A 111,521-nucleotide genomic window follows, 5' to 3' on the forward strand; every position below is an offset into this window, starting at 1 on the left:
CCTTTCATCAATCCATCCCGCTAAAGGCCAGAAAATATGCCATTCCTTCAGAGCTGTTTGAAAAACACGGAATACAGGTCTACGGTTTTCACGGGACCAGCCATAAATACGTAAGCGGTCAATTGAAACCACTATTGCCCGGGCAACACCGCCTGATCAGTCTGCATCTGGGAAACGGATGCAGTGCAACGGCTATTATAGACGGCAAAAGTGTTGACCACAGCCTGGGGTTTACGCCATCAAACGGGTTGATAATGGGATCAAGAGCCGGGGATATCGATCAGGGGGTTATTTTCTACCTGGTTTCACATTTGGGCTACCCCCTGGAGAAAGTAAAGCAAATGCTCAGTAGTGAAAGCGGTATGCTGGGTCTTACCGGGTATAGTGACTTGCGGGATATCCAAAAGGCTGCGGCATCCGGCGATATGGATTGCAAACTGGCCCTCGAAATGAATGCGTACCGGATCAAGAAGTATATAGGTGCTTATACGGCCGTGATGAATGGCCTGGACGGCCTGGTTTTTACAGCCGGGATAGGGGAACATTCCGCTTTGTTGCGAGCCATGGTCTGTTCCGATATGGAATACCTGGGAATCCGCCTGGACAAGGAAAAAAACCAGAAGCCTGGCAAGGGTCTGCAGGCCCTGCATCATAAAGACTCAAAAGTCAGTATATGGGTAGTTCCTACCAATGAAGAACTTCAAATTGCCAGGGAAGTTTTCCAAAAGCTGTAAGCAGATCCTGCTGAAGTAAGTTCATATTTGAGCTGGTTCACCATTTCTTGGCGTAGCCAAATACCATTTTTTTAAACTCCCTGAAATCCTTCAGGAACAATTCAATTTTTCCTTTTAGTTTTCGGTGTTGTTCCCTATAGTTATAGTCAGCAATGCCGGGTTCTCTCTTATTTATCCGGCTCAGCAGTTTTTCGTGCCTTATGATCTCCTCAGACAGGTACTCAAACAGCATTTTATGGACCTGATCCATTTGCCTCAGTATTTGGGAATAGGCATTGTCCGGGTAGGTTTCCACAACTCTTCCGGCCAGCAGTTTTTCAAAGAAGCGGGTTTCATCTTTCAGAAATGCGATGGTATCCAGCCATTCCTTGCTCTCCTGGTGCAATTCCTCCAGGCCACCCGATAGCAGGTAATCGGTACGGGACACTAATTTTTTTGTTTCCATGGTACTAGTATTAATTATCAAACAATTGGTCCTCAAGTGAGGCCTTCATAAGTCTGCGGGCATTTTCAATCATGTCTGAGATAAGTTTTTTTGGCAGGTTTTTTATCATTGAGATTTCATCCAGGTTAAAGAGCTGTTCAGTTGCCAGTTCAAAAACGGAGCGGGTATCAGGGGGCATGGCATACAAGAGGCTCTTTAGAGACTCCTGAATCTTTTCCTTTCCGGGAGCTGTTTCCGTAAGGGCCATAAGGTCTTCATGCGCATCATCCAGAAAGATATTCTTCAGCAGATAGTGATGGTCCTTATAGGAGAGATCATCCAATTCCTCAATCATCACCAGATCTCCGTCGCCATCGGTACTAAAAGCTTCTTCCAGGGATTCCATTTCTGCCCGGTAGTAATCATCTATATTGTCATAATTGGTTGCCTCAAAAATTTCTTCCAGTTCCATATCGTCCAGCAGTTTTTCGGCTTGTCTGAACAACCAGGGGTGGAACTCCTCTTTCCGGCTTACTTCGTCGAGATGGTCGTATACCTCTATGAACAACTGGTCGAAAAAATCGTCAGGACGGTACTTATTGTGCGATATAACTCCCTTGGCCAGTGCCAGCCTGAGGCTTCGGGTGATGTATCTTTTGACCTCAGGTAATACGCGCAGTAGTTTTTCATTGAAAGCCTTTTGTGCCCCTGAGGCTTTTAGTGTTTTCAGTTCCTCCAGGCTATCCGCCACCAGATGGTGAAAGGCTGCCTGGCGTTTGTCGTAAAGAAGCGTGTCTTTCATGGTAGTAGTATTTTGGACCGAAACCTAATTTCGTCAAATAAGGGCAGGAATAAAATGATCTTTATCAGCCGGGTACTTACTTAGTTAATACTTTTATTCGCTTTTTAGGGTGTTTTTTGAGGCCCCCTAAGGAAAGGCTATTTCCCATTTCCCATTACGGATTACTATTTTGGCAGGAGTTCCTGCAAAATCTGATAAGTGCCCGGTCAGGAATGACCCAGGTCATTTCCCAGAAGTACCTTCTCAACTAATTTTACACTTAGATAATTTAGTAATCCTTTAAATCCAGAAGTCATGAAAAACGATAGCGGAACTATTTTCTTAGCATTATTAGGCGGAGCTGCAATAGGCGCTGGCCTGGGTATTTTGTATGCACCTGATGAAGGCAAGAATACCAGAAAAAAAATTAAAAACAGTATTGAGAAAACCGGTCATGAAATTACCGAAAGACTTTCTCATGCCAAAGAAGAACTTACCAAGTCTGCCAAAGAAAAAAAAGAGGAATTTGAGCACAAACTTGAAGAAACTCTGAGTCATATGAGCTATAAAGCCGATGACATCATAGCAGGCCTGGAAAGGAAACTTGAAGACTTGCGTAAAAAGAATGCACAACTTCAGAAATAAGCACTATGGAGGCTCCGGCAGTAAAAGATGAGGTATTCAAGGTAGCAGAAGAGGCTCAGTCCTATATTCAATTGAGTACGGAATATATACGATTAAAAGGCTTTAAATTAAGCCTGCAATTCGTCTCCATTCTGGGGAAAATCACTATGGTAGCCCTGTTGGGATTACTGACCTTATTTTTCCTTTCTCTTTCTGCTGCCTGGGCCCTTGGGGCCTGGTCCGGCAGCCTCGTTTACGGTTTTCTTTTAGTGGGCGGGATTTTTGCAGTATTGACCTTTATAGGCTATCTGCTTAGAGATCGTTTGGAAAAACCATTACTCAGGGCATTTTCAGAACTATATTTTAAGGATCATGAATAGTCGGTTTTCAACTTTTGAGGAAATAGATAATCGCTTGAAGATAATTGACCTGCAAAGGCAAATCAGTATCGAGCATATGCGCCTTGCCATACGGGATGCAGGTGCAAACCTTCTTAAAAAGGGTCTGGTCTACAGTATTCGTCCGGCCCTGACTTCTCTGGCATTATCCTGGACTCTTAAAAAAATCAGACAAAAGATCCAGCGCATTGAAGAATAAAAAGGCCTGACCGGTAGTATTTCGCTTACTGTCCGAAGGTGGCCGCATGTGCCAGCCTTTCGGGATTTTTGATGATTATCCGGCGCGATTTCCCCATTTTGATTATACCTTCCTCCTTAAACTCAGATAGTGTTCGGATGGCCGTCTCAGTGGCTGTTCCGACCATCCCTGCGAGATCTTCCCGCGCGATATCGATGCCTTGTTGTTCATGGTTATTGATCAATCCTAATTCCTGAAGTTTCAGCAAAATATGGGCCATGCGTTGTCTGACCGGACAATACGCCATATTGACCAGTTGTTCCTGTACCTCAATCAGATTTTTGGAAATCAGCTCCATAAATTTGCGGGAAACTTCCCGATTCTCAGTTATTAATTCCATAAAATCGGCCTTTGGAATAGGATAAACCACCGTGGATTCCATAACAGTGGCCGTATGCAGATAGGTTCCTTTTGGATTCAGCAGGGACAATTGCCCAAGAAAATCTCCCGACTGGAACATCCCGGTAACGAATTCCTTCCCGCCTTCTGTTGTTTTATGGGTTTTTACCAGGCCTTTATCCAGAAAATAGAGGTAATGTGCTGCGTCTCCCTCCATAAAGATCAGATCCCGCTTGTCAAAGTGTTTTTCCCTGTAGCTTTTCTCTATATGTTCCCTGTTGAGATATGCAGAGGCCTGTGCAAGGAATCTGTGGATTCCGTTTAAATCTTTGCTGAACTCTTTCTGTAGAAAGTCGTGCTTTTTTAGCCTGGCCTCTATCGCCATCAGCAATTCCTCTTCTTCAAAAGGTTTGGTCAGATAATCATCGGCCCCCAGGTTCATTCCCTTTCGGATATCGGCTTTTTCCGACTTTGCCGTCAGAAAAATAAAGGGGATGCTGCCGGTTTCATCTTCAGCAGACAATTGAGCCAGTACCTGATAACCATCTGTGCCGGGCATCATGATATCACAAACAATCAGATCCGGTATTATTTTCCGGGCCATTCTCACGCCAGAATCACCATCCGCAGAGGTATATACTTCAAAATCCGAGAGTCGCAGCAGGTCGGCTGTATTTTCACGCACATCGGGATTATCTTCAATGATAAGGATCTTTTTCATGGTTTTGGGGCATTTATGACTGTGGGCAGGTGTATGTAAAAAGTACTTCCTTTATTTAGTTTGCTCTTAAAGTGAACATAACCTCCCATTAAATCGAGATAATGTTTAACCAGGTGCAGGCCTAAACCCGTTCCCGGGATATTTACCGCATTTTTTGCCCTGAAAAACCTTCTGAACAGATTGGATTGCTCTTTTTTCGGAATGCCCATACCCCTGTCCTGAATGGCAATGATGATTTGGGAACCCCGTTTTTTAATGTGAAGGTGGATAGGACTGTTTTCATGTGAATATTTAATGGCATTCGAAATAAGATTCAACAAAACATGCCGCATTAAATTTGGGTCCGAGTAAATGTTGAGGTTGCCCATTTCACATTCTTCAATAAAGTACTGTCCTACTTTCAGGTTGCTTTCCAATTCTTCCAGTACTGCCCGGATCAGCTGTATAAGGTCAAAGTTGTATTTCTCGCACTTAATTTCTCCTTCTTCCAGACGGCTGATTGACATGAAGTCATTCAGGATCACATTCAGGTTTCGGACATTGTTCTTTATCTGATTCAGGTAATGGTTTGTTTTGTCTTCCTTGCCGGATTCCATTTGTTTGCCTATGAGAATGGCAGAGGAGAGGATTGCACTTAAGGGGGTTCGGAATTCATGGGATGCCATGGCGATAAACCGGGATTTAAGGTCATTAAGCTCCTGTTCGGTTTTCAGGGATTTCAGGAGTTCATTTTCTATGGTTTTTTGCTCGGTAATATTGCTCCAGACCAAAAGGGCCCAGTGGAAGGATTCCTCCAATTCCAAAGGGGTTGAATTCACGCTGTAAATATGTCCGTTTCTGCTTTGTTCAAAAGTGCGATGTTCGCCTTGCAGAGTTTTGATCACTTCATTTTTGATAAATACTTTCTGTACCTCCGTGAATCCATGAAGGTCCTCGGGCGTTTTACCTTTATAGTTCCATGAGGAAAGCCCAATACCATCCAGTTCTTCCCCTTCCAGGTGTTGCAGGCTTAGCTTATGATCAAAAACCATGATTACCCCTTTGGGAAAATTACGGGCGATAGCCGCAAATAGGGTCTGATGTGTCCGCGCTCTTTTTTCGGCCTCTCTGGCAGTTTCTATCTGGTCCTCCAGATTCAGGTTGGTTTCTGCTAATTTTTTTACTGCAGATTCAACTTCTTGGGTCTGAACTTTTACATGTTTCTCCAGCTTTTTGGCATAGGCTTCCAATTGTTCTTTGTTATCCCGAAGCATCTCCTGGGTATAGAATTTTTCAATAGCGATACTGCCCAATTGAAGCACGTCCCGGATTCGTTCCCGGGTAGCACCGTCTGGTGCCCCTGAATGCCTTAAAAATATACTACAGGAACCCAGGATTTCCCCCTTTGAAGAATGTATGGGAAAGGACCAGCTGGCCCTGAAGCCGGCACTCAATATAGGTTCGGCCAGCTCACCCCACAGGGTATCCCTGGAAATATCTTCAGAAATATAGGTTTGCCCTTCCATTACGGCAATTTCACACCCGCATTCGGGAATATCATTTGATGGTCGCCAACTCAGCAGCTTTTGCATTTTTTTTGGTATGGAAAAGGAATACCAGGGTTTCAGGTCCCCGCTGTGCGGATCCCTCAGGGAGAGTATCAGCCCGGCCTGATCGATATAGCTGGAGAGGAAATCGGAAATGGAAATACCGATTTCCTCCAGTGGCTCATCCCTGATGATCTGTTCCAGAATATTCCGGATCTGATCCTTTCTTTCCGCCTCGGTGATGACATGGCTTACATCATTCTGCACGCCAATAAAATGCGTTACTTTTCCCCCGCTATCCGTAACCGGGGTAATGGTGAGTTCATTCCAGAACAGACTACCGTCTTTCCGGTAGTTCCGCAGTATTTCCTGTATGGGTTTCCCCTGTGCGATCGCTTCTCTTAAGCGGGCAATTGCAGGTTGCTGCCGATCTTCTCCCTGCAAAAACCTGCAGTTTTTACCAATTACCTCCTCCCGGGAATATCCTGTAATTGCTGTAAAAGCTTTATTACAGAAAATGATAGGGTTGTCTGCAATTCCCGCATCTGATATAAGGATTCCGTTACCAGCCGCTTCAAGTGCCCTGTTACGTATGTCCAGAACCCTTTGAACGGATTCGGATTCGGTAATGTCCCGGACAATGGTAAGGATCCTTTGTCCGTTTAGCCGGGCTAAACGGGCTTCGTAGTATTTGGTTGCCCCGTTTTTAATAGAGAATTCAATGTTCTGTGTGTGCCCTGTTTCTTTTATGTTTTTAAAGGCCTGTTTAAAGAGGGCCGTAATTTCCGGAGAAAAGAGGTCGGACATGTTTTTATTGACCATCCCGGATGGATCATTGATTAAGCTGCCGGTTAGGGGAGGGTAATAATCAATAAAATCTCCTGTGTAGTTTAGAATCAGTACAGTATCGGGAATGGCATTGAGCAGTGCAGCGGTTGTCCTGGAAGGACCATTCGAAGTTTTATGGAATTTTTGATTGACTTCTGGTGATGAAAGAAAGAGCAGGTGTGAAGTTGTATTTCCTGATGTAAATTCCTCGATTTGTATTTGACAGTTGCGCGTCTCTTTGTTTTTGCAAGTTACCTGCACCGGGCCCCTGGTTACTCCTGGACCGCCGCTGAGCAGATCCGGGTCCGGAATCAGTTCTGACAAATGCTTGCCGCTAAGTTCTGATGGGTTGTAGCCGGTTAGGTTTTTAACGGCCCTATTTGCATAGCGAATTTCAAAGGACGGGGAAAGGAACAACATGGCTTCGCCTGAGCCCTTGAAACGCCCTTTTTTGCCATTTTTGTTCCCCTTTTTTCTCTCAACGGTATCCATACAGGTATCTAACTATGGCCTACTCTTTTCGTCTTTATCAGGATTCCCCGGCAAATTGAATCTTCCGACCCCAAACAAAAACTCAGGGATCATTTCCATTGGCCTGAATAAAAGCCCTTTGAATACTAAAAATTCTTATTCCGGTCTGTATCGCTGCTAACAATTTCGCCATAGCCTTAAAGGTAGTGAGCGGCCTGCTCAAAATTCATGATGATTATCATAATTCTGATGACTTGCTTCTAACAAAAAGGGAGGTTAGCCCTCTGAGGGATACAGATGATTTCTAGATGGTTATTGCAATGGCAATAGGGGTTTCGCTGAGCTCCGGAAAAAGCGAACTCCCGTACAACATTTATGGACAACTGTGATGCGTAAGTACGGGAGTTTAATAAATAAGGCGACTTATCAGCCGACTTCAATTACTTTTGGAGGCCTTTTTTTGGCTTCCTCTTTTTTCAGCAAATTAAACTTAAGAATACCATCGGCATACTTCGCTTTAATTGCTTCTTCTTTTACCATTTCAGGTAATTGGAGAGATCTTTCAAAAGAAGTGTAATTAAACTCTCTGCGAGTGTAATCTTCTTCTTTTTCTTCTTTGGATAACTCTTTCTCTGCGGTAATATTCAACATACCATCTTCAATGGTAATATTGAAATCTTTTTTAGTGAATCCGGGAGCGGCCAGTTCTATTTCAAAATGGTCATCTGTTTCTTTGATGTTCAATGCAGGCTCCATAGTTTTTCCATTCCAGAAGTCTGTTTGCATCAATCCGGTGTTCCACATCCTGTTGTCAAAGAAATCATCCATGTCGAATAAATCCCTTGTCATGAGATTTCCAAAAGGTCTTCTTTTAAATTTGATCAAGGTCATAGCTTAAGATTTTATATTAAACAACTCAGTTAGGTTTTCGATCGAATGTAAGCAGAGCATAATCCCTGTGGAATGATTCAGGTCAGTTCGGACCAATTGTTTTCCACGATGTGTTAGAATCTTTTTAAAAACACCTTACCTCTGCAGTTAGATCTGAAAGTCCGTTGTGATTGCTGAGGGGGTTGGAATTTGGCCCCGATACTTATCGGGGTGGTATTTGGAATTTGGTTCTTGGTGTTTGACTGGATTACAGCTTTGCTGTGATCCAGGGCATTCCGCTCCTGCAAACCTGTCCCGACGACAGGCGGGATAGAAAACCCTATCCGGCTTGGCCGGATTGCGGTATTTTTTCCTCACCTCCTTAAAAAAGTAAACTTTTTACGGAGGCTTCAAAAAAATACCCCGCAACTTTCGTTGCAGGGTTTTCTGCTTGATGTGGGATATACTGGATTCGAACCAGTGACCTCTGCCCTGTCAAGGCAGCGCTCTAAACCAACTGAGCTAATATCCCCTATGTAAAGGTGGGGCAAGATCGGAAAAAAATCAGAAGCACTAAAGTATCTGATTAAAAAGATTATAACGGGTTTGGAAGTTATTGGCCCAAATAATCAAGGCTTCGTTCCAGTGCCATTCCGCGGGAACCTTTGATCAGGACGGTAGCCCCTTCTTTCAGGGGGTTGTCCTTTAAAAACGCAGCGAATTCCTCAAATGTTTTAAAATGGTCTGCATTTACCCGGGTATTGAAAAAATTGGCGCCTATAAGGTAGAGGGCATCAAATGACTTGGAAGCAGCCAGCCGGGCGATAGCACTGTGTTCTGAGGCCGTATCCTCTCCCAGTTCAAACATATCTCCCAGAATGGCTACTTTGCGGGCAGCCTTCAGGCCTGCGAAATGTTCCAGGGCGGCCATCATACTGCTGGGGTTGGCGTTATAGGCGTCTAAAATAATTTCAACCCCATTCTTTTTAATGAGCTGCGATCGGTTATTCTCAGGGATATAATTTTGGATGGCTGTTTTTATGTCATCCGTAGACACCCCAAAATAGGTTCCTATCCGGGCAGCGGCGGCACAATTTGAAAAGTTGTAAGACCCGCTGAGTTGCGTATTTATTGTTTCCCCTTCTACTTCAAAGGATACAAAAGGATCCGCTTTTAAAAAGCGTATTTTTTCAAATTCAGGCTGAGACTGGCTGAACCCTATTGTTTTGGGATATCCCTGGAGTTTTTCGAGCTGAATAGGATCATCTGCGTTGATAAAAACGTGCTTGTCGTGATTTATCAGGTAAGTGTAGAGTTCGCTTTTACCTTTGATTACACCTTGTACTCCTCCAAACCCTTCCAGGTGTGCTTTTCCGAAGTTGGTGATATACCCGTAATCCGGTTGCGCCAACTGGCTCAGAAATGCAATTTCGCCCTGGTGATTTGCTCCCATCTCCACTATCGCCAGTTCCGTGTCAGGGCCAATTTGCAGCAATGTCAGGGGTACTCCAATATGGTTGTTAAGGTTCCCTTTAGTTGCAATGCATCGGAATTTCTGTTGCAGTACGGCATGAATAAGTTCCTTGGTTGTTGTTTTCCCGTTGCTTCCGGTAAGTGCAACCACCTTTGCCTTCATGGCGTTACGGTGAAAGGTTCCGAGATCCTGTAAGGCCTTTAAGGCATCCTTAACCAGGATGATGTTTTGCCCGGCGGCAAATTCTTCCTCATCCACTACGGCATAGGCTGCTCCTTTTTTAAGGGCTTCCGCAGCGAAACGATTCCCGTTAAAATTTGGACCTTTAAGTGCAAAGTAAATACAGCCGCCGGAGATTTTCCGACTATCCGTACTGACCCTGCGATGCTTTAAAAAGAGCTGGTGGAGTTCCGCGGTTTTCATGGCCATAAATATAAAAAGCTCTGACCGAATGATCAGAGCTTTTTTACAGCATTATTGCCGGTAATTTTATTTGCGGACCTTTTTCCCGCGAACGGTCTTATTTTTGGTTTTGGATTTGGATCCTACCCTGGACATGGCACATCTGAAACCTATGTAATCAGTTGCCATATATTGTGGCAGGTATCGGCGCTGTGCCGGGTCCAGCCAATAAGCCCTGTCCCTCCAGGAACCTCCTTTGTACACCCGTACTTCATCGTTGATAAGAGTAGTACGGCTATTGCTTTTGTCGTACTGTCGGATCAGGTTTCCGGTAGAATCCCGCTGCACTTTGTGCTTGGGAGAATTGTACATGCTACGCTGATCCTCTTCCTCTGTAAACTGATCAAAGAATCTGGAAGAGCCCGGATCTCCGTCACGATAGCCGCGGTTATCACTTTCAGAGAAATTGGTTCTCAGGTAGGTTTCCTGTTCGTCAACCGGTACCATTTTGATTTCCCCTGGAAGGTTGGTTGCTACGATTTTCCCATTTGGCAGGGTATCATAAACAACTGTATCTTCCAATATTTTAACTTTTCCATCGGAGTCAATGGCCGTTTTGGTATAGATATTACCCCTGTAGTAGTTGAAATCACTGATTTCATCATCAACTATAGGACGGTATACATCTGCCACCCATTCGGCAACATTTCCTGCCATGTCATAGAGTCCGTGGTCATTGGGTTTGTACGATTTTACCTCAGCGGTAATATCGGCCCCGTCGTCAGACCACCCGGCAATTCCGCCGTAATCTCCTTTTCCCTGCTTGAAATTGGCCAGCTGGTCTCCGCGACCAACCCTTTGTCCGTTTCGGGTATAATCGCCTTCCCATGGATATTTCTTACGTCCGCGATAATTGTTGTATTCACGGGTTCCTACAAGGGCCTGAGCAGCGTATTCCCATTCGGTTTCAGTAGGGAGCCTGTACTCGGGCATGATGATCCCACTGCTGCGTTTTGCGAAATTCGGAACGGAGTCCTTTTGAGCCTTACCTCCAAGTGAATCTATTTCCCCTCCGTAAACGGCCTCAGGACGGTTAAGATACGTTTCAGTACTGAAAGTACCTGCTATTTCCCCGTTCATGGCCCTGTACTTAACGTCGTCGGCAAGATAGCCTTCGCGTTCCAGCATAGCTTCATTAACGCGATCCGTACGCCATTCCGAGAATTGTACAGCCTGTACCCAATTGACACCGACCACAGGATATTCTGCGTAGGCCGGATGGCGCAGGTAGTTATTCGTCATCGTTTCGTTAAAGCCCAGACGATTCCTCCAGACCAGCGTATCCGGAAGTGCCCCTACATAAATATTGGTGTATTTGGGGTTTTCCGGAGGATAAACTTTTTTCAGATAATCGAGGTATTCGAGATACATCACATTGGTGACCTCCGTTTCGTCCATGTAAAAGGACTGTACGTGCTGCGTAGTTGGGGTGTTGTTCCAATCGTGCATTACGTCATCCTGTACCTTTCCTTTGGTAAAGGTTCCTCCTTCAACGAAAACCAGGCCGGGGGCTGTTTCCTGTTCCTTAAAATCGGAATTGAATTGAAAACCGCCTTCTTTGGCATTGATCTTCCAACCGGTCGCTCTGGAGACATTCTTGGAGCCTGAAGATTTCTTACAGCTCTGAAGGCCAAGGGTTCCGGCAATAATAGCGGCTGACAATAATGCGCTGATTCGTGATTGTTTCATCTGTATTTAGGACTTAAAGTTCAAATCAGACCGGGTTTTGACGATCTGAAGGTTACTTTTTCTTTTAATTGCTTTCCGGGGTATACAACGGGTAATTTGCTATAATATTTTATCTGTATTCAAAAATTTGCCACCGATAAAATACCCCTGATTTAAAGCGATGCGTTTCCATTGATAACGAGGAATTGACGGTTCTAGTATGGTCCGGGCTTCACTTTTTTGAATCCAGGGCACAGCAACTGACCCTGCCCGCTCCCTTTAGGGAACAAAAGCCGTGCTTAGTCCCATAAGATAGCCGGGAAGCATTCAACTTTTCGACGAAATTCAAGCCGCTATATATAAGATAATCTTGAAAATCCCGTTTTGCATAAAATATTAAGTGCGGAAAAGCGTACTAAATCTTAATTGCATACCTTGTAAACATTGACCATTTTGAAAAGACTAATGAAAAAAATTTGGATGCTCGTAATGTTGTTAACTGCCGGACAGGCAGTGGCACAAAGCAGTGAAAGGGTTATAACAACAGCAGTTCCCTTTTTGACCATTGCCTCAGATGCGCGCTCTTCGGGCATGGGGGATGTGGGGGTTGCCACCTCTGTTGATGCCTTTTCCCAGCAGTGGAACCCGGCCAAATTTGCCTTTGCAGAGCGAAAGATGGGAGTGGGTATCAGTTATACCCCCTACCTGGAGAGTATTATTACGGATATCGCTTTATTAAATGGAAGCTTTTACAATAAGATAAATGAGAGGAGTGCCTTTGCTGCATCCATTCGCTACTTTACCCTTGGGGAAATAGAGTTGCGTAACACCTTTCAGGAAGACGGGACACTGGTGAAGCCGAATGAACTGGCTATTGACGGGTCTTATGCGCTTAAGCTCAGTGATTTCTTTTCGATGGCCGTTGCGGGGCGTTTTATCAGCTCCAATCTGGAAATCCCCCAACTCGGCAATGCCGTACAGGCGGGGAGTTCCTTTGCAGTGGATGTTGCCGGATATTACCGCGGGCCTGAAAAGGCTTTTGATAAATTCGATGGCCGCTGGAGGGCTGGTTTCAATATCTCGAATCTGGGTGGAAAAATAAAATATGATGATGGCGGGCAGGAAAATTTCCTGCCGACCAATCTTGCTCTGGGAGGAGGATTCGACTTTATTTTTGACCTGGACAATGTCCTTTCGCTTACCGCTGAGATCAATAAATTATTGGTGCCAACGCCGCAGGATTTTGACGGGGATGGAGACCTGGATGCCGAGGATAACCAGGAGTATCAGAATATCGGATTTTTCAGTGGGGTCTTCAAATCACTGGGAGATGCGCCGGATGGTTTTTCAGAAGAATTGAAGGAGATGACCTGGGCCCTCGGCGCAGAATATCTTTTTCAGGAATCTTTTATGATACGGGCGGGGTACTTTAATGAAAGTGAGGTTAAGGGTTTCCGTAAATTCTTTTCATTAGGAGCCGGTTTTAAATACAATACCGTTCAGATAGATCTCTCTTACCTCTTTTCCACGGCACAGGTTCGAAACCCTTTGGAAAATACACTGAGGTTTTCGCTGACTTTCAATATCGGCGAAGAGTTTTACAATGATTAATAATTTTATGACGCTATAACAAAAGGACCTGCCATGAGCAGGTTCTTTTGTTTCCGCAGATTTCATTGTTGTATATTTAGGTATGGAGAAACGCCATATTGGGTTTGACATTCTTGTGCATCCGGATGCTTCAGGGCTTTCCGATGCGGACAAGCAGTTGTTGCAGCGGGCGCGTAAGGCCCTGGAAAAGGCTTATGCTCCATATTCTGGCTTTAAGGTGGGAGCTGCTGTCTTAATGGACTCCGGGGAGGTGGTCATAGGAAATAACCAGGAAAATGCTTCTTATCCCTCCGGCCTTTGCGCAGAAAGGGTAGCGGTTTTTCAGGCTGGCGCCCGATTTCCGGGGGAGCTAATCCGCAGTATAGCCATTGTTGCCAAAGCTCCGGGGAAACAACTAAGCGCTCCGGCCGCACCTTGTGGCAATTGCAGACAATCTATTTATGAATATGAAAAAAAACAGGGCAGCCCAATAAGGCTATTGCTGCAGGCGGCTGAGGGAGCAGTCTATGAATGCCCTTCCATCTCGGATTTGCTTCCCATGGGCTTCGACAATTCCTTTCTCTGATCTGGGGTCATTTCAGACCTGAAACCGGACGGATTCCTTTCTCAAGCAATTTTTTTTCAGGAATGATTTAATGTGTATTTTTGTTTTTCCACCTTCGGGCCGGCAGATCCTGTTCTGAATCCCCGATTGAAGGACCAACTGACACTAAAATAATTTCAATGAAAAAATTCACCAAAGAAGTATATCTGAAATGGTATGAGGATATGCTGTTCTGGAGGAAATTTGAGGATAAGCTTGCGGCCGTATACATTCAGCAAAAAGTTCGGGGTTTCCTGCACCTTTACAATGGGCAGGAAGCTGTATTGGCGGGTTCACTACACGCCATGGACCTGGACAAGGATCGGATGATTACCGCCTACAGAAACCACGTACAGCCCATAGGAATGGGGGTAGATCCCCGTAAAGTGATGGCCGAACTATACGGCCGGGTTACGGGAACCTCTAAAGGAATGGGAGGTTCTATGCATATCTTTTCTAAAGAACACCGCTTTTACGGGGGGCATGGGATTGTCGGAGGTCAGATTCCCCTGGGGGCCGGGCTCGCTTTTGCAGATAAGTATTTCAAAAGGGATGCGGTTACCCTGTGCTACATGGGGGATGGAGCAGTTCGGCAGGGAAGCTTGCACGAAGCCTTCAACCTGGCAATGCTCTGGCAATTACCGGTTGTTTTTATTTGTGAGAACAACGGCTACGCCATGGGAACCTCAGTTGCCCGTACGGCACATTCAACCGAGATCTGGAAACTTGGGCTGGGGTATGAAATGCCCTGTGGTCCGGTAGACGGGATGGACCCTGTTACCGTGGCTGAGGAGGTGCACAAAGCCATTGACAGAGCCAGAAAGGGTGGTGGTCCCACTTTCCTGGAAATGAAAACATATCGGTACCGGGGGCACTCCATGTCCGACGCACAGCACTATCGCACCAAAGAGGAGGTGGAAGAATACAAGAAGATCGACCCGATTACCCAGGTAAAAGATGTGATTCTCGAGAAGAAATACGCTACTGACAAAGAGATAAAAGAAATTGACGATCGCGTCAAAAAACTGGTGAAGGAATGCGAAGAGTTTGCAGAAAATTCAGAGTTCCCTCCAGTAGAACAACTCTACGACGTGGTCTACGAACAGGAAGATTATCCATTCCTCCAACATAAATTATAAGCATTAAGGAAAATGGCAGAAGTAATAAAAATGCCCCGGCTGAGCGATACCATGGAAGAAGGTACTGTGGCAAAGTGGCTCAAGAAAGTAGGGGATAAGATAGAAGAAGGAGACATCCTGGCCGAAATAGAAACCGATAAGGCTACTATGGAATTCGAATCCTTTTACGAGGGTACGCTGCTCCACATAGGGATAGAAGAAGGCGACGGAGCTCCTGTAGATGCACTTTTGGCTATAGTTGGGGAGGAAGGGGAAGATATTTCTTCTCTGCTCAATGGAGCCGATGCTGCTGAAAGCACCCCTGAAGCACCAGCAGCAGAAGCTGAGAATACCGGGCAGGGAGAGTCTGTTAAAGAAACTAAACCCGCTGCTGAAATACCGGAAGGAGTAGAAATCGTGCGTATGCCTCGCCTGAGCGATACCATGGAAGAAGGGACCGTAGCCAGTTGGCTCAAAAAAGTAGGGGATTCCGTTGAAGAAGGAGATATCCTTGCTGAGATTGAAACGGATAAAGCCACCATGGAATTTGAATCTTTCTATTCGGGAGAGCTTTTGTACATCGGAATAGGAGAAGGAGAATCTGCCCCCGTAGATGAGGTTTTGGCGGTAATCGGACCCAAAGGAACTGATGTGGATGCTGTTCTCAGTGCACAAAGTGGTTCATCAGCCCCGAAAGAGGAGGCTGCCCAGGCTGCTTCCGGTCCGGAACCGGAAACAGAACAGAAAAAAGAAGAAACGGCTCCTGCTACTGATAATCAGGGCGGTCGGATATTTGTTTCCCCGCTGGCCAGGAAAATGGCAGAAGAAAAGGGAATCGACCTGAAGCAGGTTAGTGGAACAGGAGACCAGGGGAGGATCGTGAAGCGGGATATTGAGAATTTCAGCCCTGCCGAACAGCCTGCAAAAACTCAAACAGCTCCTGAAGCTGCAGCCACTGCTCCGCTTCCAACACTGCCGGCAGGAGAGGAGTCCGTGGAAGAAGTTAAAAACTCTCAGATGCGCAAGGTGATTGCCAAGCGCTTGTCTGAGTCTAAGTTTACAGCCCCTCACTACTATCTTACCATTGAGGTTGATATGGACCAGGCAATGGCTTCCCGTGCACAGATCAACAACCTGCCGGATACCAAGGTTTCCTTTAACGATATGGTGGTGAAAGCCTGTGCAATGGCATTAAAAAAACACCCGCAGGTGAACACCAGCTGGAATGGGGATACTACCCGTTTCAACCAGCACGTGCACATTGGCGTTGCGGTTGCTGTTGAGGATGGCCTTGTGGTGCCGGTATTGAAATTTGCCGATCAGATGAGCCTTACCCAAATTGGGGCAGCTGTGAAAGACCTGGCGGGCAGAGCACGTAATAAAAAGCTTACCCCGGCTGAAATGGAAGGCAGTACGTTTACGGTATCCAATTTGGGGATGTTCGGTATTCTGGAGTTTACTTCCATCATCAATCAGCCGAATTCTGCCATCCTTTCTGTAGGAGCTATTGTTGAGAAACCCGTGGTGCGCGATGGGCAGATACAGGTTGGTCATACAATGACCGTAACCCTGGCCTGTGATCACCGCACTGTTGACGGGGCTACCGGAGCCCAGTTTCTGCAAACACTACGGTCCTATATGGAATACCCGGTTACCATGCTGGCATGAAGAAACGAGTGAAACAAATAACTAATAATTTCTGGCTTTGCTGCATCTTAGCATCAGGTTTACTCTTGTTGCAGGCATCCTGTGGGAGTTCCGCCAGCATCCCGAATCAGGCAACCGCTTCGTCGGGATCGGCTGTTTTGAGCAATCCGGCAATTTCGGGACCTGCAAAACCGGTCGTATTCTCGGACTCCACGCGTATCGGTTCGCTGATGAGCTACCTTGCTTCCGATGAACTCAAAGGGAGGGATACGGGTTCTGAAGGTATTGAAGCCGCAGCGGGATTTATAGAAAACCGACTCCGGGAATTCGGCATAAAACCCTATTTTTCTTCTTACAGGGATACCCTTAAGAATACAAAGGAGATTGCCTACAATATCGTTGGACTCATTGAGGGAAGCGATCCTGTTTTGAAAAATGATTATGTGATCCTTGGGGCCCACTACGACCATATCGGGATCGTCCCCTTAAAAAACGGCGATGGGATTGCCAACGGGGCGAATGACAATGCTTCCGGAACTTCCACCGTTTTGGAACTGGCAAGATTCCTCAGTGGGCAGGAACCTCCGAAGAGGAGTATCATCATTGCCCTGTTCAGCGCAGAAGAGAGGGGGTTGCTAGGATCAAAACACCTTGCTGAACGACTGTTAGAAAATGGGCTTTCGCTTTATGCCATGCTTAATTTTGAGATGACCGGGGTACCCCTGAGAGGTAAGGACTACCAACTGTATATCACAGGTTATGACAAATCCAACCTGGCGGAAGTCTGCAATCGGTATGCCGGAGGCAAACTGGTAGGTTATCTCCCGACCGCCGCGGAGTACAATCTGTTCCAGCGATCGGATAATTATTCATTTTACAAAGCCTTTAAGGTGCCTTCGCACACCTTTTCAGCCTTTGATTTCACCAATTTTAATTACTACCACCAACCGGGGGACGAAAATTCAGAAATGGATTTTGTCCATATGGCGGAAATGGTGAACCAACTGATTCCGGTAATCAGCGGCATTGCCTCTGCGCCCGAAAATGAACTTACAGCTAACTAAATGGCGAAGATTGTAGTTACAGGATGCAGCAGGGGTATCGGATATGAACTTGTTCGGCTATTGCTCAAAGATGGGCACGAAGTTTTGGGCTTAAGCCGAAACACGGATCCTTTGCAAAAACTACAACACAAGAAATTGTCATTCAGAAGTTTTGATATTACCCGGGATTCGGATATACAGGCTGTGGCTTCCTGGCTTTCCAAAGAATGGAAAAATGTAGATGTCCTGGTGAATAATGCAGGGACTTTATTGAATAAACCATTTTCGGACACGAGTTTTGAGGATTTTGAAAAAGTATATGCTGTAAACGTATTTGGGCTTGCAGCCCTGACCCGTGCCCTTATCCCGCTTATGGGTGCAGGGGGCCATGTGGTAAGCATCAGTTCAATGGGTGGTGTTCAGGGTAGTGCCAAGTTTCCGGGTCTGGCAGCTTACAGCTCCAGTAAAGGAGCCCTGATTACCCTGTCGGAATTGCTTGCGGAAGAGTATAAAGAGACCGGTCCGGCCTTTAATGTTCTGGCGCTTGGCGCCGTTCAGACAGAAATGCTTGAAGCAGCTTTCCCGGGATATAAGGCTCCTATCAGCGCAGCCGAAATGGCAGCCTATATAAAGGATTTTTCGCTCAGTGGACAGCGATTTTACAATGGAAAAGTTTTACAGGTAAGCAGCTCAACCCCCTGATCCCACTATTTCCCGGGGCCCGATAAAAACCTTTGTAATAATCCAGGTAGTTCGTAATAAAGCTTTAGGTTCCCTGAATTCATTTCTCCAGAGGCTGATTGCCCTAGCTTAAAATTAGTCTGATACTTTTTTAACCCGGCATCCATAATTGTATAAATTTGCGCTAATGAATAATGCATTAGAGCCCTATTTGCCCGAACAGGCGTTCGCTCCGTGTTTGGAGCTGATACGCAAGGAGGCAGTTCATTTAAAGATTGTAAACAGCCGCCAAACCCGGCACGGAGATTACAGGAAGTTACCGGACGGAACCCATTTGATTACCATCAACGCTATGGGGAACAAATATCGCTTCCTGATTACCCTTATTCATGAAATTGCCCATTTGGTTGCCTTTAAACATTTTGGGCGGAATATAAAACCCCATGGAAAGGAATGGAAATATACCTTTCAACAGATGATGCTCCCTTTTTTAAGGCCGGCCATTTTTCCTATGGAACTTTTACCGTTGCTGGCGCGTCATTTCAAAAACCCCAAAGCAAGCAGTAGTACCGATACACCGCTTGCCCTGGCATTGAAGAAATACGATGCTGAGGAATTACATGGGCATTTTGTATTTGAAATTCCGGAGGGGAGTACTTTCAGGCTATACAATGGGAAGGTTTTCCGGAAGGGCCCGAAAAAAGTAAAAAGATATCAGTGCCTCGAGCTGGCTACGGGAAGGATGTACCTTTTCCAGCCGCATGCGGAGGTTGAATTGCTAAATCAGTTTGGATGAATAAAAATTATTATGCCGTTATAATGGCCGGAGGAGTGGGATCCCGCTTCTGGCCGGTGAGTACTGCCGATTTTCCCAAACAATTCCACGATATGCTTGGAAGCGGGGAATCCTTATTACAGAAAACTTTTGGCCGTCTCTCCCGCTTTATCCCGCAGGAAAATATTTATATCCTTACCAATGCCCGCTATACGGAACTGGTACTGAAACAACTTCCCGGGATCTCCCCGGTGCAGGTGGTTCCGGAGCCGGCTATGCGAAATACGGCCCCATGTATTCTATACGCTGCACTAAAAATCAGGAAATCCAATCCGGAAGCAGTAATGGTAGTGGCTCCCAGCGATCATTGGATAGAAGATGAGGAAGCTTTTAAGGCAGATGTGATTCAGTGTTTTGAAAGGAGTGCAAAGGAACCAATTTTATGCACCCTTGGAATTCAGCCCACCTTCCCCAATACCGGTTTCGGGTATATTGAATATGCAAAGGAGGCCATCGGGAAGGCAGGTTTGCAGCAGGTGGTCCAGTTTCGTGAAAAACCAGACTATCAGACGGCTAGAGGATTTTTGAAACAGGGAAATTTTCTCTGGAATGCCGGGATTTTTATCTGGTCTGTAAAAGGGATTATCCGGGCTTTCGAGAAATACCAGGCCGATCAATACGCCCTTTTTGAAAAGGGGATTCCATTTTACAACAGCCCTGGAGAAACAGATTTTATCGAAGAACATTACAGCCAGGCAGCAAACATTTCAATCGATTATGCAATTTTGGAGCAGTCTGATCAGGTTTACGTGCTGCCCGCATCTTTTGACTGGAATGATTTGGGAACCTGGGGGTCTCTTTATGAGAAAGTGGAGAAAGACTCCGAAAATAATGCGAAGCTACAGGGCAATATCCTTTGCCGGGAAAGCAGCGGAAATCTGATTCGCCTGCCCGATAATAAAATTGGGGTCGTGGACGGCCTCAGGGATTATATAATAGTAGACCATGAAGGAGTGCTGCTGGTGATGCCAAAATCTAAAGAACAGGAAATAAAACAACTAGTGGCCCAGGTAAAAGATCAATTTGGGGAACGTTATACCTAACAATATGCAAACGAGTAATAATAAAGAGGGAAGGAATACTGCTGCTCCCGAACAGGACAATAGCGCTGAGGTCAAAAAGGATTTTCAGGGGCTTTTGGGCAGCAGCCGCAAGTTTATGTCGGAATTGCTGGACATCCGCAAAAATACGGACCAGGATGCCGCCAAGGCTGCCATCATTGCAGACATACCTTTTAAGGGGCACACGGCATGGATCCTGATTTGCTCTATCTTCATCGCCTCGGTGGGGCTTAATGCCAACTCCACAGCCGTGGTAATCGGAGCCATGTTAATTTCGCCGCTGATGGGTCCTATCCTCGGGATCGGTTTGTCTATTGCGGTAAACGATATTGATACCCTCAGAAGGAGTTTGAAGAATTTTGCCATAATGGTGGTTTTGAGCGTCCTCACGGCCTACCTGTTTTTCGAGTTTTTTCCGCTTCGCGACGAATCTTCTGAACTACTCGCCCGGACGGAGCCGGATATCCGGGATGTATTGATCGCTTTCTTTGGTGGTCTGGCCCTCGTCATTGCACGTGCTAAAAGGGGTACCATTGCTAGTGTGATCTTTGGTGTCGCCATTGCAACAGCACTGATGCCACCCCTGTGCACGGTTGGTTTTGGTCTGGCGATCAGCAACTGGGAGTACGCATTGGGAGCCCTCTACCTGTTTACCATCAATACTATTTTTATAGCCCTGGCAACCTTCCTGGTACTTAAATTGCTGCGGTTTCCGATGGTGCGCTATGCCAATTCCAAAAAGAGGCGGTTTATCGCCCGGATCGCTTCCCTGGTGGCTGTAATGGTTATGATCCCTGCAGGCTACACTTTTTACAAGGTATTCCGGGAATCCCGTTTCCGTTCCCAGGCCAGGCAGTTGATCAGCGAGACCATAGGGGTCTACCAGTTTAGCGGCACAGGGAGGTATATGGATAACCTTACAGAGATCAATTACGATGAAGATGGAAATTCGATAATTGAATTGGTTTGTATGGGGGACGACCCGATTCCACAGACTGTGATTCAAACCTGGAAAGCACAAAAGAACCAATATTCTGAATTACAGACTACTGAACTGAAGGTGGTACAGGGAGCCCAGGACGACAGTGAACTTAAATTCAACTATGTCAATGAGCTCTATGAGGCCAAAAAAGCTGAACTATTAAATAAAGACCAGCGCATCAGGGTCCTAGAGGAAGAATTATCCCAAATGAGCAGTCTGGCAAAAGGCATGATTCCCTTCCAGGAAATCTCGCAGGAAGCCCGGATTAATTATGAGAATATTGACCGCCTGAGTTTTGCATATACACTGCAGACGGACTTTAAAAAGACAGATACCATCCCGATGTTTGAAGTGAGCTGGAAGAACGGAAATACAACTGAAAAGGAGGAAGACCTGAAGAAGTTGTCCAACTGGCTGCAGGTGCGCCTTAAAAACCCAAAGATTCAGGTTCGGCAGGTGGGAGATTAGTCGTCTTCTTCCAGATACATTTGGCGGACCTTTTTGAACAATTCTGAGGAGTAGACAAAATTGGTCACGGCCTCATTGTCCGTTTTAAAGATTTCGTTGTTGGTGCCTTCCCAGGCCTTGTGCCCGTGTTGCAGAAATACAATTTTCTCACCGATTTCCATTACGGAATTCATATCGTGTGTATTGATCACTGTGGTGATGTCGTATTCCTGGGTGATTTCCTGTATCAGGTTATCAATAAGGATTGCAGTTTTCGGATCCAGCCCGGAGTTGGGCTCGTCACAGAAGAGGTATTTGGGGTTCATGACTATAGCCCGGGCAATGGCTACCCTTTTCTGCATGCCCCCGGAAATTTCGGAAGGGAATTTTTTATGCGCATCCACAAGGTTTACACGCTTGAGGACAAAATCCACCCGGTCCTGCATTTCCGACCGGGATTGTTTGGTAAACATATCCAACGGAAACATTACGTTTCCCTCCACGGTCATGGAATCAAACAGGGCACTTCCCTGGAAAACCATCCCCATTTCCTGTCTCAAATCCCTTTTTTCTGCGGGGCTTAACTTGGAATATACCTTCCCATCATAACAGATGGTTCCTTTATCAGGCTTGATCAGCCCGAGCAGGCATTTCATAAAGACCGTTTTCCCGGAACCGCTCTGCCCGATGATAAGATTGGTTTTGCCCTTGTCGAAAACGGTGCTGATGCCTTTCAGAACCTGTGTTTCGCCAAATGATTTCTGTAAATCCTGTACTTCTATCATTAGCCAAGGAGTAATTGAGTGAGTATGTAATTCAGGATGATAATGACCACACTGGTCCAGACAAATGAAATCGTGGAGGCTTTCCCGACTTCCAGGGCACCCCCCTTCATATAATATCCGTGATAGGAGGGGATAGTGGCGATTACCATGGCAAACACCACAGACTTGATAAAGGAATAGGTTACATGAAAAGGGATGAAGTCTAATTGCAGGCCCTCCACAAAGTCTGCACTGGAGCTGAAACCTCCAAAGACACCTGCTATCCAGCCCCCCAATATCCCGATATACATCGAAATGGCCACCACAAAGGGATAAAAAAGCATGGCGATGATTTTTGGGAAAACCAGGTAATTCAGAGAATTGACCCCCATGACTTCCAGGGCATCTATCTGTTCGGTTACGCGCATGGTCCCGATACTTGAGGTGATATAAGAACCAACTTTCCCAGCCATAATAATGGACGTAAAAGTGGGGGCAAACTCCAGGATTACCGATTGCCTTGTGGCGAAACCGATAAGGTTTCTTGGGATTAGCGGGTTGCTGATGTTTAAAGCGGTCTGAATGGTAACAACCCCCCCGATAAAAAAGGAAATAAAGATTATGATCCCCATGGAGCCGTAAATAAGCTCATCGATCTCCTTCAGGATCAGCGATTTCATGATAGGCCATTTAGTGGGCTTTTTAAAAACTTCGCGCACCATAATGGCATAGCTGCCGATAGAGGTAAGGTAATTCATAGGGTTTTGGTAGGCTTCATCAGGGTAAAAATAAGCATATTCATATTGATTTTGTATCACAGGAGAATCTAAAGATGGAGATTCCTTATTTTTAGGGCTGTAAATCTGATCTCATGCCAGTACCCGTACGTGTTTCCCTTTTGCCGTTTCTCCTATTGTTCTTCTTTGCCACTTCTGTCAATGCCCAGGTCCGTATTGTTCAAAAAGGTGCAGAATGGAGCCCTACCGGATTCTCCAATCCTCCAAAATTGGTGGTGGGCATAGTGGTAGACCAGATGCGATTTGACTATCTGAGCCGTTTCTGGCAGCATTATGAAAAAGGGGGTTTCCGCAGAATTGTTGGAGAGGGATTCCTCTGCAGGGACCATCATTTTAATTATGCCCCAACCTCGACGGGGCCGGGGCATGCTTCAATCTATACGGGCACAACTCCTACCTTACATGGGATTATCGGCAACAATTGGTTCGATAAAGACAGCGGGCAAAGCGTTTACTGTGCGGGCGATCCGAAACAGCAGTCTGTCGGAACCTCTGGCGGGGCAGGCCAGATGTCTCCCCACCGTATGCTTACAACAACTATTACAGACCAGTTGCGGTTGCATTATCAGATGCGCGCCAAGGTCATTTCCATTTCCCTAAAAGACCGTGGGGCCGTGCTCCCCGGCGGGCATACGGCAAATGCTGCGTATTGGTTTGAAGGGGGCGCAAACGCAAAATGGATCAGCAGCACCTACTATATGGAGCAGTTGCCTGAATGGGTGGAAAAATTCAATAATTCCGATGCGGGTAGCCGTTACAAAAAAGTATGGGATACTGCTGGGGATATCAACACCTATCTGGAGAGCGGAGCAGATAATACACCTTATGAAGGGATGTTCACTGGCGAAGTGGCCGCTGTTTTTCCTCACGATCTTCCCAATCTTTGGGAGGCTAACGGTGGCTTTGACATTCTGCGCTCCACACCTTATGGTAATAGTTTCACCACAGATTTCGCGATGCAGGCGATAGAGAACGAAAAACTGGGTTTTGACCAGGTCCCTGATTTCCTGACAATCAGTTATTCAAGCACTGATTATATCGGGCATAGGTTTGGAGTGAATTCCAAGGAAGTACAGGATGCCTATGTACGTCTGGATAAGGACCTGGAACGTTTGCTGGATTTTCTCGACAAAAAAATTGGGCGGGACAACTACACTGTTTTCCTGACGTCAGATCACGGGGCCGTACAGGTACCCGCCTTTTTAGAGGATCAGAAGATACCTGGGGGATATCTCAATACAGGGGCATTTGCAACGGATATACGGGAATTTATGAATTATCGCTTTGGAACTACGGAAATCATCAGGGGGAGTTCAAATAACCATGTTTTCTTAGATCATAAGCTTATCGATAATCTGGGGCTGACAACGGAAGAGGTTGCAGAAATACTGAGGGCAGAATTGCTGAGTTTCGATGGGATACAGGAAGTGTATACGGCCGAACAGTTGGTGGGGGCCGATTTAGGGGAGGGTTTTGCAGGAATTCTCCAGAATGGATATAATCAGAAACGTTCCGGGGATATTGTAATTTTACCGGCTCCCGCTACAATCGATTATTCCCGTACGGGAAGCACCCATGGCTCGCCTTATCCCTACGATACGCATGTCCCGTTGCTTTTCTACGGAAAGGGAATACGACAGGGAGAGTTATTAAGGAAAACCTATATCCCCGATATTGCACCCACACTTGCCCTACTTTTAGGGATTGCAAATCCGAATGGAACAACAGGGCAGGCTATTTGGGAGGTGCTAGAATAACTTTTTCCTGATTTCGGCCCACCTGTACCGACGGGCAAACCGGCCTTCTTCAGGGCTCAGCAAACGCCTTTCAGAATTCCGCCAGGCATTAAAATAACCCCTGAAATGATGCCAGCTCAGAAAGGGCTTACCGAGTTTCCAGCTCAATTTTAAGGATGCGATTAAGCTGATAGCTATACCGTAACGCAGGTTGTAAAAACTTCGGCCCTGCAGTCTTCCTTGTTTGGCAGTATAGGAGCTTCCTGTGGGCCGCAAATGCCGGACTTTCAATTCGGGCAGGGTATGCACCTCAAAACCGTGGTAGCGGGCGAGCAGTGTATCTGCCGTATCCCAGCCTATATTCGCCCTCAGGCCGCCAATCGCCTCAAAACAGGCTTTGCTATAGAGTTTTAGCGGCCCCCTTACATGTCCCGCACCGGAGATTTGCTCGTAAACCCAGTCTCCCTGCTTTTCGATAAAGAGCAGTCCGGAACACATTCCCAGTGTAGGGTTTTTTTCGAAGGTGTTCAGGACCTTTTGGAGGTATTCCGGCGGAAGCACAATATCGGCGTCAAATTTTCCAATATACTGATAGGGCTTTGAAATATGGGACAGGCCAAAATTAAACGTATTCACAATTTTGCCCCCGGGTTGATGGACAGGAGCTGATTCTTTCTGCACTAATTCTATCCACGGATATTTTTTGCTGTACGCATCCACTATGGCCGCGGTATTATCTGTACTGTTATCATCCACAACCACTACCTTATCCGGCAGCCTGCTTTGAGACAACAGGGAATCCAGGCATTGCGAAATCAATGCCGCTTCGTTATGAGCTGGAATAATCAGAAGCAAGTCTGCCGGGGCCGTTCCATTCATCATGGAGTCCTTTCAGCGTAGATTAGGTAGTATCGGGGGGTGAAATATCGCAGGATCGGACGAACCCCGATTTTTTTTACCGGATGGGCCCATTGTATACGGTCTTTTATTTCCCAGCCCGCTTTTTCCAGTAGCCAGTCAAATTGCCAGGCTTCGAATTCATGGAAATGACGGTCCCAAGGATCTGTTTCGGAACGGTAGGCGGCAGCAAACCAAAGTCTTAGCGGTACACTGGCCAATAGTTTATTTGCCGGGAGCTCACGCAGCAGGTTAAAAGGGGCCACCAGGTGCTCCAGGATTTCAAAGGCCGTAACCACAGGTGCATCTGAATGTCTGATGGTACTCAGGTCCAGGTCCAGGTCTTCTCCCCCTGTATTTTGGACCTCAAAGCCTTCCTGGCGCATGATTTCCGAAAAAGGGTTTGGTACCCCGAGGTCCAGGATTTGCTCCTCCTTCCCTATGTGTTTGCGTAAAAATTCAAGGGTGAGTCGGTAGCGTTTTTCCGGATAATACTTATACATGGGCCTGGCAGTCTTACTGCTGTTTTTTTAAGAATCCTCCGCTTCAGCGTACTGCTCTATGGGCGCGCAGGTACAGATCAGGTTCCTGTCCCCGTAAGCATCGTCAACTCTTCTGACGGATGGCCAGAATTTATTTTCCATGACATAGGGGAGCGGAAAGGCTGCCTTTTCACGACTGTAGGGCTGATCCCAGCTATCACTCATTACTATTTCCATGGTATGCGGAGCGTTCTTGAGCAGGGGGTTCGGTTCATCCGATTCCATAATTTCCCCGTGGATAGACAGCAGTGCGTCACAGAAGCGGTCCAACTCTTCAAGGCTTTCACTTTCTGTAGGTTCTATCATCATGGTGCCTGCAACCGGGAAGGAAACCGTAGGTGCATGGAAACCGTAATCCATCAGTCTTTTTGCGATGTCGGTTACTTCAATGCCATGTTTTTTAAACGGTCGGCAATCAATGATCATCTCATGTGCTGCCCTTCCCTTTTCACCGGTATATAGAATGGGGTAGGAATCCTTAAGCCGTTCTTTGATATAGTTGGCATTGAGGATCGCAATTCGGGTTGCCTGTGTCAGGCCTTTTGATCCCAGCATCCTGATATAGGCATAGGAAATCAGACAGGCCAGGGCACTTCCCCAGGGAGCTGCAGAAATGGCAGGTATCCCTTGTTCACCCCCGGTTTTGATCAGCGGGTTGCCCGGCAGGAAAGGTACCAACTGCGGGGCTACACAGATAGGGCCTACCCCTGGGCCACCTCCTCCGTGTGGGATGGCAAAAGTCTTATGCAGGTTCAGGTGGCATACATCCGCACCAATGGTTGCCGGGTTGGTCAGGCCAACCTGTGCATTCATGTTTGCCCCGTCCATGTAGACCTGCCCGCCATGGTCGTGGATCAGCTGGGTTACTTTTTTAATGGTGGATTCGAATACCCCATGGGTGGAAGGGTAAGTCACCATCAGGGCGGCCAGTTCTGCGCTGTTGGCGATCACCTTTTGTTCCAAATCGGCCATGTCGATATTCCCTTTTTCGTCTGTAGCTGTCACCACCACTTTCATGCCGGCCATAACAGCCGATGCGGGGTTGGTGCCATGGGCAGAAGAAGGGATCAGACATATATTGCGGTGGCCTTCTCCCCTGGCTTCATGATAGGCCCTGATCAGCATCAGGCCTGCATATTCCCCCTGTGCTCCGGAATTGGGTTGCAGGGAGGTTGCAGCGAAGCCCGTAATTTCGGTAAGATCGGCTGCCAGTTTTGAGAGCATTTTCTGATACCCTTTTGCCTGCTCTACAGGAACAAAGGGGTGGATATTCCCCCATTCGGGCATACTCAGGGGCAGCATTTCGGTTGCCGCATTTAACTTCATGGTGCAGGAACCCAGGGAAATCATGGAATGGTTAAGCGCCAGGTCTTTACGCTCCAGCTTTTTCAGGTAACGCATCAGCTCGGTTTCCGAGTGGTAGCGGTTAAAAACCTCCTGTTCCATGTAAGCGGATTGGCGTTGAAGCCCTTCCGGGATGTTTGTTCCCTCGGCCCAGTCAGTAAGAACCGGAGCTGATTTTTTCATTGCGCTTGCAAAGACCTCCAGTATTTGATTGATATCCTCCAGGCTGGTGGTTTCATTAAGTGAAATACAAACCTGCTCTTTGTCTGCATAGTAAAAATTAAGCTCCGCCGCTTCTGCAAGGGGCCTCAGCTTTTCCACAGGGAATGCGATGGAAACAGTATCGAAATATCCCTGCTTATCCACGGATATCCCAAGTTGTTTCAGCCCGTTTCCAAGGCTAAGGGCGGCAGCATGAATGCGGTTTGCAATATTTTTAAGGCCCTGGGGGCCGTGGTATACGCCGTAGGCTCCGGCCATGACCGCCAGCAGGACCTGGGCGGTACAGATATTTGAAGTGGCCTTATCTCTTTTAATATGTTGTTCCCGGGTTTGAAGGGCCATTCTCATGGCTGGTTTCCCATCTACATCCTTGCTCATCCCGATAATTCTGCCCGGAATATTTCGTTTGTACGCCTCACGGGTTGCAAAGTAAGCCGCGTGCGGCCCTCCGTATCCCAAAGGAATCCCGAATCGCTGGCTGGTACCCACAACAACATCGGCACCAAATTCCCCAGGGGGAACCAGCAGACATAAACTCATCAGGTCTGCAGCAACTGCAACTTTGATATCCAGGGCATGTGCCTGTAAAATAAAAGCTTCAGGATTATCCAGACTGCCGTCCTTTCCGGGATATTGCAGCAATGCCCCGAAGTAAGAGTTGTCCAGGACTGCGCCATTTGCAGCACCAATAATTAATTCAATACCCAGGGGTTTGGATCGGGTTTGTAATAATGCAAGCGTCTGAGGCAGCACCTGATTGGAAACAAAGAATTTCAGGCAATCTGATTTTTTCTGCTCTCTGCTTCGCAAATCGAAGAGCATGGTCATCGCCTCGGCTGCAGCTGTACTCTCATCCAAAAGAGAAGCATTGGCCAGCTCCATCCCGGTCAGTTCACAGACCATGGTTTGATAGTTGAGCAGGGCCTCAAGGCGTCCCTGAGCAATCTCTGCCTGATAAGGGGTGTATGCTGTGTACCATCCCGGGTTTTCGAGTATATTCCGCTTGATAACTGAAGGGGTGATACAGGCGTGATATCCAAGGCCTATGTAGGACTTATACATTTCATTTTCCCTGCCTAACTGATGGATATGTTGCAGATATTCGTATTCGGACATGGGAGGATCCAGGTCCATAGGGGCCTTTAAAAAGATATCCCTGGGAACGGTTTCCTCAATAAGCTGGTCCAGGCTGTCAACCCCTATTACATCCAGCATCCTGTTTAAATCATCCGGCCGGATACCCAAATGCCGGGAAGCAAATTGATCTGTTATCATAGCAGAATTTTAGAGACTCTAAAGACTGCAAAATTAGGTATTAATTCTTGGATTTACACCCCTTTATTGGGCCAGAAAATGCTAAAGTTTTTAACGAAAACCGGGGCTTATGAACAGTTTGTCTACCTTTGGGAGGATGCAGTGGTTTCGGTTATTCTTTCGGCTGTATATAAAAGCCAGTATTCATGCGGCACTGGCCCTCACTGCCCTGATAGCGGTGACTGAGATGGTCTTCCGTATTCCGGTAGCTCCTGCTTATTACACACTTGTTTTCTTCGGGGGGATTGCCGGTTATAACGCTATCAAATACGGGGTGGAACCCTGGAAATACCGCTGGGATTTTCGCGGCGGACACGCCTTGCTTCTTATTTTTAGCCTCTGTTGTTTGGGCGTGGCATTAATTCAGCTCTGTTATTTGCCTTTGGATACCATTATTCTTTTGGGATGCTGCGTAATCTTTGTTTTTTTGTACGGTATCCCTGTACTGCCAGGGGTTCGCAACCTTCGTAGCTTCGGAATTTTAAAGGTTATCTGGGTTTCATTGGTTTGGACCCTCGTAAGCGTCAGTATTCCCCTCTGGGAAACAGCCGTATTCGGGCAATGGAATTTCTGGCTTGAAACCCTGCAGCGGTTCCTCTGGATCATTATCCTGATGTTGCCTTTTGAAATTCGCGATATGAATCTGGATCCCCTGTCCCTTCAAACCATTCCCCAGCGGATTGGGCAGCGCAATACGCTGCTTTTGGGCTACTTTCTTACCCTTTGTTTTTATGGCCTGGGGTTCCTCAAAGAAAACCCGGAGAGCCTGGATAGTTACGGTAAAACCATTGCGCTGGTATTGCTGTTGGGCGGTCTGTGGGGTAGTTCCCTGCCACAGAAAAGGTATTACGCCTCTTTTGGGATTGAAAGTATCCCCATTCTGGTTTTCCTGTCAATGTACCTCATAGAATACCTCAGCTGAGTGTCCCTTATTCTTTGAGATCCCTTAAAAGACGCTGTTTCATCGCAGCCTTGTCCCTTTCGGAAAGCGTCCTGAGATGGGCCTGCTTGCAGAGGCTGGTAAGTTGTTTGTTTTTTGAAGAGAACCCGGCACAGGTTTTACAAACCAGTAAATGCAGACCCAACTGGATCCGCTCCAGAAAGCCCGCTTCCCTGTATTGGCTTTTGTTGCAAATATTTGCAGCTTTCTCACATGTTATCATCTGCCTATTTTTTAAACCAATCCTGGTTGAGGCACCCCATTAAGGCTGTTCGCGCCCTGTGGATCATCACCCAGAGATTAGACGGGTTTATCCCCATTTCATTACAAATATCTTCCGTACTTAGTCCCTTAATGGTTTTCAGGGTAAAGACTTTAGCCTGTTTTTCGGGTAGCTGGGAGATGCAATTTTGGATGGCCAGTCCCAATTCTTCATTCTCCAGGCTGTCATTTTCTCTTGTGCTATCAGGGTCTGCCACCTGCTGTTCCAGCCAGTCTCCTTCTAAATCGGTCTGACTACTGTAAGACATCTTTACCTCAGCCCTGCCTTTGGCAGTATTTGATTTGCGATAATGGTCTATAACCTTTCGTTTCAGAATAGCAATAAGCCAGGTCCTTTCAGAGGCATTTCCCTTGAAATTCGAAGCAGCTTTTAAGCCGGCAATAAAGGTTTCCTGCACCAGGTCCCTCGCGGTTTCCGGATCACTGATCCGCGCGGCCGCATAGTTGAAAAGGTAGTCTGCATAGCGGTCTACCCAGTTTTCCGGTTTTAATGTTGGTTTATCCCTATCCATATAGATTGATCAAAAATACCGTAAATTTGGGGGATAACCTATATCTACAGTGTGATGGAAAAATCAGCAATTAAATCCACAAACAGTGTTCTGGGCCTTCTGCTCCTTTTTATTTTGATTGGATGTACCCCCAAAAAACAAATGCCCATAACAGAATTCTCTTCCGATAATATGGAAGCAAACGCCATCCTTGTAGATGTCCGGACTCCCGAGGAATTTGAAGAGGGCCATCTCCCCGGGGCAATCAATATCGATTGGCTGGCAGCTGATTTTAAAGCCCATTGGGCTGATATGGATCCCTCCAAAAAAGTTTACGTCTATTGCCAGAAAGGGGGGCGAAGTGCCCGAGCGGCTGCTGCCCTGGACTCCCTTGGTTTTGAGGTGATAGACCTTACGGGAGGCTATGAGGCTTTCGCTGCTGCAAAAAAATAAACAAGAGGGCTTTAGAAAACTCAGTGGGTTTCCAAAAGGCCAGCCCTCTCCAGTAATGCCTGTATATCGGGTTCCCTGCCCCTGAAGCGCTTATATAACTCCATTGGATCTTCTGTTCCGCCCCGGCTCAATATGTGTTCTCTGAAAAGGGATGCAATTTTAGCGTTGAATATTCCTTTTTCCTTGAAGAAAGCAAAGGCATCTGCATCCAGGACCTCTGCCCATTTATAACTGTAGTAGCCTGAAGAATAACCGCCCTGGAAAATATGGGAGAAAGAAGTGCTCATACAGGTATCCGGGTGGTCCGGAAAAAGCTGGGTTTTCCCGAATGCCGCTTGTTCGTATTGTTTGACGTCTTTTACCTCCGATGGATCGCTCCCATGCCAGGCCATATCCAGCAGCCCAAAACTGATTTGCCGGACCGTGGCCATTCCTTCCTGGAAATTTGCACTGGCTTTTATTTTTTCCACCAGGGCATCGGGAATGATCTCCCCGGATTGGTAATGCTTCGCAAAGAGTTTCAGGGCATCGGGTTCATAACACCAATTTTCCATTATCTGACTGGGAAGTTCCACAAAATCCCAGTATACGGAAGTCCCTGAAAGGCCGGGGTAGGTTGTATTGGCCAGCATGCCGTGCAGAGCATGGCCAAACTCGTGAAATAAGGTGGTAACCTCATTAAAGGTCAGCAGGGAAGGGATATTCCCATTGGGCCTGCTAAAATTGCACACAATGGAGATATGTGGCCGCTCATCCGTTCCATTCCTGCGAAATTGGGGTTTGTAAGATGTCATCCAGGCACCCCCCCGCTTCCCCGGACGCGGATGAAAGTCTGCATAAAAAAGGGAAATAAATTTGTTGTCCTGGTCGAATACCCTGAAAACACGAACCTCTTTATGGTACTTATCCACTTCCGGGGCTTCCTGAAAGCGAAGCCCGAAGAGTTTCCCTGCAACCGTAAAAACACCTTCCAAAACACTTTCCAGAGGAAAGTAGGGTTTCAGGATTTCGTCATCGAGGGCGTGCTTTTGCTGCTTTAATTTTTCTGAATAATAGGCATTGTCCCATTTTTGTAATTCGGATATGCCACCGGTTTCCTTTGCAAATTCCTTTAATTCCTCCAAATCGCGCTCTGCTGCAGGCAGCGCTTTTTCCAGCAGCTCTTTAAGGAAATCCTGAACCGCTTCAGGAGATTTGGCCATACGCTCTGCCAGCACAAAGTGGGCATGACTTTCAAAACCGAGCAGCTTTGCCCTCTGGTGGCGAAGGCCAGCTATTTTCAAAACAATTTCCCGGTTATCGAGCTGGTCTCCATGGAATCCTTTGCTGCCAAAGGCCAGCGCCATTTTTTTACGGAGTTCCCGCCTGGCGGAATATTTCATAAAAGGAATATAGCTGGGGTAGTCAAGAGTAAATACCCATCCCTTTTTATTGCGCTGTTTGGCCAGCTCGGCCGCTTGTTCCCTGATGGCTTCGGGCAACCCTTGCAGCTCTTTTGCATCCTCAAGCACCAGTTCAAAACGATTGGTTTCTTCCAGGACGTGTTCGCCAAATGTCAATTTCAGTTTGGAGAGTTCTGCATCTATCTTTCGCAATTCCGCTTTATCATCTTCTCCCAGAAGTGCCCCGTTCCGCTGGAAATGCCTGTATTTTTTATCCAGGAGCATCTCTTCTTCAGGATTTAAATTCAGGCTGGCCGTCTGATCATAAACAGCTTTTACACGCTTGAAAAGTGCCTGGTTCAGCGTGATGTCATTACTGAATTCCGATAGCATAGGGGAGATCTCCTGGGCCAGGGCCTGGATTTCCGGATTGGTTTCAGCAGAATTCAAATTGAAGAAGATACTGCTGATCCTATCCAGTTGGTAGCCGGAATAATCTAGGGCGGCAATGGTATTTTCAAAAGTAGGTGTTTCCGGATTTTGCGTGATTGCATCAATTTCCTGCCTGGCCGTTTCTATTGCAGACTCGAATGCTGGCTTGAAATCACTGGTTTTTATTGCGGAAAAGGGACTAAGGTCGAATACATCCAGCAAAGGATTCTTCATGGATCAGAAAAATTTTTAAGTTATCGATTGTTTTGGATCTCCCCGTATTAACGGTTGTACTTATTGCGGACCTCAGCGGCTCCTTTTTCCACCTTTTCCTTAAGGGATTCTTTGTATTTCAGGATACGGTCCAGAATTTTATCGTCTGCACTTCCAAGGATTTGGGCCGCGAGAATACCTGCATTCTTAGCTCCGTTCAGGGCTACAGTTGCCACAGGGACTCCTCCGGGCATCTGCAAAATGGAAAGGACCGAATCCCATCCATCTATGGAATTACTGCTTTTGACCGGCACCCCTATTACAGGTAATGGGGAATAAGAGGCAACCATTCCGGGGAGGTGGGCAGCGCCACCAGCACCTGCAATGATTACGGAAATCCCCCTTTTATGTGCATTTTGCCCGTAGTCCGCGAGTTTTTCCGGGGTGCGGTGGGCAGAGACAATATCCACTTCTGTCTGGATTTCCAGCGTATTGAGGATGTCGATGGCTTCCTGCATAACGGGAAGGTCGCTGGTGCTTCCCATGATTATTGCTACTTTACTCATTAATCCGGGTGTTAGAAATTACTTTAATCTGCTCTTTAACCAAAGCAGCTGTTTTTCGGGCTTCATCAATGGAGGGATCCACAATGGTTACATGGCCCATTTTGCGAAAAGGACGGGTCTCCCGTTTTCCATAAATGTGGGGGGTGACTCCCTTCAGTCCTAATATTTTATCGATGTTTTCATACTCCACATCGCCCTTATAACCTTCTTCTCCCACCAGGTTTACCATCACGGCAGCAACCTTACTTTCCGTTTCCCCAAGGGGCAGGCCAAGTACAGCCCGCAGATGCTGTTCAAACTGGTTGGTATAACTACCCTCAATGGAATAATGGCCACTGTTGTGGGGCCTGGGGGCTACTTCGTTGACCAGGATCTGATCATCCTGCGTTTGAAAAAGCTCCACGGCAAGTAATCCAACGTGTTTGAGCTGCTCAGAAACCTTCAGGGCAACAGCCCTTGCTTTTTGGGCAATGGTATCCGGGATGCGCGCAGGACAAAGTACATACTCCACCTGATTGGCTTCCGGGTGAAATTCCATTTCAACCACCGGATAGGATTTTACTTCCCCATTCGCACTTCGTGCTACAATTACCGCCAGCTCCCTTTTAAAAGGGATCAGGGTTTCGGCAATGCATTCCACATTGGGCAGGCCTTTGAGGTCATCCAGGGTCCGTATGATTTTCACACCCTGCCCGTCATATCCGAACTGGGCACTTTTCCAAACGAAAGGTAGGGACAGCCCGCCGTTGGCCAGGCTGTCCCTGATCTCACTGGTATAGGCGAAGCGGCTGAAATCTGCCGTGGGAATGCCATGGTCTATATAAAACAATTTCTGGCTGGCTTTATTCTGAATAACGCGAAGGCTCCTGGCCGATGGGTATACTTTTTTGCCTTGCTCTGCAAGATCTTCGAGCGCCTGAACATTTACATTCTCAATTTCTATAGTCAAAAGGTCCACATCCCTGCCGAATTCCATAACAGTCTTGTAATCCATCAGATCCCCGGATTCAAAACGATTGGCCGCGAGCCTGGCCGGAGCAGCCTTTGAAGGATCTATAACCTTTGTCTGGATATCCCATTTACGGGTTTCGTACAACAACATTTTGCCCAGTTGTCCTCCTCCGAGTATTCCAAGCGTAAAATCTGACGAAAAAAAACTCATATGGCTGTCTTTCCTTTTCTTTTTTTGGTGTTATTTCTCAGGTCAGACAAAAATACGCTTAATTCTTAGAAAGCTCAGGAAGCCGCCTTAAAAAGAGAAATCAAAACACTATATTCGCGTTTTGAGCAAGGATGAAAAATTCAGTAACCCTTCACGGCAAAAAATTCACGGCTTTCCTTTCTGAAAAGGAGATATTACTGGCCGTGCAGAAAATCGCAGATGAAATCGCGAGGGATTACAAAGATGAGGTTCCCATTTTCGTAGGGGTACTGAACGGTGCCTTTATGTTTGCCTCGGATTTTCTCAAGTGCTATCCTTATCCCTGCGAGGTCTCTTTTGTAAAGCTCAGTTCCTATCGCGGGCTCACCTCAACGGGGATAGTTGAAACCTTGCTGGACCTGCCCGAGCAGGTTGAAGGCCGGCATGTGATTATACTGGAAGATATAGTCGATACCGGAAGGACGCTTCAGGAACTGGTGCATATGTTCGCCAACAAGAACGTAAAAGATTTTAAGATTGCCTCCCTTTTTTACAAATCGGAGATCTATAATGGAGAATACCCCATTGATTATTTCGGTATCGAAATCCCGGATAAATTTATAGTAGGATATGGTCTGGATTACAGGGAACAGGGCCGAAACCTGCGCAACGTATATCAACTTAAGAAACAACCCATGATTAATTTAGTCTTATTCGGAAAACCAGGGGCCGGAAAAGGAACCCAGGCTGCCTTTCTGAAGGAGCGTTATGGCTTAAAGCACATTTCCACCGGAGATGTGTTCCGTTACAACATCAAAAATGGAACCGAATTGGGCAAACTGGCCCAATCCTACATGGATAAAGGCGATCTGGTGCCGGATGAAGTTACCATCCGCATGCTGCAGGAAGAGGTTGAAAAAGCCACAGAGGCTTCCGGCTTTATCTTTGACGGTTTCCCCAGAACTACTGCACAGGCTGAAGCACTCGATAATTTTCTTGAGAGCAAGGAGATGTCTATAGATGCTACCATTGCCCTTGAGGCGGATGATGAGGTCCTGATTGAGCGGTTGCTGGAACGGGGAAAAGTCTCAGGAAGGGCAGACGATCAGGATGCCGGAAAAATAAGGAACCGCTTTGAGGAATACAATTCCAAGACAGCCCCACTGAAAGCTTACTACCAACAGCAGGGCAAATTTCACAGTGTAAATGGTATCGGGGAGATACAGGAGATTACCCGAAGGTTATCCGCGGTAATCGATCAACTCTGAGGCATACCCCGGAATTCGCCGGACGCCCTAAATTATAACCCATGACAGAAGGAAATTTTGTCGATTATGTTAAGGTCCATCTCAGTTCGGGAAACGGGGGCAAGGGATCTGCGCATTTACGCAGGGAAAAATATGTTGCCAAGGGTGGTCCGGACGGAGGAGACGGTGGTCGCGGCGGGCATGTGATCCTTAAGGGGAACAAAAACCTGTGGACCTTGCTGAACTTCAAATTTAAAAGGCATTTTAAAGCCGGTCACGGGGAGCATGGCGGCAAACAGCGCAGTACGGGAGCCGACGGGGAAGACGTCTATCTGGAAGTTCCGCTGGGGACGGTTGCCAAGGACACTGTGTCAGGAGAGACTATTTGCGAAATCACTGAGGATGGGCAGGAAGAAATCCTGGCTCAGGGAGGAATGGGAGGCAGGGGCAACTGGCATTTTAAATCTGCCACCAATCAGACCCCCCGTTACGCACAGCCCGGAATACCGGGAGCGGAAAAAGATATTATCCTTGAACTGAAGGTTCTGGCAGACGTGGGCCTGGTTGGCTTCCCCAACGCCGGGAAATCTACCCTTTTATCTGTCTTAACGGCGGCTAAGCCCAAAATAGCCGATTATGAATTCACCACCCTGAAGCCCAATCTCGGGATAGTCCAATACCGGGATTTTCAAAGTTTTGTAATCGCAGATATCCCCGGAATAATCGAAGGTGCATCTGAGGGCAAGGGGCTGGGCCATTATTTCCTGAGGCATATAGAGCGCAATGCCACCCTGTTATTCCTGGTCCCGGCCGATTCTGCAGACATTTCCGCTGAATATAAAATACTGCTGGAAGAACTGCGGAAGTACAATCCCGAATTGCTTGATAAACGCCGTCTGCTGGCAATTTCAAAATGCGATATGCTCGATGAGGAACTGATTTCCGAGATGGACACTTTGCTTAAAGAGGAACTAACAGACATTCCGTTTATGTTCATTTCTTCCGTTTCCGGGCTGGGCATCGAAAGGCTCAAGGATCAGCTATGGAAGCTGTTAAACGAATAAGTGCGCCTACTTTTTTAAAACCTCTCCTTTATCCGTATTTTTAATAAAAGAATTATTGTGAAGCGGCTCTTCGCCATTATGATTTTGTTACTGATTACGGGTTGTGCGGGTATTCGCGTGAATTACGACTACGACCCGCAAGTCTCCTTTGAGGGGTACAACACTTTTGGCTATTACCCGGAACTGAACTCCGGGCTTGGCGAACTGGACGAGCGCCGGCTTCTGGAGGCTACAAACCGGGCCTTAAGTTCGAGGGGGTTTAAGTTTTCGGAAGAACCTGACTTTTGGATCAATGTCAACAGTGTCCTGGTTGAGACCCCTCCTTCCAGCAATATAGGAATAGGCATGGGGGGCGGCGGACGCAATGTTGGGGGAGGAATTTCCATCGGGGTTCCCGTCTCAGGACCCGCACTGCAATATCAAATCACTTTTGACCTGCTGGATCGGCAGCGCGAAGCTTTAATATGGCAGGCTTTCTGTAGTGTAAAAATAGACGATACGCTGGCGCCAGAGGCTCGTGTAGCTCGTTTCAATGACATTGCCCAAAAAGTTTTTTCAGCTTTTCCACCCGGGAATTGATACCTTAAAAGGCGAATACCATACCGTTCAGGCGGCAGATTTACCGCTTATCATAATTCAGATTGTAACCCTGGCCTATACCCTTAATTTAGTCCTTATCAGGTTTTGACCTTCATTCGGACCAGTCATAAAATGATTAGGTTGGTTCAACAAAGGAAATACGTGTAAAACCAATTCAGCAAATAAATATCAATAAGATATTAGAATGATGGGACTAAAAAAAATATTAAAATGGGGGTTTTTATTTGGTGCTTCAGTAGCCCTCGGAACTCAGATACTCACGTGGATGGGGCTAGGATTAACAAATTGGTTTTTAGTACTGACCTATTTATTGGTAGTAGTTTTTTCGATCCTATGTCTTATTGATTTGAAGAAAAGTGGCGCAATAAAACTCAATTTACTAAATGCTATTTTGATTATTTTAGGAATAATCCTTATTTCAAGATTGATCTTTCAGACGTATATGTTCATATATACCCGTTATTTAGATCCTTCCTGGATAGATACTGTTTCTGAAACCTGGGCAACTTCCATGCGAGAATCCAATGTATCTGCCGATCAAATTGACGGCCAAATAAATGGTTTCCGAAAATCCTATGAAGTACTTCCAATGTTCACCAGTTCCTTGATCTCCTACGCAGTACCGCAGTTCATTATAGGAATAATCGTTTCGACTGTTTTTGTGATTACACATAAGATAAAATCAAGAAAAGAGGATTAATGAACAAAAGGCTAAAAAGGTGTATAAAATCATAGTGACTAATCGCCACTACGCTTGATTCACGAAACCAGTAACAATTTGCTTGTTCCCAATACTTATCTATTATACAATCAATAAAACCTAAAATCAACAAAGACATGAAAATCAAAAATCGAATCTATGTTTTCTTTCTTTATACGGCGGTAGCTTTTTTTACCGGAGCAAGCCTTATAGCACAGGACCTCAGCGGGGCCTGGAAAGGTAACCTTAACGTACAGGGAACGGAATTGCCACTGGTATTTCATCTGACTAAGGTGGCAGACGGCTATACGGCAACAATGGACAGCCCTTCTCAGGGAGCAACAGGAATCCCCATGGGGGACCGCAGGGAATCCGGGATTCCTGGGGCTTCAATCCTGAAGCGCAATTATTCGCCAGCAGGGGCTACGCTACCCTCCAGGTCAACTTTCGCATATCCGGGGGGTATGGAAAGGAATTCCTGGAATCAGGGTTCAAGCAAATTGGCCGCAAAGCCATGGATGACGTTGAAGATGGCCTTCAATATGTGGTTGAAGAGGGCTGGGTAGACAAGGATAAGGCTGCTATTTATGGTGGAAGCCACGGAGGATATGCGGTGCTCAGGGGCCTTACCAAAACCCCGGACCTCTACGCTTGCGGGGTTGATTATGTAGGGGTTTCCAACCTATTTACCTTTATGAAGACCATCCCACCCTACTGGAAACCGTATTTAAAGATCATCAAAGAGATATGGTATGATGAAGATGTACCGGAGGAAAAAGCCATAATGGAGGAAGTCTCCCCGGTATATCAGATAGATAAAATTGAAAAACCACTTTTTGTAGTGCAGGGGGCAAACGATCCCAGGGTCAATATTGACGAATCCGATCAGATTGTGCAGGCACTACGGGCTAAAGGGGTAGATGTACCCTATATGGTTAAATACGACGAAGGACACGGATTCGGGAAAGAAGAGAACCGCATAGAGCTGTACAAAGCCATGATGGGCTTTTTCTCAAAACATCTGGGCCAGCAGGAAATTCCAGCCCCAATCAAAGGGTAATCGAAATAAATTCGGATCCTAGAAAGGGAGCCTTCGGGCTCCCTTTTTTAATTGATCCGCTCCAGACTACCGTTCAGTCAGGCTATATGACCATTGGTCATAATATACTTTATTAGGGGATACCCTGTCATTACTTTTGGGATATCAATTCAACAGAACCCTAAATAGTATAAAAATGTTAGTAATAGTCAAATTTGTAGTCGCACTGGTTTTAACTGTGCTGTTTTAGATTTAAATACTGAGCATCAAAGAGATAATCATGCAAAAATTACAGTTGAGAATTGTTTTAATTACCCTCGGGGTTTTGGTCATTTCAGCCGCCTTAGGTTATCTGGTTGGCCAGGGCCTGTATACTATCATCAATTAATAAACCGTTATATATGCGATTAGTAAAAACATACAATTCAATGAGGCTTATTCAAAATATCTTACAGATATCCCTTGAACCCGGTTGGGGCCTGAGAAAACTGTTATTGATATCTGCCATCCTTTTTTTGGGATATCTCTACGGAAGGATGTTCTTATGGCTGGCATACTATTAAAAAGGTGTCAAAGACTTACTTTTGCAGCCAATGGAAATAACAGAAAAGAATCGCAATCGTATTTTCTGGGGTCTGCAGTTTTTGGGCTGGGGGTCCATTAATCTTCTTTCCGTACTCTTCCTTGGGAAACTTTCCAATGCCTTTATCATTTTTTCTGTTGTTACCGGTACGCTGATAGGGGTGGGCACAACTTCTCTTTTGCGCTATTATCTGCGGACGAGGATTCATTATGATAACTTCGGATTAAAAGAGGTCCTGCGAATAGGACTGGCTACATTAATTACCTCAGCTATTTTTGGTTTGCTGAATCTGGCCTTAGGTTATATATACGTCAAATTTGGTCCTGAACTGAACGAACTGGACCTGGAAATATTAAAAACATACGATAGCCCCTGGCTCCTTATAATCAATTCCCTTTTTCTCATTTTTGGCTGGGTCTTTTGCTATTTGGTCATCAAACTGCTTTTAAAGATCAACAGAGACCGGATGGAACGGCTGGAACTGAATGCGAGCCTGAAACAGGCCCAGCTCAACACCCTTAAAGGACAGATTAATCCGCATTTTATGTTCAATAGCCTGAACAATATCCGCGGGCTCATGCTGGAAGACGTTGCCAAAGCCCGGGAGATGCTCACTAAGCTCTCCGAGATGCTTCGCTATTCCCTCAGCATGAATAACGTAAATGCCATTTCGCTTCGGGAAGAACTGGAAATGGTGGATAATTATATAGGACTATCCAGAATACAGCTGGAGGATCGGTTGCAGTTTCACAAAGAAGTGGAAAAATCGGTACTGGACAGGCAAATTCCTCCTATGATTGTGCAGTTGCTGGTGGAAAATGCCGTAAAACACGGAATCTCTGCCTTAAAGGCCGGTGGAACCATCACCCTCACTATAGAAGAGACAAGTGATTCGTTGCGGATTGAAGTGCGCAATACTGGCAGCTTAAAAATTTCAAACGGTTCAACGCAGCTGGGGCTAAAAAATATCCGGCAGCGGCTTAAACTGCTTTTTGGAAATACTGCAGATTTTAAGATTTATGAGAGGGAAGGGGAAGTGGTTGCAGTGATAAATATTCCAAAATAATGGAGATAAAGGCACTTATTGTGGAGGATTCGCGCCTGGCGCGCAAGGAACTGCTCGAGTTGATCAGGGCCCATCCCGAAATCAATGTCCTTGGCGAGGCGGAGAATGTAGACAGTGCCTATGAAATGATTGGTGAAATGCAACCGGATCTTTTGTTTCTGGATATCAACATGCCCGAAAAGGATGGTTTTGAATTACTGGAGATGCTGGATGAGGTGCCGGTGGTCATCTTTACAACGGCCTACGATGAATACGCCATTAAATCTTTCGAATACAACGCCCTGGATTACCTCCTGAAACCCATTAGCCCGGAACGTTTCGGTGCTGCCCTGGAAAAGGCCAAACAACGGCTGCAGGCCCCGGAAGAGAGAGGGAATACCGAAAAGAGCCTTACTGAAAGCAGTCAGATATTTATTAAAGACGGGGAGCAATGCTGGCTGGTGCGGATCGGGCAGATCCGATTGTTTGAAATAGTCGGCAATTACACCCGGGTGTGGTTTGAGGATCAGAAGCCCCTGCTATATAAATCACTCAACCAGGTGGAAGAGAAGTTGCCTGAAACAGTGTTTTTCCGCGTAAACCGACAGCAAATAGTAAACGTAAACTTTATAGAAGAAGTGATTCCGTGGTTCAATGGCACACTGAAATTGCGTTTGAAGGACCAAACGGAAGTAGCGGTTTCAAGAAGACAGTCTTCCGCCTTCAGGGATCGCCTCAGTTTATAAAAAAATGCCGCAGAGCGCGGCATTTTAACTATTATTTACCCCTTTAACAAGGGCTGGTAACTTTCCTTGTATCCATACAGGACAATAAGGTTCAGGACTAACAGAACAATAGCACCTGCAATCCCTCCCGGATCCAGGGTGGCATGAAAGAGGACGGCATTGATGGAAACACTCATCAGAATCAGGCTCATCAGCGCTCCGAATTTGTTAACAATCAGGGAGAGACCTGCTACAATTTCCACTAGGGCAACCAGGGTCAGGGTTTTGGTATTTACCAGTGCCCCAAAGTAGGCTCCGGCATCCCCTGTTGGGGCTTCCATCGGTATAAAGCTGAAAAATTTATTCAGCCCGAATACAAGGACAAAAAGGCCCAGCAGGATGCGGACCACTAAAAATACTTTTGAATTCATCGGTCAGGTTTTTTAGGAGTTTATAGTTCCTAAATTAATCATTTTCTTCCAAAAATGTCAGCGGATTAATAAGAGCGGAGCAATCCTCCGTCCAGGGGGATAGCTGTTCCGGTAAGGTAAGATGCCGCCTCAGAGGCCAGAAATGCCGCGAGGTAACCGTATTCTTCCGGCCTGCCCAGCCTGCGTACAGGGACCATCTGTTCCATGCGGGAGACCACTTCTTCAGGGGCAATCCCCATCTGTTGTGCTTTTTTCTCATTGAGTTGCTGCAGGCGTTCCGTATCGAAGTAACCGGTGAGGATTGAGTTTACGGTTATCCCGAAAGGGCCCACATCGGCGGCCAGGGTTTTGGCCCAGCTCACGACCGCTGCCCGGATCGTATTGGACAGGGCCAGGTAGCCCAGGGGCTCCTTTACGGATACAGATGCAACATTGATTATCCGGCCCCAACCTTTTTTTTGCATATTGGGGAGGGCAGCCAGGGTGGTGTGCACTACCGATTTAAAAAGAATGTCAAAAGCTTCCTGATAATCTCCTACCCCTTTTTCCAGGCCCGTTCCGGGCGCCGGCCCCTGGGTGTTATTTACCAGAATATCCACAGGCCGCTTTTCGATGTAGGCAGAAATAGCTTCGGCATAGCTGCTGTGGTCGGAATAATCCAGTACCAAAAAGTGGTGTTTCCGGCCCGTTTTGGTTTGCAGTTCATCGGTAAGAGCCGCCAATTGATCCTTACTCCTGGCAACCAGGGTCACTTCGGCCCCGCTGTCTGCCAACTGGCATGCAACGGCCCTTCCGATTCCCCTGCTGCTTCCCCCGATCAGGGCATGTTTGTTATGGAGTGAAATTTGCATTGGAAAGGGTATTTTTATCTGTATTCTTCTCGTACCGGGCTGAAAATATCCATTATCCGGCAAGCCGTAATAGCCTTACCACTATGGGGTTCAAAAGGCGGGATCAGAACAATGTCTCCACTTTGGTAAACCCTTGATTTTCCGGATAAGGTAAACTCAAAACGACCTTCCATCACGTGCATGATCTGTTCGTTTTTGTGCTGGTGTTCGGGCACCTCAGCCCCTTCTTCAACTTCCCAGAAAACCAGGCTCATTTCGCTGCCGTGAATCATTTTACCCCGGAATCCGGGAATAATCTCCTTTTCAGGAATTTGCGCTATTGAATAGTCCATGTGCTGTGTCTCTGATTAATCGAAATAAAAATAAGGTATTCCGGGCATATAGAACAGAAAGGGAATCTGTCATAAAAGCCATGCCTGAAAGCAGGAGGCAATGATTATCTTTGCGGTCAAGTTTTATTTCAGATGCGCATACATTTTATAGCCATAGGCGGAAGTACCATGCACAACCTCGCTCTGGCATTACATGATAAGGGTTACCAGGTAAGCGGAAGCGATGACGTTATTTTTGAACCATCAAAAAGCCGTTTGCAAAAAGCGGGAATACTCCCTGAGGCCTTTGGCTGGTATCCTGAAAAAATCGTTCCTGAGTTGGATGCAATTGTCCTCGGGATGCACGCCAAACCGGATAATCCGGAATTGTTGAAAGCAAAGGAACTGGAGTTGCCTGTGTTCTCTTACCCGGAGTTTTTATACCAACAATCGGAGCACAAAACAAGGGTGGTAATCGGGGGAAGCCACGGGAAAACCACTATTACGTCCATGATATTACACGTCCTGAATTATTGGGACAAGGAAGTAGATTATATGGTGGGGGCACAATTACAGGGGTTCGACCGTATGGTGCATCTTACAGCTGAAAATGATTTTATACTGCTGGAAGGGGATGAATACCTCTCCTCCCCAATTGACCCAAGGCCTAAATTTCACCTCTATAAACCTAATATTGCCCTGCTTAGCGGCATTGCCTGGGACCACATAAATGTCTTCCCAACATTTGAAAATTACAGGGAGCAGTTTGAGGGATTCCTGCAGGCCATTGTCCCCGGAGGCAGTATTACCTATAATGAAGAGGACGCAGAAGTGCGGGATATGGTAGAATCCCTGCAGGCAGCAGTACGAAAATTCCCCTACAAGACCCCTCAGTATTCCTTAAAAGACGGGAAGACCTATCTGGAAACCCCTGAAGGCCCGCTCCCTTTGCATATTTTTGGGAAACACAACCTCAGTAACCTGGCAGGGGCCAAATGGATTTGTCAGCAAATGGGGGTAGACGAACTGGAATTTTATGAAGCTATTGCCTCTTTTAAAGGGGCCTCCAAAAGACTGGAGGTGCTGGGGCAGGGCAACAGCAGTATTGCATTTAAGGATTTCGCGCATTCCCCTTCAAAGGTAGCTGCAACGACGCGTGCCGTGAGGGAGCAGTTTCCGGATAAAAAGCTCATCGCTTGCCTGGAACTGCATACCTACAGCAGCCTTAACCACACATTTTTAAAGGAGTACAGGGGAAGCCTGGATGCGGCGGACGAGGCACTTGTCTTTTATGTCCCGGAATCTTTAGAGATCAAAGGCTTGCCGGCTGTACTTCCGGATGATATAAAAAGCGCTTTTTCCAATAAGGGTTTAAAAATATTTACCTCAGGAACGGAACTGGAAACCTTTCTTTTTGGGAAGGAATTTGAGGATTCGGTGCTCCTTTTTATGAGTAGCGGTAATTACGGGGGGCTTAACATGAAGGCTCTGGCGGATACATTGCCTTGATTCCCTCTGCTTTAAAGGTTTCAGGTCACTTACAGGTCGAATTGCCGCAGGTGGTGGTCCAGGTGTTTGTACTCCAGCTTTCCCCATTGTTCAGCGGTAAGGCTGCCAAACATGGGATGCGGATTCCAGCTTTCCCGAGATTTTAAGTGGTGAAATGTATCTACGAGTTCCAGTAACCTCTCGTACTCCTGATTGAAATCTTTTGATTCTGTCGCTCTTGCCCTTGGAATGGTGGGGAGATTTTTCTTCCAGGGTTTATCGTTGTACAGGCTTTTTTTAAAGAACAACCGGATCAGGAGGTTACCTTTCTTTTTGGGCAGTTTATTTTTTATGCCTACTTCAAGCGGTATCTGGCAGTGCCAGACCATCTGGGCCGCGTCCATCCTTCCCCAAAGGGGCTTCATTTCGGGTTGAAGTTTTTTCAGACGACTCCTGATGTCTTCGTATCCGTCTGTTTCCAGCAATGATTTCACGGTAATTCTGTTTGTATAAAATTACAATAAATAGTGGCGGCTGCTGTTGAATTTCACTAAAAATCGTTTCTATTTCCACCATGAAAAAGGAAATGGAATACATCCCGATTTGCCAGTGGGATACCGCAGAGCGGCCCCGTGAGAGACTGCTGAGGGAGGGCAGGAATTCTCTGAGTGATGCGGAGTTGCTGGCCGTTATTATGGGGAGTGGTACCAGGGAAGCCAATGCCATAGACCTTGCCCGGCAAATCCTCCTGAGCAGTCGGAAAGGTTTTAAAGGCCTTGAAAAACTATCGGCCTCCCGCTTGATGCAGATAAAAGGGGTAGGGCAGGCGAGGGCTGCCTGTATCCTGGCGCTTGTTGAATTTGCAAGGCGGCTGGCACGTGAACCGGCCGAACAACACAATACCATTGGCGGGAGCCGGGATGCCTATAAAGAACTGAAGCCGTTTCTCTCAGATCTGCCGCATGAAGAATTCTGGATCTTGTACCTGAATAATGCCAACAGAGTTATGCATCGTTTTCAATTAAGCAAGGGAGGGCTTACGGCAACGCTGGTGGATGTTCGATTAATTTTAAAGAATGCATTGGAGGTGGGGGCTGTAGGTATTATTTTAGCGCATAACCATCCCTCAGGGAAAACCGCGCCCAGTAAGGCGGATATTCAGATTACAAAGAAGATAATCAAAGCGGCAGCCCTGATGGATCTGAAGGTTTTGGATCATTTAGTGATTAGCGAGGCGGAATATTATAGCTTTGCAGATCATCAACTTATTTAAGGTAACGGAAGTGCTACTGATTTACACCCACGAGATTACCCCAAGGTTTACATATGTGACCCGGCATCTTTTCGTGCATATACTGGGGATAGAGATCAGTTACAGCAGTACGGTAGAGGATTTTATCAGGCACAAGGGCCCCAAGATTACATATACCCGGCAGCCGCTGCAAAACGAGTTTTTCATCAGAAGCCACGAATTGCTTTTCCAGCAGGGAATAGACGAGCTGGCTATTCAGGTTGAGACATGGGATGAGCTGCCCTGCTACTTCAGGACAAATGAGCGGAGTAACCTCCCCTTCGATATATTCGCAGCTGCTTTCTTCCTGCTCAGCCGGTATGAGGAGTACCTTCCGCATGTAAAGGATATTCACGGGAGATTTTCGCCCCGGGAGAGCCTGGCCTTCCAGCACAACTTTCTCAAAATGCCCATAGTGGACCTTTGGGCTTATAAGATGCTCGGATTGCTGCAGCAGCGTTTCCCGGATCTTGAGGCTACAGCAAGAAACTATTCCTTTACTCCTATAATTGATGTAACTACCTCGCATTGCTATGCCCGGCGTGGGGTGCTGCGCAGCTTTGGCGGGATGATGCTGGACCTGTCGAAATTCCGCTTAAAAAGGGTCTGGGAACGGATCAGGGTATGGTTTAACCCATCCCGTGACCCCTACAATAATTATGATTTCCTGATATCCCTGCATAAAAAGTATCCGGTAAAGGCCATGTTCTTTTTTCAGTTTGCCGAATATTCGACCTATGACAAGAACGTCTCAACGAACAACAATCATTTCAGGTACCTCATTAAATCCGTAGCCGATTACAGCATCGTATCACTGGCGGCGTCCTACACGGCTTCGGAGAAACTGGATGTGTTGAAGGAGGAGAAAAAACGATTGTCGAATGTGCTGAACCGACCTGTAAAGTACACCCGCTTAAGGTACAACCGGGTAGATATCCCCCACAGTTACAGACATCTGATAGAGGCTGAGTTTACGGAAGATTACACCATGGGGTATACCCATGAAATTGGGTTTCGGGCAGGAACCTGTACCCCGTTTTTCTTTTACGATATCGCAATGGAGTCTGCCCAGCCCATCCGTATCTTTCCTTTCGCAATGCACGATTATGCCCTGCTGCGATATGACTCAACCGAAGAATTATGGGAAGACCTCGATAAACTCTACCGGGAAATTAAAAAGGTCAATGGACGGTTTATTGCGGTATTCTCCAACGAATTGCTGGGGGGCAGGCAAAGGATCAACTGGCTGGAACTCTACGAATCTTTTCTGAAAAAATATCATGCTTGATCATCCCATAACCGATATTTTCTTTGACCTGGACCATACCCTGTGGGATTTTGAAAAGAATTCAGCTCTTACCTACGAGCAGATATTCAGGGAGCAGGAGGTGACCGTAACGCTTCCCGATTTCCTTGAAATCTACATCCCGCTGAATCTGCAGTACTGGAAAATGTACCGGGAAGGCCGGATAAACAAGGAACGCCTCCGGTACGAACGGCTGAAAACAGTTTTTGACCGGTTAAATTATACTATATCGGATACGCAGATACTATTGCTGGCCGATGAGTATATCCGGCATTTATCTTCTAAAACCCATCTGATGCCCCACAGTATTGAAGTCCTGGAATACCTGAAGGGAAAATACAGATTGCATATCATAACCAACGGGTTTCGCGAGGTGCAGCACAGAAAGCTGGAAAATAGCCGGTTAACACCTTATTTTATAGAGGTGATTGATTCTGAAAGGGCGGGTGTCAGAAAGCCGGATCCTAAAATATTTGAAATGGCCCTGGAAGTAGCAGAGGTTCCGGCACAAAAGGCCCTGATGATAGGAGACAGCCTGGAAGCAGACATCATTGGCTCCCGGAAGGCCGGGTTGCAGGCGCTGCATTTTAACGTGCATAACGAACCCCTTCACGAATATTGTCCTATAATTCATCATCTTCAGGAAATAAAAAGCTACTTATAGAGTTATTTTATTGAACACTGTATGAACCCTTATTTCCCCGCCAGGGGAAGTGTAAAGACGGGCTTGTTATGAAAAAGAACCTTCGCGTACTTACAGGATTAGTATTGCTGGTTTCATTCGGCTGTGCAGAGCAGCAGAATTTTGACCAGTACGATGATATCTCGGTAACCCCAACCCTGGAAGGGAGCCTGCTATATGTTGAGACACCGGAAAGTGAAATCAACCAGGCCAGCGGGGGAAATTTTATTGTTGAAACGTTTAATTTTGACGCTTTCACCGAAGGATTTGTATCAGATAACCTCCTGGACGGCTCCATTACCTATCAGCTTGAGAATACGACCAGTAAACCCCTGGAATTACAGGTAGAATTCCTGGATGAGGGAGGTAATGTCCTGGACACCGAATTATTTAGCCTGGACCCTGCACCCACGGCTATTTTAAACCGTGAAGTGGCCTATGGAATGGGGGGGAGGAGTATCGATATTATCCGGAATACCTCTGCTTTCCGGCTTACAGCCACAAACCTGGGGGATAGCAGCAGCACCTCCGCAGAACCGCAACCGCGCTTTATCTTCCGTTCCAGCGCCCAATTCAGGATCGAACTCAAGGGATGAGGCGGATACTCTGTTTACTGGCTTTCTCAATTGGCCTGGGATGGGGTTTGGCCCAGAACAAGCAAATACTTTATGATTTCAGGGAAATCCCTCAGGCATTAATGGTCAATCCGGGTACCCGGACGGCTTATAACTGGTATGCAGGCATTCCCATGCTATCAGGTATATCCTTTCAGGCAGGGAGTAGCGGGATTTCGGTAAATGACATTTTTGCCGATGACGGCCTGGATATTAACGATAAAATCCGGGACCGGGCCATCTTTGGCATGAGTACGCGGGACGAGTTAAGCGGCACCTATCAGGTGGAATTGCTTAGCGGGGGGTTCCGCTCTCGCAACCGGCCGAATGACTTTTATTCTTTTGGCATTTATAACGAAGGGGATGCTATAGGGTACTGGTTCCGCGATCTGGCCATTCTGGCCTGGGAAGGCAATGCAGACCGGCTGGGGCAGCGCTTTGACCTCGGCCACCTGAAAACCCGGGGGGAGATGCTCAATGTATTCCATTTCGGAATAAACCGAAGGGTTAATAACCGACTGACGGCGGGGGTTCGGGCAAAGATCTATTCTGGAATCATCAGCTTTAAAAGTACCCGAAACAGTGGCTATTTTGTAACCCAACCCGGTCAGAATAATTTACTTGCCAATACCCTTCGGGCCGATATGCTGCTGCAGACTTCCGGGTTGGAAAGTATCCGGCAGACGCTTTCAGACAATGGCGGGAATGAAGTGCAGGCTATCAGGCAGCACCTGCTTAAGAGAGGATTTTTCGGGGGTGATTTAGGGCTGGGGGTGGACCTTGGCTTTACCTATGCCTTAAACGGACAACTGGAGCTTACGGCAAGCTTGCTGGACCTGGGCTTTATGATGCATAGTGGGGATGTGCGAAATTTCAGCCTTGCGGGGCAGGCCACCGTAGAAGGCGTAGAGGTAATCCTTCCGGATGCCCTTGCCGATCCCAACCGGGATTTTTGGCAGGACCTGGTGGATGAGGTGGAAGGGCTGATTCCCTTTGACGAAGACAATCGTTCCTATATCAGTTTCAGGCCCACAAAGCTCTATAGTTCGCTTCGGTATAATTTCGGGGAGGCAGATGGAACAGCAGGCGCCTGGTGCGACTGCAGCTACAGGGTAAACAGCCGCAGCCCGCGGGCCGGCTATCGCAATGCAGTTGGAATACAGCTCTATGCAATAAACCGTCCAAGGGGTCCGCAGACCGCCTGGACCCTATTTTATCAGCGCAATTTCGGCAGGATCCTGGGGATGAAGGCTACCTATACTGCCGATAAATTCACCCAAACGAACCTGGGGTTGGGTGTAAACCTGCAGGCGGGCCCTGTCAATTTTTATGTGATGGCAGACAACCTTCTGGCCTACCGCAATATTGCGGCCGCAAACTATGCTTCTTTTCAGATCGGATTAAATATTCTATCTTGGAACGCTAATTGAAACGATAATGAAGATGTGCCGATTCCTCGTATTTCTGGCCTTTGCGCTATTACAAATCACTCAGGCCGTGGCTCAACTGGATGCCTATAAGTATATCATCGTACCGACTAAATTTGACGGCTTTAAACAGAGCAACCAGTTTAATACTTCCACCCTGATCAAATACTACTTCACAGAAGCGGGTTTCAACCCCGTCTATGAAAATGATTTGCCTGCAGACTTGTATGCAGACCGCTGTACGGGCCTGATGACCCGATTTATTGACAACTCCTCTCTATTTGCTACAAAAGTGGTACTCTCCCTAACAGACTGCAAGGGAAATGTTGTTTTTGAAAGTACTGAAGGCAGCAGTAAGCTTAAGGAATTTGACGAGGCCTATAAAGAAGCCATTAATGAGGCTTTTGTTTCCTTCAGGGGAATGTCTTACCAGTATACCCCAAAAGCCACGCAAACGGAGCCTGAAGCAGCCAAAAAACAGGCAGTAGTACCCGCTGTTGAATCCGAAGGGATACCTTCTCCCAAAGAAACTACTCCAGCGGAAGCCCCTGAGAAGAACATTGTGGCTGAAAAAATCACAGATGATGCCTGGGTGGCTGTCCCGATCCCTAATGGATATAAACTGGATACCGGGGATGCGGAGACCAGCATGAAATTGCTTAAATCCTCCAACCCGGACACCTTTATGGCCTTTATAGGCGACCAGCCCAGGGGAATGGTCTATAAAAAAGACGGCATCTGGTGGCATGAATATTATGAAGCCGGGGAATTAAAGAATAAGGAACTCAGGATACGGTTTTAGAAGTCGTATTTTTCCTTCCAGCGCGCTTTTAAGAAGGCTTTGATCTCCTCTTCCCGCCTGTTGTGACTGCTTTGATAGAAATTTGCACCGCTTAAAGCTTCCGGCAGGAATTCCATGGCCGCGAAATTTCCCGGATAGTCATGCGCATAAGCGTATTCTGCGCCATATCCCAACTCCTTCATCAGTTGGGTAGGGGCGTTTCGAAGGGGAATGGGCACCTCCAGGTCACCGCTTTTACGAACTTCCTGTTGTGCATTTTTAATTGCCATATAAGCACTGTTGCTTTTGGGGGAACCGGCCAGATAAATGGCACACTGGCTCAGGATAATGCGGGCCTCGGGCAAGCCTATAAACTGGACAGCCTGGAAGGTATTGGTCGCGATGACCAGGGCAGTCGGGTTGGCCAGTCCAATATCTTCAGAAGCGGCAATAATCATCCGCCTGGCAATAAATTTCACATCCTCGCCGGCCTCTACCATTCGGGCCAGCCAGTAAACGGCCGCATTCGGATCGCTTCCCCGTATGGACTTGATAAAGGCCGAAATAATATCGTAGTGCTGTTCCCCGGTCTTGTCATAACGCAGCGGTTGGCGGTTTACCATTTCGGAAACCAGGTCATCCGTAATCAGTACGGTATCACCCTTTGAGGCACTGACAACCAGTTCAAAGATATTGAGCAGTTTCCGCCCGTCTCCCCCGGAAAGCCGCAGCAGGGCATTGGTTTGTTGCAGCTCGATTTTTTTGGATTGCAACCAGGGGTCCTGGTCCATAGCCCGTTTCAGCAAATTCATCAGATCCTCTTTGCCAAAGGATTCCAGGGTGTACACCTGGCAACGGGATAGCAGGGCCGGAATCACTTCGAAACTGGGATTTTCCGTTGTTGCTCCGATGAGGGTTATCCAGCCTTTTTCAACAGCTCCCAGCAGGGAATCTTGCTGAGACTTACTGAACCGGTGTATTTCATCAATAAACAGGATGGGGTTCCTGGAGGTAAACAGCCCCCCTCCTTTGCGGGCTTTCTCCAGTACTTCGCGTATATCCTTAACCCCGCTGTTGATGGCACTCAGCGTATAAAAGGGCCTTTCACTTTCGGCCGCGATGATCTGGGCCAGGGTAGTTTTTCCGGTCCCCGGAGGCCCCCAGAGGATCATAGAAGCCAGGTTTCCTCCTTCCAATTGGCGGGTAATGGCGCCTTTGGACCCCACCAGGTGGGACTGACTGATGTATTCCCTCAGGGTTTTGGGCCGTACGCGTTCTGCCAGCGGTTCATTCATGGCTTAAAAATACTATAATTCATTCGATGGATCATTTGTAGGATACAATAATCCTTGGAGGAAAAACGTATTATACAGTAATTTGCAGCTATGTCTGAAGTCACTCATTTTAAATTCGGCAACCGGGTGCTCCTGCTCCCCCTTCTGCTCGTCCTGACGATCTGGACGGTATACTTTCTGGAGCTGAAATTTCGGGTGAACCTGAATGATCTGGGAATCTACCCGAGAAGATTATCAGGGTTAAGAGGAATCGTTTTATCCCCCTGGATCCACGGATCGCTCAGCCATTTGTACAATAATACCATCCCCCTGGCCATACTCAGCGCCGCACTTATGTACTTTTACCGGGATATCGCATGGAAAACCCTTATCTGGGGAACCCTGCTTACCGGTCTGATTACCTGGGCCATTGGCCGGCCTTCTTACCATATCGGGGCCAGTGGGATCATTTATCTGCTGGCCACATTTATCTTTTTCAAGGGGATATTTTCCCGGCACTACAGGCTGGTAGCCCTTTCCCTGATAGTGGTTTTTATTTATGGCAGTATGCTCTGGTATATCTTTCCGGTTAAGGAAGGGATTTCATGGGAAGGCCATCTCAGTGGTTTTATCAGTGGTTTTTTGTTTGCCCTTTTATTGAGGGCACCACTACCGAAACCGGTCAAATACGCCTGGGAATCGGAAGACTACAATGAAGATCAGGACCCGTTTATGAAACATTTTGACGCGGAGGGCAACTTTATAGAAACCCCTTCGGATACTGCAGGTGAAGACGGGCCGGAGCAAATCCGGATCCGCTACGAGTACAGGGAACGAGACACAGGCAAAAAAGATAGTCAGTAAGAGCGCTGCCGCAGTATTTCATACAGGAATACGCCACAGGCTACCGAAACATTTAACGACTGAATGGGACCCATAACCGGGAGCTTCGCCTGCTCATCGCATAATTTTAAAGTACCGGGATGTATCCCTTTTCCCTCCGATCCCATAACAAGGGCCACAGGGCGCTTCAGATCCAGCTCGTAAATCGGGTCTGAGGCTTTTTCAGTGGCTGCTACCACATGCACGCCTGAGGCCTGCAGGTAATAAATGGCGTCTTTCAGGTGGGTTACCTTGCACAGGGGTACGCTGTAGGCGGCCCCGGCAGAAGTCTTTACAGTGTCGGCACTGATGGGTGCGGTTTCCTGAGAGGGCAGGATAATGGCGTCTACCCCTGTACAGGAGGCCGTGCGTATTATTGCCCCCAGGTTTCTGACGTCGGAAACCCGGTCCAGCAACAGGAACAGGGGCTTGTCTGTCTTTTCCAGGATTTTATTTACCAGTTGTTCAAAATCCTGAAAAGCAACAGGGGAGATCTGGGCAACCACGCCCTGGTGGTTTTCTTTGGTAAGCTTGTAAAGGCGTTCCTGGGGCACATAGGATGCGCGGATATTGTGTTTCCTCAGGCTGGTTTCCAACTCTTTGGATAAGCCTCCCTTAAGGCCTTGCTGAATAAAAACCCGCTCAACAGATTTTCCCGCCTCGATGGCTTCCAAAACAGCCCTGAGGCCATAAACAATATTTTCTTTATCCATGGAGTTAAATCCGATAACTATTGAATAACAGTATTTTATCTGTTGGTTATGCTATACTTATATGCGAAATAAGTTGAATATAAGTTATTTAGAGGTTTCAGGGGCGCCTTTATCAGATAAATAAACCCGCTGGAAAAGCTATTAGCAGCCAATTGCAGCTAATTTTTTCTGCCATCCCTTATGTCAGCTGGTAGATTATACCCACCCCTTGGTCAGTAAATGGCACTGCGCCGGCAAGCCCGCTGCCTATGAGTTGCATATTATGTATCCCTCAGCCTCTTCTGCATTCGGGTTGGCAGGATCCTCAATGGGAGGGTCCTCAGGTTGCTCAAAATTACCGGAATCATCAGTGGAGCACCCTGCTATCAAAAGGGCCAAAAACAAAATCGTAAGAATTAAAAATTTATTGGTCATTCATGTAAGGTCTGAAGGAAACAAAACCATCCGCAGGGATGGTTTTGTGAATCTTCTTAAAGTTTACCGAACTAGCGGTTTAGGAATTCAAAGGTCTTGATAAGGTCCTTTTCTTCGTTCAGGTCAATATCGTAATCCTTCAGGAAAGTCTTGATCTTATCCTTTTCCCCGGCACCAGCAATTTTATAAAGCTGGCGGTTCTTCAGGGTCAGCTCATCGACACGGTCTACCCCTTTTTTCTGGACGTAGTATTCAATAAACTGAGTAAAGCGGCTTGGGGTGGCTTTTACGAAGGAATTCTGAGCGGGGGACCCTTCGGTGAATTTCACATGTATTCGTTTGTAAAGGTCATAGGTTTCGCCATCTACCAGGTGGGTCAGGTAGCCATTCATGGTATTTCCCTTTACATCGATAAAGGTCTTGAAACTCATCGGTTTGTTGTCGACCATTAATGCAATACTCTTGTCCCTTCCCAGTGCCCGGATACCGGGATTCTGTGGAGATTCTTTGATCTCGATCTCCTCATTTAAGGCATTGTGGCGATAGTAGAGGTCTCCTACTTTTTCATTTTTGTAATAGACTTCTGTTTTTTGAAATTCATTGGAAACATATGGGGATCCCTGGAATTCCTCCCATTCCTTACTTCTTTTTTGAAGGGCATCGTTAATTGGCCCCAAAATGGTACCAATCATGCCAGCTGTTGATCCCTGAGGTGCGCCTCCTGAAGACATGTATACGGGAATTTGTCCAGAGGTCTGTGCTGAGGCTATACCAGAGAGTAAAAGGCTAAAAACTAGCGCAATAGATTTAATATTCATTTATTATAAATTTTTTCCGAAAATACATATTCTTGATGAAAATAAAGAATAGTTATCAATTATTTAACTGCCACCGGTATACCTGGGGTTCAGAATTATTAACCCCGGCCAAAATCATATAATCACTACCTGTTTCTATACTTTTAAGGGATTTGATATTACCTTTCATATACAGTCCTGAATCCGTTCTAGGGAGGGCTGAATACCTACCCTTCCCGTCTGAGAGCAAAACTACCCCGGACAAGGCATCCAGACGTGGGGTTTCCACTTCAGTCTCATAGATATTACCTGCTAAAATCAGATCCTCAAACCCGTCCCCATTAAGATCTTTAGAAATTCCCGCAAATATTGGGATCATTTGTGCTTCCACAGGAAGCCTGCGAACCTCAAACTGACCACTTCCGAGGTTGATCAGCAAAACAGAGCTAAGGGTGTTGACCTCCTTTTCATAGCTGGCATCCAGTTCACTTCCGTAGACATCTTTAAGGCTGGCGCTGGCAAATTCGGAATAGCTGGGAAATTTTTCAGCTATAAAGGGCATTTGCTGGGAAGAGCACTCTCTTCCGCGTACCGGGACGTATTCCCCCTGGTACTTCTTGCTCAGGACGATATCGTTTGTCCCGTTTTTATCAAAATCATTGGCAAATACCTTAAACGGCTTTTCGGGGGAGGCACTGAACTTGATATTTTGCCCCGCGTTGCCAAGAATGTAATCCGGTTTGCCATCTGCATTGGCATCGGTCTGTGTAATGGAATACCACCAACCTTTCTCAGCGACACCAAGGGCTTCTGAGTCTGCCAATTGGAGCCCTGTAGCCGTATTCCTGAAAAATCCTACCGAAGTCCATTCACCTACAGCCAGGATATCTTTCCTGCCGTCCCCGTCAAAATCGGTTACAAGCAGGTCATTGATTATTCCAAAATCCTGTAAGCCGGGGGCCTTTTCAGCTGTGGCATCTCTTAGTTTCCCATCCTCATTTTCCAGGAGGAATGAAGGGGCCGAACGCGGATAGCTTTGGGCGAGGATGCGATTCCCCACAATCAGGTCCGTATCCCCGTCCTGGTCAAAATCGATAGCAGCCACTGCTTTTCCGCTAAATGCAGCTGTTGCTGGCAATACATCTTCTGCCTTACTGAAACTTCCTGCCCCGTCATTCAGATAAACTCTGTCCTGGTAGAGGGAAGAACCCTGTTCAAACTCATTGCCCCCGCTTACTACATACAGATCCAGGTCGCCGTCGGAATCCAGGTCAAAAAATACGGATTCCATATCCTCGTAGGCCTTGTCTGCATCAAATGCCGGCATTGCTGTCTTTCTGAAGCCATTTGCTGTTCCCAAAAATAAACTGGCAGTCTGCCCGGAAGCCCCTCCCATAAAAAGGTCTGTAATTCCGTCTGCGTTTACATCCGCCTGGGAGAAATAGGGGCCATAAGTAGACTGTTTGTAAGGGAGCAGGATTTCTTTGGCAAAGTCATCGTAGGGGTTTTCCTGATGTGCAACCTTCAAGCCTATTGACGATGCCGGCTGCGAGGTGAATAAGTATTTCTCTTCAGGCTGTTTTGTGGGTAGGGTTGTACCGGCGTCGGCAAAAGCCACTCTAAGGGTTTGGTTTGCCCTTACATTTCGGATGCGGTTGGATTTGCCTCCGGCCCATTCCACAAGGATGCTGTCTGCTTCCTCAGCTTTGCCCAGGCCAAAATGGGCTATGGGCTCATGGGCAGACATATAGCCGCGTACCCGCCTGACCTCAATAAATTGCGGGACTCCCTTCTGAAAGACGGTTACTTTTGGAAGCCCTTCAGATACAGGGCCTTCAGGGATGATCTTCAAATAGTTCCCCTTTTCTTTTTCCCTGCTTTGATTTTTGTAGATGAAGGCGTTTTCATCCATGTTATTGACTACCAGATCTATGTCTCCATCATTGTCCAGATCTCCCATGGCAGCCCCGTTACTGAAGGACAGGTCTCCGAGGCCCCACTGGTTTCCGTTTTCTGTAAATTCCAGGGAGCCGTGGTTTTCGAAAAGCAGGTTGGGCAATTTTTCGGAAGGCATACTTCGGTAGAGTTCTTCCTTTACAGCCAGGGGCACATTGCCTTTATACTGTTGTTTGGCCTGGAAGACACGCTGCTGCAAGTCATTGTCCAGGGCGTAACGCCTGTAGCCGTTGGTAACGTAAATATCTTTGTCGGCATCCAGGTCAAAGTCCGACATCAGCACAGACCAGCTCCAGTCTGTATTGGCCACGCCTGTTAGCTGGGCAATGTTGCTGAAATGGTTTTGGCCGTTGTTAAGCTGCAGCGAATTGTACATGTACTGATAATGGTAACCGGCAGTGTTGACCAGGTAGTCAAAACGACTAGTATTCATAGAGGCCATCAGGGTTTTGGAGCGGTAGTGGTCGCTGGAAGCCATGTCCAGAACAAAAATATCCTGCAGGGCATCGTTATTGATATCTGCCACGTCTACGCCCATTCCGTAGTAGGAGATCTGCTGGGTGTAAGTCTTGATTTCATCCCTGAAAGTACCGTTGCCCTGGTTGATAAAGAGGGCATCCGGGAGATAGTAATCGCTGGCAATGTAAATGTCCGGCCAGCCGTCTGTATTGATATCGCTTATACTCAGGCCCAATCCGAAGATGGGTCGTTCTATCCCGGCCTCTTTACTGATATCAGTAAAAGTGCCGCCATCATTTCTGTATAAATGAGAGCTGTTAAAATAGGGGGCATCCGGGTTTTTTTCAATAAGTGCCTTCAGGCTTACCGGATCTACCCCGTAGTATTCGTTTTCATTCATGACAATACAATCCAGGTCTCCGTCCCGGTCATAATCAAAGAAAGCAGACTGTGTACTGATACCCATATCCGCCAGGCCATAGGTCTCGGCAGCTTCCCTGAAACTTCCGTCCTGCTGGTTTACGTATAGGAGGTTCTTCCGGAATAGCCTTTGTTTCGGACCACCCTGTGATACATAGATGTCCAGCCAGCCATCTGAGTTGATGTCCAGAAACGTAACTCCGTTGGCCCATTGTTTTCCTTCATTGATGCCTGCCGTTTCAGACACGTCCTCGAACTGGAGATCTCCTTTGTTGAAATATAGTTTATTGGGCACCTGGTTGCCGCAGAAGAAGATATCCAGCAGACCATCGTTATTGAGGTCTGCCACCCCGGTGCCTGCTCCGTTGTAGAAGTAGTCAAAATTAAAGAGGTTTTCCAGGGAGGAGAGATCTTCCCGTATATGGTTGTTGAATAAAATTCCAGTCTCTTCTGATGGAACCTTAGCAAATACAGCAGAGGATTTATCAGAAGTTAACTCTTTGGATTGGGCAGGATTTGTCTTGTTTTCATTACAACCGACTCCGATTAGCATTAGCAGGAATAGGACAATTGAAGTACGTAGTTCTGTTGCGGTATAGTGATAACGGGATGCTGGAGTATAGCTCATTTAAAAGAAACTTTGACTTTGCAAAGATATGAATTTGTGGTGGTACGCGGCCGAGGATAGAACAGGGTAAAAAAAATCCGGCCCAAACTAGTTTGGGCCGGATCGTTATTATTATCAGGGGGAAGACTTTTTGCCTATTCCCTGTTGATTAGTTGTTAGATCTTATCCAATCTTACAACAACTTCATTTGGTGGAGGTGAACAACCACCAGATGGATCAAAATCAAAGAATGTGATCGTAAAGGAGGCATCTCCTGCTGTCTGATCGTAAGTGGTTACGACATCTGCAGAGCCTGTTTGCCCGATACTTCCATCACCACAACCAAGGCCTCCAGCAGTAATTCTACCAGAAACATTCTGGAATTCACCACATACCAGGTCAATTGACATTTCATAGGAAGAACCGAATCCTCCCGGATCGTATACAAAGTCAAAAGTCCTGTTTGTATCTCCATTGGCCACGATGGTTACAGGTTCTGTCTGGGTAAACCCATCGCCAATACCAAAAGGAGAAGAACCACTCAACTGTGTCATCGTATATTCTCCTGTAAAGAATGTTGGGTCAACAGAGCAAACCACGTTTGGTGTATACAAGAATGGCGAACTAAAGAAGGATCCTGTTAAAGTTCCCGAATTGTCTGCGAAAGAATAACGCCTGCCATCTGTTAAGACCAGTTCAAAACGAATTGAAAACTGATCACCACCTGCAAGGTCTGAACCGGACAGGCCGGTAGCAGCAAGTAATTCGGCTCCGGTGATACTAAATTCAACTCTGGGAAGACCAAATTCTCCAATTGAAAAGTCAGATCCCGGAATAGTTGTATTTAAAGACTCGGCAACTGTACTTTCTCCTCCGGTATTGTCTCGGTATCCGATGTACACTTCAACAAAATCGAGCAGTTCACCGCCTTCCTGGTCTTGTTCCTCCAGGATTACACCAAAGAAAGTATCATCAGCGATTTCTCCGGTTTCCAAATTGAAGGCAATCTCATTATTGAGAATTGACACTGTCCGCAAAACGGCTCCGCGTTCTACATTCGCCTGTACCTCATCGAACACTTTGTCACCGTCTTGACAAGCGGTAAACACAAGGGCCGACCCGGCTATTAAGGCCATTATAATTCTATTTTTAAAATGTTTCATAGTCATGATCTTTTTATTTTACTAGTATAACGGTGATCCGAGATCTGATGCATTAAACCAAAATGGTTCTTCAGTAAGGCTTTGCTTTTGGGTCAGCCCAGGATTGGTGATCACCTCATTTTGCGGATACAGGAATGTAAGCGGGAATGGTCCAGGGTTGGGTTCCCAGTTAGGTAACAAGGTATTCGGATATCCTGTTTTCCTGTAATAGGTCCAGGCTTCTACTGAACCTCCATATAAAGTGGTGAAATACTGCTCGGCGTAGATATTTTCCTTGTCATCACCTGTAGCGGCGTTAAAGGCATCTACTATTCCGTCAATATAAGCATCTACGTCATCTCCGTCCGGTTCAAAAGAAAGGTCGGCATTGGCGTCCAATGCACCGAAGGTCTGAACCTTTTCAATGGATTTTTCAAGTCCTGATCTCAGGAAGTTTGCGCGTTCGGCATCACTTGCTGCCATCATACCTCTCCAGAAATCTACGTAAGAGGCCAGTATAATAGGCTCAATACCGGCTCCGGCGCCTCCAAGGCCAAGGCCTACTCCGTCAAAGCTGTTGTCATCGAAACGCCCGCCTGCAGGATAGACTCCAACCGCAGCGCGCTTAAAGTTATCGGGAGGAGTACCTTCATCATTCCCGTGGGAACGCCCCCAGTATCCGTTTGGAACACTGCAGTAAGTATAACCTCCATCCTGATAATGCTGTGGTGGTACCACCAGTGAACAGGCCAGATCTTCTTCATTCGCAGGTGCATCGGCACCAGGAGTTGCATCTACCTGACGGTAGAAGTAGTAGCGAATTCTGGGGTCGTCGTTATTCAGCATGGTTTCCATCATCCAGTTAGACTGGTAGATATTGGCCCCGGAAGGGGTATAATCTGTAGCGTAATCTGGGTGCCTGTCATCGGGCTGTAATTCACTTGTTCCGTACTGTACCTGGAAATCATCTTCATTATCGCTGATGTAATTATCACCTGCAATAATCTGATTGAAGGCAGCTGTATTATTTGTGGTGTAATAGGCCTTCAGGCGGATGGTATTTACCAACTTAATCCATTTCTCAGTATCTCCGGCGTAAAAGATGTCAGCAGCTCCTAAATCGTCCGCTCCGTTAAGAGCAGTAGCAGCTTCATCTAAAAGACCAAGGGCTGCAGCGTAAACGCTTGAGCCTTCATCCAGGCTTGGTGCGGGAAATTCTGCAGGATTACCTGCTTCTGTAAAAGCAGCCTCTCCAAGAAAATCTACCAGCAGCATAAGCTGGTGAGCATAGAGCGTTTTAGCAACTCCGACATGGAAAGAATAATCCGTATCAGATGCTTCATCAATGGCCTCCAGGGTCTGAAGGTTGGTTAGTATACCTACTCCGGCACCGTCTCCAACACCGTTACCCCCACTACTGTAGGTACGGCTCCAAACCCCGTTCAGGGTAGAACCCGGATAGTTGTTGAAATAATCCCTACCGAACATATAATCTATTCGAACCAATTCCCCTGACCGGTCGCTCAATACCTGCATGTTGGTGGCGTAAGCCAGCTGAATGGAGGTTAGCAACAGGTTGGGATCCGCCTGGTCTGAAGCCAGGTCGTTAGGACTAACTCTCAAGTCCAGTTCTGTCGTCTCGCAGGCAGTAAATAAGCCTCCCGCGATAAAGACAATCGTAATATATTTTAGAAAACTTTTCATAATAACTATATCATTAACAATTTTTATTAGAAGGATGCTTTTACACTGATTCCGTATCTGCGAGAACTTGGACCGTTGATAAAGTCAAAGCCTCGTCCGTTACCAATACCTACCCCCTGTACGTTAGGATCAAAGTTAGCACCATCAGGCATGTTGTAGGCATCATACCAAAGGTTGAAGCCCTGAGCGGTGATGGTCAGTGATCCCAGTGGAGTTTTGTCTAACCACTTGGATGGGAAACTATACCCCAAGGATACTTCCTGCAGGCGGATTACAGAAGCGTCGTAAATACGAGTTTCAGTAGGTCCGAAGAGCAGGTTGCTGAAGAAATAGGTAGAGTTGTTGATCTGCGTATTGTTAGCAGAACCGTCAGCTTTAACTCCTGGCAGGATATAAGTATTCTCCCTGTCCTGAGTCTCAACAATCAGACCCCGTCCTAACAATACTCCAACAGTACTGGAAAGCATATCTCCACCTTTCACATGGTTGACCTGGAAACCAAGGTTCCAGTTCTTGTAGCGAAGGGTGTTGATAAAGTTCATGGTGTAGTCCGGAATAGCATCTCCAACGATTGGAACGTTCCCGTCATTATCCTGCTCTACTACTACATAGTTACCAGCATCGTTAATGAGGAAGTTGCCGTCATCGTCGCGTCCGATAGCCGTACCTACTATGGTACCCAGAGACTTTCCTTTTATAGCTGCGTTAGAACCTCTGAAGAGACCACCACCAACTGCCAAACTACCGGCGTAGGCGATGAAATCCTGCTCCTGCTCCGTTACAGTCTCATTGTTTGTAAAGAAGTTAACTCTTGAATTCCAGGTGAAATTTTCGCTCTGGAAGATATCTACTCCTAAATCTGCTTCAAATCCTTCGTTCTTGATTTCCCCGATGTTGTTTTGCGTAAAGCTAAACCCGGTGGAAGGTGAAAGAGGCTCGGTAACGATCAGGTCGTTGGTAACCCTCTGGAAGTAGGTTGCATCAATGTTAACTCTGTTGTTCCAGAAACGCGCTTCGATACCTGCTTCATATTCTTCAAGGAGCTCAGGCTTCAGATCAGGATTGGCCCTGAAGTTGTCTACCTGGTTGGTAGTCAACAAGCCTCCTGATCCGGGATCAGTAAAGATCTGTGTGCTTTGCTCCACCACGTTCACAGTAGGATAACCCGTTGGGAAAGTGGCTGAAGTACCGTAGCTGGCACGCAGCTTCAGGTAGTTCATACGGAGTGCATCATTCCAGGTTCCGTCAAAGGCCGCTATGGGCAGGAAGGAAACACTGACTCCGGGATACGTCTTACTGTTGTTTTCAGTTGTCAGGTTGGAAACCCAGTCTGTACGTGCTGAAAGGTTCAGGAAGAGATAGTTGTCATAATCCAGGGTAGCCTGTCCGAGGATACCGTTGATATTTCGCTTTCTGGAGAACTGAATGGGCGACTGATTCAGGAAGTTGAAGTGACGCTTCACCCCGAATACAATCTGTCCGGTACTGCTTACCCCTTGCTGGTCAAAGAAATCCTGACGGGAAGTAACCCCTGCAGTAAAGCTCATACCCAGCTTTTCGGAAATATCATAGTTTCCGTTCAGGGATACGAAGTGTTCCCAGATGGTGTTGTTGTTGTCATAGGTTTGGTAGAACCCGAAAATAGCCTGTGTAAATTCTACTCCACCTTTATTGGAACCGTTGATGTTTCTTTCGTTATAGAAATCCAGACCGGTTCTCCAGCCCAGTGAAAGATTCTCATTCAGTTCGTAATTTAACTGGGCATTCCAGTAAACCCTGTTTGTAAGCTGCCGGTACGTTACGTTCTTGGCAGTCCAGCGTGGGTTAATAATGTCGTTACCGTTTCGGTAGTAAACAGAAGATCCGTCTACAGGATTCTCGAAGGGAAGTCCCATCAGGTCAACCGAACGAGGCGTAAACAATACGTTACCGTAAACAGACAGACCGTCAGTACCGTTACCCCTTGAGGAGGCAATCGGAGGCGTGCGGTAATCCGTCCGTGCGTAGTTCATAGTTGCCTGGATGGAAAACTTGTTGCTCAGTTGCGAGCGACCACCCACAGAAACGTTTAATCTGTTCAGGGAGTTTCCTGGTGTAAATCCTTTGTCATCCAGGTATCCGATGTTTACATTAAAGTTTGTGTTCCCGTCCTGGGTGCTTCCGGCAATGTTTACGTTAGTGTTGGTAACGAAACCAGGTCGGAAGAACTCTTCAACAGAGTTGTAAGGCTGCCATGGATAACGCGCGCCCTGTAATTCCGGGAAGGCGTTTCGCGTGGAAGCTACGGCTGTAGTAGAGTAAGGGTGCTCCAGGGTTCCATTGTCATCAATGGCTGACTGAGCGCCCCAACCGGATACCCCGTCTCTGTCGAAGCTGGGTCCCCAGTTAGAGAAGAACCATCCGAAAGACTGGTCAAACCCGTTACCATACTTATCCTGGTAATCTGGAATGGAAGCCATTTCGTTGGTGAAGAACGACTGGTTTACAGTGATCTCCGTTTTCTTGGCGCCACCTGCAGCAGCACCTGCTTTGGTAGTAATGAGGATAACCCCGTTCTTACCCTGTGTTCCGTAAAGGGTGGCAGCAGCCAGTCCTTTCAAGACCTCAACACTTGCGATGTTGTTTGGATCCAGGTCCAGGAAACGGGAAGATCCGGTATTACCTCCGATAAAGCTACCCGTAGCGTTTGTATCATTACTGAATGGAACGCCATCTACAATAAAGAGTGCCTGGTTACTTCCACTAAAGGAACTCAGACCCCTTACGGTGATGTTGGTACCAGATCCGGACATACCCCCGGCAGAAGTAATGTTTACCCCGGAAGCTTTTCCTGAAAGTACCCGGGCAACATCCCCCTCGGCACGTTGCTCCAATTGTTCAGCACCAACCGAAGAAACAGCATAACCCAGGGCTTTCTTCTCTCGCTTAATACCCTGTGCTGTTACTATTACTTCTTCAAGCGCCTGGGCGTCCTCCTCCATCTGTACATTGATGGTGTTACCCGCACCAACGGTTCTTCGGACTGCCCTCTGACCTATATAGGTATAGAGGAGTACCTGTCCAGGGCTGGCCTGGATGGCGTAGTTTCCGTCGAAGTCGGTTTGAGTACCAGTGGTGGTTCCCTCAACTACAATGTTAACTCCAGGCAATGGCAGACCGTCCTGGTCTGTAACCGTACCTGAAATCGTTTTTTCTTGTGCAAACGAAATCTGCACAACAAACGCCAGTAACAGCGTCAAGATTCCATTCAATTTTGTTCTCATTTTTTAATTATTTGAATTAGCTAACTGCGAAAATCTTAATTTCATGTTAATAATCCAAACTTATTTTAATAAAACTTTAAGTTATACTCAGAATCATTGAAGTCTGCATTTTTAACCCCTGATTATTAGGGCATTTATATTTCTGCCGTCTGTAGTTGCGAATCTTCTAACTTCGGGTGTCTTGGGACATTTGGCTTAAAGGGAGTGTACAGTTTGTTTTTGCGCCGTAAATAAGCTTGCCGATTTCTCGACTATTTTCGGCTATACTGTTGCTTTTACCTCATCGGAACATCAATTTCATAAGTCCAAAAAAAATTATTTCAAAGAACATCCGAAAAGGGTATATATATTAATGTATAAATAACACCCTTAAGATTGAAATTTAGGGGCACTGAAAAAGCCTGCTGTATAGAAAATTCAGCACGCTTGCCATGCATCTCCGAGCCGTAATTGAAAAATCTTGAAAATTAATCGGACAGGATTTGAATTGTAGTGAATAATTACTACATTTGCCGACCCTTTAAGGAGGGTAGATTTTTATTTATTATTTATATGCCAACAATTTCACAATTAGTACGAAAAGGAAGGGCCACAATTACCAAGAAGAGTAAATCGGCTGCTTTGGATTCGTGTCCACAAAGACGAGGGGTATGTACACGTGTATACACCACCACCCCTAAGAAGCCTAATTCCGCTATGCGGAAGGTTGCTAGGGTGCGTCTGACCAATGGAAAGGAAGTGAACGCTTACATTCCAGGTGAAGGACATAACCTCCAGGAGCACTCGATAGTATTGGTTAGAGGCGGACGGGTGAAAGATTTGCCGGGTGTTAGATACCATATCGTGCGCGGAGCGCTGGATACCGCTGGGGTAGCCGGAAGGACGCAGCGCAGATCTAAGTACGGTGCCAAACGCCCCAAAAATTAGACACACATTAAGCAGTAGCAATGAGAAAAAGACAGGCTAAGAAAAGACCTTTGTTGCCAGATCCAAGATTTAACGATCAGCTGGTAACACGCTTTGTAAACATGATGATGTGGGATGGTAAGAAATCAGTTGCTTTTAAGATTTTTTACGATGCCATGGATATTGTAGAAGCTAAAAAGACCGACGAGGAGAAAACTTCCCTCGAGTTATGGAAAGATGCCCTTTCCAATATCATGCCTCACGTAGAGGTGCGATCAAGAAGGGTAGGAGGGGCAACCTTCCAGATTCCTATGCAAATTCGCCCGGACCGTAAGATTTCCACCGCAATGAAGTGGTTGATTTCCTTCTCGCGCAAGCGAAATGAGAAATCGATGGCCCAGAAGCTGGCGGCTGAAGTCCTGGCTGCGGCCAAGGAAGAAGGAGCAGCTGTTAAAAAGCGTGTAGATACGCATAAAATGGCAGAGGCGAATAAAGCATTTTCTCACTTTAGATTTTAAGATATAATGGCGAGAGATTTAAAATACACACGAAATATAGGTATTGCTGCACACATCGATGCGGGGAAAACAACTACCACGGAACGGATTCTTTTCTATACCGGGGTAAGCCACAAAATCGGTGAAGTTCACGACGGGGCAGCTACTATGGACTGGATGGAGCAGGAGCAGGAGCGGGGGATTACCATTACCTCTGCAGCAACTACCTGTACCTGGAATTTCCCTACCAAGAACGGGCAGCCTGTAGACGATACCAAACCATATCACTTTAACATTATCGACACCCCCGGGCACGTAGATTTTACCGTTGAGGTAAACCGTTCTCTGCGAGTACTTGACGGATTGGTTTTCCTGTTCAGCGCCGTTGACGGGGTGGAGCCACAGTCCGAAACCAACTGGAGGCTGGCCGATAACTACAAAGTACCCAGAATGGGCTTTGTTAACAAAATGGACCGTCAGGGATCAAATTTCCTGGCTGTTTGCCAGCAGGTAAAAGATATGCTGAAATCCAATGCCGTACCGATAGTATTGCCTATTGGTGATGAGGCGGATTTTAAAGGGGTGGTGGATCTGGTTAAAAACCGGGCCATTGTCTGGCATGAAGATAATTTAGGGGCAACTTTTGATGTTGTCGATATACCTGCAGAGATGCAGGATGAGGTTAAGGAGTACCGTGCAGCCCTTATTGAGGCTGTGGCTGAGTACGACGAAAATCTGATGGAGAAATTTTTCGAAGATGAGAATTCCATCACTGAGGATGAAGTCCACGCTGCCTTAAGAGCTGCTGTAATGGATATGAGTATCATCCCGATGATCTGTGGATCCTCATTTAAAAATAAAGGAGTTCAGTTCTTGCTGGATGCGGTTTGCCGATACCTTCCTTCTCCCCTGGACAAGGAGGCGATCACCGGAACCAATCCGGACACCGGAGCAGAAATTTCCCGTAAGCCGGATCCAAAAGAGCCGTTTTCGGCCCTGGCATTTAAGATCGCGACCGATCCTTTTGTAGGACGCCTTGCCTTCTTCCGCTGCTATTCCGGAAAACTGGATGCCGGTTCTTATGTTCTGAACAATCGTTCCGGGAACAAAGAGCGTATTTCCAGGATCTACCAGATGCACTCCAACAAACAAAATGCAGTGGAATCTATTTCCGCCGGAGACATTGGGGCAGCTGTTGGATTTAAGGATATCAAAACCGGAGACACGCTTTCAGACGAAAAGCATCCAATAGTGCTGGAAAGCATGAATTTCCCTGATCCTGTAATCGGGATCGCGGTAGAGCCTAAAACCAAGGCGGATGTGGATAAGCTTGGGATGGCACTCTCCAAACTGGCAGAGGAAGATCCGACCTTCCAGGTTAAAACGGATGAGGCCAGCGGGCAAACCATCATCTCAGGAATGGGAGAGCTGCACCTGGACATCATCGTAGACCGCCTCAGACGCGAATTTAAAGTTGAGGTAAACCAGGGACAACCCCAGGTGGAATACAAGGAAGCGCTTACCGCTGTTGCGAACCACCGAGAGGTGTACAAGAAACAGACGGGTGGTCGTGGTAAATTTGCAGACATCGTTTTTGTGATGGAGCCTGCAGGAGAAGAGGTTACCGGACTGGAATTCGTAAATGAAATCAAGGGAGGTAACATTCCTAAGGAATATATTCCATCTGTGGAAAAAGGATTCAAGGAAGCCATGAAAAACGGACCTTTGGCCGGATTCGAGATGGATAGTATGAAGATCACCCTGAAAGACGGTTCGTTCCACCCTGTGGATTCTGATTCCCTGTCTTTCGAACTGGCTGCAAAGCTGGGATATAAAACCGCTGCCAAGGCTGCCAGGGCCGTACTGATGGAGCCTATCATGAAACTCGAGGTGTTGACACCGGAAGAGAACATGGGGGACATTGTAGGGGATTTGAACCGCCGCCGTGGCCAGGTGAACAATATGTCTGACCGGGCAGGTTCTAAAGTAATCAAAGCGGATGTACCGCTGTCTGAAATGTTCGGATATGTGACCTCGTTGCGTACCCTTTCATCGGGAAGGGCCACTTCGACCATGGAGTTCTCTCACTATGCGGAAACTCCTTCGAATATCGCAGAGGAAGTGATCAAATCAGTGAAAGGTGTAACCGCTTAATTAAGGAGTGATGAGTCAGAAAATCAGAATCAAATTAAAGTCTTACGATCACAACCTGGTAGATAAGTCTGCGGAGAAGATTGTAAAAACGGTAAAGACTACCGGAGCGGTGGTAACGGGACCTATTCCGCTGCCTACGCATAAAAAAATATTCACCGTGTTGCGTTCGCCTCACGTGAATAAAAAGTCCAGGGAGCAATTCGAGCTAAGCTCATATAAGCGATTGCTGGATATATACAGTTCCTCCTCCAAAACCATTGATGCGCTCATGAAATTAGAGCTGCCCAGTGGCGTAGAGGTTGAAATTAAGGTCTGATAAAGGCCAGTGAAGGGCGCGGGCCCTTCCTGACATGTCCTGAGCGTTGAAGCAAGGGAAAAACGGAAACAAAAATACATTCGGGGTCGAATTATTTTTGGCCCTGTTTTTTTGTCGGAAAGTTGTGATTAAATATTGTGTATAACGGGATGTAAGGTCCGGTTCAAATGAATCCAAGACCTGAAGTCTCATAATTTTAATTTAAATAAATAGTATGTCTGGGTTAATCGGAAGAAAAGTAGGCATGACCAGCATCTTTGACGAGAACGGGAAGAATATCCCCTGTACCGTTATTGAGGCAGGACCATGCATAGTTACCCAAGTCAGAACCGAAGAGGTAGACGGGTATAAAGCCCTTCAACTCGGTTTCGATGACAAGGCAGAAAAGCGTGCAAACAAGGCCGAAAACGGTCATTTTAAGAAAGCAGGCACTTCTCCAAAGAAAAAAGTTGTCGAGTTCCGTTATTTTGAAGGTGAGTACAAATTAGGAGACATCCTAGGGGTGGATCTGTTCAAGGAAGGGGAATTTGTGGATGTTATCGGCACCAGCAAAGGAAAAGGCTTCCAGGGGGTAGTTAAGCGGCACGGTTTCGGCGGTGTTGGACAGGCTACTCACGGGCAGCACAACCGCCTCAGGGCTCCCGGATCCATCGGAGCGGCATCTTATCCCGCACGAGTTTTCAAAGGAATGAAGATGGCCGGACAAATGGGTAATGAGCGGGTTACCGTTCAGAACCTCCGGGTATTGAAAGTTGTTCCTGAAAAGAATCTTTTAGTTGTTAAAGGATGTGTTCCCGGTCATAAGAACGCATACATAACCATTGAGAAGTAATGAAGGTATCAGTTTTAGACATTAAGGGAAAAGAGACCGGCCGAAAAGCAGAGCTTTCGGATGCAGTCTTCAAAATAGAGCCCAACGAGCACGCCATTTACCTGGATGTTAAGCAATATCTGGCGCATCAGCGCCAGGGTACGCACAAAACCAAGGAGCGCGCAGAAATTGTAGGTAGTACCCGCAAGATTAAAAAGCAAAAAGGTACAGGAACCGCAAGGGCTGGAAGTATCAAATCTCCGGTTTTTCGTGGGGGAGGAAGAATCTTCGGCCCCAGGCCTAAAGATTATACCCAGAAGCTCAACAAAAACGTAAAGCGCCTTGCCCGTAAATCGGCATTGAGCATGAAGTCTCAGGAAAATGCCATCATGGTAGTGGAAGACTTTACTTTTGAGCAGCCCAAGACCAAAGATTTTGCTGCGGTCCTCAAAGCACTGGGCCTTGAGAACAAAAAGTCCCTGATAGTGTTGGGCGATTCAAATAATAACGTATATTTGTCGTCGCGTAATTTCAAAGGGTCTGAAGTTGTAACTAACTCAGAATTAAGCACTTATAAAATATTAAACGCGAACAGCGTTGTCTTGTTGGAAGGTGCTTTAGAAGGAATCGAAACGAATCTAAATAATTAAGAAATCATGAGTGTGTTGATTAAACCCATCATTACTGAGAAAATGACCTCTGATAGTGAGTTGTACAACCGCTATGGTTTCATCGTAGATCCGTCTGCCAACAAGCTGCAGATTAAAGCTGCAGTAGAGGCGACCTACGGTGTTTCGGTTACCAAAGTGCGCACCATGAATTATGGACCTTCCCGCAAAACCCGCTATACTAAAACGGGATTGCAGCAAGGGAAGTCCAACGCATTCAAAAAAGCCATTGTAGACGTGGAGGATGGTGATGTAATTGATTTTTACAGTAATCTATAAAGACACGGCATGTCAGTTAGAAAATTAAAACCAATAACCCCCGGACAGCGCTTTAAAGTAGTAAACGGCTTTGATGCCATCACTACAGACAAGCCTGAAAAAAGCTTGCTTGCTCCGATTAAGAAATCAGGAGGGCGTAATAAGCAGGGGAAGATGACCATGCGCTACAAAGGTGGTGGTCACAAAAGAAGATATCGTGTAATCGATTTCAAAAGGGATAAGCAGGATGTGGCTGCAGAAGTCAAATCCATTCAGTACGATCCAAACCGGACTGCTTTTATAGCCCTGGTTGAATACACTGATGGCGAAAAACGCTACATCATTGCTCCTAACGGACTGCAGGTAGGGCAGCAGATCAAAGCCGGTTCCGGTTCTGCGCCTGAAATTGGAAACGCTCTTCCTCTTTCGGAAATTCCTCTGGGAACTATTATCTCAGGGATAGAGTTGCGCCCGGGACAGGGAGCCGTGATGGCCAGAAGCGCAGGGACCTTTGCACAATTAATGGCAAGGGAAGGCAAATATGCCACCATCAAACTGCCTTCAGGTGAGACACGGATGATCCTGGTAAACTGCCTGGCAACCATCGGAGCGGTTTCAAACTCTGACCACCAGCTGATCGTATCCGGGAAAGCCGGTCGCAGCCGCTGGTTGGGAAGAAGGCCGCGTACCCGTCCGGTAGCCATGAACCCTGTAGATCACCCAATGGGTGGTGGAGAAGGTCGTGCCTCCGGAGGACACCCGAGATCCAAAAAAGGTATTCCTGCCAAAGGATTCAGGACTCGTTCCAGAACCAAGGACAGCAACCGATATATATTAGAACGCAGAAAGAAATAAAACGAATTATAAATGGCACGTTCCCTAAAAAAAGGACCATACGTTCATTACAGTCTTGAAAAGAAAGTTCAGCAAAACCTGGACTCCGGGAAGAAAACCGTAATCAAGACCTGGTCAAGAGCATCGATGATCACCCCGGATTTTGTGGGGCAGACAATTGCAGTACACAATGGACGTCAGTTTGTTCCTGTGTTTGTTACTGAGAACATGGTAGGTCACAAGTTGGGTGAGTTTTCACCAACCCGATCGTTCCGAGGACATGCTGGGGCTAAAAATAAAGGTAAAAGATAAACGCTATGGGTGTTCGCAAAAAACAGATGGCGGAGAGAATCAAGGAGGAGAAAAAACAGTTGGTATTTGCCAAACTGAACAATTGTCCTACCTCTCCAAGGAAAATGAGATTGGTTGCCGACCTGGTGCGTGGGGAAGAAGTGGAGAAGGCTCTGGCTATTCTTCGATTTAACCCAAAAGAAGCTTCTCGCAGGCTGGAAAAACTGCTTTTGTCAGCTATTGCTAACTGGCAGGCCAAAAACGAGGATGCCAATATTGAGGAGGCAGATTTGTTTGTAAAGGAAATCCGTGTAGACAGCGGGCGCATGCTGAAGCGATTGCGTCCAGCCCCTCAGGGAAGAGCACACAGAATCAGAAAGAGATCCAATCATGTAACCCTGGTATTGGGAGCCAGAAATAACGCAGATAGTTAAGAAATATGGGACAAAAAACGAATCCGATAGGTAATCGTCTGGGAATCATCCGTGGTTGGGAATCCAACTGGTACGGAGGAAATGATTACGGAGACAAATTGGCAGAAGACGATAAGATCCGTAAGTATATCCACGCCCGTCTGGCCAAGGCCAGTGTTTCCAGGGTGATCATTGAGAGGACCCTGAAGCTTATCACTGTGACCATTACAACAGCCCGTCCCGGAATCATTATCGGGAAAGGCGGTCAGGAGGTTGACAAGCTTAAAGAAGAATTAAAAAAGATTACGGACAAGGAAGTCCAGATCAACATATTTGAAATCAAAAGGCCCGAAGTGGATGCGAATTTGGTTGCAGCCAGTATCGCCAGACAGATCGAAAGCCGGATTTCTTACCGCCGCGCAATCAAGATGGCTATAGCAGCTGCAATGCGTATGAACGCGGAAGGGATTAAAGTAATGATTTCAGGACGTTTGAACGGAGCTGAAATGGCGCGTTCGGAAACTTATAAAGACGGCCGGATCCCATTATCAACTTTCCGTGCAGACATCGATTATGCCCTGCACGAAGCTCACACTACCTATGGAAGACTGGGAGTTAAAGTGTGGATCATGAAAGGTGAGGTATACGGCAAGCGCGAGCTCTCCCCATTAGTTGGCATGTCCAAGGGAACGGGAGGCAGCAAGTCAGGAAAACCTGAAGGAGGAAAAAAACGTCGCAGAAAGTAATTTAAAGAAGCGTAAAGAACCATGTTACAGCCAAAAAGAACCAAGTTTCGGAAGGCGCAGAAAGGCCGGATGAAAGGAAATTCTCAAAGAGGGCATCAGCTTTCAAACGGGATGTTCGGAATCAAATCGTTGGATTCCTGTTTTATCACTTCCCGTCAGATTGAAGCAGCCCGTATTGCTGCCACGCGTTACATGAAGCGCCAGGGACAGCTATGGATCAAGATTTTCCCGGATAAACCGATAACCAAAAAACCGCTGGAGGTACGTATGGGTAAAGGTAAAGGAGCCCCGGAATATTTTGTGGCCGTGGTAAAACCGGGCCGTATCATGTTCGAGGTTGCCGGAGTGCCTTTGGATATTGCTCAGGAAGCTCTGCGACTGGCAGCTCAGAAATTACCGGTTAAAACAAAATTTATAGTGGCCAGGGATTACGATCCCTCATAATAATCCAGGACGATGAAACAGTCAGAGATCAAAGAAATGTCAGCAGAGGAGCTGGCGGAAAAAATAAGCGATTTTAAGAAACAATACGAGGATCTTAAAATGGCCCACGCAGTAACTCCGCTCGAAAACCCGCTGCAATTGAGAAAGATGAGAAGGACCGTAGCCCGGTTGGCAACTGAAATAACAAAAAGGGAGAACCAATAATTGGTGTTGCTTTATGGAAAACAGAAATTTAAGAAAAGAACGAGTAGGCGTTGTGACCAGCAACAAAATGGAGAAATCCATAGTGGTGGCTGAAGTCAAGCGGGTAAAGCACCCCATGTACGGGAAATTCGTACTGCGGACAAAAAAATATGTTGCACACGACGAAACCAATGATTGTAACATAGGGGATACCGTGAAAATCATGGAAACCCGCCCTATGAGCAAAACCAAGTGTTGGAGATTGGTAGAAATCCTTGAAAGAGCCAAATAATTATGTTACAGCAAGAATCAAGACTCAGAGTAGCAGATAACACCGGGGCAAAAGAAGTTTTGACCATCCGTGTGCTGGGGGGAACCAAAAGAAGGTACGCCTCCCTGGGAGATAAGATCGTGGTAACGGTTAAGGAGGCAACTCCTAACGGAACCATCAAAAAAGGTGCAGTTTCTACTGCCGTAGTGGTCCGAACCACTAAAGAAGTTCGCAGACCAGACGGATCTTATATCCGCTTTGACGACAATGCCTGTGTATTGCTGAACCCTCAGGGGGAGATGCGCGGCACCAGGGTTTTTGGCCCTGTAGCACGGGAATTGCGAGATAAACAATTTATGAAAATCGTTTCCTTGGCTCCCGAGGTACTTTAAAGAAGACTGAAATGAAAATTAGGATTAAATCTGGAGATACTGTTCGCGTCGTTGCCGGAGACCATAAGGGTAGCGAAGGCAAGGTGGTCCGAATCCTTCGGGATAAGAACAAGGCCATCGTGGAAGATGTGAACATTGTATCCAAGCACGAAAAGCCCAGTGCCGGCAATCCGCAGGGAGGCATTGTCAAGAAAGAGGCGCCTATTCATATTTCAAACCTGTCGCTGATTGACCCGAAATCCGGGGAATCAACACGGGTAGGTTACGAAATGCGCGATGGGAAGAAAGTTCGCGTTGCCAAGAAATCCAATGAAGTAATATAGTTATGGCCTACGTACCAAGATTAAAGAAAGAATATAAGGAGCGCATCATGAAGGCGCTTACCGAGGAGTTTGGCTATTCCAATGTTATGGAGGTGCCCAAGCTGCAGAAAATAGTTGTAAGCCGCGGAGTGGGAGCTGCAGTAGCAGATAAAAAACTCATAGACCATGCGGTGGACGAACTGACCATGATCACCGGACAGAAAGCGGTATCTACAATGTCCAAAAAGGACGTGGCTGCTTTCAAACTGCGGAAAGGCATGCCTATCGGTGCAAAAGTAACCCTCAGGGGAGAACGGATGTACGAATTCCTGGACAGGCTGGTTACCACGGCTTTACCAAGGGTTCGTGATTTCCAGGGCATCAAGGCTACCGGGTTTGACGGACGTGGAAATTATAACTTAGGGGTTACCGAGCAGATCATATTCCCCGAGATCAATATTGACAGGATCAACCGTATCAACGGGATGGATATCACCTTTGTGACATCAGCTCAGACTGACAAGGAAGCGAAATCACTATTAAGCGAATTGGGGTTACCCTTTAAAAAGAATTAGTATGGCTAAAGAATCAATGAAAGCCCGTGAACGCAAAAGGGCCAAAATGGTAGCAAAATATGCAGAGAAGCGCAAGGCTCTGAAAGAAGCCGGCGACTACGAAGCCTTGCAGAAATTGCCAAAAAACGCCTCCCCGGTACGTTTGCACAACCGTTGTAAGCTCACCGGACGTCCTAAGGGATACATGCGCACTTTCGGAATTTCCAGGGTGATGTTCCGCGAAATGGCAAACCAGGGATTGATTCCAGGTGTAAAGAAAGCAAGTTGGTAATCGCATAATACGAAGAAAGATGTTTACAGATCCAATCGCAGATTATTTGACCCGAATTCGAAATGCCAGTAGGGCAGGTCACAGGGTAGTGGAGGTTCCGGCTTCCAATTTGAAAAAGGAGATTACCAAGATATTATTTGATCAGGGGTATATCCTCAGCTATAAGTTTGAGGATGACCAGGCTCAGGGTAGCATCAAGATCGCTTTGAAATACGACAAGGTAACCAAAGAGCCTGTTATTCGTAAAATACAGCGAATCAGTAAACCAGGGCTCCGGAAATATTCCGGGTCTGAAGAGCTGCCCCGCGTTTTAAATGGCCTCGGAATTGCTATTGTTTCAACCTCTCACGGGGTAATGACCAGCAAGCAGGCCAAAAAAGAAAAAGTAGGCGGAGAGGTTCTGTGCTACGTGTATTAATAGAAAGAATTATAAAGTTTCAGAAGCATGTCTAGAATAGGTAATAATCCGATAGCCATTCCCGAAGGAGCTACCGTTGAGGTTTCAGATAATCTGATAACCGTAAAGGGGAAGCTTGGGGAACTGACCCAGGAATTTTCTGATGTAACGGTATCGGTTGCCGATGGAGAAGTGGTTGTAAACCGCAATTCTGAATCCAAGGCACACAAAGCCAAACACGGCCTGTACCGCTCCCTGATCAACAACATGATCAAAGGGGTTACCACCGGATGGACCAAAGAACTGGAATTGGTAGGGGTTGGATATCGCGCCAGCAACCAGGGACAGAAATTAGATTTGGCACTTGGGTTTTCTCACAATATAGTGCTTGACCTGGCACCTGAGGTGAAAGTGGAAACCACTTCGGAAAAGGGAAAGAACCCGATCATTAAACTTACCTCTCACGACAAGCAGCTGGTAGGTCAGATCGCCGCTAAAATCCGCTCCTTCCGCAAGCCTGAACCATACAAAGGTAAAGGGATCAAGTTTGTAGGAGAGCAATTGAGAAGAAAAGCAGGTAAATCAGCTTAATATAAAGTAGAATGGGACTAACGAAGCCTGAAAGAAGGAACAGAATTAGAAGACGCATACGAAAGACATCTTTTGGAACAACCGAAAGACCTCGCCTATCTGTTTACAGAAGCAATAAGGAGATCTATGCGCAGATCATTAATGATGTAACAGGGGAAACCCTGGTTGCGGCCTCTTCCAGAGACAAGGAGTTGGAAAAAGCCAAAGGAACAAAGTCTGAGATCGCTGTTGCAGTTGGCAAGGCGTTGGCTAAAAAAGCCCAGACTGCCGGAATAGAAGCGGTTGCATTTGATCGCGGCGGCTATCAATATCACGGAAGAGTTAAATCGTTAGCAGAAGGTGCCAGAGAAGGCGGCTTAAAATTTTAATATATGTACGGGAAATACAAAAATGTGGAAACTGTAAAGCCCGGTGGTCTTGAATTAAAGGACCGCCTGGTTGGTGTACAACGGGTTACCAAGGTAACCAAAGGAGGCCGGGCCTTCGGATTCTCTGCCATTGTTGTGGTAGGAGATGAGAACGGTGTGGTTGGTCATGGCTTGGGGAAATCCAAGGAGGTGGCAACAGCTATTGCGAAGGCAATAGAAGATGCCAAGAAAAACCTGATCAGAATCCCGTTGAACAAAGGCACCCTGCCACACGAGCAAAAAGGTAAATACGGAGGGGCACGGGTATATATCCAGCCAGCTTCACACGGTACCGGGGTTATCGCCGGTGGTGCTGTTCGCGCGGTACTGGAGGCCGTTGGAGTTCAGGACGTACTGTCCAAATCCCAGGGTTCTTCCAATCCACACAACGTGGTAAAAGCAACCTTTGATGCTTTGTTGCAACTGAGGGATGCCAATACGGTAGCCAAACAAAGAGGTATTTCTCTGGATAAAGTTTTCAACGGATAAGCAGGCGAACCATGGCAAAAATTAAAGTACAGCAAGTAAAAAGCAGCATTAAAAAGCCTCAGAACCAGAAAAGGACATTAGAGGCTTTAGGGCTGGGCAGGATTGGAAAGGTGGCCGAACACGAAGGTTCACCCAGTATCCTTGGAATGATTGAAAAAGTAAAACACCTGGTTTCAGTAGTTGAAGCCTAAAATAAAGGTAGTATGGATTTAGGGAGTTTAAAACCGGCAAAAGGCGCGGTTCACAAAGCAGGAAAGACCGTAGGTCGCGGGCAGGGATCCGGGAAAGGCGGAACTGCAACCCGTGGGCACAAAGGAGCCAAATCGCGTTCAGGATACTCTAAGAAAATAGGGTTTGAAGGAGGGCAAATGCCATTGCAGCGGCGTGTTCCCAAGTTTGGTTTTACCAATATCAACAGGACTGAATACAGGGGGATCAATCTGGATACCCTTCAGGAACTTGTAGATAATGGCAGCCTGAAGAAGGAGGTTACTGTTGAAAATCTGGTAGCCCTGCGCCTGGCACATAAAAATGATTTAGTTAAAATAATGGGACGCGGTGAGTTAAAAGCGTCTTTAAAAGTGAGCGCTCATAAGTTTACAGCCTCTGCCAAAGCCGCTATCGAAGCTGCCGGAGGAGAAGCGATAAGTTTATAAGCCAAGCCGTTATGAAGAAATTTTTTGAGATCATAACAAATATCTGGAAGATAGAGGAACTCAGGTCCAGAATCCTGATCACCCTCGGTCTGTTGCTGGTATACCGCTTTGGTGCCCAGGTTGTACTACCCGGAATTGATACCTCGCAGCTGGCTGAATTATCCTCCAACACGGAGCAGGGTATTTTGGGAATCCTCAATGCGTTTACCGGAGGGGCTTTTGCAAATGCCTCCGTTTTCGCACTGGGAATTATGCCTTATATCTCCGCTTCCATTGTTGTACAGCTAATGGGAATTGCCGTTCCTTATTTACAAAAGCTGGACAAGGAAGGCGAAAGCGGGCGGAAGACCAAAAATCAGATTACAAGATGGCTCACCATCGCGATCTGTATTGTACAGGCTCCTGCCTATTTGTATAGTCTGGGTGCCCTGGGTGTTCCGGATTCCGCATTTTTGCTCGGAAAAGGTCTCAATTTCATTATACCCTCTGTGATCATCCTGGTAACGGGCTGTGTTTTTGCCATGTGGTTGGGAGAAAAGATTACGGACAAAGGTATCGGTAACGGGATTTCCCTTCTGATTATGATAGGGATCATCGCAACCATGCCTCAGGCCTTTGTACAGGAGGCCGCCTCGCGTTTAAACGGAAATGGAGGGCCTATGCTGATTCTGGTGGAATTAATTCTATGGTTTGTAGTGATTCTGGCCAGTGTTCTGCTGGTGATGGCTACAAGACGTATTCCGGTTCAGTATGCCAGGCGGACCGCTTCCGGCGGATATGAAAAGAATGTGATGGGCTCCCGTCAGTATATTCCCCTGAAGCTGAATGCCTCCGGGGTAATGCCTATCATCTTTGCTCAGGCGATCATGTTTGCACCAGGGCTACTGGGCAGTACATTTAATGATACAGCCGTGGGCCAGTGGATGGAAGTTCAGTTTCAGGATATTTTCGGACTGGCTTACAACATATTGTTTGCCGTGCTGATCATCATCTTTACGTATTTCTATACGGCCATTACGGTTCCGACCAACAAGATGGCAGATGACCTGAAACGCAGCGGTGGCTTTATCCCAGGGATACGACCCGGGAAGGAAACGGGAGATTTCCTTGACAGGATTATGTCTCTGATAACGCTTCCTGGTTCCATTTTTCTGGCGTTCCTTGCAGTTTTCCCCGCTATTGTGGTGAAACTCATGGATATTCAGGCCAACTGGGCACTCTTCTTTGGAGGTACTTCCCTACTGATTATGGTAGGGGTCGCCATAGATACGGTTCAACAGGTTAATTCCTATTTGCTGAATCGTCATTACGACGGATTGATGAAAACAGGTAAAAACAGAAAAGTAGCATAATATATGGCCAAGCAAGCTCCTATAGAACAGGACGGATCCATAATAGAAGCCTTATCCAATGCAATGTTTCGCGTTGAACTGGAGAACGGCCATGTGGTAACGGCGCATATTTCCGGAAAGATGCGTATGCACTATATCAAATTGCTTCCGGGAGACAAGGTTAAATTGGAAATGAGTCCATATGACCTTACCAAGGCAAGAATAACATACAGATACTAAGAAACTGCATCAGATGAAAGTAAGAGCATCCATAAAAAAGAGAAGTGCCGATTGCAAAATTGTAAGACGCAAGGGCAGACTTTACGTAATCAACAAAAAGAATCCAAGATTTAAACAAAGACAAGGGTAGTTATGGCAAGAATCGCAGGGGTAGATATACCAAAACAAAAAAGAGGCGTCATAGCCCTTACTTACATCTTTGGTGTGGGGAAAAGCCGGGCTAAGGAAATCCTTGAGAAAGCCAAGGTTAGCGAAGACACGAAAGTATCGGATTGGTCTGATGACGAAATTGGACGTATCCGGGAAGCGGTTTCTTCCTATACCATTGAGGGAGAGCTCCGTTCCGAAACATCGTTGAATATCAAACGGCTGATGGATATCGGATGTTACCGTGGCATTCGTCACCGTTCCGGACTTCCACTTCGGGGACAGCGGACCAAGAACAATTCACGTACCCGTAAAGGAAAGCGTAAAACTGTGGCTAACAAGAAAAAGGCTACCAAATAATTTTAGTAAAGCCAAATGTGCCTGAATTACAGGCTCAGAGCAGCACTACTAATGACTAGATTCTAAAAGAATGGCAAAGACAGCTTCAAAAACGACAAAAACAACCAAAAAGCGGAAGGTATCGGTAGAATCTACCGGAGAAGCTCATATAACAGCTTCTTTCAACAATATCATTATCTCCCTGACGAATAAGAAAGGGGATGTGATTTCCTGGGCCTCCGCTGGTAAGATGGGCTTCAGAGGTTCTAAGAAGAACACGCCTTACGCTGCACAGGTGGCTGCTGAGGAATGTGCCAAAACGGCTCATGAAGCAGGCCTGAGGAAGGTTAAAGTTTATGTGAAAGGTCCTGGAAACGGCAGGGAATCTGCTATCAGAACAATTCACAACTCTGGTATTGAGGTTACAGAGATTATCGACGTAACTCCACTACCACACAATGGCTGCCGACCACCCAAACGGCGACGAGTTTAAGTATTCAATTAATTAATTTTTCACTGAAAGGGTAGTTACGGTTATCGAAGGATTCGCCTTAATTCATAATCACTCTTTCTAATTTAAAGAAGATGGCAAGATACACAGGACCAAAGTCTAAAATAGCCCGCAAATTCGGCGAGGCGATTTTCGGAGACGACAAAGCATTTGAAAAAAAGAATTACCCTCCCGGGCAACATGGAAACAACCGCCGGAGGGGAAAAAAGTCTGAATATGCTATTCAGCTGGAGGAAAAGCAAAAGGCCAAGTACACCTATGGTATTCTGGAGCGACAGTTCCGGAATCTTTTCGCTCAGGCCAACCGTAGCAAAGGGGTAACCGGGGAAGTATTACTACAGCTTTGCGAATCACGCTTAGACAATGTAGTTTACAGAATGGGAATTGCCCCGTCCAGAAGTGCTGCTCGTCAGCTGGTTTCCCACAGGCACATCACCGTAAATGGCAGTTTGGTAAACATTCCTTCATACAGCCTGAAAGCAGGGGATGTTGTTGGGGTGCGTGAGAAATCAAAATCACTGCAGAGCATCGAAGAATCTCTTTCATCCAATAGCAGCGTATACGAATGGATCAGCTGGAATGCAGACAAGAAGGAAGGAACTTTTGTCGCAGTACCGGAAAGGCTGCAGATTCCTGAGAACATCAAGGAACAATTAATTGTCGAGTTATACTCTAAATAAAACAACACAGATCCGATTATGGCATTATTTAATTTTCAGAAGCCCGATAAAGTAATAATGATCGATTCCACCGATTTCGAAGGAAAGTTCGAATTTCGGCCCTTGGAACCAGGTTATGGTCTTACTGTCGGGAATGCACTCAGAAGGGTTTTGCTGGCTTCTTTGGAAGGTTTTGCGATTACCTCAGTGCGGATTGACAAGGTGGAACACGAGTTTTCGGTGATCGAAGGTGTTGTGGAAGATGTAACCGAAATAATCCTTAATCTGAAACAGATTCGTTTCAAGCGTCAGATTGACGATGTAAACGAAGAAACGGTTTCCATTTCAGTTGGTGGGAAAGATCAGCTCACCGCAGGAGATTTCCAGAAGTTTATATCCGGTTTTCAGGTATTGAATCCGGACCTGGTTATCTGCAACATGGATCCCAAGGTGAATATCAATATGGAGATCATTATTGAGAAAGGCCGGGGATATGTTCCTGCTGAAGAGAATAAGAAATCCAATGCTCCTCTGGGAAGCATCGCAGTAGATTCCATTTTCACCCCGGTGAGAAATGTAAAATACAGCATTGAGAATTACCGGGTAGAGCAAAAGACCGATTATGAGAAATTGGTTTTTGAAATCGCTACCGATGGATCTATCCATCCAAAGGACGCTTTAACTGAAGCGGCTAAAGTGCTTATACACCACTTTATGTTGTTCTCCGATGAGCGAATTACCCTGGAGGCGGATGAAATTGCGCAGACAGAGACCTATGATGAGGAATCTCTGCATATGAGGCAGTTGCTCAAAACGAAGCTGGTAGATATGGACCTGTCCGTACGAGCCCTGAACTGCCTTAAGGCAGCAGAAGTAGATACGCTGGGAGACCTGGTTTCCTTTAACAAGAACGACCTGATGAAATTCAGGAATTTTGGAAAAAAATCCCTTACGGAGCTGGAAGAGCTTGTAATCAACAAGGGCCTGAATTTCGGGATGGATTTGTCAAAATATAAACTGGATAAAGACTAAGCATAAGGCTCAGGATTGGAAATCAATGCATAGCCAAATTATAAGAGAACGATGAGACACGGAAAGAAAGTCAACAATCTGGGAAGAAAAACGGCACACAGGAAAGCCATGATGGCTAATATGGCCTGCTCCCTGATAGAACATAAACGTATCAACACTACAGTAGCCAAGGCAAAAGCCCTGAAGCAATTCATTGAGCCACTGATCACTAAATCCAAGGCTGAGAACAATCAGACAGCGGAGAAAGGAACCCACAACCGCAGGATCGCATTTAAAAACCTGCGTTCCAAAGAGGCTGTAACGGAGCTTTTCAGTTCTGTTGCTGAGAAGGTTGCGGATCGTCCGGGGGGATATACAAGGATTATTAAGCTTGGAAACCGCCTGGGGGATAATGCAGACATGGCGATGATCGAACTGGTAGACTTCAATGAGTTGTACAACGCAGGGAAGCCATCTAAGAAAAGCACCCGAAGAAGCCGACGCTCCAAGTCTAAAGCAGAACCGGCAAAAGCAGTTGAAACGGCCGCACCAGAAGCGGAAGCCAAGCCTGCAACTGAGGCGAAAAAGGAAGCGGCTGCTGAAGAACAGAAAGCTCCTGAAAAGGAAGCTCCAAAAGCTGAGGCACCGAAGGAAGCGAAACCTAAGGCAGAATCTAAAGACAAAGATGAAGATGCCAAAGAATAGGCTACAGTTTTTTAAAAGTTATAAACAAGAAAAGGATAGTCCTGAATGGCTATCCTTTTTTTTATGTTAATTTGTTATGAATCCTAAAACAGTAATGTATTTATGAAGTATCTGGCTAAACGTAAGGCGCTGATATTACTTGCAGACGGAACTATTTTTTATGGAAAATCCGTTGGAGATCAGGCGGGTACAGCCTTTGGGGAGGTTTGTTTCAATACCGGGATGACCGGATATCAGGAAATTTTTACGGACCCGTCCTATTATGGTCAATTAATGGTAACGACCAATGCACATATCGGTAATTACGGTGCTAAATCAGCAGAATCTGAATCCGACGGAGTTAAAATCTCCGGACTGATTTGTAAAAATTTCAGCTATGAATACAGCCGATACGATGCGGATTACAGCCTGCAGGAATTTTTAAATGCCAATAAACTATTTGCTATCTCGGATGTCGATACCCGTGCCCTGGTAAGTTATATACGCGATAACGGAGCCATGAATGCGGTAATTTCTACCCGTGTGGATGAGCTGGATGCCCTTAAGAAGGAACTGGCAGAAGTTCCCGGAATGGAAGGCCTTGAACTGGCTTCCAGGGTGTCCACAAAAGAACCCTATTTTGTGGGGGACCCTGAAGCTGATCTTAAAATTGCGGCGCTGGATATCGGGATCAAAAAAAATATTCTTAGAAACCTGGCCAAAAGGGGAGCGTATATTCAGGTTTTTCCGCATAATACCTCTTTTGAGCAGATGCAGGCCTGGAACCCGGATGGCTATTTTATCTCCAATGGCCCCGGTGATCCTGAACCTTTAAAGGAAGCTGTTGAAACCGCCCGGAATATTATTGCTACGGATAAGCCTCTCTTTGGGATATGCCTGGGGCATCAGGTAATTGCCCTGGCCAATGGGGTAAGCACCTACAAGATGCACCACGGACACAGGGGTATTAACCACCCGGTAATCAACCTGCTGAGCGGGAAAGGCGAAATTACTTCCCAAAATCATGGATTTGCCATTAACAGGGAAGAAACAGAGGCCCACCCAGAGCTCGAAATTACTCATTTACACCTCAATGATCAGACGGTGGCCGGGATTCGCATGAAAAACAAGAATGTGTTTTCGGTTCAGTATCACCCCGAAGCCAGTCCGGGGCCGCATGATGCCGAATATCTCTTCGATCAGTTTTTCGAAGCCATTCGCCAGTTTGTTCCCAAGGGGACAGAGGTCTGACAGCGGCTTTTCTGCCTGAAAAAAAAGGCCGGGAAGCTCAGCTTTTGTATCTTTAAAAATCCTAATAACTACAGATTTATATTTATGAGTATCATACTAGACATACATGCCAGACAAATACTGGATTCGAGAGGAAACCCCACTGTTGAAGTGGATGTAATCACAGAGAATGGCGTTCTGGGCAGGGCAGCAGTCCCGTCAGGGGCCTCCACCGGCGAACATGAAGCCGTGGAGTTGCGCGATGGAGGAAAGGCCTATATGGGGAAGGGAGTGAGCAAGGCTGTAGCAAACGTAAATACGACTATTGCGGATAAGGTACGCGGAATGCTGGTTTTTGATCAGAATAAGATCGACCAGGCCATGATAGCACTTGACGGTACCCCTAACAAATCAAAATTAGGAGCAAATGCCATTCTGGGCGTATCTCTGGCAGTTGCAAAGGCGGCCGCAAATGAATTGGGAATGTCTTTATATCGCTATGTGGGCGGTGTAAGCGCCAATACCCTTCCGGTACCTATGATGAATATTATTAACGGGGGTTCCCACTCGGATGCCCCTATCGCTTTTCAGGAGTTCATGGTGATGCCCATAAAGGCCAGGAATTTCACCCATGCCATGCAGATGGGGACTGAGATCTTCCACAACCTGAAGAAGGTATTGCACGACCGCAACCTGAGTACTGCAGTTGGGGATGAAGGTGGATTTGCACCTACCCTGGACGGTACCGAGGATGCCTTGGATACCATAGCAAAGGCAGTGGAAAAGGCTGGTTACAAAATGGGCGAGGAAGTGATGATTGCCCTGGATTGTGCTGCCGCCGAATTCTACGTGGACGGAAAATACGATTATACAAAATTTGAAGGGGCCTCCGGGGCTGTCAGAACATCTCAGGAACAAGCCGAATACCTGGCAGAACTTTGTTCCAAATATCCCATTATTTCGATTGAGGACGGCATGGACGAAAATGACTGGGATGGTTGGAAGATGCTTACCGAAAAGGTAGGGGACCGCGTGCAATTGGTGGGCGACGACCTGTTTGTAACCAATGTGGAACGACTTGGAAAGGGAATTGAGCAGGGAATCGCTAATTCCATCCTTATCAAGGTGAACCAGATCGGGACGCTTACCGAAACGATTTCGGCCGTGAATATGGCGAAGAATGCGGGCTATACCTCTGTGATGTCTCATCGTTCGGGAGAAACGGAAGACAATACCATTGCCGACCTGGCAGTGGCCCTGAACACCGGCCAGATAAAGACCGGATCTGCTTCCCGCTCTGACCGGATGGCAAAGTACAATCAATTGTTGCGCATAGAGGAGGAATTGGGTTCTGTAGCCTATTTCCCCGGGACAGCAGCTTTTAAGGTAGGCTCTTAATTTAGGGAAACTTTATATTTAAAAGGCCTTGTGTTTCAAGGCCTTTTTTTTATACTTACCCTTTAATACTAAAGGATGAAACGCTTCTTGTTTGTTTCTGCGGAGAACGACGCCATTCCGGCCTGCAAGGCCGGGGGCATGGGAGATGTGGTACGCGATGTTCCCAGGGAGATTGCCGCCAGAGGCGACCAGGTAGACGTGGTTGTGCCTGCTTATGGTCGTTTGCATAAAAGCGGAACGCTGTTGTCCGAATTGGAGGTTCCCCTAAGGGGCACGTCTTATAAAGTAGAAGTTTACGAAGTTCCTCCCAAAAAGGTGGTTCCCGGGATCAGGCACTTTGTTATTCACCATCCGGAAATACAGGGGGGTGATATCGCACATATCTATCACAATGACCCTGAAGAACCCTTTTATACAGATGCCATTAAATATACCATCTTCTGTACTGCCGTGGCCGAATGCCTGCGGGCAGATATCTTCAAGGGCATTCAGATAGTTCACCTTCATGACTGGCACAGCAGCATGCTGCTGGTTTTGCGAAAATTTCATCAACAGTATCAGGCTCTTCGCAAGTTGCGATTTGTTTACAGTATTCACAACCTGGCTATACAGGGAATCCGTCCTTTTGCCGATAATTACTCCTCCCTGAAAACCTGGTTTCCTCAAATGGACTATTCGCCGGATGCCCTGCTGGATATACGCTATCCGGACTGTATCAACCTGATGGCGGTGGGGATACGGTTTGCCGATGCCGTTCATACGGTTTCTCCTTCCTATATGGAGGATATCATGCAACCAAGCCGCCCCCCTGAATTTATTGGAGGAGAAGGGCTGGAATCAGATTTGCAGACGGCCTTTGAGGAAGGCAGGCTTTTTGGTATTCTCAACGGCTCTAACTATCAGAATATCCGGACTGCTGAGAAAGGATCGCTGTATGCCAATACCATCCGCGCAATTTTTGGCTGGCTGCAGGAGGAATCAAAAAAGTACAAGGCTGATTTTCTGGCCCATACGGGAGAAAAGGTGATCGAACTGCTGCTGCGCCCTCCAAAGTTCATTTGTTCCAGCGTGGCCCGTCTGACAGAACAGAAGTTTTACTTCTTTAAAAATTCTCCTGAGGTATTTAAAGCAATGCTGGATAGGCTGAAAGAAGTAGACGGTATCTTTATGCTTTTGGGAACCGGGGATCCCAATTACGAGGCCCTCTTTCGTGAAATCAGTTACGAATATCCCAATTTTATATTTACAAACGGGCAATCGGAAGACCTTATTGACTCTATGTACCTGGAGACGGACCTCTACCTGATGCCCAGCCTTTTTGAGCCCTGCGGGATCAGTCAGATGCTTTCCATGCGAAACGGCAACCCCTGTCTGGCCCATGCTACCGGCGGGCTGAAAGATACAATCGAACATATGCGCACGGGCTTCCTTTTCGGCGGGGATACCTATGCCGAAAAACTTCAGAACCTGCAGGAGGTCCTCAACCAGGCCCTGGACCTGTATTTCAATGAGCCGGAAACCTGGCAGCAAATCCGTGAAAATGCCGCCCGTATGCGCTTCACCTGGAAGAAATCTGTGGATGAATACTACGAAAAACTGTATACCGAATAAGGGTTCCTTTGGTCTTGTTGAAATGCCTGAAATAGCGGCTGCATGAATTGTTAAAACGGGAGTGTTTTCGTATTTTTACAGGACTTTCAATTAAAAAATAAATTCTACGCATGTCAGATAAAGCAAGCCTGAGCTACAAGGATAAAACCTTTGAATTTCCCGTAATAAAGGGAACAGAAAATGAATTGGCTATAGATATCAAAACCCTTCGTGCTTCTACAGGGATGATCACTATAGATCCGGGATATAAGAATACCGGTTCCTGCGAGAGCGCCATTACCTTTCTGGACGGTGAAAAAGGGATTTTGCGCTACAGGGGGTATTCCATCGAAGAGCTTGCTGAAAAGGCCGATTTCCTGGAAGTTGCCTATTTGCTGATATTCGGAGAACTTCCCAATAAGGAAGAATTGGCCAAATTTGACCACGACATCAAGGCCGAATCCCACGTAGACGAAGAAATGAAGAAAATCCTGGACGGCTTTCCCAAGTCTGCCCATCCCATGGGAGTGATTTCTTCCCTGACTTCTGCCCTGATCGCCTTTAATCCTACCTCGGTAAATGTGTCTTCTGAAAAAGACATGTACCATGCCATTGTGCGATTGCTGGCCAAGTTTCCCGTTTTGGTGGCATGGACACTCCGCAAGAAAAAGGGACTGCCTCTGGATTACGGGGACGATTCCCTGGGCTACGTTGAAAACATCCATAAGATGATGTTCAAGCGGCCCAATAAGGAGTACCAGAAAAACAAGATAGTAATAGATGCATTGGATAAGCTCCTTATCCTGCATGCAGACCATGAACAGAATTGCTCTACCTCAACGGTGCGCATAGTGGGCTCTTCCCATGCCGGGCTTTTTGCCTCCATTTCTGCTGGAATATCAGCGCTCTGGGGCCCGCTGCACGGTGGTGCCAACCAGGCTGTTCTTGAAATGCTGGAGGCCATACATGCAGACGGGGGAGACACCAAGAAATACATGAAAAAGGCCAAGGACAAAAACGACCCCTTCCGCCTGATGGGCTTTGGCCACAGAGTCTATAAAAATTTCGATCCCAGGGCCCGGATTATCAAAAAGGCGGCTGACGAAGTCCTGGGAGACCTGGGGATTGAAGATCCCATTCTGGACATTGCCAAAGGACTTGAAAAAGAAGCCCTGGAAGATGACTATTTCGTAAAACGGAAACTCTACCCGAATGTGGATTTTTATTCGGGGATTATTTACAGGGCTATGGATATTCCTGTTGAAATGTTTACCGTTATGTTCGCAATGGGAAGATTGCCGGGATGGATCGCCCAGTGGCGTGAAATGCGTCTGAAATCGGAACCAATCGGAAGACCCAGACAGGTTTATATTGGAGAAAACCATCGTCCGTTTAAGAAACTGAGTGATCGTTAAGATCAGCACAGATGATCAGAAAGGGACTGTACGCAGCCCCTTTTTTTAATTTTCCGGGTTTAATTAAAGCTTCATGATAGATTTAAACATCAAAGATGAAACCGCCCAGCTTAAAGCGGTGGTACTGGGTACAGCAGAGAGTAATGGCCCCGTACCCCGGCCTGAGGAAGCCTACGACCCGAAATCCCTGGAGCACATCCTGGCCGGCACCTATCCCAGGGAGGCCGATATGGTTCGTGAAATGGAAGCTTTCGCAGCAGTGCTGAAACGGCATGGTGTAAAAGTTTTCAGGCCTGAGGTTATTGAAGATTGTAATCAGATCTTTTCGAGGGATATAGCCTTTGTGGTAGATGATAAACTGGTGAAGGCAAACATTCTTCCGGAGCGGGAAAGGGAATTCGAGGCCATTGTACACGTTCTGGATCGTATCGATTCCGATCAAATCCTGACCCCCCCTGAAGCAGTTCATGTGGAGGGCGGGGATGTGATGCCCTGGAATGAATACCTTTTTGTGGGAACCTACTCGGCTCCTGATTATCCGGACTATATAACGGCCCGGACCAACAAAGAGGCAGTTGCCTACTTACAGGAACAATTCCCGCATCGCATTGTTAAATCTTTTGAACTTCGCAAATCCAATACAAATGCCCGTGAAAATGCACTCCACCTGGATTGCTGCTTTCAACCGGTCGGGAAAGATATGTGTATTCTGCATAAAAATGGTTTTCTCCTGGAAGAGCAATACCAATGGTTGCGGAACTATTTTGGCCCGGACAAGGTTTTTGAAATAGACAAAGAGGAAATGTACCGCATGTTCAGCAACGTTTTTTCAATTTCCCCTGAGGTGGTGGTATCGGAGCAGTCCTTTACCCGTCTGAACAACTGGTTGCGTTCCAGAGGCCTCAAAGTAGAAGAGGTGCCTTATTCTGAAATTGCCAAACAGGAAGGCTTATTGCGCTGCAGCACGCTCCCTCTTGAGCGGGTTTGACCTATTGTGCAATTTGCAGGATTGTGGGCGGGTCAGCCCCTGTCATTTTACTTTATTTCAGGGTGAAATTAGTAGTGTAAAACCTTAAGAAATACCTACATTTAACGCATTAATTTCAGGCATTAATGCAAATTACCAATACCATCTTAATGATACGTCCGGTGCAGTTCAGAATGAATGAACAAACGGCCGTAAATAATTTTTTCCAGGAAGATCTGGACCTCCGCAATTCCCAGATCAACCAGCGGGCCCAGGAAGAATTCGATGCTTTTGTGAAAATACTGCGGGAGGCCGGCGTAAACGTGATAGTGGTGGAAGATCGGCTGGAGACCGATACCCCGGATTCCATTTTCCCGAATAATTGGGTTTCCTTCCACCAGAACGGTACGGTTGCCATTTACCCCATGTATGCAGAAAACCGGAGAAAGGAGCGCCGGATGGACATCTTTGATCTTTTGGAGGAGCAGGGGTTTGAGATTAAGCAGATAATCGATTATACAGCTGCAGAAGAAGAAGGCGTCTTTTTAGAGGCTACCGGAAGTATTTTGATGGACAGGATACACCAGAAAGCGTATTGCGCCCTCTCGGACCGGGCAGATGAAGAGCTTTTCATTGAATTTTGTGAGGATTTTGAGGTCACCCCGGTGATTTTTACGGCCAACCAGTCTGTAGACGGGAAAAGATTACCTATTTACCACACTAATGTAATGATGTGCCTGGGGGAGGATTTTGCCGTGATCTGCCTGGATTCAATCGACGATAAGAAAGAACGGAAGAATGTGCTGGACCACCTGCGAATGGACGGTAAAAAAGTGGTGGATATCACAGAGGCACAAATGCACCAGTTCGCCGGAAACATGTTACAGGTTCTGGGTAAAGATGAAGAGCGCCTGCTGGTGATGAGCCAGGCGGCTTATGAATCGCTGCGCCCAGACCAACTCTCGGTATTGGAAAAAGGCTCCAGGATTGTATACAGCCCGCTCACCACTATAGAGACCTGTGGAGGCGGTAGTGCCCGATGTATGATGGCAGAAGTATTCCTGCCCCGGCAGGATTAAGTCCCCGGCTTAGTTTGTTTTAGCAATATTGCGAATCATCCCACCGAATATAAAATAATGCAGGGGCAGGATGCTGTACCAGTATAAGCGTCCTCTCAGGCCTTTAGGGCGAAAGGTAGCGTTTTGGTGCAGGACATTGTTTTCGTCTATTCTGAATTCCAGCCAGGCTTCCCCCGGTAGCCGCATCTCGGCAAAGAGTAAGAGCCGTGCTTTTTTGCGGTCTGCCAGCAATACCCTCCAGAAATCCAGGGAATCACCGGTATAAATGCGATCCGGATGGGTCCGGCCGCGTCGCAGGCCAACCCCTCCACTGAGTTTGTCCAGGAAGCCTCTAATTTTCCAGAGCCAGTTTCCGTAGTACCAGCCATTTTCTCCCCCGATTTTCCAGATGTTTTGCAGAACAGCCTCCCGGTCCTCAATTTTCATTGATTTATTATCAGTGAGCACTCCGTACTTCGGCACCTGTATATATTTTTCCAGATTTTTGCTCATCCGCCCGCTGATCATGCTGTCCTTCCAACTGCTTACTACCAGATTTTGTTCGATTTTTTTAAAGGCCATATCGATTGCCTCAGCATAGGAATGGGTTTCTATGCCAAGGAGGTCCTGCAGCTTATTATCCCGGGCGATAACTTCCATTTTCATGCTATCGACCAAATTCACAGCCAGCTTATAGGAGGTGGAGGTAACAAAATACAGCCAGTAGGAGGAAAGCTTGGGTGTCATTACCGGTACCGTAAAAATCCAGTTTTTAAATCCCCTGACCCTCGCATAGACCTGGAGCATTTCCTTGTAGGTAAGTATATCCGGCCCACCTATATCAAAGGATTGATTATAGGTGTCCGTATTGCCCAGGACCCCGGTCAGAAAACGGATTACATCCCGGATAGCTATGGGCTGGGTTTTGGTAAGCACCCATTTCGGGGTGATCATAACGGGCAGTTTTTCACAGAGATCACGGATGATTTCAAAAGAGGAACTCCCCGAACCTACAATAATACCTGCGCGCAGGACAGTTAGTGAAAAGGGACCGGTATAGAGAATGTCTTCTACATTTTTACGGGATTTTAAATGTTTGGAGAGTTTCTCCTCATTTACAATTCCAGACAGATAAATTACCTGCTCTGGGCGCACCCAATCCATGTAGGCATTGAAGTTCTCTGCAGCCAGTGCCTCCTGCTCGTCAAAATCAGAAGTGGAAGAACTCATCGAATGGATCAGGTAATAGGCAGCATCAATATCCTCCGGGATTCTGTCTCTTTCGGGCTCTTTAAGAAAATCGACTTCAACTACGCTAATTTGGGATCGGGTTTCTGCGTCAATGGAGAGGCGCTTTTCATCCCGGACAGCACAGACTATTTCGTGGCCCTCATCGAGGAGTTGCGGAAGCAATCGCATTCCGATATAACCATTGGCTCCAGTGAGTAGTATTTTCATCCTTTAAATATTGTCAGCTTATCCCGGAAGTTCGGGTTATGGTAATGGATCCTGCCTTTGGGCTGAGTAATCCGCCTTGTACCCCAGGAGTTTTACAAAGAACTTCTGAACCGCCTTGGTATCGGCCTCCACTTTGATAAAATGATGGTCCATATAGATGCTGTAAATGCCCAGATCCCCTTTATATAAAGTCAACTTGTAATACGGAATAACCAGGGCAAAAGTCTCCAGCAGGGAGCGGAACCGAACGATAATACCTTCAGGACGAAGTTCCACATTGCAGCTATTGCGATTGTTATCCAGTAACAATAAATTGTTTATTTCCACACTGGCCGCAGTAATGAAAAGTTTGGGAGACCCTATTCCCTTCATGTCCCAGCGCTTTCTGAGGGTAAAAGGTTTCCCAACCAGCTGGTCCACTTTTTGAGTGACTTCCCGGTTATTATAGGATACATTAACCAGCATAACTCTGGGTTTGGAAAATTATGCGAAATATTCCTTTCGGATCGGAAGACGCGAAGTCCTGCCTCGGTTGTGCTGTGGCTTTGCCGGAAAGCACGGTATCAGGCGAAATGTTCTTTGAGGTCATAGCTTTTTTTATAAAGGTAGCCAAAATGGCCAAAACCTTGAAATGAACCGGGTAAAAGCCGAATACGGATGAAAAATTGTAATTTTGCAGCTTCTAATTCACCTGAAATGCATTTGGAAAACCTGATAACACAAAAGGTAAAGGAAGCTGTTGAAGCCATCTACGATATCTCGCTCCAATCTGTTGAATTGCAGCCAACCCGGAAGGAGTTTGAAGGGGATATTACGGTAGTGGTTTTCCCAATGCTCAAACTCCTGAAAGGAAATCCGGCAGCAATCGGTAACGCGGTGGGTGAGTATTTGGAAAGGGAGGTTAAGGAAGTAGTGGCTTTTAATACTATCAAAGGATTTTTAAACCTGGTAATCAGCGACACCTATTATCTCAATTTCTTTAACGGGATCCGGACAGACCAATCGTATGGATATGTCAGCGGGGGGCAGAATGAGGCCATTATGGTGGAATATTCCTCGCCAAATACCAATAAACCTTTGCATCTGGGTCATATACGGAACAATTTACTGGGGTATTCGGTAGCTGAAATCCTGAAAGCGGCCGGGAAAAAAGTATATAAAACCCAGATAATCAATGACAGGGGCATCCATATTTGTAAGAGCATGCTTGCCTGGAAGCGATTTGGAAAGGGGGAAACCCCCGAGAGTAGTGGTCTTAAAGGCGATAAGCTGGTCGGAAATTATTATGTTGCATTTGACCGTGCCTACAAGGATGAAATGCTGGAGCTGAAATCCAGGGGGATGTCTGAAGAAGAGGCCGCAAGGGAAGCACCTATTTTAAAAGAAGCACAGGAATTGCTGAGGAGATGGGAAGCGGCTGATCCGCAAGTGGTTGCGCTCTGGAATATGATGAATGGCTGGGTATATGACGGCTTTGAAACAACCTACAAAAACCTGGGGGTAGATTTTGACCGGCTGTATTACGAAAGCAATACTTATTTGCTGGGAAAAGATGTTGTAGCGGAAGGCCTGGAAAAAGGAATCTTCTACAAAAAGGAAGACGGGAGTGTTTGGATAGACCTTACTGATGAAGGGCTGGATGAAAAGATTGTTTTGCGTTCTGACGGTACTGCCGTATATATGACACAGGATATCGGCACAGCCATACAGCGGGTAAAGGATTATCCGGATATAACCGGGATGGTTTACACTGTGGGGAATGAACAGGATTACCATTTTAAAGTGCTCTTCCTGATTTTAAAGAAATTGGGGTATTCCTGGGCTGAAAACCTGTATCACCTCAGTTATGGGATGGTGGATTTACCCAGCGGGAAAATGAAGAGCCGCGAAGGAACAGTGGTGGATGCCGATGACCTGATGGAAGAAATGTCCGAAACAGCCGGGAGCATAGCCGCCGAACTGGGAAAACTGGAAGGGTATACGGAGGCTGAGAAAAAAGAATTGTATCATATGATTGGGATGGGTGCACTGAAGTACTACATTCTGAAAGTAGATCCCAAAAAACGAATCTTGTTCAACCCGGAAGAATCCGTGGATTTTCAGGGAAATACTGGCCCTTTTATACAGTACACCTACGCGCGTATCCAATCCATACTTCGAAAGGCAGATTTTGACTTTAATACAAACGTATTAGCAGAAGAAATTGAAGGCCTGCAGGATAAGGAAAAGCAGTTATTAAAGGATCTCGAAGCATTCCCACAACTTATCCAGGCTGCCGCAGCGCAATACAGCCCGGCCCTGATTGCAAATTATACATATGATCTGGTTAAAGACTTCAATTCTTTTTACCAGCAGGTTCCAATCCTTGCGGAGCCGGATACCCGCCTGAGGAACTTCAGGACCCAGCTCTCTAAAAAAGTTGGGGAGGTTATCGCTTCTGCAGTAGGCTTACTGGGGATACAGGTTCCTGAGCGCATGTAAAAAAAAGCTTCCCATTACGGGAAGCTTTTCTCTTTTCATAGCAATTGTAAGTTCAGGCTTAAGCCTTGTCGGACGATTTTACAGCCAGGTTGTAAATAACCAGTCCGAAACCAATCTTGTTTACCGCATCTCCGATGTTGTAGATTACGTCCATGTCCAGACCACTGAAAATTCCTTCATACCATCCTGGAGTTCCGGCCATATATCCGATCGGATAGATTGCCCACCCTACCAGTACAAACCAGCACAGCGTTTTGTGAGCACTCAGTACAGCACCACCTGCAGATTCTGCAAGCTTTTTGGCAGATCCCAGCCAGATATCGTAAACGATAGCGAAGTAGGCGATTCCGGAAACCAATCCCCACAACCAGGCCTGGTCGCGATTTACGGCTTCTCCGAAGTAACCCGTTACAAGCATTACCACTGAGAGGAAAATAAGACGCCACATCAGGGAACGCTTGGCTCCGGCCACTTTAAGAATCAGGAAGAATTCCACGCACATTAGCGGTACGGTAAGAACCCAGTCCACATACCTGAAAAAGGTAGGTGATTCTTCAAAAGAGGCCCAGTAATCGCGCATGTACCAGTAGTGTACGGCAGCGATAAAAGTAATCAACCCTGAGACCAGGATAGAAGTTCTCCACTTCCTGTCAAAGGAGTTCATGGATAGGAAGAAGAATGCCGAGGCAGCCATCATGGCCATACAGCCAACGAAGAAGGTAAACCCGACATAATCGTCAGTAGCTATCTTCGCCACCCACGAGAAATTAGTTAAAAGCTCCATAATAATTAGTTTTATTTGATTTGTCTAAGTAAATTTAAATAATGTTAAACAGATTTTGTTTAAAAAAATCATAAAATATTTAAACAATCATAAAATAGTATGTTGAGGATTGCAGATTTAAGAAATGGGATGATCGTTTTGACCTTTTTCTTCTTGTGGGTCTCCATTTTTTTTAGTGACCAGGTAGAGGAGTGGCTGGCCTTTATCCTCATTTTTAGCTTTGGTATTGTACACGGAGCCAATGACATACATATCCTCAGAAGTGAAAAAGGCAGCCGGCGGCTCCTCCCTCCCTATGGAATAATACTGCTGTATATCGGTTTTGTCTTGATATGCGCCCTGTTGTTTTACATCCTTCCTATAGCAGCACTCTTATTTTTTATTCTTTTTAGTGCTTACCACTTCGGGGAACAGCACTGGATCGATCGCCCACTTCGCAAGGGACCGCTTCGCAAACTGACTTTTTTCAGCTACGGGATGGTGGTTCTCAATACACTTTTTATGGCCCATTCCGAACAGGTCACCCAGGTAATTAATGAGATTGCGAATTACCAGCTATCGGGGCAGCTATTCGGATGGGTGGCACTTTTGTTCCTGGGCCTCTTTCTTATCGCGCTGCTTTTTAGTATTGAATGGAAAAAACTTTTGAAATTTTTGCCCTTTGAGTTGTTTCTGCTGGCAGTGTTTTTTATTGTTTTTCACACCGCTTCCCTGATTTGGGCCTTTGCCATCTATTTTATCCTCTGGCATTCCATCCCTTCCCTGGCAGACCAGATCAAAAAGCTATATGGGAAAATAAACCTGAACGCAGCACTAAAGTATTTAAGGACCTCAGCTATCTATTGGGTTGCTGCGCTGGTCACCCTTGCTGCAGCCTTCCTGTATTTCAGGGATAGTGAATCGGAGTTTTTGCCCTTGTTTTTTTCTTTCCTTGCGGCCATCACCTTTCCACACGTGTTGGTTATTTCCAGGTTGTATCAGGACTAAAAACGGATACGGAAACTCAGATTGGGGGTCAGTCCAAGTGAGATGTTCTCAACCCGCTCAATTTCGTCCTGATCGTTCAGGCGGAAGTAGGTATCCAGGATATTTTTTCGACCACTCAGGTTTAAAACAGAAGCCCCGGCATTTGCCTGTATGCCTTCTGAAAGCCTGAAGCTGTAAACAAGGGAGGCGTCCATCCGGAGGTAATCCGGCAGGCGACTACTATTGGGCGGCTGGAAATTTATCCGTGCGGGGACGGCTGTGGAATTGATATCGTTTGGGGCAGGCTGTGGCTCGGTAAAGGGTTTGCCGGTACGGTAATTCAGGCCAACCGCAATTTTAAAATTATCATAGGTGTAATTCGAGCCCAGCGTCAGGGTGTGCCGAATGTCCAGGTTATTGGGGAACGTGGCAGGTTGCAAGGCTTCAAAAGTATAATTATTCTGATTAAAGGCATAACTGATCCAGTTGCTCCATTGTTCGCTTTTGTAGTTGAGCAGGGCCTCTATCCCATTAACGCGATAACGCCCAATTTCTCCGCTGAACTGATTTTCATTCTGAAACCCCTGTGTATCTGTACTAATCCCGTCAACCTCCTTGTAAAAAACTTCAAGGCCAGCCAACCAATGGCCTTTGTCAAAATGCAGTCCGGCGGAAACCTGTTTGCTTTTGGCAACCGGAAGGGAACTTCCATCCGCCAATACCCACCGCCTTTTCTCAATACCCAGAAAGTTTTGTTCCAGATCAATAATCTGATGCGTGGCCTGGTTTTTCAATTCCCCGAGCACCTCCAGCCGGAAGGCATCTGAAATGGCATACCCCAAACTCAAGCGTGGCTCCAGGTATACTTCATCGAAATTCCCAGGGTTTTGCAGGTAATTTAACCTCAGCCCTGCGGTACCCAATAATTTTTTACCGGGGCCGTTGTATTGCCATTCCGTAAATGCGGCATGGGTGTACAAGAGGTTCTTGATACTACTTTCAAAAAACGGAAGGTTTACCCGAGTGGTATTGGTGATACCCGTTTCAAAAAACTGATACCCGGCAAGCCATCTTAACTGATTGTTGAAACGATAGCTCAATTCTGTTTTCAGGGCATTTTCGTTTACCTGGTTCAATTGAAAAAGCGCCTGCCCGCTGCTCTCAGAAAACACATCGGAGTCTAATTCGTATTCGGTATGGTAGATCAATATCCGGGTGCTGAGGTCCTGGCTCCAGTTGCTGCTGAGCCTGGCACCAAAACTGAGATTGGTCTGATCCAGATTCGAACGATTTTCGCTGTCATCGGCCGAGAGGATTTCGGAATAGGTCAGGTCATTGGTAACACTCTGAAAGTTCAGTCTTAGTTTGTGGCGATCCCCCAGGTCGTACAATACTTTCCCGCTAAAGTCATAGAAATAAAAATTCTCATCCCTGCTCGCTATGCGATCCGTATTGACGCTTCCCGGACCACTTATTTCTGTATCCTGGAAGGCACGGTCAAAAAATTCAGAATAGGTAGGAGTATTTAAAAAATCGGTGACGGATCTTCGGGCAGAAAATTGAAAAGCCAGACGATCGCTTAGTGGAATATGGGCATACAGATCTCCTCCGATCAGGTTAATACCTGCCCCACCGTAATAATTCCTCTGTACTTCGTCATAGGTCTGCATGCGGATAATTCCGCTCAACCCTCCTCCATACCGTGCGCTGGATCCGTTTTTTATGATGCTTACTTCTTCTGTCAAATAAGGATTAAACGCGGAGATGAGCCCAAAGAAATGGCCAGACTGGTACATTTGTATTCCATCCCATAACAAGAGGTTCTGGTCATTGGTACCGCCGCGGATATTGATATTAGATACCGTTTCATCTATGCTCTTGATTCCCGGAAGGGCTTGAATGGTTTGAAGCACATCCGGCTCGGTCAGGCCGGGTAAAAGGCCAAAATCTCCCGGTTTCATCAGAATACTCCCGTCCGATTGTTTGGATAGCCCGGAAGTTAAATACTTATAGACAATAACTTCGTCCAGCTGCTGGTACAGTACCGACAGCATCAAAGTGGTGCAGGGATTATTCCTGAGCAGGCGGTCTGCTGTTATATACAGTGTTTTATAACCGAGGTATCGAATCTTTAAGGTGGCCTTTCTGGGAATTTCTTTTAGGGAAAAAGAGCCATCTGAAGCGGTTGTTACGGCTATACTGCTGCCCATAACTTCAACTGTGGCCCCCGGAATGCTGTTATTCTCAAAATTATCCAGGACCGTTGCGCATATATCCACAGTTGTGGATTTGGAGATCGTATAGTACCGATTATTTAATTGCCGGATGAGCAGTTGGGTTTGTTGGCGAAGTTCCTCTAATATCTGCTCCAGCGGTCCGGAGGCATCCAGATATACCAATATCCCTTCAAGGTCTTCATCTGCGTAAGAGAATTTGACCTCGTATCGCTCTTCCAGAAGTTGGATCAGAGGGACCAGTTCCCGGGCACCACTATCGGAGGCATCCTGCCCCCGCATTGCCAGGAAGCTGCTAATTATGAGGATCAGCCAAAGGCTGCGAACCTTAGGGAGTGTTTTTGGCATATAAAAGCACTTTGTTCCCATTTATACTATATTCCAGTTGTAATGGGGCACTTATACTTTGTAACGCCAAATTCAAATTTGTGTTGCTGAACGTACCGGTAAAAACCTCCTGCAGGTCAACGTTTTTGGTTATCACCTTTATATTGTATTGCCTTTCCAATTCACCCAGCACATAAGACAGCGGCATACTTTGGAAACTGCTTTCCTCATTAATCCAGCTTGGAGCGGTTGCAGCCAGCTGATCAGATTGCTCTGCTCGCCCGTTCACAAAACGATAGCTGCTGCCTGCAGGCAGTTCTATGTTTTTATCCAAATGATCTACCCTTACCAGGCCTTCATAGCATCGAACTATAAAGATATCATCTCGCTGGACCACATTGAATTGTGTACCGAGTACCGTAACATCTCCCTGCCTGGTCTGCACCGTAAATTTCTTTCCTTTGGCAACCTTAAAATAAGCTTCCCCTTCCAATCGCACATTTCGGTTTTCATCCCATTTCTTTTCGCTGAAAGAAAGGCTGGAACCTGCATTGAGGATTACCTCGGATGCATCCGGGAGCTGAACTTCAGTCCTTTGGGCATAATCCGTTTGAATCCTTTCGGAAAGTGAATTGATATAGAAATAAGGTACTGCAATCAGCACTATCACAGCCGCTGCAATTTTAAGCCAGTATCCGGGTGTCCGCATTCGGATGACTTTGGAAGAGCCGGAAGCTCTTTTCGCCCTGAGTTCATTCAGCGCCTTTTCAGAGTCAAATTCCGGAGCCTGCAGCCGGGCTGAAGCCCTTGCAATCAGCTCATAGGTGCTAAAAGCTTCCGACTTGCGGAATTCTTCCAGCTCCGCTTCGGAAAGCTCGTTATTCAACCATTTTGCTAAGTAATTTTCCTTCATGGCTTTTGCCTTTACCCCTATAAAACAATCCAATTAATAAAAACCCTACCGTTTATCGATAATTTTTTTTGCAAAGGGTACTGTAAAGATATCAAAATGAACTTTCCGATGGTTCAGCAGATCGGGATTTCGGGGGACTAGCCGGGCATTCTCTAAAAATCAGGGCAGGTCCAGGAGTTCCTGCCGCATTATATTTTTAAAGTGATAGTACATCAGGAAATAGAGTGGCATCCCCATAAAGAAAAAAACCAGAGCACTTCCTGAACCGCCTGTTTTTCCAATATTGTTGAAAAAGCGATCCTGCGATTCGAAAGACAATAGCAGGAAGCTAACGAAGCCTAAAAAACTACTGAGCAGCAGGATAGAGATTAACAGGTTGGGTTCCGTCAGAAAACTTAGGCCCATCAGAAATAAGAAGAAGAGGTATATACCAAACCCAATCTTGGAATTTCTGCGAAATAACAGATAGGGTTTAAGGGCTGCTTCATATTGACGATTATTCAAATAACCCAGCCTTCTGAGCAGGGTTTGATCCATTCCGCGCAATTCCAGGATTTGAAGGGCCCTGGAGCGCATGGATTCCGGATAACCGTGAAGTCTATAGTTCTTGACTATTTCCATCAGTTGCGGATTATCCAGCGTATTTAAATGATCGTAAGTGGGGCGCATCATTTAGTAAATAAAATCCTCAGTGCACTGCATTTGCAATGCATAAAGGGTTCTAAATGTAGGAAAATTTATGCATGGATCGATTAAACAGTGTTGTTGGTCGATCAAATTTCGGTAAAAGTGCCCATTTTTACGAGCAACGGTATAAAAGGCTGATCTGGTGGAAGATAACCGACTACCGGGTCTGTAAAAGTTGCTTGCTTTTAGCCTTATTGCAGGGGTTATTTGCTAAAATAAGCCGCTGATTTCCCCATTTCTGTCTATTTCTATCTGCTCTGAGGCAGGATGTGCGGGCAGTCCCGGCATACGGAGGATATTGCCTGCAATGGGAATGATAAATCCGGCCCCGGCCGCAATCTCCAGTTCGCGGATGTTGATATCAAAATTCTCCGGCCGCCCTAATTGTTTCTCATCATCGCTCAGACTTTTTTGTGTTTTGGCCATACAAACCGGCAGCCCGGCGTATCCCAGTTCTTCAAAGCGTTTTAGTTGCCGTTTGGCCTTATTGGAAAGGATAACGTGTTTAGCCCCGTAAATGGTCTGACAGATTTTTTCCATCTTGGTACGCAGGCTGTCTTCCAGGGAATAAGTGGGTGTAAAGGTAGCCTTACAGCCAGCAACTGCCTCTGCCACTTTTTCTGCCAGGGCAGCACATCCCTTTCCCCCATTGGCCCATCCATCGCTAATCGCAACGGAAACACCCAGCTTTTCACAATGTTCCTGCAACAATAGGCGCTCAGCATCCGTGTCATTTTTAAAATTATTGATGGCAACAACTATAGGGATACCAAAGGTTTTTAAACTGCTCACATGGCGCTCCAGATTCGGTAAGCCGGCCCGAAGGGCATCAGTATCTTCTTCCGTTAGGGAAGCCAGAGGTTTACCGCCATGGTACTTCAGGGCTCTGATGGTTGACACCAAAACGATTGCCTTCGGCGAAATACCTGCCGTCCTGCATTTGATGTTCATGAATTTTTCGGCTCCCAAATCCGCTCCAAACCCGGCTTCCGTTACCACATAATCTGCCAGGGACATCCCCATCTTGGTCCCGATAATGGAATTGGTGCCCTGAGCTATATTCGCAAATGGTCCGCCGTGAATAATGGCCGGGTTTCCCTCCAGGGTCTGCACCAGGTTTGGTTTAATGGCATCCTTCAGCAAGACTGCTATTGCACCTTCGGCTTTAAGGTCGCGGGCGTAAATGGGCTTCCCATCCCAGCTGTCGGCCAGGTAGATGTTCCCACATTTCTTTTTAAGGTCTTCAAAATTCTCACTCAGACATAAAATGGCCATGATTTCGGATGCGGCCGTGATATTGAAACCTGTTTCCCTTGGGACGCCCCCTGCTTTACCCCCCAGGGCAGCTATGATGTTCCGCAGCCCCCTGTCATTCATATCCATACAGCGCTTCCATAAAACTGTCCTGGGATCAATCCCCAGGTTTCCCGTCCGGGCCTGAATGTTATTATCGATCAGTGCAGCCAGCAGATTATTCGCTTTTTCTATGGCATTGAAGTCTCCTGTGAAGTGCAGGTTAATATCAACCATTGGAATTACCTGGCTCCAGCCGCCCCCTGCGGCCCCACCTTTAATCCCAAAAACGGGCCCCAGGCTGGGTTCCCTAATTACAGTAAGGGCTTTTTTGCCAATATGGTTCAATCCGTCTCCCAGACCGATGGAAACAGTAGTCTTCCCCTCGCCTGCAGGGGTAGGGGTAATGGCTGTGACCAGTATCAGATTGGCATTGTCCACTTTTTTCTGCTGAATAAGGGATAAAGGGAGCTTTGCCTTGTTGGATCCGTAATATTCGAGCTGTTGTTCAGGGATGTTCAGTTTGGACGCAATATCACGGATGTGCTTTTGCGCAACGCTTTGGGATATTTGAAGGTCGGTCATAGTTGGTTTTGATGATAAATTTGATTACAAAAGATAAGGTACTAAAAATCGACTGAATCAGCCTGCAGTTTCCGCTAGCTCCTAAATACCATCAATATGTTCCCTTAGGTATTTTAGTGCGAGGTGCATTCGTTTCTCAATGGCTTTTACGCTCACCCCTTCCATTTCTGCTATTTCCGCATATTTCTTTCCGTCGATCCGATTGAGCAGGAAGGTGGTTCGCTGGTTTTCCGGCAGGGCATTCAATGCAGCGTCCAGCTTTGCCTTAAATTCTTTCTCCTGCATCAGGAATTCGGGAGTTTCATTTGAAGTGTTGGTATTCTCTTGTGCGTGCTTCAGCCGGACCTTCTCAGCCTTGATCACATTCAGGTATAAATTGTTTGCTACCGTATAAACATAAGATTTGGCCTTGTCGGGTGCCACTTTAGCACAATTCTCCCAAAGTTTTACAAAGGCCTCCTGAACCGCGTCATAGGCCTTTTCCTCATTGCCGAACTTATAATATATGAAGTTGAATATCGTTTTAGAATGGGTGCGGAACAACTGGCTGTATACCCGGTCATCGCAAACGTTATCCATAATAAATTTTTTTCAGGGATATCAGGGTGCTCCGTTTTTCATTACCCGGGGCATACCCGTTTTACCCAAAGATATTTGAAAAAATTAACATTTGAGGTAGGGTAAATCAAAAGATAGTTGTTTTAAGGGTGTACAACAAAATAATAATCCAATATCGTTATGAAAAAGTTCTTAAAACAAGTGTCCTGGTCTCTCTTGCTAATTGGGGCACTGTCATTTACCGCATGTCAGGAGGAATTTGAGGAAGTCAATACTTCAGATGCTCAGGGCGAATCTTTTATGGCCAGTTCCAATACGGCTGTACTTATTGAGAAAACGGCTCAGCGCGACGGCTCCTTTGATAACATTGTTGACGGATCCAGCTGTTTTGCCTTAAATTTCCCCTATACCGTTAACGTAAACGGGTTGGACATTACCATTGATTCTATTGAAGACCTCAGGCTGATTGAGGAAATCTTTGATGAATTTGATGAGGATATAGACGTTTTGGAAATCTTCTTTCCGATCACCATCACCAAGGCAGATCATACCGAAATTGTCATTAACAATAAGGAAGAACTTATAGAGCTTGCTCGCGAATGTATAGAAGGAGGAGATGATGATGATATAGAATGTATCGATTTTGTATACCCTGTAACCTTCTACACCTTTGACGTTAATAATCAGCAAACCGGACAGGTAACTGTTAGTAGTGACAGGGAACTGAAATATTTCCTGGATGAACTCGAGGATGACGATATTATCAGTATCGATTTCCCGATTACCCTTATCAAATTTGATGGAACTGAAGTCCGGGTAGAAAATAATGCCCAATTGGCTGCTGCTCTTGAAATCGCCAAGGATGAATGTGATGAAGATGACGATAATGATTATAATGATGATGACTTTACGCTGGAGCGTCTTGAACACGTGCTGGTTGAATGTCCATGGGTGGTCCTTTCAGTAGAACGCGATGGCGTTAACCAGTCTGATCAATACGAGGCCTATCTGATGAATTTCTTCGAGAGCGGTGAAGTAACTGTAAAAGACCGTGCCGGAAATGTACTCAACGGAACCTGGGAAGTAAGCATGATGGATCATTATGCGGCACTGAACCTATCATTTGATGTGTTGGTAGACTTCAACCTGCAATGGAAAGTATATGAGCTGGAAGAAGGGAAGATCAAACTCTTTAGTGGAGATGGTAACCGTATCATCATGAGGAGTATCTGCGATGGTGTGGATACAGACCCGACTACCTTAAGAGAAATTCTGCGCGAGTGTTCCTGGATCATCAAAAAAGTTAAAAATCAGGGTGTGGAAATCGACCGACTGATCGGATGGGAGTTTGAGTTCCAGGCCGAAAATGTGGTAACACTTTCCAACGGAGTGAGCACCATTAATGGAACCTGGGAAGTAGGTCCTAATGCACAGGGAATCCTGTCATTGATGATCAACATGCCGGAGGATTCTGCTATATCCTTTGAATGGCCGCTGCGCGAGCTACTGCAGAATAGGTTGCGTTTTGAGATAGAGTCGATTGATTATGAACTCACCCTGCTGCGTGCCTGTCCTTCTACCAATGATGGGGATATTACCGAGATCAGTAATTTCCTGATGGCCGGAGACTGGATGGTAGCCCAGTACAAAGATGCCGGAGTGGATGAAACGATGGATTACGAGGGAATGGACTTTAGCTTCCAGGCCGAGCATCAGCTTACCGTAAGCACCAATATGGACCCCCTTAAAACGGGCCTCTGGAGAGTAGTGCGGGACAGCGAAGGAAAGCTTAAGGTTTACCTTAACCTGGGCGATGACAATGATGCGCTGTCTGAGTTCACTGACGACTGGGATCTGTACAGCGTAACTGAAGGCCGTATTGAACTTCATGATGTGAGTGGAGACGGCTCAATGGATATCCTGGTATTCGAACGTATTCAATAGATCCTGAGAACACTATATGATAATGATAAAATCAATAAAGATGAAAACTAATTTAATAGTCGGTTGTTTACTGTGTTGCGTTCTATTTATCAGTTGTGATTCCGAAGAGGATTCCCCTGAGAGGGTTACACAGGCAGATATGGAAGCAATCCGGTCTACCGCCCTGTCGGGTTCCTGGAGGATAAGCTATTTCTTCGATACAGATAAAGAGGAGACCTCAAACTTTGAAGGGTACGCCTTTGTCTTTGGAGCGGATGGTATTGTTACCGCAGTAAAAGATGCCACTGAAGTTACCGGCACCTGGTCTGTTACCGATTCCAATTCTTCTGATGATAGCCCGGACGATAGTGATGTGGATTTTAACCTCAATTTCCCATCCCCTGAGATGTTCCTGGATCTGACAGATGACTGGGATATTCTGGAGTACTCCCAAAACCAGATCAAATTGATCGACATAAGCGGAGGAAATGGTGGAACGGACTATTTGACATTTCAGAAGATTTAAATTTCTTTTTTGCCCCAATTTGCTAAGGAAGGCTCCCGATCTGGGGAGTCTTCCTTTTTTTATTGGATAAATGAAAAATCGGGGGAACCCCCCAACCCCCGTTAAACAAAATACCCTTTTCCCCTGCAAGGGAATATCACCAAACAGCTTCCAGGTCCATCTCCCTGCAGACCTTAAAGCAATGCATCTGCCGCATACCGGGTTTAGCGACCTTCATATTTGTGCTAATCCCGTGCAGATATGTATCTTTGCAACTCCTGAATAATTCTGCAGAAGATGTTTGACAATTTAAGCGAGAAACTGGATAAAGCCCTGCACGTCCTTAGGGGACACGGGCAAATTACGGAAATCAATGTAGCTGAGACTACCAAAGAGGTACGCCGTGCCCTGCTGGATGCGGACGTCAACTTCAAGATAGCCAAGGAATTCACCAATAGAGTTAAGGAGAAGGCGCTTGGGCAGAATGTACTGACCACCTTACAGCCCGGGCAGCTGATGGTAAAAATCGTCAAGGACGAACTTACCGAACTGATGGGCGGAGATGCGGAAGGGATAGACCTTTCCGGTAACCCATCTGTGATCCTGATGTCCGGATTACAGGGTTCCGGTAAGACTACCTTTTCCGGGAAACTCGCCAATTTTCTAAAGCGCAAAAAAAGCAAGAACCCCCTTCTGGTTGCCTGTGATGTCTATCGCCCTGCGGCAATTGACCAGTTGCATGTGGTAGGGGAGCAGATAGATGTACCCGTTTATTCAGATAAGGAAAATAAGGACCCGGTTGCCCTTGCAAAGGCAGGTCTTGATTACGCCAAAGCCAATGGCCACAATGTGGTGATCATCGATACCGCCGGGCGCCTTGCGGTGGATGAGCAGATGATGACCGAGATTTCCAATATTAGGGACGCCGTTACCCCTCAGGAAGTCCTTTTTGTGGTGGATTCCATGACCGGACAGGATGCTGTTAACACTGCAAAAGCCTTCAATGAGGTGCTGGATTTTGACGGGGTAGTACTCACCAAACTCGACGGGGATACCCGCGGGGGTGCCGCCATCTCTATCCGATCTGTGGTCGAAAAACCGATCAAGTTTATCGGAACAGGGGAGAAGATGGATGCCATAGACGTTTTTCACCCCGGCAGGATGGCAGACCGTATTTTGGGAATGGGAGACGTTATATCCCTTGTCGAAAGGGCCCAGGAACAATTTGACGAAGAACAGGCCCGGAAAATCCAGAAAAAGATTGCCAAGAACAAATTTGGTTTTGACGACTTTTTAAGCCAGATCCAGCAGGTCAAAAAAATGGGGAGCATGAAAGACCTGGTTGGGATGATTCCCGGCGCAGGAAAGGCCCTGAAAGGAATGGATGTTGATGACGACGCCTTTAAGCATATAGAAGCCATCATACATTCCATGACCCCGGACGAACGCTCCAACCCTTCCAAACTGGATGCCCGCCGCAAAAAGCGGATTGCCAAAGGCAGCGGCACCAGTATGCAGGAGGTAAACCAGTTGCTCAAACAATTCAATCAAATGAGCAAAATGATGAAAATGATGCAGGGCGGCGGCGGCAAAAAAATGATGCAAATGATGCAGAATATGCGCTGATTTTCGAAGTACGCAGTAGGCACTTGCGGTAGGCCGTGGTAAAGGTTCAAAATTTGCTCTTTCTGCAAGAGATTTTCACATAGAATTCTTAGAATCAGGGAAACCAGAAAGCATGAGTTTTCAAAGGTTACGAGCCTATCAAATGGGATATCAACTGGCAATGGAAATTTTTGAAGTTTCAAAGAGATTTCCAGTTGAAGAACGATACTCACTTGGAGATCAGATACGGAAATCCTCAAGATCAGTTTGTGCGAATATTGCAGAAGCATATAGAAAAGGAGGTATCCAAAGCACTTTGTAAGTAAACTTAGTGATGCAGATGCTGAGAACTCCGAGACCCAGGTCTGGTTGGAATTTTCCAAAGATTGTGGTTATCTTACTGCTTCAGAGAGAAAAGAATTTTTAAAACAATCCATGGAAGTAGGAAGGCTCCTTAATTATATGATCCGTAGACCCGATAAATTTGGATCTGGAGCACTGCCAACTGCCACTGCCAACTGAATATTATGCAATTACTCGACGGTAAGAAAACTTCGAATGACATCAAAGACGAAATCGCTGCGGAGGTAACCAAATTGCGGGAAGCCGGCGAAAAAGTGCCACACCTTGCCGCCGTGATTGTCGGAAACGACGGCGCCAGCCTGACCTATGTGGGTAGTAAAGTGCGGGCCTGCAAACGAGTGGGCTTCGAATCTACTTTGAAACAACTCCCGGAGTCGACCACAGAAGAAGAGCTCCTGGAATTGGTCGGGCAACTCAATGAAAACCCCGAGATTGACGGGTATATTGTACAATTACCCCTTCCTGCACATATTGACGAGGAAAAGATCCTGCTGGCCGTTCATCCGGATAAAGACGTGGATGGCTTTCATCCCACAAATTTCGGGAGGATGGCATTGGATATGGAGACTTTTATTTCCGCAACCCCTTTCGGGATTATGGAATTACTGCGTCGCTACAATATAGATACCTCCGGAAAACACGCGGTTGTCATTGGCCGCAGCCATATTGTGGGGCGGCCCATCAGTATCCTGTTAAGCCAGAAGGGAAAAGGTGCCAATGCCACCGTTACCCTTACGCATTCAAGGACAAAGGATATCAAAGCCCTTACCTTGCAGGCAGATATTGTGGTTTCTGCCCTGGGGATCCCGAACTTCCTCAAAGCCGATATGGTCAAAGAAGGGGCAGTAATAATAGACGTGGGGATTACCCGTGTTCCGGATGAATCAAGGGAGCGGGGTTACTACCTTTGTGGGGATGTGGACTTTGAGCAGGTAAAGGAAAAAGCATCCTATATCACACCGGTACCTGGAGGCGTAGGCCCCATGACCATTGCAATGCTTCTAAAAAATACCCTTTTGGCCCGCAAAAGGCATCACTGATTTTCGGAAGGAGTCAGGGTTTCGTATTCCGGTTCCCCTTCATCGTTGGTGCAACTGCTCAGGCAGCCGAGCATCATCAGGGTAAGCAGGAGGGTGAGTATTCCAAATTTTTTCATGATGTAGGTTACATTAAAGATCTGTGGCTTTTCATATAACGCCCAAAAGGGCTATTTTGGTATATACCAGACCCTTACAATTTTTGATTCTTAAAATTTTAAAGGGATCCTCCATTTTTTGATCTGGCTGCGATGTTGTTCTGCAAATCAAAAAAGAGTATCTTAATTGAAAATTGAGATCATGCGAAAGTATTGGGTGCTTCCCCTGATTGTGGTATTGCTTCTGGAATGTAAAGAGAATGTAACAGGAGAAAACCCCAGTATTTTTATCTCCGTTAAGGATGGTGCGGCCGACGCCCCCCTAGATGGCCGGCTGTTGTTGATGTTTTCCAACAACCCGGAACAGGAGCCCCGTTTTCAGATCAATTCCGGTTTGAATACCCAATTGATCTTCGGGATGAATGTTGAAGGGATACAGGCAGGAGAACCCATTTCTTTTGATCCACAGGCGCTGGGGTTTCCCTATGAAAACTTGGGAATGATTCCTCCTGGAACCTACCAGGTACAGGCTTTGTTGCACGTATATGAGACTTTTAATCTCTCCACCGGGCACCAGGTTAAACTGCCCATGGACAATGGGGAGGGCCAGCAGTGGAACCGTTCCCCCGGGAATTTGTACAGCACCCCGGTTTCCGTGCAGGTGGGACCTGATGGGATACCTTCCCTAGAACTGACCCTGGACCAGAAAATCCCGCCCATCACCCCTCCTGAGGACACCGAATGGATTCGACATATACGCATCAAATCTGAGAAGTTATCCGAATTCTGGGGCCGGGATATGTATCTGGGAGCTCATGTGTTGCTCCCCAAAGGATTTGAAGAACATCCGGAGGCCCGTTATCCGCTGATGATCTTCCATGGGCATTTTCCTTCTGACTTTGGCGGGTTCCGGACAACCCCCCCGGACCCGAACCTGGAGCCCGAATACTCGGCGCGTTTTGGGGTGGAAGGTTACAATATTATCCAGCAACAAGAGGCCTACGACTTTTACAAGCGATGGAATGAACCGGATTTTCCCCGTTTCCTGATTATAGAAATACAGCACCCAACTCCCTATTACGACGATTCCTATGCGGTTAATTCAGCCAGTCAGGGACCTTATGGGGACGCCATCACCCATGAACTCATTCCCTATATAGAAAAAGAATTCAGGGGGCTTGGAGAAGGCTGGGCACGTTTTCTCTACGGAGGTTCCACCGGGGGCTGGGAAGCCCTGGCGGTACAGGTAAAATACCCGGAGGAGTACAATGGCTGTTTTGCGGCCTGCCCGGACCCTATTGACTTCAGGGCCTATTGCCTGACCAACATTTATGAAGATGATAACGCCTACTGGTATGAAAGCGATCATAAACAACTGGAAGTGCCTGCACACCGGGATTATCTGGGGCATATCTCATCCACGGTCCGGGAGGAGAACCAGCTGGAACTGGTCCTGGGCGATAAAAGCCGATCCGGGCAGCAATGGGATATCTGGGAAGCTACTTATTCCCCTCAGGGGGATGACGGGTATCCCAGACGTATTTGGGATAAGAGCAGTGGGGCCATAGACAAAGAAGTAGCGCGGTACTGGCAGGAAAATTACGACCTGCGTTATATACTGGAACGGGACTGGGAGAAACTGGGGCCCTCCCTGAGAGGAAAAATTCACATTTATTGTGGGGATATGGACAATTATTACCTCAATAATGCGGTCTACCTGATGGAGGATTTCCTCGAAAGTACCACCGACCCCTACTATGAGGGGGAAGTGCTCTATGGGGACCGGGCAGAACACTGCTGGAACGGAGACCCGGAGCTTCCCAACCATTTGAGCCGTTTGCGATACAACAGTATGTACGTCCCCAAGATAATGGAGCGTATAAGAAAGTCTGCTCCTGCAGGGGCTGATTTGAGCAGCTGGAGATATAAATAGAAAGTGTATGCCATGAATTCCGGTAGAAACAGAGTTGCCTGGTTTGCCTTTGCCTTTTTAGCCGTGGTAATAGGCCTGTATCCGCTGGCCTATTATTTTTCCGGTGAAGAGATGGGCTTGCTTACTTCAAAAAGCAAGGAACTTTTGGATGATACCCTATGGAATACAGCATTTTACGGGCATATTTCCTTTGGGGGGCTTGCACTGCTCATCGGCTGGACGCAGTTTAGCAGGAAGTTGCGTACCCGCTATATATCCTGGCATAGGGCAATAGGTAAAATTTATGTTTCAGCGGCTCTGCTAAGCGGCGCTTGCGCCATCTACCTCTCTTTTTTTGCAACCGGGGGGCTGGTCCCTGGCCTGGGCTTTTTCTTGCTTGGGGCCTTTTGGCTTTTCTTTACCGTCCGGGCATATATGGCGATTAGGAAAAGGGATATTTCTGCGCATGAGGCGTTTATGATTTACAGCTACGCGCTTTGTTTTGCGGCGGTGTGCCTTCGTATATGGATGCCACTGCTGATCATAGCATTTGGAGAATTTCTGATTGCCTACAAGATAGTCGCCTGGCTTTGCTGGGTTCCGAATCTGATTTTTGCCTTTTTCTGGGTTCGCAGAAAGGGGCTGCAAATTGAATAGTACCACTTTATGATTGAATTGTTACGAACTACTGCCGGCAACTACAGATTTTCAGGACCTTGTGGCTTTACTGTATGCGGATCTTGCCGAAAGAGACGGAGAGGAGCATGGCTTCTATTATCAATACGATGGAACTAAAAAAAATTGGGCTACAGGCCTTTCTTGCCGGACTGACTTTCCTGATCATATCCCTGATACTGGAACGAAATATGTCAGCCGACACCCTTGCTGAGAAAGGGATCATTGCCGCGGTTTTTGCCGTGATTTACGCTTTGGTATTGTGGGTCAGACAGCGTTATAAGAAGGGCCGCTGATTTATTTGGCAAATAACTGCCCCATATCTTTAAAGGCCTTAAACTCCAGTGCATTTCCTGCCGGATCCAGGAAAAACATGGTTGCCTGTTCCCCGGCTTCCCCTTTAAATCGGATATAAGGTTCAATAATAAAAGAAACCCCTTTGGATTTTAAATCATCCGCAAAACTGCTGAATTTTTCCCAGGGGAGAACCACTCCGTAATGTGGCACCGGGACGTTTTTTCCATCAACCGGGTTGGTGTGCAACCCTTCTTCAGATTTGGGTTTGTAATGGATCACCAGCTGATGCCCGAACAGGTTGAAATCTACCCAGTGATCACTGCTCCTGCCTTCTTCACACCCCAGTACCTCCCTGTAAAAAGTTCTGCAGGCATCGAGGTTATGAACGGGTATGGCAACATGAAAAGGGGTAATGGCAGACATAATTACAGATTTTTGAATCCCAAAATTACAAAAAGGAATTTGTCGTC

Annotated in this window: 114 protein-coding genes, 1 tRNA gene and 4 pseudogenes (1 of these 119 only partly in view); 80 read left to right on the plus strand and 39 right to left on the minus strand. The window is 46.6% G+C overall.

Translation table 11 applies throughout. The features are described 5' to 3' along the window. A protein-coding gene (locus ACT6NV_RS09445; protein ID WP_445384225.1) for an acetate/propionate family kinase crosses the window boundary here: on the plus strand, positions 1 to 734 show its 3' portion. The gene continues 451 nt to the left of window position 1, outside the view; the window shows 734 of its 1,185 coding nt (coding positions 452-1,185); its start codon lies off the left edge, out of view; its stop codon occupies positions 732 to 734. Between the two features lie 37 nt (positions 735 to 771). Here ACT6NV_RS09445 and ACT6NV_RS09450 read toward each other — a convergent pair whose 3' ends face one another. Both ACT6NV_RS09450 and ACT6NV_RS09455 read right to left on the minus strand, forming a co-directional pair. After that, complete coding sequence (locus ACT6NV_RS09450; RefSeq protein ID WP_445384226.1) at positions 772 to 1,179, minus strand: hypothetical protein; 408 nt, start codon at positions 1,177 to 1,179, stop codon at positions 772 to 774. A gap of 10 nt (positions 1,180 to 1,189) precedes the next feature. Further along, positions 1,190 to 1,960 carry a sigma-70 family RNA polymerase sigma factor gene (locus tag ACT6NV_RS09455; RefSeq protein WP_445384227.1) on the minus strand — a complete coding sequence of 257 codons (771 nt, stop codon included), beginning with the start codon at positions 1,958 to 1,960 and terminating at the stop codon, positions 1,190 to 1,192. 294 nt (positions 1,961 to 2,254) lie between these two features. On the opposite strand from ACT6NV_RS09455, the gene ACT6NV_RS09460 reads away from it, so the two are divergent. From ACT6NV_RS09460 to ACT6NV_RS09470, 3 genes are read left to right on the plus strand one after another with little or no spacing between them, the layout of a single operon-like run. Beyond that, the gene (locus tag ACT6NV_RS09460) at positions 2,255 to 2,584 is read left to right on the plus strand and encodes a YtxH domain-containing protein (protein ID WP_445384228.1); all 330 of its coding nucleotides are present in this window, start codon (positions 2,255 to 2,257) and stop codon (positions 2,582 to 2,584) included. Between the two features lie 5 nt (positions 2,585 to 2,589). Then, the gene (locus ACT6NV_RS09465; protein ID WP_445384229.1) at positions 2,590 to 2,943 is read left to right on the plus strand and encodes a hypothetical protein; all 354 of its coding nucleotides are present in this window, start codon (positions 2,590 to 2,592) and stop codon (positions 2,941 to 2,943) included. Further along, positions 2,936 to 3,160, plus strand: coding sequence for a hypothetical protein (locus tag ACT6NV_RS09470; protein WP_445384230.1), 225 nt, complete (start codon positions 2,936 to 2,938; stop codon positions 3,158 to 3,160). Before ACT6NV_RS09465 ends, ACT6NV_RS09470 begins: the two co-directional genes overlap by 8 nt. A gap of 25 nt (positions 3,161 to 3,185) precedes the next feature. On the opposite strand, the gene ACT6NV_RS09475 is transcribed toward ACT6NV_RS09470, so the two are convergent. The 6 genes from ACT6NV_RS09475 to gldJ all read right to left on the minus strand — a co-directional run bounded on the left by ACT6NV_RS09475 (position 3,186) and on the right by gldJ (position 11,579). Continuing rightward, a complete protein-coding gene (locus ACT6NV_RS09475) occupies positions 3,186 to 4,259 on the minus strand; it encodes a response regulator (protein WP_445384231.1) in 1,074 nt (357 codons plus the stop codon). Next, positions 4,256 to 7,105 (minus strand): PAS domain-containing protein, encoded by a 2,850-nt coding sequence (locus ACT6NV_RS09480; protein WP_445384232.1) that lies wholly within the window; start codon positions 7,103 to 7,105, stop codon positions 4,256 to 4,258. Before ACT6NV_RS09480 ends, ACT6NV_RS09475 begins: the two co-directional genes overlap by 4 nt. 405 nt (positions 7,106 to 7,510) lie before the next feature. Next, the gene (locus tag ACT6NV_RS09485) at positions 7,511 to 7,975 is read right to left on the minus strand and encodes an Hsp20/alpha crystallin family protein (protein WP_445384233.1); all 465 of its coding nucleotides are present in this window, start codon (positions 7,973 to 7,975) and stop codon (positions 7,511 to 7,513) included. A gap of 436 nt (positions 7,976 to 8,411) precedes the next feature. Continuing rightward, positions 8,412 to 8,486 (minus strand) — tRNA-Val (locus ACT6NV_RS09490). Between the two features lie 81 nt (positions 8,487 to 8,567). Beyond that, entirely contained in the window at positions 8,568 to 9,851 is a 1,284-nt protein-coding gene (locus ACT6NV_RS09495; protein WP_445384234.1) for a UDP-N-acetylmuramoyl-tripeptide--D-alanyl-D-alanine ligase, read from the minus strand. A gap of 66 nt (positions 9,852 to 9,917) precedes the next feature. Beyond that, positions 9,918 to 11,579: a gliding motility lipoprotein GldJ gene (gene gldJ / locus ACT6NV_RS09500; protein WP_445384235.1), complete on the minus strand. Its 1,662-nt coding sequence runs from the start codon at positions 11,577 to 11,579 to the stop codon at positions 9,918 to 9,920. Between the two features lie 444 nt (positions 11,580 to 12,023). Here gldJ and porV point away from each other — a divergent pair, with 444 nt between their 5' ends. The 9 genes and pseudogenes from porV (at position 12,024) to ACT6NV_RS09545 (ending at position 21,587) form a co-directional block, all read left to right on the plus strand. Then, the gene (porV, locus tag ACT6NV_RS09505) at positions 12,024 to 13,169 is read left to right on the plus strand and encodes a type IX secretion system outer membrane channel protein PorV (protein ID WP_445384236.1); all 1,146 of its coding nucleotides are present in this window, start codon (positions 12,024 to 12,026) and stop codon (positions 13,167 to 13,169) included. Between the two features lie 58 nt (positions 13,170 to 13,227). Continuing rightward, positions 13,228 to 13,734, plus strand: a pseudogene (cdd, locus tag ACT6NV_RS09510) (cytidine deaminase); the annotation flags it as partial. A 158-nt stretch (positions 13,735 to 13,892) separates the two neighbouring features. After that, positions 13,893 to 14,891 (plus strand): pyruvate dehydrogenase (acetyl-transferring) E1 component subunit alpha, encoded by a 999-nt coding sequence (gene pdhA, locus ACT6NV_RS09515; protein WP_445384237.1) that lies wholly within the window; start codon positions 13,893 to 13,895, stop codon positions 14,889 to 14,891. A 12-nt stretch (positions 14,892 to 14,903) separates the two neighbouring features. Next, positions 14,904 to 16,538 (plus strand): pyruvate dehydrogenase complex dihydrolipoamide acetyltransferase, encoded by a 1,635-nt coding sequence (locus tag ACT6NV_RS09520; RefSeq protein ID WP_445384238.1) that lies wholly within the window; start codon positions 14,904 to 14,906, stop codon positions 16,536 to 16,538. Continuing rightward, the gene (locus ACT6NV_RS09525) at positions 16,535 to 17,581 is read left to right on the plus strand and encodes a M28 family metallopeptidase (protein WP_445384239.1); all 1,047 of its coding nucleotides are present in this window, start codon (positions 16,535 to 16,537) and stop codon (positions 17,579 to 17,581) included. The genes ACT6NV_RS09520 and ACT6NV_RS09525 overlap by 4 nt, the downstream gene beginning before the upstream one ends. Beyond that, positions 17,582 to 18,262: an SDR family NAD(P)-dependent oxidoreductase gene (locus ACT6NV_RS09530; RefSeq protein ID WP_445384240.1), complete on the plus strand. Its 681-nt coding sequence runs from the start codon at positions 17,582 to 17,584 to the stop codon at positions 18,260 to 18,262. 166 nt (positions 18,263 to 18,428) lie between these two features. Further along, positions 18,429 to 19,037: a SprT-like domain-containing protein gene (locus tag ACT6NV_RS09535; RefSeq protein WP_445384241.1), complete on the plus strand. Its 609-nt coding sequence runs from the start codon at positions 18,429 to 18,431 to the stop codon at positions 19,035 to 19,037. Continuing rightward, a complete protein-coding gene (locus ACT6NV_RS09540; protein WP_445384242.1) occupies positions 19,034 to 20,119 on the plus strand; it encodes a mannose-1-phosphate guanylyltransferase in 1,086 nt (361 codons plus the stop codon). The genes ACT6NV_RS09535 and ACT6NV_RS09540 overlap by 4 nt, the downstream gene beginning before the upstream one ends. Positions 20,120 to 20,123: 4 nt before the next feature. Further along, entirely contained in the window at positions 20,124 to 21,587 is a 1,464-nt protein-coding gene (locus ACT6NV_RS09545) for a DUF389 domain-containing protein (protein ID WP_445384243.1), read from the plus strand. Here the strand turns inward: ACT6NV_RS09545 and ACT6NV_RS09550 are convergent. Further along, on the minus strand, positions 21,584 to 22,351 hold the full coding sequence (locus ACT6NV_RS09550) for an ABC transporter ATP-binding protein (protein WP_445384244.1): 768 nt from the start codon (positions 22,349 to 22,351) through the stop codon (positions 21,584 to 21,586). The genes ACT6NV_RS09545 and ACT6NV_RS09550 overlap by 4 nt on opposite strands. Continuing rightward, positions 22,351 to 23,088: an MlaE family ABC transporter permease gene (locus ACT6NV_RS09555; RefSeq protein WP_445384245.1), complete on the minus strand. Its 738-nt coding sequence runs from the start codon at positions 23,086 to 23,088 to the stop codon at positions 22,351 to 22,353. The genes ACT6NV_RS09550 and ACT6NV_RS09555 overlap by 1 nt, the downstream gene beginning before the upstream one ends. A gap of 113 nt (positions 23,089 to 23,201) precedes the next feature. Here ACT6NV_RS09555 and pafA point away from each other — a divergent pair, with 113 nt between their 5' ends. Further along, on the plus strand, positions 23,202 to 24,884 hold the full coding sequence (gene pafA / locus ACT6NV_RS09560) for an alkaline phosphatase PafA (RefSeq protein WP_445384246.1): 1,683 nt from the start codon (positions 23,202 to 23,204) through the stop codon (positions 24,882 to 24,884). Here pafA and ACT6NV_RS09565 read toward each other — a convergent pair. From ACT6NV_RS09565 to gcvP, 3 genes are read right to left on the minus strand one after another with little or no spacing between them, the layout of a single operon-like run. Then, positions 24,876 to 25,745 (minus strand): glycosyltransferase, encoded by an 870-nt coding sequence (locus ACT6NV_RS09565; RefSeq protein WP_445384247.1) that lies wholly within the window; start codon positions 25,743 to 25,745, stop codon positions 24,876 to 24,878. The two genes, pafA and ACT6NV_RS09565, sit on opposite strands and share 9 nt — an antisense overlap. Further along, positions 25,742 to 26,263, minus strand: coding sequence for a methyltransferase (locus ACT6NV_RS09570; RefSeq protein ID WP_445384248.1), 522 nt, complete (start codon positions 26,261 to 26,263; stop codon positions 25,742 to 25,744). Before ACT6NV_RS09570 ends, ACT6NV_RS09565 begins: the two co-directional genes overlap by 4 nt. 27 nt (positions 26,264 to 26,290) lie before the next feature. Beyond that, on the minus strand, positions 26,291 to 29,143 hold the full coding sequence (gene gcvP / locus ACT6NV_RS09575; RefSeq protein WP_445384249.1) for an aminomethyl-transferring glycine dehydrogenase: 2,853 nt from the start codon (positions 29,141 to 29,143) through the stop codon (positions 26,291 to 26,293). Positions 29,144 to 29,252: 109 nt separating this feature from the next. Here gcvP and ACT6NV_RS09580 point away from each other — a divergent pair, with 109 nt between their 5' ends. Next, positions 29,253 to 30,104, plus strand: coding sequence for a hypothetical protein (locus tag ACT6NV_RS09580; RefSeq protein WP_445384250.1), 852 nt, complete (start codon positions 29,253 to 29,255; stop codon positions 30,102 to 30,104). 7 nt (positions 30,105 to 30,111) lie between these two features. On the opposite strand, the gene ACT6NV_RS09585 is transcribed toward ACT6NV_RS09580, so the two are convergent. Together ACT6NV_RS09585 and ACT6NV_RS09590 are read right to left on the minus strand one after the other, a co-directional pair. Then, the gene (locus tag ACT6NV_RS09585; protein ID WP_445384251.1) at positions 30,112 to 30,345 is read right to left on the minus strand and encodes a hypothetical protein; all 234 of its coding nucleotides are present in this window, start codon (positions 30,343 to 30,345) and stop codon (positions 30,112 to 30,114) included. 4 nt (positions 30,346 to 30,349) lie between these two features. Beyond that, positions 30,350 to 30,916, minus strand: coding sequence for a sigma-70 family RNA polymerase sigma factor (locus tag ACT6NV_RS09590; protein ID WP_445384252.1), 567 nt, complete (start codon positions 30,914 to 30,916; stop codon positions 30,350 to 30,352). Between the two features lie 54 nt (positions 30,917 to 30,970). On the opposite strand from ACT6NV_RS09590, the gene ACT6NV_RS09595 reads away from it, so the two are divergent. Beyond that, positions 30,971 to 31,348: a rhodanese-like domain-containing protein gene (locus ACT6NV_RS09595; protein ID WP_445384253.1), complete on the plus strand. Its 378-nt coding sequence runs from the start codon at positions 30,971 to 30,973 to the stop codon at positions 31,346 to 31,348. A 20-nt stretch (positions 31,349 to 31,368) separates the two neighbouring features. Here ACT6NV_RS09595 and ACT6NV_RS09600 read toward each other — a convergent pair whose 3' ends face one another. From ACT6NV_RS09600 to ACT6NV_RS09610, 3 genes are read right to left on the minus strand one after another with little or no spacing between them, the layout of a single operon-like run. Further along, entirely contained in the window at positions 31,369 to 33,396 is a 2,028-nt protein-coding gene (locus ACT6NV_RS09600) for a M3 family metallopeptidase (protein ID WP_445384254.1), read from the minus strand. A 47-nt stretch (positions 33,397 to 33,443) separates the two neighbouring features. Further along, positions 33,444 to 33,941, minus strand: a complete 498-nt coding sequence (purE, locus tag ACT6NV_RS09605; RefSeq protein ID WP_445384255.1) for a 5-(carboxyamino)imidazole ribonucleotide mutase — start codon at positions 33,939 to 33,941, stop codon at positions 33,444 to 33,446. After that, positions 33,934 to 35,103: a 5-(carboxyamino)imidazole ribonucleotide synthase gene (locus ACT6NV_RS09610; RefSeq protein ID WP_445384256.1), complete on the minus strand. Its 1,170-nt coding sequence runs from the start codon at positions 35,101 to 35,103 to the stop codon at positions 33,934 to 33,936. Before ACT6NV_RS09610 ends, purE begins: the two co-directional genes overlap by 8 nt. Positions 35,104 to 35,234: 131 nt before the next feature. Here ACT6NV_RS09610 and ACT6NV_RS09615 point away from each other — a divergent pair, with 131 nt between their 5' ends. From ACT6NV_RS09615 to ACT6NV_RS09645, 7 genes and pseudogenes are all read left to right on the plus strand, one after another. Further along, positions 35,235 to 36,350: an adenylate kinase gene (locus tag ACT6NV_RS09615; protein ID WP_445384257.1), complete on the plus strand. Its 1,116-nt coding sequence runs from the start codon at positions 35,235 to 35,237 to the stop codon at positions 36,348 to 36,350. A gap of 41 nt (positions 36,351 to 36,391) precedes the next feature. Beyond that, positions 36,392 to 37,393: a GTPase ObgE gene (gene obgE, locus ACT6NV_RS09620; RefSeq protein ID WP_445384258.1), complete on the plus strand. Its 1,002-nt coding sequence runs from the start codon at positions 36,392 to 36,394 to the stop codon at positions 37,391 to 37,393. Between the two features lie 57 nt (positions 37,394 to 37,450). After that, positions 37,451 to 37,972: a DUF4136 domain-containing protein gene (locus ACT6NV_RS09625; protein WP_445384259.1), complete on the plus strand. Its 522-nt coding sequence runs from the start codon at positions 37,451 to 37,453 to the stop codon at positions 37,970 to 37,972. Between the two features lie 205 nt (positions 37,973 to 38,177). Beyond that, the gene (locus tag ACT6NV_RS09630; protein ID WP_445384260.1) at positions 38,178 to 38,693 is read left to right on the plus strand and encodes a DUF4199 family protein; all 516 of its coding nucleotides are present in this window, start codon (positions 38,178 to 38,180) and stop codon (positions 38,691 to 38,693) included. Positions 38,694 to 39,039: 346 nt separating this feature from the next. Beyond that, a pseudogene (locus ACT6NV_RS09635) lies at positions 39,040 to 39,753 on the plus strand (alpha/beta hydrolase family protein); the annotation flags it as partial. A 572-nt stretch (positions 39,754 to 40,325) separates the two neighbouring features. Next, positions 40,326 to 41,381, plus strand: a complete 1,056-nt coding sequence (locus ACT6NV_RS09640) for a sensor histidine kinase (protein ID WP_445384261.1) — start codon at positions 40,326 to 40,328, stop codon at positions 41,379 to 41,381. Next, a complete protein-coding gene (locus ACT6NV_RS09645) occupies positions 41,378 to 42,106 on the plus strand; it encodes a LytR/AlgR family response regulator transcription factor (protein WP_445386685.1) in 729 nt (242 codons plus the stop codon). The genes ACT6NV_RS09640 and ACT6NV_RS09645 overlap by 4 nt, the downstream gene beginning before the upstream one ends. A 35-nt stretch (positions 42,107 to 42,141) precedes the next feature. Here the strand turns inward: ACT6NV_RS09645 and ACT6NV_RS09650 are convergent, their stop codons facing one another. The 3 genes from ACT6NV_RS09650 to ACT6NV_RS09660 form a co-directional block, all read right to left on the minus strand. Further along, positions 42,142 to 42,516 carry a DoxX family membrane protein gene (locus ACT6NV_RS09650; RefSeq protein ID WP_445384262.1) on the minus strand — a complete coding sequence of 125 codons (375 nt, stop codon included), beginning with the start codon at positions 42,514 to 42,516 and terminating at the stop codon, positions 42,142 to 42,144. Between the two features lie 65 nt (positions 42,517 to 42,581). Next, complete coding sequence (locus tag ACT6NV_RS09655) at positions 42,582 to 43,367, minus strand: SDR family oxidoreductase (RefSeq protein ID WP_445384263.1); 786 nt, start codon at positions 43,365 to 43,367, stop codon at positions 42,582 to 42,584. Between the two features lie 14 nt (positions 43,368 to 43,381). Further along, positions 43,382 to 43,699 (minus strand): cupin domain-containing protein, encoded by a 318-nt coding sequence (locus tag ACT6NV_RS09660; protein ID WP_445384264.1) that lies wholly within the window; start codon positions 43,697 to 43,699, stop codon positions 43,382 to 43,384. Between the two features lie 132 nt (positions 43,700 to 43,831). On the opposite strand from ACT6NV_RS09660, the gene ACT6NV_RS09665 reads away from it, so the two are divergent. After that, positions 43,832 to 45,187, plus strand: a complete 1,356-nt coding sequence (locus tag ACT6NV_RS09665; protein ID WP_445384265.1) for a UDP-N-acetylmuramate--L-alanine ligase — start codon at positions 43,832 to 43,834, stop codon at positions 45,185 to 45,187. Between the two features lie 29 nt (positions 45,188 to 45,216). Here the strand turns inward: ACT6NV_RS09665 and ACT6NV_RS09670 are convergent, their stop codons facing one another. Further along, positions 45,217 to 45,660, minus strand: a complete 444-nt coding sequence (locus ACT6NV_RS09670) for a DUF1569 domain-containing protein (RefSeq protein ID WP_445384266.1) — start codon at positions 45,658 to 45,660, stop codon at positions 45,217 to 45,219. Between the two features lie 80 nt (positions 45,661 to 45,740). On the opposite strand from ACT6NV_RS09670, the gene radC reads away from it, so the two are divergent. The 6 genes from radC to ACT6NV_RS09700 all read left to right on the plus strand — a co-directional run bounded on the left by radC (position 45,741) and on the right by ACT6NV_RS09700 (position 51,288). After that, positions 45,741 to 46,439, plus strand: coding sequence for a RadC family protein (gene radC, locus ACT6NV_RS09675; protein WP_445384267.1), 699 nt, complete (start codon positions 45,741 to 45,743; stop codon positions 46,437 to 46,439). Then, positions 46,417 to 47,745 (plus strand): polysaccharide deacetylase family protein, encoded by a 1,329-nt coding sequence (locus ACT6NV_RS09680; RefSeq protein WP_445384268.1) that lies wholly within the window; start codon positions 46,417 to 46,419, stop codon positions 47,743 to 47,745. The genes radC and ACT6NV_RS09680 overlap by 23 nt, the downstream gene beginning before the upstream one ends. After that, positions 47,738 to 48,427 (plus strand): YjjG family noncanonical pyrimidine nucleotidase, encoded by a 690-nt coding sequence (locus ACT6NV_RS09685; protein WP_445384269.1) that lies wholly within the window; start codon positions 47,738 to 47,740, stop codon positions 48,425 to 48,427. The genes ACT6NV_RS09680 and ACT6NV_RS09685 overlap by 8 nt, the downstream gene beginning before the upstream one ends. Positions 48,428 to 48,495: 68 nt before the next feature. Next, positions 48,496 to 49,041 carry a hypothetical protein gene (locus ACT6NV_RS09690; RefSeq protein ID WP_445384270.1) on the plus strand — a complete coding sequence of 182 codons (546 nt, stop codon included), beginning with the start codon at positions 48,496 to 48,498 and terminating at the stop codon, positions 49,039 to 49,041. Then, positions 49,038 to 50,489: a DUF5723 family protein gene (locus ACT6NV_RS09695; protein WP_445384271.1), complete on the plus strand. Its 1,452-nt coding sequence runs from the start codon at positions 49,038 to 49,040 to the stop codon at positions 50,487 to 50,489. The genes ACT6NV_RS09690 and ACT6NV_RS09695 overlap by 4 nt, the downstream gene beginning before the upstream one ends. 13 nt (positions 50,490 to 50,502) lie before the next feature. Beyond that, positions 50,503 to 51,288: a hypothetical protein gene (locus tag ACT6NV_RS09700; protein ID WP_445384272.1), complete on the plus strand. Its 786-nt coding sequence runs from the start codon at positions 50,503 to 50,505 to the stop codon at positions 51,286 to 51,288. Here ACT6NV_RS09700 and ACT6NV_RS09705 read toward each other — a convergent pair. Next, the gene (locus tag ACT6NV_RS09705) at positions 51,285 to 52,562 is read right to left on the minus strand and encodes a replication-associated recombination protein A (protein ID WP_445384273.1); all 1,278 of its coding nucleotides are present in this window, start codon (positions 52,560 to 52,562) and stop codon (positions 51,285 to 51,287) included. The two genes, ACT6NV_RS09700 and ACT6NV_RS09705, sit on opposite strands and share 4 nt — an antisense overlap. Before the next feature lie 90 nt (positions 52,563 to 52,652). Here ACT6NV_RS09705 and ACT6NV_RS09710 point away from each other — a divergent pair, with 90 nt between their 5' ends. Further along, on the plus strand, positions 52,653 to 53,405 hold the full coding sequence (locus ACT6NV_RS09710; protein WP_445384274.1) for a rhomboid family intramembrane serine protease: 753 nt from the start codon (positions 52,653 to 52,655) through the stop codon (positions 53,403 to 53,405). On the opposite strand, the gene rlmB is transcribed toward ACT6NV_RS09710, so the two are convergent. From rlmB to ACT6NV_RS09740, 6 genes are all read right to left on the minus strand, one after another. Continuing rightward, positions 53,399 to 54,136 (minus strand): 23S rRNA (guanosine(2251)-2'-O)-methyltransferase RlmB, encoded by a 738-nt coding sequence (rlmB, locus tag ACT6NV_RS09715; protein ID WP_445384275.1) that lies wholly within the window; start codon positions 54,134 to 54,136, stop codon positions 53,399 to 53,401. The genes ACT6NV_RS09710 and rlmB overlap by 7 nt on opposite strands. 485 nt (positions 54,137 to 54,621) lie before the next feature. Further along, positions 54,622 to 55,368, minus strand: coding sequence for a hypothetical protein (locus tag ACT6NV_RS09720; RefSeq protein ID WP_445384276.1), 747 nt, complete (start codon positions 55,366 to 55,368; stop codon positions 54,622 to 54,624). Positions 55,369 to 55,423: 55 nt separating this feature from the next. Then, positions 55,424 to 58,810, minus strand: a complete 3,387-nt coding sequence (locus tag ACT6NV_RS09725; RefSeq protein WP_445384277.1) for a VCBS repeat-containing protein — start codon at positions 58,808 to 58,810, stop codon at positions 55,424 to 55,426. 155 nt (positions 58,811 to 58,965) lie between these two features. After that, the gene (locus tag ACT6NV_RS09730) at positions 58,966 to 59,952 is read right to left on the minus strand and encodes a hypothetical protein (RefSeq protein ID WP_445384278.1); all 987 of its coding nucleotides are present in this window, start codon (positions 59,950 to 59,952) and stop codon (positions 58,966 to 58,968) included. Between the two features lie 21 nt (positions 59,953 to 59,973). Continuing rightward, positions 59,974 to 61,635, minus strand: a complete 1,662-nt coding sequence (locus ACT6NV_RS09735; RefSeq protein ID WP_445384279.1) for a SusD/RagB family nutrient-binding outer membrane lipoprotein — start codon at positions 61,633 to 61,635, stop codon at positions 59,974 to 59,976. A 26-nt stretch (positions 61,636 to 61,661) separates the two neighbouring features. Continuing rightward, a complete protein-coding gene (locus ACT6NV_RS09740; RefSeq protein ID WP_445384280.1) occupies positions 61,662 to 64,898 on the minus strand; it encodes a SusC/RagA family TonB-linked outer membrane protein in 3,237 nt (1,078 codons plus the stop codon). Between the two features lie 552 nt (positions 64,899 to 65,450). Here ACT6NV_RS09740 and rpsL point away from each other — a divergent pair. From rpsL to ctlX, 38 genes and pseudogenes are all read left to right on the plus strand, one after another. After that, positions 65,451 to 65,825: a 30S ribosomal protein S12 gene (gene rpsL, locus ACT6NV_RS09745; protein WP_014032016.1), complete on the plus strand. Its 375-nt coding sequence runs from the start codon at positions 65,451 to 65,453 to the stop codon at positions 65,823 to 65,825. Between the two features lie 20 nt (positions 65,826 to 65,845). Then, positions 65,846 to 66,322: a 30S ribosomal protein S7 gene (gene rpsG, locus ACT6NV_RS09750; protein WP_445381437.1), complete on the plus strand. Its 477-nt coding sequence runs from the start codon at positions 65,846 to 65,848 to the stop codon at positions 66,320 to 66,322. Positions 66,323 to 66,328: 6 nt separating this feature from the next. Next, on the plus strand, positions 66,329 to 68,455 hold the full coding sequence (gene fusA, locus ACT6NV_RS09755; protein WP_445384281.1) for an elongation factor G: 2,127 nt from the start codon (positions 66,329 to 66,331) through the stop codon (positions 68,453 to 68,455). Positions 68,456 to 68,465: 10 nt separating this feature from the next. Beyond that, positions 68,466 to 68,771, plus strand: coding sequence for a 30S ribosomal protein S10 (rpsJ, locus tag ACT6NV_RS09760; RefSeq protein ID WP_013073266.1), 306 nt, complete (start codon positions 68,466 to 68,468; stop codon positions 68,769 to 68,771). Positions 68,772 to 68,985: 214 nt separating this feature from the next. Continuing rightward, positions 68,986 to 69,603: a 50S ribosomal protein L3 gene (gene rplC / locus ACT6NV_RS09765; protein ID WP_445384282.1), complete on the plus strand. Its 618-nt coding sequence runs from the start codon at positions 68,986 to 68,988 to the stop codon at positions 69,601 to 69,603. Further along, on the plus strand, positions 69,603 to 70,232 hold the full coding sequence (rplD, locus tag ACT6NV_RS09770; protein WP_445381440.1) for a 50S ribosomal protein L4: 630 nt from the start codon (positions 69,603 to 69,605) through the stop codon (positions 70,230 to 70,232). The genes rplC and rplD overlap by 1 nt, the downstream gene beginning before the upstream one ends. 6 nt (positions 70,233 to 70,238) lie before the next feature. Next, positions 70,239 to 70,529 carry a 50S ribosomal protein L23 gene (gene rplW, locus ACT6NV_RS09775; RefSeq protein WP_445384283.1) on the plus strand — a complete coding sequence of 97 codons (291 nt, stop codon included), beginning with the start codon at positions 70,239 to 70,241 and terminating at the stop codon, positions 70,527 to 70,529. A gap of 9 nt (positions 70,530 to 70,538) precedes the next feature. Beyond that, complete coding sequence (rplB, locus tag ACT6NV_RS09780; RefSeq protein WP_445384284.1) at positions 70,539 to 71,363, plus strand: 50S ribosomal protein L2; 825 nt, start codon at positions 70,539 to 70,541, stop codon at positions 71,361 to 71,363. A 12-nt stretch (positions 71,364 to 71,375) separates the two neighbouring features. Continuing rightward, positions 71,376 to 71,654 carry a 30S ribosomal protein S19 gene (gene rpsS / locus ACT6NV_RS09785; protein ID WP_445384285.1) on the plus strand — a complete coding sequence of 93 codons (279 nt, stop codon included), beginning with the start codon at positions 71,376 to 71,378 and terminating at the stop codon, positions 71,652 to 71,654. Positions 71,655 to 71,659: 5 nt separating this feature from the next. Then, the gene (gene rplV / locus ACT6NV_RS09790) at positions 71,660 to 72,067 is read left to right on the plus strand and encodes a 50S ribosomal protein L22 (RefSeq protein ID WP_445381444.1); all 408 of its coding nucleotides are present in this window, start codon (positions 71,660 to 71,662) and stop codon (positions 72,065 to 72,067) included. Between the two features lie 5 nt (positions 72,068 to 72,072). Beyond that, positions 72,073 to 72,792, plus strand: coding sequence for a 30S ribosomal protein S3 (gene rpsC / locus ACT6NV_RS09795; protein WP_445381445.1), 720 nt, complete (start codon positions 72,073 to 72,075; stop codon positions 72,790 to 72,792). Between the two features lie 21 nt (positions 72,793 to 72,813). Then, positions 72,814 to 73,236, plus strand: a complete 423-nt coding sequence (gene rplP, locus ACT6NV_RS09800) for a 50S ribosomal protein L16 (RefSeq protein WP_445381446.1) — start codon at positions 72,814 to 72,816, stop codon at positions 73,234 to 73,236. A 12-nt stretch (positions 73,237 to 73,248) separates the two neighbouring features. Then, positions 73,249 to 73,440: a 50S ribosomal protein L29 gene (gene rpmC / locus ACT6NV_RS09805; RefSeq protein WP_445381447.1), complete on the plus strand. Its 192-nt coding sequence runs from the start codon at positions 73,249 to 73,251 to the stop codon at positions 73,438 to 73,440. A gap of 13 nt (positions 73,441 to 73,453) precedes the next feature. Continuing rightward, the gene (gene rpsQ, locus ACT6NV_RS09810; protein ID WP_445381448.1) at positions 73,454 to 73,711 is read left to right on the plus strand and encodes a 30S ribosomal protein S17; all 258 of its coding nucleotides are present in this window, start codon (positions 73,454 to 73,456) and stop codon (positions 73,709 to 73,711) included. Positions 73,712 to 73,713: 2 nt separating this feature from the next. Next, complete coding sequence (rplN, locus tag ACT6NV_RS09815) at positions 73,714 to 74,082, plus strand: 50S ribosomal protein L14 (RefSeq protein WP_445381449.1); 369 nt, start codon at positions 73,714 to 73,716, stop codon at positions 74,080 to 74,082. A gap of 11 nt (positions 74,083 to 74,093) precedes the next feature. Further along, a complete protein-coding gene (rplX, locus tag ACT6NV_RS09820; RefSeq protein ID WP_445384286.1) occupies positions 74,094 to 74,405 on the plus strand; it encodes a 50S ribosomal protein L24 in 312 nt (103 codons plus the stop codon). A 2-nt stretch (positions 74,406 to 74,407) separates the two neighbouring features. Then, positions 74,408 to 74,959 (plus strand): 50S ribosomal protein L5, encoded by a 552-nt coding sequence (gene rplE, locus ACT6NV_RS09825; RefSeq protein ID WP_445384287.1) that lies wholly within the window; start codon positions 74,408 to 74,410, stop codon positions 74,957 to 74,959. Position 74,960: 1 nt separating this feature from the next. Then, on the plus strand, positions 74,961 to 75,230 hold the full coding sequence (gene rpsN, locus ACT6NV_RS09830; protein WP_445381452.1) for a 30S ribosomal protein S14: 270 nt from the start codon (positions 74,961 to 74,963) through the stop codon (positions 75,228 to 75,230). 19 nt (positions 75,231 to 75,249) lie between these two features. Then, positions 75,250 to 75,648 (plus strand): 30S ribosomal protein S8, encoded by a 399-nt coding sequence (gene rpsH / locus ACT6NV_RS09835; RefSeq protein ID WP_445384288.1) that lies wholly within the window; start codon positions 75,250 to 75,252, stop codon positions 75,646 to 75,648. Between the two features lie 27 nt (positions 75,649 to 75,675). Then, positions 75,676 to 76,218, plus strand: coding sequence for a 50S ribosomal protein L6 (gene rplF, locus ACT6NV_RS09840; protein WP_445384289.1), 543 nt, complete (start codon positions 75,676 to 75,678; stop codon positions 76,216 to 76,218). 11 nt (positions 76,219 to 76,229) lie between these two features. Continuing rightward, on the plus strand, positions 76,230 to 76,586 hold the full coding sequence (rplR, locus tag ACT6NV_RS09845; protein ID WP_445384290.1) for a 50S ribosomal protein L18: 357 nt from the start codon (positions 76,230 to 76,232) through the stop codon (positions 76,584 to 76,586). A 3-nt stretch (positions 76,587 to 76,589) separates the two neighbouring features. Further along, positions 76,590 to 77,114 (plus strand): 30S ribosomal protein S5, encoded by a 525-nt coding sequence (gene rpsE / locus ACT6NV_RS09850; RefSeq protein ID WP_445381456.1) that lies wholly within the window; start codon positions 76,590 to 76,592, stop codon positions 77,112 to 77,114. 11 nt (positions 77,115 to 77,125) lie between these two features. Then, a complete protein-coding gene (rpmD, locus tag ACT6NV_RS09855) occupies positions 77,126 to 77,305 on the plus strand; it encodes a 50S ribosomal protein L30 (RefSeq protein ID WP_445381457.1) in 180 nt (59 codons plus the stop codon). 12 nt (positions 77,306 to 77,317) lie between these two features. Beyond that, entirely contained in the window at positions 77,318 to 77,770 is a 453-nt protein-coding gene (rplO, locus tag ACT6NV_RS09860) for a 50S ribosomal protein L15 (protein ID WP_445381458.1), read from the plus strand. A gap of 11 nt (positions 77,771 to 77,781) precedes the next feature. Further along, positions 77,782 to 79,122: a preprotein translocase subunit SecY gene (secY, locus tag ACT6NV_RS09865; RefSeq protein ID WP_445381459.1), complete on the plus strand. Its 1,341-nt coding sequence runs from the start codon at positions 77,782 to 77,784 to the stop codon at positions 79,120 to 79,122. Positions 79,123 to 79,125: 3 nt separating this feature from the next. Next, a complete protein-coding gene (infA, locus tag ACT6NV_RS09870) occupies positions 79,126 to 79,341 on the plus strand; it encodes a translation initiation factor IF-1 (protein ID WP_015753973.1) in 216 nt (71 codons plus the stop codon). A gap of 13 nt (positions 79,342 to 79,354) precedes the next feature. After that, positions 79,355 to 79,471: a type B 50S ribosomal protein L36 gene (gene ykgO, locus ACT6NV_RS09875; RefSeq protein WP_010519235.1), complete on the plus strand. Its 117-nt coding sequence runs from the start codon at positions 79,355 to 79,357 to the stop codon at positions 79,469 to 79,471. A 2-nt stretch (positions 79,472 to 79,473) separates the two neighbouring features. Next, positions 79,474 to 79,848, plus strand: a complete 375-nt coding sequence (gene rpsM, locus ACT6NV_RS09880) for a 30S ribosomal protein S13 (RefSeq protein WP_445381460.1) — start codon at positions 79,474 to 79,476, stop codon at positions 79,846 to 79,848. 70 nt (positions 79,849 to 79,918) lie between these two features. After that, a complete protein-coding gene (gene rpsK / locus ACT6NV_RS09885; protein WP_445384291.1) occupies positions 79,919 to 80,320 on the plus strand; it encodes a 30S ribosomal protein S11 in 402 nt (133 codons plus the stop codon). Between the two features lie 92 nt (positions 80,321 to 80,412). Next, positions 80,413 to 81,018 carry a 30S ribosomal protein S4 gene (rpsD, locus tag ACT6NV_RS09890; protein WP_445384292.1) on the plus strand — a complete coding sequence of 202 codons (606 nt, stop codon included), beginning with the start codon at positions 80,413 to 80,415 and terminating at the stop codon, positions 81,016 to 81,018. A gap of 18 nt (positions 81,019 to 81,036) precedes the next feature. Further along, positions 81,037 to 82,029, plus strand: a complete 993-nt coding sequence (locus tag ACT6NV_RS09895) for a DNA-directed RNA polymerase subunit alpha (protein WP_445384293.1) — start codon at positions 81,037 to 81,039, stop codon at positions 82,027 to 82,029. Between the two features lie 51 nt (positions 82,030 to 82,080). After that, positions 82,081 to 82,569 (plus strand): annotated as a pseudogene (rplQ, locus tag ACT6NV_RS09900) (50S ribosomal protein L17); the annotation flags it as partial. Positions 82,570 to 82,815: 246 nt separating this feature from the next. After that, entirely contained in the window at positions 82,816 to 83,943 is a 1,128-nt protein-coding gene (gene carA, locus ACT6NV_RS09905; RefSeq protein ID WP_445384294.1) for a glutamine-hydrolyzing carbamoyl-phosphate synthase small subunit, read from the plus strand. 84 nt (positions 83,944 to 84,027) lie between these two features. Then, a complete protein-coding gene (gene eno / locus ACT6NV_RS09910) occupies positions 84,028 to 85,320 on the plus strand; it encodes a phosphopyruvate hydratase (protein WP_445384295.1) in 1,293 nt (430 codons plus the stop codon). Positions 85,321 to 85,395: 75 nt separating this feature from the next. Continuing rightward, a complete protein-coding gene (locus tag ACT6NV_RS09915) occupies positions 85,396 to 86,931 on the plus strand; it encodes a glycogen synthase (RefSeq protein WP_445384296.1) in 1,536 nt (511 codons plus the stop codon). Between the two features lie 110 nt (positions 86,932 to 87,041). Continuing rightward, complete coding sequence (locus ACT6NV_RS09920) at positions 87,042 to 88,325, plus strand: citrate synthase (protein ID WP_445384297.1); 1,284 nt, start codon at positions 87,042 to 87,044, stop codon at positions 88,323 to 88,325. 73 nt (positions 88,326 to 88,398) lie between these two features. Then, positions 88,399 to 89,313: a dimethylarginine dimethylaminohydrolase family protein gene (locus ACT6NV_RS09925; protein ID WP_445384298.1), complete on the plus strand. Its 915-nt coding sequence runs from the start codon at positions 88,399 to 88,401 to the stop codon at positions 89,311 to 89,313. 125 nt (positions 89,314 to 89,438) lie between these two features. Beyond that, positions 89,439 to 90,371 carry a citrulline utilization hydrolase CtlX gene (ctlX, locus tag ACT6NV_RS09930; protein WP_445384299.1) on the plus strand — a complete coding sequence of 311 codons (933 nt, stop codon included), beginning with the start codon at positions 89,439 to 89,441 and terminating at the stop codon, positions 90,369 to 90,371. A gap of 9 nt (positions 90,372 to 90,380) precedes the next feature. Here the strand turns inward: ctlX and ACT6NV_RS09935 are convergent, their stop codons facing one another. After that, on the minus strand, positions 90,381 to 91,808 hold the full coding sequence (locus tag ACT6NV_RS09935; protein ID WP_445384300.1) for an SDR family oxidoreductase: 1,428 nt from the start codon (positions 91,806 to 91,808) through the stop codon (positions 90,381 to 90,383). A gap of 36 nt (positions 91,809 to 91,844) precedes the next feature. Beyond that, on the minus strand, positions 91,845 to 92,273 hold the full coding sequence (locus ACT6NV_RS09940) for a hypothetical protein (protein WP_445384301.1): 429 nt from the start codon (positions 92,271 to 92,273) through the stop codon (positions 91,845 to 91,847). A 231-nt stretch (positions 92,274 to 92,504) separates the two neighbouring features. Here ACT6NV_RS09940 and argS point away from each other — a divergent pair, with 231 nt between their 5' ends. Continuing rightward, positions 92,505 to 94,289 (plus strand): arginine--tRNA ligase, encoded by a 1,785-nt coding sequence (gene argS / locus ACT6NV_RS09945; RefSeq protein ID WP_445386686.1) that lies wholly within the window; start codon positions 92,505 to 92,507, stop codon positions 94,287 to 94,289. Between the two features lie 58 nt (positions 94,290 to 94,347). Here the strand turns inward: argS and ACT6NV_RS09950 are convergent, their stop codons facing one another. Further along, positions 94,348 to 95,073, minus strand: coding sequence for a bacteriorhodopsin-like (locus ACT6NV_RS09950; RefSeq protein WP_445384302.1), 726 nt, complete (start codon positions 95,071 to 95,073; stop codon positions 94,348 to 94,350). Positions 95,074 to 95,172: 99 nt separating this feature from the next. Here ACT6NV_RS09950 and ACT6NV_RS09955 point away from each other — a divergent pair, with 99 nt between their 5' ends. Further along, on the plus strand, positions 95,173 to 96,060 hold the full coding sequence (locus ACT6NV_RS09955; protein ID WP_445384303.1) for a Brp/Blh family beta-carotene 15,15'-dioxygenase: 888 nt from the start codon (positions 95,173 to 95,175) through the stop codon (positions 96,058 to 96,060). On the opposite strand, the gene ACT6NV_RS09960 is transcribed toward ACT6NV_RS09955, so the two are convergent. From ACT6NV_RS09960 to ACT6NV_RS09980, 5 genes are all read right to left on the minus strand, one after another. After that, positions 96,057 to 98,621, minus strand: a complete 2,565-nt coding sequence (locus ACT6NV_RS09960; RefSeq protein ID WP_445384304.1) for a TonB-dependent receptor — start codon at positions 98,619 to 98,621, stop codon at positions 96,057 to 96,059. The two genes, ACT6NV_RS09955 and ACT6NV_RS09960, sit on opposite strands and share 4 nt — an antisense overlap. Further along, complete coding sequence (locus ACT6NV_RS09965; protein WP_445384305.1) at positions 98,602 to 99,513, minus strand: FecR family protein; 912 nt, start codon at positions 99,511 to 99,513, stop codon at positions 98,602 to 98,604. The genes ACT6NV_RS09960 and ACT6NV_RS09965 overlap by 20 nt, the downstream gene beginning before the upstream one ends. 159 nt (positions 99,514 to 99,672) lie before the next feature. Continuing rightward, positions 99,673 to 100,185, minus strand: a complete 513-nt coding sequence (locus ACT6NV_RS09970) for a hypothetical protein (RefSeq protein ID WP_445384306.1) — start codon at positions 100,183 to 100,185, stop codon at positions 99,673 to 99,675. 225 nt (positions 100,186 to 100,410) lie between these two features. Beyond that, positions 100,411 to 102,078 carry a formate--tetrahydrofolate ligase gene (locus tag ACT6NV_RS09975; protein WP_445384307.1) on the minus strand — a complete coding sequence of 556 codons (1,668 nt, stop codon included), beginning with the start codon at positions 102,076 to 102,078 and terminating at the stop codon, positions 100,411 to 100,413. Between the two features lie 81 nt (positions 102,079 to 102,159). Further along, entirely contained in the window at positions 102,160 to 102,657 is a 498-nt protein-coding gene (locus ACT6NV_RS09980) for an RNA polymerase sigma factor (protein ID WP_445384308.1), read from the minus strand. 159 nt (positions 102,658 to 102,816) lie between these two features. On the opposite strand from ACT6NV_RS09980, the gene ACT6NV_RS09985 reads away from it, so the two are divergent. The 6 genes and pseudogenes from ACT6NV_RS09985 to folD all read left to right on the plus strand — a co-directional run bounded on the left by ACT6NV_RS09985 (position 102,817) and on the right by folD (position 108,072). Next, the gene (locus ACT6NV_RS09985; protein WP_445384309.1) at positions 102,817 to 104,580 is read left to right on the plus strand and encodes a hypothetical protein; all 1,764 of its coding nucleotides are present in this window, start codon (positions 102,817 to 102,819) and stop codon (positions 104,578 to 104,580) included. Between the two features lie 40 nt (positions 104,581 to 104,620). Next, a complete protein-coding gene (locus tag ACT6NV_RS09990; protein WP_445384310.1) occupies positions 104,621 to 105,085 on the plus strand; it encodes a hypothetical protein in 465 nt (154 codons plus the stop codon). A 276-nt stretch (positions 105,086 to 105,361) separates the two neighbouring features. Beyond that, positions 105,362 to 106,690 (plus strand): signal recognition particle protein, encoded by a 1,329-nt coding sequence (gene ffh, locus ACT6NV_RS09995; protein ID WP_445384311.1) that lies wholly within the window; start codon positions 105,362 to 105,364, stop codon positions 106,688 to 106,690. Positions 106,691 to 106,850: 160 nt separating this feature from the next. Further along, entirely contained in the window at positions 106,851 to 106,991 is a 141-nt protein-coding gene (locus ACT6NV_RS10000) for a four helix bundle protein (RefSeq protein WP_445386687.1), read from the plus strand. A gap of 35 nt (positions 106,992 to 107,026) precedes the next feature. Next, positions 107,027 to 107,191: pseudogene (locus tag ACT6NV_RS10005) on the plus strand (hypothetical protein); the annotation flags it as partial. A 5-nt stretch (positions 107,192 to 107,196) separates the two neighbouring features. Then, on the plus strand, positions 107,197 to 108,072 hold the full coding sequence (folD, locus tag ACT6NV_RS10010; RefSeq protein ID WP_445384312.1) for a bifunctional methylenetetrahydrofolate dehydrogenase/methenyltetrahydrofolate cyclohydrolase FolD: 876 nt from the start codon (positions 107,197 to 107,199) through the stop codon (positions 108,070 to 108,072). Here folD and ACT6NV_RS10015 read toward each other — a convergent pair. Next, complete coding sequence (locus ACT6NV_RS10015) at positions 108,066 to 108,188, minus strand: hypothetical protein (RefSeq protein ID WP_445384313.1); 123 nt, start codon at positions 108,186 to 108,188, stop codon at positions 108,066 to 108,068. The genes folD and ACT6NV_RS10015 overlap by 7 nt on opposite strands. Positions 108,189 to 108,369: 181 nt before the next feature. On the opposite strand from ACT6NV_RS10015, the gene ACT6NV_RS10020 reads away from it, so the two are divergent. From ACT6NV_RS10020 to ACT6NV_RS10030, 3 genes are all read left to right on the plus strand, one after another. Then, positions 108,370 to 110,100, plus strand: a complete 1,731-nt coding sequence (locus ACT6NV_RS10020; protein ID WP_445384314.1) for an alpha/beta hydrolase-fold protein — start codon at positions 108,370 to 108,372, stop codon at positions 110,098 to 110,100. Between the two features lie 12 nt (positions 110,101 to 110,112). Beyond that, complete coding sequence (locus tag ACT6NV_RS10025) at positions 110,113 to 110,736, plus strand: DUF2306 domain-containing protein (protein WP_445384315.1); 624 nt, start codon at positions 110,113 to 110,115, stop codon at positions 110,734 to 110,736. 128 nt (positions 110,737 to 110,864) lie between these two features. Beyond that, positions 110,865 to 111,050: a hypothetical protein gene (locus ACT6NV_RS10030; RefSeq protein WP_445384316.1), complete on the plus strand. Its 186-nt coding sequence runs from the start codon at positions 110,865 to 110,867 to the stop codon at positions 111,048 to 111,050. A gap of 1 nt (position 111,051) precedes the next feature. Here ACT6NV_RS10030 and ACT6NV_RS10035 read toward each other — a convergent pair whose 3' ends face one another. Continuing rightward, positions 111,052 to 111,474: a VOC family protein gene (locus tag ACT6NV_RS10035; RefSeq protein ID WP_445384317.1), complete on the minus strand. Its 423-nt coding sequence runs from the start codon at positions 111,472 to 111,474 to the stop codon at positions 111,052 to 111,054. Between the last annotated feature and the right edge of the window lie 47 nt (positions 111,475 to 111,521).

The organism is Robiginitalea insularis (assembly GCF_052497835.1).

What these genes read in the sequence shown, in the direction of transcription:
- ACT6NV_RS09450 (WP_445384226.1), bottom strand. Translation starts at nt 1,179, where the DNA reads ATGGAAACAAAAAAATTAGTGTCCCGTACCGATTACCTGCTATCGGGT.
- ACT6NV_RS09455 (WP_445384227.1), bottom strand. Translation starts at nt 1,960, where the DNA reads ATGAAAGACACGCTTCTTTACGACAAACGCCAGGCAGCCTTTCACCAT.
- ACT6NV_RS09460 (WP_445384228.1), top strand. Translation starts at nt 2,255, where the DNA reads ATGAAAAACGATAGCGGAACTATTTTCTTAGCATTATTAGGCGGAGCT.
- ACT6NV_RS09465 (WP_445384229.1), top strand. Translation starts at nt 2,590, where the DNA reads ATGGAGGCTCCGGCAGTAAAAGATGAGGTATTCAAGGTAGCAGAAGAG.
- ACT6NV_RS09470 (WP_445384230.1), top strand. Translation starts at nt 2,936, where the DNA reads ATGAATAGTCGGTTTTCAACTTTTGAGGAAATAGATAATCGCTTGAAG.
- ACT6NV_RS09475 (WP_445384231.1), bottom strand. Translation starts at nt 4,259, where the DNA reads ATGAAAAAGATCCTTATCATTGAAGATAATCCCGATGTGCGTGAAAAT.
- ACT6NV_RS09480 (WP_445384232.1), bottom strand. Translation starts at nt 7,105, where the DNA reads ATGGATACCGTTGAGAGAAAAAAGGGGAACAAAAATGGCAAAAAAGGG.
- ACT6NV_RS09485 (WP_445384233.1), bottom strand. Translation starts at nt 7,975, where the DNA reads ATGACCTTGATCAAATTTAAAAGAAGACCTTTTGGAAATCTCATGACA.
- ACT6NV_RS09495 (WP_445384234.1), bottom strand. Translation starts at nt 9,851, where the DNA reads ATGAAAACCGCGGAACTCCACCAGCTCTTTTTAAAGCATCGCAGGGTC.
- gldJ (WP_445384235.1), bottom strand. Translation starts at nt 11,579, where the DNA reads ATGAAACAATCACGAATCAGCGCATTATTGTCAGCCGCTATTATTGCC.
- porV (WP_445384236.1), top strand. Translation starts at nt 12,024, where the DNA reads ATGAAAAAAATTTGGATGCTCGTAATGTTGTTAACTGCCGGACAGGCA.
- pdhA (WP_445384237.1), top strand. Translation starts at nt 13,893, where the DNA reads ATGAAAAAATTCACCAAAGAAGTATATCTGAAATGGTATGAGGATATG.
- ACT6NV_RS09520 (WP_445384238.1), top strand. Translation starts at nt 14,904, where the DNA reads ATGGCAGAAGTAATAAAAATGCCCCGGCTGAGCGATACCATGGAAGAA.
- ACT6NV_RS09525 (WP_445384239.1), top strand. Translation starts at nt 16,535, where the DNA reads ATGAAGAAACGAGTGAAACAAATAACTAATAATTTCTGGCTTTGCTGC.
- ACT6NV_RS09530 (WP_445384240.1), top strand. Translation starts at nt 17,582, where the DNA reads ATGGCGAAGATTGTAGTTACAGGATGCAGCAGGGGTATCGGATATGAA.
- ACT6NV_RS09535 (WP_445384241.1), top strand. Translation starts at nt 18,429, where the DNA reads ATGAATAATGCATTAGAGCCCTATTTGCCCGAACAGGCGTTCGCTCCG.
- ACT6NV_RS09540 (WP_445384242.1), top strand. Translation starts at nt 19,034, where the DNA reads ATGAATAAAAATTATTATGCCGTTATAATGGCCGGAGGAGTGGGATCC.
- ACT6NV_RS09545 (WP_445384243.1), top strand. Translation starts at nt 20,124, where the DNA reads ATGCAAACGAGTAATAATAAAGAGGGAAGGAATACTGCTGCTCCCGAA.
- ACT6NV_RS09550 (WP_445384244.1), bottom strand. Translation starts at nt 22,351, where the DNA reads ATGATAGAAGTACAGGATTTACAGAAATCATTTGGCGAAACACAGGTT.
- ACT6NV_RS09555 (WP_445384245.1), bottom strand. Translation starts at nt 23,088, where the DNA reads ATGAATTACCTTACCTCTATCGGCAGCTATGCCATTATGGTGCGCGAA.
- pafA (WP_445384246.1), top strand. Translation starts at nt 23,202, where the DNA reads ATGCCAGTACCCGTACGTGTTTCCCTTTTGCCGTTTCTCCTATTGTTC.
- ACT6NV_RS09565 (WP_445384247.1), bottom strand. Translation starts at nt 25,745, where the DNA reads ATGATGAATGGAACGGCCCCGGCAGACTTGCTTCTGATTATTCCAGCT.
- ACT6NV_RS09570 (WP_445384248.1), bottom strand. Translation starts at nt 26,263, where the DNA reads ATGTATAAGTATTATCCGGAAAAACGCTACCGACTCACCCTTGAATTT.
- gcvP (WP_445384249.1), bottom strand. Translation starts at nt 29,143, where the DNA reads ATGATAACAGATCAATTTGCTTCCCGGCATTTGGGTATCCGGCCGGAT.
- ACT6NV_RS09580 (WP_445384250.1), top strand. Translation starts at nt 29,253, where the DNA reads ATGAACAGTTTGTCTACCTTTGGGAGGATGCAGTGGTTTCGGTTATTC.
- ACT6NV_RS09585 (WP_445384251.1), bottom strand. Translation starts at nt 30,345, where the DNA reads ATGATAACATGTGAGAAAGCTGCAAATATTTGCAACAAAAGCCAATAC.
- ACT6NV_RS09590 (WP_445384252.1), bottom strand. Translation starts at nt 30,916, where the DNA reads ATGGATAGGGATAAACCAACATTAAAACCGGAAAACTGGGTAGACCGC.
- ACT6NV_RS09595 (WP_445384253.1), top strand. Translation starts at nt 30,971, where the DNA reads ATGGAAAAATCAGCAATTAAATCCACAAACAGTGTTCTGGGCCTTCTG.
- ACT6NV_RS09600 (WP_445384254.1), bottom strand. Translation starts at nt 33,396, where the DNA reads ATGAAGAATCCTTTGCTGGATGTATTCGACCTTAGTCCCTTTTCCGCA.
- purE (WP_445384255.1), bottom strand. Translation starts at nt 33,941, where the DNA reads ATGAGTAAAGTAGCAATAATCATGGGAAGCACCAGCGACCTTCCCGTT.
- ACT6NV_RS09610 (WP_445384256.1), bottom strand. Translation starts at nt 35,103, where the DNA reads ATGAGTTTTTTTTCGTCAGATTTTACGCTTGGAATACTCGGAGGAGGA.
- ACT6NV_RS09615 (WP_445384257.1), top strand. Translation starts at nt 35,235, where the DNA reads ATGAAAAATTCAGTAACCCTTCACGGCAAAAAATTCACGGCTTTCCTT.
- obgE (WP_445384258.1), top strand. Translation starts at nt 36,392, where the DNA reads ATGACAGAAGGAAATTTTGTCGATTATGTTAAGGTCCATCTCAGTTCG.
- ACT6NV_RS09630 (WP_445384260.1), top strand. Translation starts at nt 38,178, where the DNA reads ATGATGGGACTAAAAAAAATATTAAAATGGGGGTTTTTATTTGGTGCT.
- ACT6NV_RS09640 (WP_445384261.1), top strand. Translation starts at nt 40,326, where the DNA reads ATGGAAATAACAGAAAAGAATCGCAATCGTATTTTCTGGGGTCTGCAG.
- ACT6NV_RS09650 (WP_445384262.1), bottom strand. Translation starts at nt 42,516, where the DNA reads ATGAATTCAAAAGTATTTTTAGTGGTCCGCATCCTGCTGGGCCTTTTT.
- ACT6NV_RS09655 (WP_445384263.1), bottom strand. Translation starts at nt 43,367, where the DNA reads ATGCAAATTTCACTCCATAACAAACATGCCCTGATCGGGGGAAGCAGC.
- ACT6NV_RS09660 (WP_445384264.1), bottom strand. Translation starts at nt 43,699, where the DNA reads ATGGACTATTCAATAGCGCAAATTCCTGAAAAGGAGATTATTCCCGGA.
- ACT6NV_RS09665 (WP_445384265.1), top strand. Translation starts at nt 43,832, where the DNA reads ATGCGCATACATTTTATAGCCATAGGCGGAAGTACCATGCACAACCTC.
- radC (WP_445384267.1), top strand. Translation starts at nt 45,741, where the DNA reads ATGAAAAAGGAAATGGAATACATCCCGATTTGCCAGTGGGATACCGCA.
- ACT6NV_RS09685 (WP_445384269.1), top strand. Translation starts at nt 47,738, where the DNA reads ATGCTTGATCATCCCATAACCGATATTTTCTTTGACCTGGACCATACC.
- ACT6NV_RS09690 (WP_445384270.1), top strand. Translation starts at nt 48,496, where the DNA reads ATGAAAAAGAACCTTCGCGTACTTACAGGATTAGTATTGCTGGTTTCA.
- ACT6NV_RS09695 (WP_445384271.1), top strand. Translation starts at nt 49,038, where the DNA reads ATGAGGCGGATACTCTGTTTACTGGCTTTCTCAATTGGCCTGGGATGG.
- ACT6NV_RS09700 (WP_445384272.1), top strand. Translation starts at nt 50,503, where the DNA reads ATGTGCCGATTCCTCGTATTTCTGGCCTTTGCGCTATTACAAATCACT.
- ACT6NV_RS09705 (WP_445384273.1), bottom strand. Translation starts at nt 52,562, where the DNA reads ATGAATGAACCGCTGGCAGAACGCGTACGGCCCAAAACCCTGAGGGAA.
- ACT6NV_RS09710 (WP_445384274.1), top strand. Translation starts at nt 52,653, where the DNA reads ATGTCTGAAGTCACTCATTTTAAATTCGGCAACCGGGTGCTCCTGCTC.
- rlmB (WP_445384275.1), bottom strand. Translation starts at nt 54,136, where the DNA reads ATGGATAAAGAAAATATTGTTTATGGCCTCAGGGCTGTTTTGGAAGCC.
- ACT6NV_RS09720 (WP_445384276.1), bottom strand. Translation starts at nt 55,368, where the DNA reads ATGAATATTAAATCTATTGCGCTAGTTTTTAGCCTTTTACTCTCTGGT.
- ACT6NV_RS09725 (WP_445384277.1), bottom strand. Translation starts at nt 58,810, where the DNA reads ATGAGCTATACTCCAGCATCCCGTTATCACTATACCGCAACAGAACTA.
- ACT6NV_RS09730 (WP_445384278.1), bottom strand. Translation starts at nt 59,952, where the DNA reads ATGAAACATTTTAAAAATAGAATTATAATGGCCTTAATAGCCGGGTCG.
- ACT6NV_RS09735 (WP_445384279.1), bottom strand. Translation starts at nt 61,635, where the DNA reads ATGAAAAGTTTTCTAAAATATATTACGATTGTCTTTATCGCGGGAGGC.
- ACT6NV_RS09740 (WP_445384280.1), bottom strand. Translation starts at nt 64,898, where the DNA reads ATGAGAACAAAATTGAATGGAATCTTGACGCTGTTACTGGCGTTTGTT.
- rpsL (WP_014032016.1), top strand. Translation starts at nt 65,451, where the DNA reads ATGCCAACAATTTCACAATTAGTACGAAAAGGAAGGGCCACAATTACC.
- rpsG (WP_445381437.1), top strand. Translation starts at nt 65,846, where the DNA reads ATGAGAAAAAGACAGGCTAAGAAAAGACCTTTGTTGCCAGATCCAAGA.
- fusA (WP_445384281.1), top strand. Translation starts at nt 66,329, where the DNA reads ATGGCGAGAGATTTAAAATACACACGAAATATAGGTATTGCTGCACAC.
- rpsJ (WP_013073266.1), top strand. Translation starts at nt 68,466, where the DNA reads ATGAGTCAGAAAATCAGAATCAAATTAAAGTCTTACGATCACAACCTG.
- rplC (WP_445384282.1), top strand. Translation starts at nt 68,986, where the DNA reads ATGTCTGGGTTAATCGGAAGAAAAGTAGGCATGACCAGCATCTTTGAC.
- rplD (WP_445381440.1), top strand. Translation starts at nt 69,603, where the DNA reads ATGAAGGTATCAGTTTTAGACATTAAGGGAAAAGAGACCGGCCGAAAA.
- rplW (WP_445384283.1), top strand. Translation starts at nt 70,239, where the DNA reads ATGAGTGTGTTGATTAAACCCATCATTACTGAGAAAATGACCTCTGAT.
- rplB (WP_445384284.1), top strand. Translation starts at nt 70,539, where the DNA reads ATGTCAGTTAGAAAATTAAAACCAATAACCCCCGGACAGCGCTTTAAA.
- rpsS (WP_445384285.1), top strand. Translation starts at nt 71,376, where the DNA reads ATGGCACGTTCCCTAAAAAAAGGACCATACGTTCATTACAGTCTTGAA.
- rplV (WP_445381444.1), top strand. Translation starts at nt 71,660, where the DNA reads ATGGGTGTTCGCAAAAAACAGATGGCGGAGAGAATCAAGGAGGAGAAA.
- rpsC (WP_445381445.1), top strand. Translation starts at nt 72,073, where the DNA reads ATGGGACAAAAAACGAATCCGATAGGTAATCGTCTGGGAATCATCCGT.
- rplP (WP_445381446.1), top strand. Translation starts at nt 72,814, where the DNA reads ATGTTACAGCCAAAAAGAACCAAGTTTCGGAAGGCGCAGAAAGGCCGG.
- rpmC (WP_445381447.1), top strand. Translation starts at nt 73,249, where the DNA reads ATGAAACAGTCAGAGATCAAAGAAATGTCAGCAGAGGAGCTGGCGGAA.
- rpsQ (WP_445381448.1), top strand. Translation starts at nt 73,454, where the DNA reads ATGGAAAACAGAAATTTAAGAAAAGAACGAGTAGGCGTTGTGACCAGC.
- rplN (WP_445381449.1), top strand. Translation starts at nt 73,714, where the DNA reads ATGTTACAGCAAGAATCAAGACTCAGAGTAGCAGATAACACCGGGGCA.
- rplX (WP_445384286.1), top strand. Translation starts at nt 74,094, where the DNA reads ATGAAAATTAGGATTAAATCTGGAGATACTGTTCGCGTCGTTGCCGGA.
- rplE (WP_445384287.1), top strand. Translation starts at nt 74,408, where the DNA reads ATGGCCTACGTACCAAGATTAAAGAAAGAATATAAGGAGCGCATCATG.
- rpsN (WP_445381452.1), top strand. Translation starts at nt 74,961, where the DNA reads ATGGCTAAAGAATCAATGAAAGCCCGTGAACGCAAAAGGGCCAAAATG.
- rpsH (WP_445384288.1), top strand. Translation starts at nt 75,250, where the DNA reads ATGTTTACAGATCCAATCGCAGATTATTTGACCCGAATTCGAAATGCC.
- rplF (WP_445384289.1), top strand. Translation starts at nt 75,676, where the DNA reads ATGTCTAGAATAGGTAATAATCCGATAGCCATTCCCGAAGGAGCTACC.
- rplR (WP_445384290.1), top strand. Translation starts at nt 76,230, where the DNA reads ATGGGACTAACGAAGCCTGAAAGAAGGAACAGAATTAGAAGACGCATA.
- rpsE (WP_445381456.1), top strand. Translation starts at nt 76,590, where the DNA reads ATGTACGGGAAATACAAAAATGTGGAAACTGTAAAGCCCGGTGGTCTT.
- rpmD (WP_445381457.1), top strand. Translation starts at nt 77,126, where the DNA reads ATGGCAAAAATTAAAGTACAGCAAGTAAAAAGCAGCATTAAAAAGCCT.
- rplO (WP_445381458.1), top strand. Translation starts at nt 77,318, where the DNA reads ATGGATTTAGGGAGTTTAAAACCGGCAAAAGGCGCGGTTCACAAAGCA.
- secY (WP_445381459.1), top strand. Translation starts at nt 77,782, where the DNA reads ATGAAGAAATTTTTTGAGATCATAACAAATATCTGGAAGATAGAGGAA.
- infA (WP_015753973.1), top strand. Translation starts at nt 79,126, where the DNA reads ATGGCCAAGCAAGCTCCTATAGAACAGGACGGATCCATAATAGAAGCC.
- ykgO (WP_010519235.1), top strand. Translation starts at nt 79,355, where the DNA reads ATGAAAGTAAGAGCATCCATAAAAAAGAGAAGTGCCGATTGCAAAATT.
- rpsM (WP_445381460.1), top strand. Translation starts at nt 79,474, where the DNA reads ATGGCAAGAATCGCAGGGGTAGATATACCAAAACAAAAAAGAGGCGTC.
- rpsK (WP_445384291.1), top strand. Translation starts at nt 79,919, where the DNA reads ATGGCAAAGACAGCTTCAAAAACGACAAAAACAACCAAAAAGCGGAAG.
- rpsD (WP_445384292.1), top strand. Translation starts at nt 80,413, where the DNA reads ATGGCAAGATACACAGGACCAAAGTCTAAAATAGCCCGCAAATTCGGC.
- ACT6NV_RS09895 (WP_445384293.1), top strand. Translation starts at nt 81,037, where the DNA reads ATGGCATTATTTAATTTTCAGAAGCCCGATAAAGTAATAATGATCGAT.
- carA (WP_445384294.1), top strand. Translation starts at nt 82,816, where the DNA reads ATGAAGTATCTGGCTAAACGTAAGGCGCTGATATTACTTGCAGACGGA.
- eno (WP_445384295.1), top strand. Translation starts at nt 84,028, where the DNA reads ATGAGTATCATACTAGACATACATGCCAGACAAATACTGGATTCGAGA.
- ACT6NV_RS09915 (WP_445384296.1), top strand. Translation starts at nt 85,396, where the DNA reads ATGAAACGCTTCTTGTTTGTTTCTGCGGAGAACGACGCCATTCCGGCC.
- ACT6NV_RS09920 (WP_445384297.1), top strand. Translation starts at nt 87,042, where the DNA reads ATGTCAGATAAAGCAAGCCTGAGCTACAAGGATAAAACCTTTGAATTT.
- ACT6NV_RS09925 (WP_445384298.1), top strand. Translation starts at nt 88,399, where the DNA reads ATGATAGATTTAAACATCAAAGATGAAACCGCCCAGCTTAAAGCGGTG.
- ctlX (WP_445384299.1), top strand. Translation starts at nt 89,439, where the DNA reads ATGCAAATTACCAATACCATCTTAATGATACGTCCGGTGCAGTTCAGA.
- ACT6NV_RS09935 (WP_445384300.1), bottom strand. Translation starts at nt 91,808, where the DNA reads ATGAAAATACTACTCACTGGAGCCAATGGTTATATCGGAATGCGATTG.
- ACT6NV_RS09940 (WP_445384301.1), bottom strand. Translation starts at nt 92,273, where the DNA reads ATGCTGGTTAATGTATCCTATAATAACCGGGAAGTCACTCAAAAAGTG.
- argS (WP_445386686.1), top strand. Translation starts at nt 92,505, where the DNA reads ATGCATTTGGAAAACCTGATAACACAAAAGGTAAAGGAAGCTGTTGAA.
- ACT6NV_RS09950 (WP_445384302.1), bottom strand. Translation starts at nt 95,073, where the DNA reads ATGGAGCTTTTAACTAATTTCTCGTGGGTGGCGAAGATAGCTACTGAC.
- ACT6NV_RS09955 (WP_445384303.1), top strand. Translation starts at nt 95,173, where the DNA reads ATGTTGAGGATTGCAGATTTAAGAAATGGGATGATCGTTTTGACCTTT.
- ACT6NV_RS09960 (WP_445384304.1), bottom strand. Translation starts at nt 98,621, where the DNA reads ATGCCAAAAACACTCCCTAAGGTTCGCAGCCTTTGGCTGATCCTCATA.
- ACT6NV_RS09965 (WP_445384305.1), bottom strand. Translation starts at nt 99,513, where the DNA reads ATGAAGGAAAATTACTTAGCAAAATGGTTGAATAACGAGCTTTCCGAA.
- ACT6NV_RS09970 (WP_445384306.1), bottom strand. Translation starts at nt 100,185, where the DNA reads ATGATGCGCCCCACTTACGATCATTTAAATACGCTGGATAATCCGCAA.
- ACT6NV_RS09975 (WP_445384307.1), bottom strand. Translation starts at nt 102,078, where the DNA reads ATGACCGACCTTCAAATATCCCAAAGCGTTGCGCAAAAGCACATCCGT.
- ACT6NV_RS09980 (WP_445384308.1), bottom strand. Translation starts at nt 102,657, where the DNA reads ATGGATAACGTTTGCGATGACCGGGTATACAGCCAGTTGTTCCGCACC.
- ACT6NV_RS09985 (WP_445384309.1), top strand. Translation starts at nt 102,817, where the DNA reads ATGAAAAAGTTCTTAAAACAAGTGTCCTGGTCTCTCTTGCTAATTGGG.
- ACT6NV_RS09990 (WP_445384310.1), top strand. Translation starts at nt 104,621, where the DNA reads ATGAAAACTAATTTAATAGTCGGTTGTTTACTGTGTTGCGTTCTATTT.
- ffh (WP_445384311.1), top strand. Translation starts at nt 105,362, where the DNA reads ATGTTTGACAATTTAAGCGAGAAACTGGATAAAGCCCTGCACGTCCTT.
- ACT6NV_RS10000 (WP_445386687.1), top strand. Translation starts at nt 106,851, where the DNA reads ATGGAAATTTTTGAAGTTTCAAAGAGATTTCCAGTTGAAGAACGATAC.
- folD (WP_445384312.1), top strand. Translation starts at nt 107,197, where the DNA reads ATGCAATTACTCGACGGTAAGAAAACTTCGAATGACATCAAAGACGAA.
- ACT6NV_RS10015 (WP_445384313.1), bottom strand. Translation starts at nt 108,188, where the DNA reads ATGAAAAAATTTGGAATACTCACCCTCCTGCTTACCCTGATGATGCTC.
- ACT6NV_RS10020 (WP_445384314.1), top strand. Translation starts at nt 108,370, where the DNA reads ATGCGAAAGTATTGGGTGCTTCCCCTGATTGTGGTATTGCTTCTGGAA.
- ACT6NV_RS10025 (WP_445384315.1), top strand. Translation starts at nt 110,113, where the DNA reads ATGAATTCCGGTAGAAACAGAGTTGCCTGGTTTGCCTTTGCCTTTTTA.
- ACT6NV_RS10030 (WP_445384316.1), top strand. Translation starts at nt 110,865, where the DNA reads ATGGAACTAAAAAAAATTGGGCTACAGGCCTTTCTTGCCGGACTGACT.
- ACT6NV_RS10035 (WP_445384317.1), bottom strand. Translation starts at nt 111,474, where the DNA reads ATGTCTGCCATTACCCCTTTTCATGTTGCCATACCCGTTCATAACCTC.